We start from the raw sequence: 115,343 nt of genomic DNA on the forward strand, positions 1-115,343 counted from the left end.
TTCTTATTAGATGAAATAGATAAGATGGCAGCAGATTATAAGGGAGATCCTTCTGCAGCAATGCTTGAGGTATTAGATCCAGAACAAAACAAGGACTTTGTGGATCACTACTTAGAAATACCTTTCGATTTATCTAAGATATTATTTGTTACAACAGCAAATAGCCTAAGTACAATACCGAGACCATTATTAGATAGAATGGAAATAATAGAGGTATCAGGATATATAGAAGAAGAAAAATTAAATATATCTAAGAAATACTTACTTCCTAAGCAATTAAAAGAACATGGATTAAAATCTGATTTTATATCTATGGATGATGAAGTAATAAGAGATATAATTAACCATTATACTAGAGAAGCTGGTGTAAGAAACCTTGAAAGAACTTTAGGTAAAATAGCTAGAAAAGTGGCTAAGAAATACGTAGAAGATTCTTCTATAGAAAAAATGGTTATAACAAAAAATGACTTAGAAGATTATCTTGGAAAAGATAGATATAGATATGACCTTGCTGGAGCTAATCCTGAAGTAGGTTTAGTTACAGGTCTTGCATGGACATCAGTTGGAGGAGAAACTCTTACTGTAGAGGTAAATGTACTTAAAGGTAAAGGACAAATTGTATTAACAGGTAAGCTTGGAGATGTTATGAAAGAGTCTGCTAGAACAGCAATATCTTATATAAGATCTGTAGCAGATAGATACGATATAGATCCAGAGTTTTATCAAAACAAAGATATTCACATCCATATACCTGAGGGAGCGGTACCAAAAGATGGTCCATCGGCTGGTATTACAATGGCACTAGCAGTACTTTCTGCATTAAGTAACATACCTGTTAGAAGTAAAATAGCTATGACAGGAGAAATAACACTTAGAGGTAGAGTTTTAGCTGTTGGTGGAGTAAAAGAAAAATTATTAGCTGCACATAGAGCAGGAATAACAAAGGTATTGTTACCTAAAGATTGTGCACCAGATTTAGATGAAATACCAGAAAATGTAAAAGAAAAAATGGAATTTGTACTTGTAGATCATATGGACCAAGTACTAGAACATGCATTATTAAGGAATGGTGAAAAATAATGAAAATCAGAAGCTCAGAAATAGTGATGAGTGCTATAAATAAATCTCAGTATCCAGATGAAGGTATTCCAGAAATAGCTTTAGTTGGTAGATCAAATGTAGGAAAGTCATCTACAGTAAACACATTATTAAACAGAAGAAACTTTGCTAGGACTAGTCAAACTCCTGGTAAAACTAGAACAATAAACTTCTATTTAATAAATAAAGAATTCTACTTTGTGGATCTTCCTGGTTATGGTTATGCTAAAATAGCTAAATCGGAAAAGGATAAGTGGGGAGTAATAATGGAAAGATATCTAGAAGATAGAAATGAGCTATGTGCTATATTCTTACTTGTAGATATAAGACATGAGCCTACTAATGATGACCTTATGATGTATCAATGGATAAAACACTTTGGATATAAATGTGTAGTAATAGCTACTAAAGCAGATAAAATATCTAGAGGACAATATCAAAAGCACATGAGCATAATAAGAAAGAAGTTACAACTAGAAAAAGATGAAAAAATACTACCAATTTCTTCACTAAAGAAAACAGGAGTAGAAGAAATATGGGCTGAAATAGTAAGACAATATAATGAAAGTGGTTATGAAATAACTGTAGAATAATTATATTTGTATATAGTACGAGATTAAAGCTGGAATTAGATATATATCTAACTCCAGCTTTTTTACGTTTTTACGTATATACTTAGCTTTTTAAATAATATTTATGAATTAATAAAGTTCATTAATGTAATTAAATTAAATTCATAAATAAAGAATAGATAATGCTTTGTAATGTTTAAATTTTTGAAAAGCTTTAAAAAGTTCTATTGAAATGATTAAGAGGAATATTCTAATATTGTAAAATATGTAAAAATAACAAGGGAAATGACATTATGAGGAGGTCAACATGAGTGAAAGTAATCAACAGAAACTAAGAAATATAATCGGTTTTAGTGTGACATTATAAATAGTAGTTTGATATCAATAGGAGTGTTAGTATTCTTTAACGCACAATCAATATACAAAATTACAAACTTGGACAAAGATTGGGATTATTAGCATGGCTAATATGTTCTGTTTTTCATGAATTCCCCTAATTACAAATGATGATTGTGCTATTAGCTAAATTAATTTGTGAAATAATCTTTATGTCTAAAATAAGGACTACTTACTTAGTAACAAATATAAAGAGAAAGTAATATCTTATTAAGTAGATATTACTAATAAGGGGGAGTTTATATGGAAGGTAGAGTTAGAAAATTATTTCCGGGAGGAAACACATCTATAGGATCTTATCCTTTATTTGATTATATAGTTCCTGAAAATGTAAATAGAATATTTTGTTTAAAGGGTGGTCCAGGAGTAGGAAAATCATCTATGATGAAAAAAATCGCTAAGGAATTTGTTGATAATGGTTATGATGTAGAGTTATTTTACTGTACATCAGATCCAAGTTCTTTAGATGGAATTGTAATAACAGAACTTGGAGTAGTATTTTTAGATGGAACGGCTCCTCATATCGTTGACCCTAAAAATCCAGGGGCAATCGATGAAATTGTAAATCTAGGTGAATACTGGAATCTAGAGGGTATAGAACAAAATAGAGATGCAGTTGTAGAATGTAATAAAGATATTGGAAATAGTTTTAAGAGAGCTTACAAGTTTTTGAGTTCAGCAGCACCTATATATCGTGATATAGAAGAAAAATATGTTGACGCTATGGATTTTGGAAAAGTAAATTTATTAACATCAAACCTAATAGAAGATTTATTTAAAGATATTAGTAACTCAGATGTGTATAAACCTGTAAGACACTTGTTTGGTACAGCAATTACGCCAATTGGTCATGTTGATTACGCAGATAGTATGCTAATTAATGTTAATAAAATCTATTACTTAAATGGGGAGATAGGGACTGGAAAAACTACTCTTCTTACAAAGGTTTGTGAAAAAGCAGTAGAAAAAGGCATGAAGGTAGAAGCGTATCATTATCCATTAATGCCAGAAAAAATAGAAACTATTTTAATAAATGATTTAGGGGTTGCCATAACAACTAGTAGCATATTTAAAGATGAAGAAATTATAGACTTAAATGAATTTGTAGATGAGGTAAAATTAGCACCATATAAAGAAGAAGTAGAATTTGATAAAAAATTACTTGATGAGTTAATAAATTATGCAATATTAAATTTAAAGAGAGCAAAAGCTAAACATGATGTAATTGAAGCATATTATGTTCCTAATATGAAATTTGATGAAATAAATAAATTAAAAGATGAATTAATAGAGAGAATATTAGCATATAAAAATAAATAAAATACAAATAATTAATTAAAATAATTAGGATACGTCTTTGAAGGATTTTGTTATTCACAGGCGTATCCTATTAATATTGAAGAAATATCTTTAAAATATGTAAAGTGTAGAGTAATGATTATTATATATATTTAGGTTAAAATATATATAATAATCATTAAAAAATAATTTATAGGGAGCAATACTGTATGAAAAGAAATTATATGTTGATAATATTAGCAAGTGCTATTTTAGGAATATTTTTAGGTTCAATATTAAGAGAACATAGTAAAGAGAAAGAAAACTACATAAGCAAAGATTCTTTAACTAAAAAAGAAATTAGGGCTAGTAATAAAAGTATAAAAAGTTTAAAAAAAGAAAGAGAGAAGCTAGAGGAGGAGTACGAAAAATTAAAAGAAGAAAATGAAGAGATGAAAGATATTGAAGCAGTAAATGATATTAAGGAAAAATTATCTTATACAGATATTAAAGGTAGTGGAGTGATAATAAAAATAGATGCATCAAGTGAAGATATAGGTAATATAGCAAACTTCGTAGACTACAATAAATTACTTATTAAGATGGTAAATGACTTAAAATTACATGGAGGAGAATATATTGCAATAAATGAGCAAAGAGTCAATCAATACTCAGAAGTTACACTAGCTGGAAGTCATATAAATATTAATTCTACGCCCATAGCACCCCCCTATGAAATTAAGTGTATAGGAGATAAAATACCTAAAGAATACATAAGTGACTTAGAAAAGTATTTAGAAGGTATAGAAAATAACTATCCACTAAAAATAGAAGCAAAAGTAGCAAATAATATAGAGCTGAAAAAAATAACTATTCCTAATAAATTAAAGTACATAGAAGGTGAATAATATTATATTAGAGGATAATTCTCTAACTATGCTTATTCCAGAAAAACTAGCTAAAAAATATAATGTATTTCCATCAGAAGTAAAGAACGGTGAATTAGTGGTGGAAATAGAAGATGAAAATATCTATGCTTTGCAAGATTTGAAGCTAGCGACAGGAATGAATATAGTTTTAAGAAAGCAAAATTCAGATTTAATAAAGAAAAAGATAGAAGTGAATTATAAAGGCAGTCTTAAAATAGATGAAGATTATGCAAAAAATTTATTTTTAGAATTACTAGACAAAGCTATAAATCAAAAAGCTAGTGATATTCACATAGAGCCATTTAAAGATTATTTAATAGTTAGAATGAGAGTAGATGGTGAACTAAAAGAAGTATCACGTTATTTGATGGATATATATCCTTCTATATCAACAGTAATTAAATTAAGAGCATCGATGGATATTACAGAAAAGAGGCTACCACAAGATGGACGAGTTGATATTAAAATAAACAATAATCTTATAGATATTAGAGTATCTTCTATACCAACAATGTATGGAGAGAAAATCGTACTTAGAATACTAAATAGAGATTCATTTTTAATAAGCAAAGAAGAACTAGGATTTTCTGAAGATGCTATAAAGATTATAAAAAGAATAATAAACAAAAGAGCAGGCATTTTGCTAGTAACAGGTCCAACAGGAAGCGGAAAAACAACTACTGTTTACTCAATACTAAATGATTTAAAGAATATCAGTACAAATATTATGTCCATTGAAGATCCTGTTGAATACAAGATGGAAGGTATAAATCAAATCCAAGTAAATAGCAAAATAGGGCTAACCTTTGAAGAAGGGTTACGCTCAATATTAAGACAGGACCCAGATGTTATAATGGTTGGAGAAATAAGAGATGTAGAAACAGCTAAAATAGCCATAAGAGCGGCAATAACAGGGCATTTAGTTATAAGTACTATGCACACCAATGATTCAGTATCATCAATATCTAGATTATTAGAAATGCAAATACCATCATACCTTATAAACTCCTCATTATTAGGGGTAATATCCCAAAGATTAGTTAGAAAAGTATGCAATAACTGTAGTCATGATGTGGTAATAAAAGATAGCTTGGAATGTGAAGTTATGACAAAAATGCCAGTAGGATGTAAAACTTGCAATGGAAATGGATATGTAGGGAGAACAGCAGTATATGAGATATTAGAAGTAAATGATGAGATAAAAAGTTGTATTCAAAATATGGGAGAAGCTAAACTTATTAAAGAAATAGCAGTAAAATATGGAATGATAACCTTTGAAGATAGCTATAAAAAGGCAGTAGAAAATAAAATAACTACACTAGAAGAATGCATGATGATAAATGATTTAATATAAGAGGTGTACATTATGAGTATATACAAATGTGTAGTTTATGATGAAAATAAGAAGAAAAAAAGAATTAAAATAAATTTAGATTCAGAAGAGAGTTTAAATGAATATATTGTAAGCAATAATTTAAGTATAGTAGAAATAAAAAACACTACAAAAGATAGAAAGAAAGATAAAGTAAAATATAATGAATCAAAAATTATATGTAAACAGATGAGCATATTACTTGAGTCAGGATGTGAAATAACAAAATTGCTTAGTATATTAACTCATGAGTCAAATGAAAAAATAAGTAACATTATCAGTAAAATACAAAATCATATTCAACTTGGAAACTCAATAACACAGTCATTTCTTAGTACAAATTTATTTTCTAATTTTTTTGTAAATATGATAAGTGCAGGTGAAGTAAGTGGTAATTTAGATATAGTCTTAGACAACCTAGCAAATTACTATGAAAAAGAATCTGCATTAAAATCTAAAATATATAACATTTTGATATATCCAATAATATTAATAATAACATCTATATTTGTTGGCTTATTTACAATTATTTTTCTAATACCAAACTTTCAAATGATTTTTGAAAATAATGGTATAAATCCTCCGTTGTTGACAAGAATCATGATAGATATATCTATTTTTATTAGGAATAATTTTATTTATTTTGTCTTGGGTATATTATTCTTAACGCTGTATGTTTTTTATTTTGTTAAGAATAGTAAAAAGTTAAAGAATAAAATAAATACAATAATATTTCAAATTCCATATATAAGTGAAATAACAAAGATAGTAATAGCGGCTAGATATTCAAGGGCTTTATATATATTAATAAATAGTGGTGTTCAAATAGTAGACGCTTTACAAATATCTTCAAAAGTAATAGATAATGAATTTGCAAATGAAAGGCTTGAAATAGGAATTGAATATATTAAGAGAGGTAATTCAATCGGAGAATCTTTGAGCCTATCAAATATTTTCCCGAATATGTTTATATCAATGATAAAAATAGGTGAAGAAAGCGGAAAGTTAGATAAAAGCTTGAGTACAATAAATAAATATTATGAAAATGAATTAGATAAGAAGACTCAACAGTTTATGAGTTATATTCAGCCTGCCATAATATTGATTTTAGGAATTATAGTAGGAACTATGTTAATATCCATTGTCACACCTATGTTTGACATGGTTAATGCCATATAGAGGAGGATACTAGTGAGAATTAAGAAAATTAGTAAAGATAATAGAAGGGGATTCACCTTGGTAGAGATGGTTATGGTTGTGGCTATTCTTGGTATATTATCAAGTCTTGCAATAGGTAAATATGCAAAAGCGCAACAAACAGCAAAGTTAAATGCAGACTATGTAGCAGCAACTAGTATTGCTACTGCAGCAAGTATCGCAATGAATGACAATAGTAGTTCATCTAGTCAAACTATAACTATTAGTGATTTGGTTAGTTGGGGTTACCTTACAAATGAGCCTAAACCTCAAAGTGAAACAGGAAGTTTTATATTAGTAGCAAATAGTGAAAATGTAACAGTATCTGCAGGAGGTAAGCAATTTTATCCTAAGTTAGAAAATAATACTCAATAACTAGTTAATATACTAAAGAAATATATTTAATTTATAAGGGGTTATAAATAAATATTTGGAAGTGAGAATATTAAAAGAATAGCAAATCTTGAAATAAGTGATAAATATATTAGGTTAACACTATTAAGAAAAAATAAGAGAAGGATACTTATAGATAAATGCACTAAAAAAGAAATAAACATGGACAATATATACAAAGATTATATAAGAGTTAACAGTAAAGAAGGTAAAAATAGTATTAATAACTATGTAAATGATGTAGTCAAAATGCTTAAAGATGAGATTAAAGAAGAGTATAAAAAATATAAAGTAATAAGCTTTAACATGCAGACTAATAATATCATAATAAGAAATATTAAAGTACTCAATGTAAGTAATAAAAAAGACATTGAAGCGATGATAGGATTTGAGATTACACAATATATACCTATAGATATAAAAGATTATGTACTTAAATATAAAGTATTGAATACGACCGTAGAGGAGCTAGAAGTACAAGCAATATTAATGCCTAATTATATGGTAGATATTTGTAAAGAAATAGCTTGTATGTTGAACATGAAACCTAAAGAGTTATGTTTAAACTTTGATATTTTGCAGAAAATTATAAGCTTAGGCTTAGTAAATGAATATAAAGATAGTAGCATATTCATAGAAAATAAAGATGATGAATTTATATTAAATAAAGTAAAAAATAAATCAATACTAGAAACATATATACTTCTAAAAACACATCAGTCATATCAAACCATAGAAAAGCTTAAAGAAGAGTATCATCAAATATATTATTATGGAATTGAAGATAGTAATATAATCAATCAATTTAGAGAAAATTACAATTTACATATATTAGAGATAAATAAAGAGATAAGTATTTTAAAAGAAAAAACTTATAATAAATGTGAAAATACTGAACACATAAACTGTATAGGAATGGTTATTTAAGTGAAAAAATATAAAATTATAAATTTTTTAGAAGAAAAGAAAGAGAAAAAGAAGAGTAGAAAACTATTTCAAATAGTGATGTTAATAGGGATTTGTTATTTAACTATTTGCATATACTATGGAACTGAAGAAATTCAAAATTTACAAGATTATATATCAGAAAATGAACATAAAGATACAAAAATCATAGAGGTTATGTCTTACCAAGAAGAAAATCATATAGATATTAATAAAATTAAAGCTATATATGATGGAGTTGGTAGAGATAATATTACGTCTTTAATTGCTAATGATTCAAATATTGAAATAGAAGGAAGTTGCTATGACTTAAATACTTTAAATAACATTAAAAACTACGAGTACATAAATGAAATGTCTGTAAATAAAATAAAGAGAGAAGGAGAAGCTTATATTTTTAATATAAGTTATAGACTGATTGATAAATAGAAATCTAAATGAAAGAGAAAAAGGTTTAATAAAAATACTCTTAATAATTCTTTTTCTATTAACATCTAAATTATTTATTATAAACCCTATAAATCTCAAGATTAGTGAGTTAGAAAATAATAAACAGAATATCATAAATATGAATAATATGGAAAATAAAATAATCGGTAATTCCGCCAATAAAATAAAAGAAGACATTGTGTTAATACTTGAAAAAGAATTAAAGCAGTTTGTTAATATAGATTATATTGATAAAAAAATAGTGTGGGATGAAAATAATAATGATTTAACTAACATAGAAATAAAAATTAGAGGAAGTTTAGATAATATATTTAAAATACAAGAAATAATAAGTAAATTAGAATTAGAGAAAGATATTAGATATATGGAAATTAATAAAATTTCAAATATTAATGATTCAGAAGTAGAAAGTGAAGAAATTCTAGATTGTATCATAGAAATAAACGTCGGATAAACTTAAAGAATAAATAAACCTACATATTATTATCGATTTTTATTATATTTTATCCAAAAGAGTAGGACGATTTAATGATAATATTCAAAGGAATGTGGAGAAAACTTATAGAAGTTTATATTTAATGTAGATAAAATATTATACCAAAACTTAACAATAGACATAAAAATTGCAAAATAATATGATAATTATAGAATCATTCATAAAAATTTGGTATAATAACAAATTGTACGTTAATTTATGAAACGAAGGAGTGACGGTCACATTGTTAGGGAGAAACGATTTATGCCCTTGTGGAAGTGGCAAAAAATATAAAAAATGTTGTTTAAATAAAGATGTTGTTTTAGAGAGAGCAGGAAGAAAAGTTGTTAATTCTCAAAAACAATATACGGACTTATATTCAAAACTTTATGATTTCTCAAAGCAAGAGCAATTTAAAGAAGAATGTGAAAAAGCTAAAGAAATGTTCTATATAATGGAAGATGAATCTGTAAATCAAAAATTTGAGAGATTCTTCAACACTTACTTTATACAAGATCACATAATGGAAGACAAGAAAGTTCTTACTGTTGAATTCTTTGAGCAATACAGAGATAGATTAAATAAAGGTGAAGTTGATATACTAAGAAGTTTATTTGAATCTTATGTAAGTATATACGAAGTTAAGTCAATGTTAGATGGTAAAGTGGTATTAAAAGACTGTTTAACTGAAAATGAAGTTTATACAGATGATATAAATCTTTTAAGAGACTTCAAAGTTGGAAACTGCATGATAGCTAGAATAGTTGATGTTGAAGGTACAAGTATACTTATCGACATAACTATAAGCATATCTGAATCGGTAAGAGATGTAATAGTAAATGACATAATGCATTTATTCAAGCAGTATGAAGATTTATATAAAGATGTAAAGACATTCTTAATACAACACACTCATATATTATACAAATATATGCAACAATTATTAGATCCAAGTGTTGCTGAATATCTTAAAAGTCAAAAAGAGATAAAAGCACAAAAGGCATCAGAAGTAGTTGAAGGTGATTGTAAAGTATCTACTGTTCTTAGACAAAACGCGGAAGAAGACGTAGATGCATGTATAGCATTCTGGAATGAATATAAAAAGATGCACGGAGATGTTAAAGGTTCTGAAAATGGATGGGCAGCAGCAGTAGAATATCACATCAAAAAAGAATCTGGACAAACTATAACTCAAGCTCAAATATCTAAGAAGTATGACATAAGTCCAAGTACTTTAGGAAAAAGATATAAAGATCTTAAAATTTCATAATAAATTGATGAAATTTGATTAATAAATAATAGACAACATAACATGCTATTAAAGGGATTATATTTGAATATAATCCCTTTAATTTTGCAAAATATATACAAAAATGTATAGATTAAAATAATATTATATTAATTTTAATATAAATTATAAAAAAAGGTTTTAATATAAGTGAAGAATGTATAAAATAGTAGATATAATTAATAAAAAGAGAAAGAGGGAACTTTATGAGTCTTAGCTTAGGAAAATCAGTTGCAGTATCAACTAATATAATAAAATCTAATCCAGCAGTACCAGTATATAAGGGAGAAGAAAGTCCAAGTAACTTATATGCGGTTATATACCATATAGAAATAGGATATAACCAAGGTGATGCTCAAAATGTGAAGCAATACATAATAATTGACTATAAAGAATTTGATTTATCTAATGATGGTAAGGATGAGTTAATAGAAGTTGCAAAAGAATATTGCAAGTCTAAAAATATACCAGAAGATGATCAATTAGAAATTGCTCTTTTAGATAATGAAGAGGCTGAAAACTTCTTAGAAAAAATATTTAATAATATGAAAGTTATAAGAGGACTTATAACTAAGAAGGACTAGTAATATGAATATAGTAGGAATAGAAAATATTACTCCTTATGAAGGCGTATATGAGTTTAGCGTATATGAATACGAAGGTGACATAGATTTAGGAAATAAAGAACTTTTTGTATGTGATTTAAAGGTTATATTAACTAAAGTACAACAACCATATATAGAAAGACTTAATAAGTCGGTACAAGTTGTTGCTTTAGTATCTAAGTTAAATACTAAGTTTGATAAAATTCAAATCCAAGAAGATGTCAAAGAATTAATATTCCAAGAAATATATGATGAAAATCTAGAAAAAGAGAATATAGATATCATGTTTATAGAAAGCTAGGTTTATCCTAGCTTTTATATTTGTAAAAATAGAGAGGAGAAAATTATGATAAGAGTATCTAACTTAAAATTAGGAATAGATGAAGATATATCTAATCTTAAAAAGCTTTTATTAAATAAGCTTAAAATAAAAGAAAATAACTTAGTAAAATACTATATTTATAAAGAGTCTATAGATGCAAGAAAAAGAGGTAAAATAGATTTTGTATATACAGTAGATGTAGAAGTTAAAGATGAGAAATCAGTATTAAACAAGAAATTAAAAGATGTAGTAGTTGTGAAAGAAGTAAACTATATAGGTGTAGAAATGGGTAGCGAAAAGCTTAGAACTAGACCTGTAGTAATAGGAAGCGGTCCTGCAGGTTTATTTGCAGCTCTAGTATTAGCTCAGAGAGGATATAACCCAATATTGCTAGAGAGAGGGCTTGATGTAGATAGTAGAACTAATGATATTGATAACTTCTGGGAAGGTAGAAAGTTTAAGGCTAATTCTAATGTCCAATTTGGAGAAGGTGGAGCGGGTACTTTTTCAGATGGCAAGCTTACTACAAGAATAAAGGATATAAGATGTAGAAAAGTACTAGAAGAACTTGTAAATTTTGGATCTCCTGAAGAAATATTATACTCTCATAAGCCTCATGTAGGAACGGATATATTAAAAGGTGTAGTTAAGAATATAAGAAATGAAATAATAAGACTTGGTGGAGAAGTTAAATTTGATGCTAAGGTTACTGATATTAATATAGAAAATGATGCAGTAAAGTCAGTAATTGTTAATGATGAAGAAATAATACAAGCTGAAGTTGTTATATTAGCTATAGGGCATAGTGCTCGTGACACATATGAAATGTTACACGAAAGAAATGTAAAAATTATTCAAAAGCCATTTGCAATAGGAGCTAGAATAGAACATCCACAAGATTTGATAAATAAATCTCAATATAAAGAATTCTATAATCATCCTAGATTAGGTGCAGCTGACTATCAACTAGTAGATCATACATCAAATGGCAGAACTGCATATACGTTCTGTATGTGTCCAGGAGGTAGTGTAATAGCCTCAGCATCTAATGAAGGTGAAGTTGTAACAAATGGTATGAGTGAACATGCTAGAGATAAAGCAAATGCTAATAGTGCATTCTTAGTAAATGTACTTCCTGAAGATTTTGGAAGTGATCATCCCTTAGCTGGAGTACATTTCCAACAAAAATATGAAAAACTAGCTTTTGAATTAGGTGGTAAAAACTACAATGCACCTGTGCAGTTAGTTGGAGACTTCTTAAATGATAGAGTTTCTACAAAAGTAGGAAGTGTAAAGCCTTCTTATCAGCCAGGATATACATTTGTTAACTTAAAGGAGTGTCTACCTGAGTTTGTAATAGAAACTATGAAGGAAGCACTACTTAACTTAGATAGAAAAATACATGGATTTGCTATGGATGATGCTGTGTTAACAGGTGTTGAAACAAGGTCATCAGCACCAATAAGAATAGTAAGAGATGAAAGTAGTCTTCAATCTACAAATACTAAAAACTTATACCCTTGTGGTGAAGGTGCAGGATATGCTGGAGGAATAGTTACGGCAGCTGTAGATGGAATAAAGTGTGCAGAAAAAATAATACAAACTTATTTAAATAAATAGAAGTAATATTAAAAGCAGGTTGACTTAACATAAATTTAACCTGCTTTTAATATGTTTATAACATTTAACATACATTTAACACAAAATTATATATAAATTTGATAAAATACTATAGGAATTAATTTTAGACAAAAAAGATAATAATCTCTAAGGAGGAAATGATTTTGGAAATAGCAATAAGCCTTATGGGCGGATTGGGTTTATTCTTATTTGGTATGAACCTAATGGGAGAAGCATTACAAAAATCAGCAGGAGCTAGATTAAAGAAGATAATAGAGTTACTTACTAGCAACTTAATAATGGGTGTTTTAGTAGGAACGATAGTTACGGCAATTATACAAAGTTCAAGTGCTACAACAGTAATGGTAGTAGGATTTGTTAACGCAGGAATTATGACATTACCACAAGCAGCAGGAGTTATAATGGGTGCTAACATTGGTACAACTATAACAGCTCAATTAGTATCATTTGATTTAAATGGTATGGCTCCAATAGCGCTAGGTATCGGTATTATACTTTATTTATTTGGAAAAAAACCAAAGCAAAAACATTTAGCAGAGATACTAATAGGATTTGGTATATTATTCACTGGTATGGATTTTATGAAGGATGCAGTGGCACCTTTAAAAGAATACCAAGGATTTACTGACTTATTACTTACTTTTGGTAACTATCCTTTATTAGGATTATTATTAGGATTCGGTATAACAGCTATAGTACAAAGTTCAAGTGCCTCTATGGGTATGCTTGTAGCTTTATCAGCAGAAGGATTAATACCTTTAAATGCAGCATTACCTATATTATACGGACAAAATATAGGAACTTGTGTTACTTCACTAATATCAAGTGTTGGTGCAAATAGAAATGCAAGAAGAGCAGCAATGCTACATTTAGTATTCAACGTTATGGGAACAGCTATATTCTTAATATTATTAAACAAACCAGTAGTAAGTTTAGTTACTAGCATGGACCCAGGTAATGTAGCAAGACAAATAGCGAATACTCATACATTATTTAACATAGCATCAGTGTTATTATTATTACCATTTACAAAGTACATGATAAAGTTTGTAAATAAATTAGTACCGGATAAAGAAACTGATGTTAAAGAAGATAAGGTTGTTAAATTCATAGATGATAGAATGATAGAAACACCATCAATAGCATTAGCTAATACTATAAAAGAAACATTAAGAATGGGTGAAAAGGCAAAAGCTAACTTAAACTTAGCTATGGATGGCTTATTAGAACATTCTAATGAAAAAATAGAGAAAACATTAAAGAATGAAAAAGAAGTAAATGATTTACAAAAATCTATATTAAACTACTTATTAAAGCTTTCTAAGGCTCCACTAGCTGAAGATTCTAGAGAAGATGTAGATGCATTATTTAATACTGTAAATGATATAGAAAGAATAGGAGATCATGCAGAAAATATAGCTGAATTAGCTATGTCAGCAATAGAAGCTAATGTGTTATTCTCTGATCAAGGTAAAGTAGAATTAAAAGATATGTACAATAAAGTAATATCTACTTACACATACGCTTTAGAAGCTATGAGAACATCAAATGTAGACTTAGCTTGTAAGGTAATAAAGATGGAAGAGCAAGTTGACTTAATGGAAAAATCTTGTAGAGCAAACCACTTACACAGATTAAATAACAGCTTATGTAGCATAGATAATGGTGTTATATACTTAGATGTTGTAAGTAACTTAGAAAGAGTATCTGACCATGCAGTTAATATAGCTCAACAAGTTATAGCTCAACAATTAGGAAATAAATAATATATAAAGTTGTCTCTAATGAGGCAACTTTTTTACGTATTACAGAATTATAATGGATCATAATCTTTATATAACCCATGCAACTAAGTGATACTAATAAGCTAATTATAAGTAAAATAAAATCGCTGACGTAGTCGCTCAGGCGAAGCGAATTTTGTATATATATTTCGACTTTAAAAAAGTAATATATAATAGAAAAATGACATAAATTGTAATTTTTATACTTTTTTTTAGTAAAATTTTTACTGTTAAATTTTATAAGATTGTTAATTAATAGGCGAATATATGATATAATCTCAATAGACTAAAACTTAAGAAGAGAGGTAAAGCAATGGGGAAAATTAATTTCGATTATAGCAAAGCTATTGGTTTTCTAAGTCAGAAGGAAGTAGATGCTATGCAACCATACGTTGAAGTAGCACATAATATGATACATGAAAAGACTGGTTTAGGAAATGACTTTTTAGGATGGGTAGATCTTCCTGTTAATTATGACAAAGAAGAATTTGCTAGAATAGTGAAGAGTGCTGAGAAGATAAAGTCAGATTCAGATGTTCTATTAGTAATAGGAATAGGTGGATCATACTTAGGATCTAGAGCTGCAATAGATATGGTAAGTCATTCTTTCAGAAATAACCTATCTAAAGACGAAAGAAAAGCTCCAGAGGTATACTTTGTAGGAAACAATATAAGTTCAACTTATATGATGGACTTATTAGATATAATAAAAAATAAGGATGTTTCTGTAAACGTTATATCAAAGTCAGGAACAACTACAGAGCCAGCAATAGCTTTCAGAATATTTAAGGATTACTTAGAAAAGAAATATGGTAAAGAAGAAGCTTCAAAGAGAATATATGCTACTACAGATGCTAAAAGAGGAGCATTAAGACAATTAGCTGATGAAGAAGGATATGAAACATTTATAATACCTGATGATGTTGGTGGGCGTTTCTCTGTTTTAACAGCAGTAGGATTATTACCAATAGCAGCAGCAGGCCTAGATATAGAAGCTATGATGAAAGGTGCTTCTGATGCCCGTGAAGAGTTCTCAGTAGCAGATTTAAAAACAAACCATAGTTACCAATATGCTGTAGTAAGAAATGTATTACACAGAAAAGGTAAAGATATAGAATTATTAGTTAATTATGAGCCATCTCTACACTATGTAAGTGAATGGTGGAAGCAATTATACGGAGAAAGTGAAGGGAAAGATCAAAAAGGTATATTCCCAGCTTCAGTAGACTTCTCTACAGACTTACATTCAATGGGACAATATGTTCAAGATGGTAAGAGAATATTATTTGAAACAGTATTAAACGTAGAAAACTGCAAGAGAGATATTACTATAGAGGAAGCAGATGTTGATTTAGATGGACTAAACTATTTAGCTGGAAAAACTGTAGATTTCGTAAATCATAAAGCATTCCAAGGAACATTACTTGCTCATACAGATGGACAAGTTCCTAACTTAATAGTTAACATACCTCAATTAGATGAATATAACTTCGGATACCTTGCGTACTTCTTCGAAAAAGCATGTGCAATAAGTGGATACTTATTAGGGGTTAATCCATTTGATCAACCAGGAGTTGAAGATTACAAGAGAAATATGTTTGCATTATTAGGGAAGCCTGGATTTGAAAAAGAAAAAGAAGAATTAGAAAAAAGACTTTAGAATTAAGGTTTAATTAAGAATAAAAGATTATAATGAAATCATCATTAAGATAGTTTTTACTAGATAATGATGATTTCTTTTTTTTAGCAACTTAAGACAAAGGAAATTTTGACATAAAAAGTTAATCATGTGTTATTAAATTATAAAAACTGTGAATAATACAAAAAGGATAAAATAGAATCTTTATTGTAAAAATGTATTATATAGGAGGGAATGTAAATGTCAAATAAGAGAGGAATAGGATTAGTCGTACTAGTAGGTATTATATGCTCAGTACTAAGTAGCTTTTTAACAGTAGTGTTACTAAAAGATAATTTAATAGGTAGCTCATCTAATGGGAAACCAACAGAAATAGTAGTAAATGATGATGGAAAAACACAAAATATCTATCATGCTGTATCAGATAAAGCGATGCCATCTGTAGTTGGTATAACAACAACTACGATAAAAAATAACATATTTGCTATACCAACACAATCAGAAGGTGTAGGAACAGGAGTTATAGTAGATGAAAATGGATACATACTTACAAACTCTCACGTTGTTTCAGATGGAGAAGCAATAAATGTTAATGTATTATTCAACGATGGTACTACAATAGAAGGTAAAGTGCTTTGGAATGATGCGCAACTTGATTTAGCTATGGTTAAAGTTGATAAGACAGGATTAACTCCAGCTGAATTAGGAGATAGTGATGAAGTAAGAACAGGTGATATAGCAATAGCTATAGGAAATCCATTAGGGTTAGAATTCCAAAAATCTGTAACTCAAGGGATAATAAGTGGTTTAGATAGAACTATCCAAACAGAACAATCAAATATGACTGGACTTATGCAAACAGATGCTAGTATAAACCCAGGTAATAGTGGTGGACCTTTATTAAATCAAAATGGTCAAGTGATAGGTATAAATACTGCAAAAGCTAGTCAAGCAGAAGGTTTAGGATTTGCAATACCAATAAATACAGCTAAACCTATAGTAGATCAAGTAATAAAAACAGGCACATTTGATAAAGTAACATTAGGTATAAAGGGAGTAGACTTAGCTACATTTGAAGCTTCAACAGGAACAAACTTAGAAGCTGACTCAGGAGTATATATAGCTGAAATATTAGCTAATACACCAGCTGAAAAAGGTGGAATACAATCTGGAGATGTTATAGTTAAAGTTGGAGATACACAAATTAAAACTATGTCTGATTTAAATAAATCATTATATGGATATTCTTCAGGGCAAAAGACAACAGTTACTGTAAATAGAGGCGGTAAAGAAATAAATATTGATGTAACATTCTAAGTAAATAATGAATAAACAAAGAGCTGAGCGATGATTTAATTTAAATCATATGCTCAGCTCTTTGTTTATTATTTTGAACCAATATTTTCTTTTGTTAATTCTACTGAGCAAGATCCACTACTTGGACAACCAGAGCAGTTACTGCAACCAGAAGATTTTTTTGATGTTAATCTATTGTATATAATAACGAATGCTATTAATATTATCCCTCCAGCTATTATAAATTCGACCATAGAAGAAGAGTTTGACATAAATAAAGCATCACCAATTATTTTAACTAAGAATGCTCCTATCCATGCAACTGCAAACTGATAAGAAAGAGATATTAACATCATTTTGTTACCATATTCTTTTCTCATTGTTGCAAGTGCAGCAATACATGGAGTATATAAAGCTGAGAATACTAAGAATCCATATGCACTAACTGCTGTAAATACTGTAGGAAGTACAGTATCTAAGTTTCCATAAAGAACATTTAGAGTATTAACAACTATTTCTTTAGCTCCAAGTCCGCTTAATATAGCAACTGAAGCCCTCCAATCACCAAATCCTAAAGGTGCGAAGATAGGTGATACAATTCTTCCAAGATAAGCTAAGAAACTATCATTTATATTTTCAGTAAATCCACCTAAGTTGAATGAAGAAAGAGCCCAAAGTACAACTGACATTGCAAACATTATAGTAACAACTCTTATTAAGAATCCTTTAGACTTATTCCATGTATTTTTTAATAAAGCATCTAATGTTGGAACTTTATATTCTGGAAGTTCTAGTATAAAAGGTTCTACATCAGCTTTAAATGAAGTTCTATTTAGTACTAATGCGATTAATATTGCAACAACTATTCCTAATAAGTATAGAGACAGTGTAATTGCTGTTTCATTACCAGGGAAGAATATAGTTGCAAAAACTGCATATATTGGAAGTCTAGCTCCACAAGTCATAAGTGGTGCAATAAGTGCAGTTATTTTTCTATCTTTTTCACTTTCTAAAGTCCTAGTAGCCATTATTGCTGGAGATGAGCAACCCATACCCATAACTATTGGTATGAAAGCTTTACCAGATAATCCTACTTTTCTCATTATTCTATCCATTAAGAATGCTGTTCTAGACATATATCCACTATCCTCAAAGATTGATATACCTAAGAATAAAGTAAAAACTAGAGGGAAGAATGGTAATGTACCACCAACACCAGCAATTATACCATCAACTATAAGTGATCTAAACCATGGACTAGAATTTGATAATATAGCATCTATAGGAGATGATACATATACATCAATAAGATTTGCTAATCCTTCTTGTAAAGGGCCACCAACCCAATCGAAAGTAAACTTAAATAAAAGGAATAATAATCCTAAAAATATAGGATAAGCAAGTATAGGATTTAATATAAAATCATCTAATTTCTCACTTATAGATTTTTTATTATCTAATTTAGTTTTAGAACATCTAGATAAGATATTTTCTAATTTTTTATAAGTCTCAACTTCAGTACCAAAGTTATTTGGATAATTTGTTTTTGTGTTTATAGCTTTTCGTATAGCAGATTCTATTTTATCTGCACCATTTTTCTTTTTTGCAATAATAGGAACAACTGTAATTCCTAATTCCTTTTCTAATTTATAAGAATCAATATCTATACCTTTTGCTTCTGCAATATCTAGCATATTTAATAATAATATTATTGGCTTATTAAATTGCATAAGCTGAGTAGTTAAATAAAGATTTCTTGATAAGTTAGATGCATCTACTACATCGACTATAACATCAACATTTTCATTTTCTAAATAAGCTTTCGATACTTTTTCTTCGTTCGAGAAAGTATCCATTGCATATATTCCAGGTAAATCAACAACCTTTATATCTTTATTGAATATACCTTCCTTCTTTTCAATCGTAACCCCAGGCCAGTTACCAACATATTGGTTTGAACCTGTAAGTAGGTTAAAAACAGTAGTTTTACCCACGTTAGGATTACCTAATAACGCAACATTTATCATAGTAATCACCTTTCTACTTTAATGAAATATTTTTAGCATCTGACTTTCTTATAGCAAGGTCAAAACCTCTGAATCTAACAAGTATAGGATCTCCAAATGGAGCAACTTTTTTTATTTCTATTTCTGTATTATCTATACATCCTAAAGCAAGTAATCTCTTCGCTAATTTTTCATTTCCATCTATATTATTAATAATACCCTTCTGGCCAACTTTTAAATCGTAAACAGTCATCATTAATACCTCCTAATGAAATTCATTATCAATAGAATTGTAACAAGAATAGATCAAAAAGTCAATGTTAAGCTTATGTTTTGAAGTATATAAAACTATTAAAAAAATATTGATATTTATGATATAAAATCTATCAAGAATGGGTATATATTATAAGTTATATTGACAAACGATATCATTATTTGGTATTATGTATATGAAAACACATAAAAATGTAATTATGGTGATTATTATGGCGAATAGAAAATTAGAAGTACTAAAGAAAGAAATAGAGACACTAAGGGAAGAAATAAATACGTATATAGAATATCCAGAGATATTCAAAGATGAGTTAGTAGAATCAAGTAAAAAGATAGACGATTTAATAAATAAATATATACACTTAAGTAAATAACACCGTAACCCGCGTAAGCGGGTTTTTTGTTGTGTAAATAAAAGATTTATTATATTGAATAGGTTTTGGTCAAAAAGTAAATATTAAGTAACTGATATATATATAAATTTTGTAAAAAAGGTGAGATTTATGCTAGTAGCTAGAATAATAAACTCTATTATTATTATTTTATTATCATATATATTATTAAAGCTTATTCAATATGTTTTAAAGAGATTATTTGAATTTACAAGATTTGATGTTAGATACGAGAATACTCTTTTTAGTGTTTTATCATCAATCTCATACTACATTATATTTATTATAAGTATAATACTTGTGCTTAAAGAGTTTAAGGTTGTAGATGTAACTAAATTTGGGACACTAGTAACTGGTGCTAGTATAGTTGGATTAATAGCTGGGTTTGCTTCTCAGAGTATTTTAAAAGATATATTTAATGGCTTTTTTATACTTTTTGAAAAGCAAATGCAAGTAGGTGATTTTGTAATAATAAATGAAGAGTTTAAGGGAACTGTAGAAGAAATCGGACTTAGAAGTACAAGCTTAAGAGATTGGGATTTGAAAAGAATCACCTTACCAAATGGAAGTATAAATAGCATAAGAAATTATAGTAAGAATAAAATGAGGGTGGTTGTTCATGTTAGAGTATCTTATGAAGAAGAGCCTATGAAAGTTATAGGAGCTCTAGAAGAGGTCTGTAATATAATGAATGAAAATTTCAAGGATTATTTAATAAATCAATCTCCAGATAGTAAAAGTAAGTTTAAGGTATATGGTGTTACAGATATAGAAAATAATCCAGTAGGGGCTCAATATACTATAACAGGAGTGATTCAAGCGCATAAATATTTTGCAGCACTACGAGAGTCAAAATTACAAATATTAATAGTATTTAAGAAAAATAATGTAAAGATTGCATATCCTACACATATAAATATATTAAGTCGCAATAAAAATAACAACGACGCAATGGACAAAGAGCTATAAAAATAGCTCTTTTATTATAATATTTAAAATCTATGTAGTTGTGAGAATATCAGTTTTGCAAAGTGTAAATCATCTGCAAAATATTATTGGATTCTTATTTGGGGGAAAGTGGGGGATTGTTATAGATAGTAAGGAAATAATTATTAGATTATTAATTGCACTTTTTATAGGTGGTTTAACGGGGCTTGAGAGAGAAAAATCTCATCAATTTGCTGGGTTTAGGACACATATATTGGTGGCGGTAGGTTCGTGTATTACCTCAATAACATCAATATCTTTATTTATGGAATATAGTTCGCAAGTTAATATAGATCCAGCAAGACTTCCAGCACAAGTATTATCAGGAATTGGTTTTTTAGGAGCAGGAGCTATATTAAAAACATCTAATGGAATAAGAGGCTTAACAACAGCAGCAGGAATATGGGCAACTGCATGTATAGGGATAGCCATCGGATATGGATATTATGAGCTAAGTATATATGCATGGTTATTTGTTATGATAACTTTATACATTTTAAAAAATATAGATAAAATATTTTTCAAAAAAAAGCAAACTATATTTAATATAAAGGTAAATAATATAAATATTATATCTAATATATATAACAAGTTCGATAAAGCTCAAGTTGGAGTCAAAAATATCGAGGTGGAATCTATAGGAGATAAAGAGTGGAAAATCAGCTTTTTTATTATTTATGACAGGCGATTAATGCTAGATGAGCTAATAAAGGAATTAAATGAGTCAAAAAATGTAATAAGTATAGATTATTTACACTAAAATATATAAAATAGAAGATAACTAGAATTAAAGTTGAGGTGTATGAATTGAAGAAAAACATAAGAATAATAACAGATGGTTCATGTGATTTTCCACAAGAAGTAATCGATAGAGTAAATCCAGGTATAGTTGGCATAAATGTTAATTTTGGAGAAGAAAGTTTCATAGGTGGAGTTGATATAGACGAAAAAGCTTTTTATGAAAAGATGAGAGGAAGTAAAGAACTTCCTAAAACATCTAGTCCTTCACCTGATAGATTTATAGAATTATACAAAGAATGTGAAGAAGATGAAATATTAGTGTTTACATTAACTTCAAAATTATCTAGTACCTATTCTAACGCTATGTTAGCTAAAAATATGTACTTAGAAGAACATCCAGAAAAAAGAATAGAAGTAATAGATAGTCAAAGTGGTTCTATAGGTGTTAGTTTAATGATATTAAAATGTGGTCAAATGATTGAAGAAGGCAAAAGCATGGATGAAATCTTAACTCATATTGAGCAACTTAAACAAGATATTATTTTCTTTGGTACACTAGATACACTTGAAAATGCAATAAAAGGAGGAAGGGTTAATCCTATAGCAGGTAAATTAATCAATGCTCTAAACTTTAAAGTAGTAATAAGAATAGAAGATGGCTTAGTTAAACCTATAGATAAAGCAAGAGGCGAAGGTAATAGTTTAAAGAAGCTATTTGAATATGTAAAAAATAATATTTCTGATACTAAAAACAGTACTTTAGTAATCGGTCATGCAAATTGTCCAGAAAAAGCTTCAAAAATAAAGAAACATATTGAAGAAAATTATGAATTTAAGGAAATACTAATAGCAGGTGTTGGTCCTATAATGGGAACTTTTACATCAGAAGGTGCTATATTAGTTTCTGTTTTATAATAAACTCATAATTAAGGGGTGATAAAAATGGCAGTAGATAGACGTACTATTGAAGAAAAGTACAAATGGCAAATAGACAAAATGTATTCAACTAAGGAAGCTATAGAAAAAGATATAGAAAAAGTTAAAGAGTTTATATCTAAGGCAAAAGAGTATAAAGGTAAGTTAGCTGAAAGTAAAGAAAGTTTATATGAAGCTTTAAACATTTCAGAAAAGGCTTCACAAATGCTACAAAACTTATATGTTTATACACATATGAAGCAACATGAAGACACTAGAATAAATGAAAATCAAGCTGCAGCAACAAAGACAGATATGTTATCGACTGAATTATCAATGGCTACATCATATTTAGTACCAGAGATAATAGCAATAGAAGATGATAAATTAAAAGAGTACTTAAAGGACGACAAATTATCTTTTTATGAAAAACATATAAAAGATATATTAAGAGAAAAACCTCATACTTTAAGTGAGAGGGAAGAAGAGTTATTAGCAGCTGTATCGGATTTGTCTGGAGTTCCTGAAAACGTATATGAGATGTTATCTTTTGCTGATTTAGAGTTTCCTGAGATAGAAGATGAAGAAGGCAACAAAGTTAGGCTTACGCATTCTAATTTCTCAGTTTTCTTAAAAAGTAAAAATCAGAAAGTTAGAAAAGATGCTTTTGAGGCAATGTACTCTGTATATGATAAATTTAAAAATACTTTTGCATCTACGCTTTATGGTGGTATAAAAGCAGAAATATTTTATGCTAAGACAAGGAAATATAATTCTGCACTAGAGGCATCTTTATTCCAAGATGATTTAAGTGTAGACGTATATAATAACCTTATAGCAGCTGTAGATGAAAATCTTGATTCTCTTAATAAATATGTAGAACTAAAGAAAAAGTTTTTAGGATTAGATGAAATACATATGTATGATTTATATGTTCCTTTAACTGATAAATTTGATATGAAGGTAACATATGAAGAAGCACAAGAAATAATTCTAGAAGCTCTTAAGCCTTTAGGAGAAGATTATTTAAATATAATAAAAACAGCATTTAATGATAATTGGATAGATGTTTATGAAAATGAAGGTAAACAAGGTGGAGCATATTCATGGGGAAGCTATGAATCTCATCCATATATACTTATGAATTATAAAGATGACTTGAATTCTTTATTTACATTAATACATGAATTAGGTCACTCTGTTCATAGTTATTACTCTAAAAAGACTCAACCTTATTTATACTCAGGATACAAAATATTCGTAGCAGAGGTTGCTTCAACACTAAATGAATTATTACTAATAAATTACTTATTAGAAAAATCTAATTCAAAAGAAGAAACAGTTTATTTATTAAACTATTATATAGAACAATTTAGATCTACAGTTTATAGACAAACTATGTTTGCAGAATTTGAAAAGTTAACTCATGAAAGTGTAGAAGGTGGAGAACCACTAACTGCTGGAGAGTTTACAGAAATATATTATAAGTTAAATGAAAAATATTATGGCAAATCATCTGTTGTAGATGAACAAATTGGTTTAGAGTGGGCAAGAATACCTCATTTATACTCTAACTTCTATGTTTATAAATATGCTACAGGTTTCTCAGCAGCTAGTGCTTTAAGCTCATTAATATTAGAAGAAGGCCAACCTGCTGTAGAAAAATACATTGAGTTCTTAAAGAGTGGAGGATCTGATTATCCTTTAAATCAGTTAAGAGCTGCTGGTGTAGATATGGAAAAGAAAGAAGCAGTTGACGATGCATTACAAATATTTAGAGATTTAGTAGATAAATTAGAAAAAGAATTTTAATTATAAAAAGTCGTATCAATAATAATATATTGAATACGACTTTTTTACATATCAGTAAACTTTTTATTTAAATAATAAAGGAAAGCAGTAAATGAAGTTTATATTTACAGAATAATGATTAAATATACAATATTTACAATTTCTTAACATTATTAACAACCACTTAACCTCCTTATAATATTTGCTTAACATAAAACCTGTATTATTAAATTGTAAGGAACAGGAAAACAAAAATTATAAAATTTTTAATATAAGTGGGGGAATCAAAAAATGTTTAAAAAGAAATTAGTAGCTCTATTAGCAAGTACAGTATTAGTAGGAAGTTTAGCAGTAGGGTGTGGTAGTAAAGATGATGCAGGTTCAGGAGCAGAAGGTACAAAAGTAACAGTATCCGGATCTACTTCAGTAGGACCAGTGTTCGAAGTATTAGCAGAAGCTTTCCAAGGTGCAAATGAAAATGTAAAGGTAGAAGTTCAACAAACTGGATCTTCTGCAGGTATAAAAGATGCAATAGAGGGGACTTCTGATATAGGAATGTCTTCAAGAGATTTAAAAGATGAAGAAAAAGCTACTGGATTAGTTGAAACTGAAATAGCAATAGATGGTATAGCAGTAATAACAAACAAAAACAACGAAGTTAAGGACTTAACATTAGAACAAGTTAAAGGAATATATACAGGAAAAATAACTAACTGGAAAGAAGTTGGTGGAAAAGATGCTCCAATAGTTGTAGTATCAAGAGAAGATGGTTCAGGAACTAGAGATGGATTTGAAAGTGCAGTAGGATTTAAATCAGAAGAATTAATAGCAGATGCTACAATAGCTGATGGATCAGGAAACATAAAGACTACAGTTGAAGGAAATGAAAATGCAATAGGATACATATCTTTCGGATACGTTGATGACAGTGTAAATGCAGTTTCAGTAGATGGTGTGGAAATAAGTGTTGAAACAGTAAAATCTAATGATTATGCTATAAAGAGACCTTTCATAGTAGTAACTAAAGAAGATGCTTCTGCTGAAGCTAAGAGTTTAATAGACTATGTATTAAGTGCTGAAGGCCAAACTACAGTTGAGTCAAAAGGATTTATAAGCGTTAAATAACAATTTTTATTATAATACTCTTCCTAAAATACCTTAAAACAAATAACTTGTTTTAAGGTATTTTTTTACGTATTAATAAAGATATTTTTTTAGACGTATAAATATTCAAAAGCAGTCCATAATCCTAATATGAAATTATTGTAAATGTCAAGGGGGACTGGTTATGAGAAAAATATTTTTAGTAGATACAGAGAATGTAGGATTAAGAGCTTTAGATGGAGCTAATTTACTTAATGAAGAGGATTTAATTATATTATTTGTGACAAATAGAACTGATGAGCATAGCTTTAGTAAAGAAAAAGTAGAACTTATGAACTCTAAGGCTGATATAAAAAGAATAAAAGTGTTAACTGGTGGGAAGAACAGCTTAGACTTTCAGCTAGTAAGCTATTTAGGTTTATTGATAGGATATAACTCGGATAGAGAAAAATGCGATTATTATATAGTAAGTAATGACCAAGGATTTTGTAGCTGCATAAATTTATTAACAAATTGTTCTGATCATAACTTAGATCTTATACCAAGTGTAGGGACTGTAGTATCTGAATTATACAGTGAAAGTGAAATGATAAGTTTAAGAGATTTAGAAGATGAAATTATAGTAGAGTTGAAGAGCTATGGCTATAGTAATAAAACCGTAGAAAAGGCTATAATAGCAATAAATACATCAAAAAGTAAGGAAGAAATTGAAACTAAATTTTTCTTTATGTTTGGATGGAATACGAAGATATTGAATATTTGTAAGCCAATAATAGAGAACCACTATAAAAAAGCTGCTTAAGTTATGTTAAATAATATAAAGCCAATGTTAAAAGTAAGTAACATAAAATAGACGTTTTTAAGCTATAAAAAGCTAAAAAACGTCTATTTTTATGCTTAAGGTAAAGGGAATGTTAAATTGTAAAGATGGTGTTAAGAAAATAAGAGTAATTTAACATTTGATTAACTTGTTTATAATATAGATTTAACTTAAAAATTATACTATGTATTTGTAGGAAATAAATACGAGATAAGTATTAAATATATAAAAGAAAAAGAAATTTTTTGGGAGGATATTATATGATATTAGAAAAGTCTCGAGCTGAAGGTGCAAAAGGCAGAGAGCTAAAGATTAAAAATAATAATAAAAGTAAATACGTAATTGAAAAAGTTGCGAAGAATGTATTTATGCTAAGTGCACTAATTGCAGTTATAAGTTTACTTATGATAATAGGATTTGTATTTTATAAAGGTTTAACACCGTTCTTATTTAAAGGTTATTCATTTAAGGAATTTATAATGGGAACAAATTGGGTGCCAAGTGCAGACAAGTTCCAAATAGCGCCAATGATAGCAGCATCTATATTTGCTACAGTAGGGGCTTTAATGATAGGAGTTCCAGTAGGAATATTAACAGCGGTATTTATAGCAGAGGTTGCGCCTAAGAAACTTGCAAAAGTAATATCTCCAGCAGTTGAGTTATTAGCAGGTATACCATCAGTATTATATGGGATATTTGGGTTAGCAGTTATAGTACCAGCGATACAAAGTACATTTAATTTACCAAAAGGTCAAAGTTTATTAGCAGTAATAATAGTTTTAGCAGTAATGATGCTTCCAACTATTATAACAGTATCTGAAACAGCAATAAGAGCAGTCCCGAATGCTTATAAAGAAGGTTCGTTAGCACTAGGTGCTACTAAAATAGAAACAATATTTAAGGTTATAATACCAGCAGCAAAATCAGGTATATTAGCTGGTGTAGTATTAGGTGTAGGTAGAGCATTAGGAGAAACAATGGCAGTAATACTTGTAGCAGGAAACTCTCCAGTAATGCCATCTTCAATTATGGATAGTGTAAGACCACTTACAACAAATATAGCTCTTGAAATGGGGTACGCATTTGGAACTCATCAAGAAATGTTATTTGCAACAGGAGTTGTGTTATTCACATTCATACTAGTATTAAACTTAGTATTAAGCAAACTATCAAGTAAGGCGGTAGATTAATATGAGAAAGGTTAAAGAAAATATATTAAAAGCGTTAGTTTATTTATCTGCTCTATTTACAGTAACAGTTTTAGTAGTAATAGTAGGATATATATTTACAAAAGGAATTGGAGGAATTAGTTTATCATTCTTAACAAATGAATATTCAGCTTCAGGAGTTGATAGCGGAATATTTCCGATGATTATTTCCACATTATATACAGTCGGTTTATCAATAGCAGTAGCAACACCGATAGGAGTTTTATCAGCTATATACCTTCAAGAATATGCTAAGAAGGGTAAAATGGTAACAGCAATAAGATTTGCAACAGAAAGTTTAGCAGGTATACCATCTATAATATATGGTTTATTTGGAGGAATATTCTTCGTAGTAACATTAAAAATGAAATATTCTATATTAGCAGGGTCTCTTACAATAGCGATCATAATATTGCCAGTTATAATACGTACTACAGAAGAAGCTTTAAAGACAGTACCTCAAAGCTTTAGAGAAGCATCTTTAGCATTAGGTTCTACTAAGTTCCAAACTTTATATAAGGTAGTTTTACCAAGTGCAATACCAGGAATATTATCAGGAATAATATTATCAGTTGGTCGTGTTATTGGTGAATCGGCAGCAGTAATATTAACGGCAGGTACTGTTGCACAAATGCCAGGAACAATATTTGATAGTGCCAGAACATTAACTGTGCACGCATATCTTCTTACAAAGGAAAAAGGAGATATATCACAAGCTGCAAGTATCGGTATAGTATTAATAGTTATAGTGTTAGTGTTAAACACTTTAGCAAAATTAGTTGCAAAGAAATTAAATAAAGCTAATTATTAGTTAGATTAAATAGTTGCATTAAAAAATGATGAATCGTAAGAGGTGTGAAAATGAATCAAGATAAAAAGATAAAAATAAGCGTTAAAAATTTAGATTTATTTTATGGAGATAATCAGGCTTTAAAAGACATAAATATAGATATAGAAGATAAAAAAGTTACAGCATTAATAGGACCATCAGGATGTGGTAAGTCAACATTCTTAAGAACATTAAATAGAATGAATGACTTAATCGATAATGTAACAATTAAAGGAAATATTGAAGTTGATGGAGAAGATATATATAAAACCGAAGATGTAATAAAATTACGTACAAATGTTGGTATGGTATTCCAAAAGCCAAACCCATTCCCAATGAGTATATATGATAATGTTGCATATGGACCTAGAACTCATGGAATAAAAGATAAAAAACAACTTGATAAAATAGTTGAAGAGAGTTTAAAGGGAGCTGCAATATGGGATGAAGTTAAAGATAGATTAAAATCATCTGCTCTTGGATTATCTGGAGGACAACAGCAACGTATTTGTATAGCAAGAGCTATTGCAATGAAGCCAGATGTTATATTAATGGATGAACCAACATCTGCACTAGATCCAATATCTACTGCAAAAGTAGAAGAATTAATAGAATCACTTAAAGATAACTATACAATAGTAATAGTTACTCACAACATGCAACAAGCAGCAAGAGTATCTGACGATACAGCATTTTTCTTAAACGGGGAAATGGTGGAATTCAACAAGACTAAAAATATGTTTACTAGTCCGATAGATAAGCGTACAGAAGACTATATTACAGGTAGATTTGGATAAAAAACATATAATAAAGGGGAAATTTATGGTTAACACAAGCTTAGAATTAAATATAAATACTTTAAAGCAATACACTATTACAATGATGGAAAAGTGTGAAGAATCGGTAGCAAAATCTATAGAGGCATTAACAACAAAGAATTTAGAATTAGCTAAAAAAGTTATTGAAGAAGATGATGAAATAGACATGCTAAGAGAGTATATAAGAGATAGAAGTATAGAACTTATGGCTTTAAAACAACCGATGGCTAAGGATTTAAGATATATATATGCTTTAGGGAGTATAGCAATTGAATTAGAAAGAATAGGCGACTATGCTGTGAATATTGCTAATGAGCAATTAAAAATAGGAAGTGAAGAGTATATAAAAGAATTAGTTGATATTCCTAAAATGTCTCAAATATGCAGAGAAATGATACTAGATGCAAAAAAGGCTCTAGAAGAAAATGACGAAGAGTTAGCATATAGTGTAGCATTAGTAGATGATAAAGTAGATAAGTTATATGAGTGTATACATGAAGATTGTTTAAATGTAATGGATAAAGATAATACAACAATTGAGCAAGGTGTAAGGCTTCTATTTGTAGGAAGGTACCTAGAAAGAATAGGAGATCATACAACTAATGTGTGTGAGAAAATAATATATGCAATAAAAGGTGAAATGGTAGAAATAGGATAAGTAAATATAAAATATAATATATTCACTATGATTAGAAAATATCTTATAGAGAAAACTAGGAATAAGTTTCTCTATAGGATATTTTTTTATAAAAAACACATAAAAAAGACACCTATAAAGGTGCAATTATAGCTACCCATATTAATAGTAATAGATTATACTATTAAAGGAAATAAAGAGTGTTTAGAACTCTTGCATCGGGAGGTAAGGCTTTGAAATTAGAAAAAATGGGTATGAGGACTATAAAGAGCGGTATAGCAGTAATGCTTTGTGTTTTAATAGGATCAAGCCTACTTGAAAATGTGGTTTATGCAGCAATAGCATGTGTTGTTTCTATGCAAAACACTGTTAAAGGATCGTTAAAAGAAGGATTAGGCAGAGTAAAGGGAACTGCAATAGGTGGTTTACTTGGATTTATATTTGTATTAATAAGCCCAGGAAATCCTGTACTAGCAGGATTAGGCGCAATTATAATAATTTATGTACACAACTTATTAAAATTAAAATCTATAGTAGTTTCATGTATGACATTTTTTATTATTCATCTTGGAAGGGTTGAGGGAAGTGCGGCACTATATTCTATTTCTAGGGTACTAGATACATCAGTAGGTGTTGTAATAGGTGTATTAGTAAATTATTTAATAGTAAGACCGGATTATTTAGAAAGTACTATTAATGAACTAAATAGAGTAGAAAAAACAGCAGTAAAGCTTTTAGAAACTAAGATACTTAAAAAAGAAAAAATAAATGTAGATAAGTTAACAAAACAAGTTAAAAAACTAGAAGGTGTATATGGTAAGCTTTTAGAAGAATTAGATTATAGCAAAAATACAATTGATATTGAAAATCTTGATATGACTGTGAGTATATGTAAAGAAATATGTATTCATATGGAATCAATAGAGTTATTAAGCAAAAAATTATATATTAATGAAAAAAATTACAATGATTTAAAAGAAATATATAGTAAAGAAAAACTAAATTGGGATATCGATGAAAATGAAAGTCCTGTATTTAACTATCATTTAGAGAAAATAATTGCAGAAATGAAAGAATTAAAAATCATAAATGAATAAAAATAATCAAATCATAAATAAAGTACAGCATCTCTACAGATATTAACCTTTATAAGGTATATAGGAGGTGCTGTATGAAATCTATAGACATCCAAGAAAAATTACTAGAAAAATACAAAATGGAGTTATTCGAACAGCTTATACAGATGGTGTGGAATGACGACATAGAAAGTATAGATAACTTACCTAAAAAAGTTCAAGAGAATAATAAGAATCAAAAAATTGAAGAAAAAATTTTAATTAATTTAATAAGAATAATTATGGGACTTGATCCGATAAAAGAAAATAATAAATCACTTAAAGAAATGGTAAAGGAAGCTAATGACTTAAGTGTTTTTTGTGAACCCATTATTCCCATAATATCTGACGCATGCAAGTATTGTAGTGAAAATAATAAAAAAGAGACATGTTTTATAAAAATGAAACATATAAATTGTAATGACAAGCATAGCTGTAGTGCTTGTGGTAGCTGTATAAGTAAATGTAGGCTAGGAGCTATTAGCGATAAGATACAATTTATGCCAATAATTAAATTGTTAAAAAATAATAATATACCAGTATATGTAATAGTAGCACCATCATTTATTGGTCAATTTGGAAAAGATATTACCCCTGGAAAACTTAGAAGTTCTTTTAAGAAAATTGGATTTAAGGATATGATAGAAGTTTCTTTAGCGGCGGATATTCTTACAGCAAAAGAAGCTTATGAGTATTGTAGCCATATTGAAAGTAATAATAATTACTTTGTAACAAGTTGTTGTTGCCCAGTATGGCTAAGTCTTATAAAAAATAAGTTTCCAGAAATCTTAAGTAAGGTGTCGCCATCAGTATCGCCAATGGTAGCTTGTGGTAGATTAGTAAAAATGTTAGAACCTGAGTCTAAAGTAGTATTTATAGGACCTTGTACGGCTAAAAAGAAAGAGGCTACTCTGGAAGATGTAAAAGACGCAGTAGATTTTGTACTTACATACAAAGAGGTTGAGATTATATTTAAATCTCTAAAACTAGACTTAAATTCTATGGAAGATGATGAACGCTTTGAGGCTTCATACTCAGGTAGAATATATGGGCGAAGTGGTGGTGTTAGCAAAGCAATTGAAATTAATGCGAAAAAAATTAATCCTAATATTATCTTCAAAAAGGCGATTTTTCAAGGGATTGAAGAGTGTACAACAGGTTTAGAGGACCTTAAGGATAGTAAACTTGATGTAACCTTTATAGAAGGAATGGGATGTATAGGTGGATGTGTAGGTGGTCCCAAAAAAATAATAGGGGTAGATGAAGGTACAAAATATACAGATCAGTACAGTGAGTCTACAAATATAATAACTCCTTTTGACAATCTAAATGTTACTCAATTATTAGCATTAATGGGGTTAAAAAAGCTTGAAGCTATTGGGGAAGAGGAAGAAAAAATATTAAAGATATTCAGTAGGGATACACACAAATAATATATTTCTATCAAGGGGGAGATTGAGGTATGAAAAAAGAACTTAAGAAAAGTTTTTGGGCAATGGTTTGTAGTTTACTTATTGTAGGGTTTGTATTTGTAACAATGAAAATAGACGAAAGAAATATAGCATTAAAAAGTGAAAATATCAATAGTGATGTAAGTAATAGTAGAGAAGATGAAAGCAATACTATTATAGAAAATAAATCAGAAAAAATTGCTTATATAACTATAGATGATGGTCCATCTAAATACACTAATGATATACTTGATATATTAAATAAAAATGATGTGAAAGCTACATTTTTTATGATAGATGGAAATATGAAAAAATATAAAGATGAAGTAAATAGAATAGTATCTGAAGGACATGGAGCAGGATTTCACAGTGTGAGTCATGATAAAGATAAAATATATGAAAGTCCTGATGTAACAGTAGGGGAGTTTAATACATGTAATAATACATTAAATGAAATAACTGGATCATCATCTAAATTAATAAGACTACCATATGGAAGTAAACCATATATGCCTGAAGAATCATATGATAAGTTATTAGAAAGTGGATATTTAATATGGGATTGGAATGTAGATACTCTTGATTGGAGAGCAACTACAGACCAAATTGTAAGTAATGTATTATATTATGGAAGAAAGCATGATGAACTGGTTCTTTTAATACATGAAAAAGAGCAGACTGTAGAAGCTTTAGATAATATAATAATGGTTTTAAAAGAAAGAGGATATAAGATACTTCCTATATCAGAAAAAACAGATGAGAAAAATTTTTGGAAAGCTAACCTAAAATAATTCACAAAATTAAAAAAATTGTATATATTATTATAAATAATTGACAATAATAATGATAATTGGATATAATTAAATAATAATAATTAATAAAAGACGATGATGAAGAGGAGTATGTAAATACTACTAAAAGAGAGGAAGACCCACGGGCTGAAAGGTTTTCTAAGTATAAGATTTACAGAAGGTAGCTTCGGAGTTTCTAAGCTGAACTAATAGTAAGTTTAGACGGTTAGAACCGTTATATTCTTTGAGAGCCAAAAGTATTTAGTGCATATAGGTCAAAATAGACGAATAAATATATACATATTGAGTAGTCTGCTATAGAATCTAAATGATTTTTGGAAATAAGGTGGTAACGCGAGCTTTTCGTCCTTTGTATAGGATGAAAGGCTCTTTTTTATGTATTAATGAATTATATCTATTTTATATATAGAATAATATCTAATATGTCAAACACAAATAAAAGTACTTTATAAAAAGTACATAATTATAAAGAGGAGGAAATAAAATGGAAAATACTAATTTACCAAAAACGTATAATCCTAAAGATTTTGAATCAAGATTATATTCAAAATGGCTAGAAGATGGATTATTTAAATCTAAGCCAAATCCAAACAAGAAGCCATTTACAATAATGCTTCCACCGCCTAACATAACAGGGCAATTACACATGGGCCATGCACTTGACCATACGTTACAAGATATACTTATAAGATGGAAGCGTATGGACGGTTATGAAACATTATGGCAACCAGGAACTGACCATGCATCTATAGCAACAGAAGTTAAAGTTGTTGAAAGAATAAAAGAACAAGAAGGAAAAACTAAGTACGAATTAGGAAGAGAAGAATTCCTAAAGAGAGCTATGGACTGGAGAAATGAATTTGGTAGAAAAATAGTAGACCAAATGCAACAGTTAGGAGATTCTTGTGACTGGGATAGAGAAAGATTTACAATGGATGAAGGATGTAACGAAGCTGTTACTGAGTTCTTTGTAAAGTTATATGAAAATGGTCAAATATACAGAGGAAACAGAATAATAAACTGGTGTCCAGATTGTAAGACTACTTTATCAGATGCGGAAGTTGAGCATGAAGAACATGATGGAAAGTTCTATCACATAAAGTATCCAATAAAGGATAGCAACGAGTTCTTAGAAATAGCTACAACTAGACCTGAAACAATGTTAGGGGATACAGGAATAGCTGTAAATCCAGAAGATGAAAGATATAAGCACTTAGTTGGTAAGCATGCAATACTTCCTTTATTAGGTAGAGAGCTTATAATAGTTGCTGATGATTATGTTGATTTAGAGTTTGGAACTGGTGCAGTTAAGATGACTCCAGCTCATGACCCTAACGACTTTGAAGTAGGTCAAAGACATGATCTTGAAAAGATAAATGTAATGAACGAAGATGGAACTATGAACAAGTTAGCTGGTAAGTACGAAGGTATGGACAGATATGAGTGCAGAAAGCAACTTATAGCTTACTTAGACGAAGCTGGTTACATGATAGCTATAAAAGATCACAACCACAATGTTGGTTCTTGTTACAGATGTAGAACAGTAGTTGAGCCAAGATTATCTGATCAATGGTTCGTTAAAATGGACGAGTTAGCTAAACCTGCTTTAGATATATTAAAGAGTAAAGATTTAGAATTCGTACCAGATAAATTTGATAAAACATATTCTCAATGGTTAGAAAATATAAGAGACTGGTGTATATCAAGACAGTTATGGTGGGGTCACCAAATACCAGCTTATTACTGCCAAGATTGTGGTGAAGTAATAGTTGCAAAAGAAATGCCAACAGCTTGTAAGTGTGGATGTACTAACTTAAAGCAAGATGAAGATGTACTAGATACTTGGTTCTCTTCAGCATTATGGCCTTTCTCAACTTTAGGTTGGCCAAACAATACAGAAGAATTAAACTACTACTATCCAACAAGTGTACTTGTTACAGGATACGATATAATATTCTTCTGGGTAGTAAGAATGGCATTTGCAGGAATGTTCTGTATGGATCAAACTCCATTCAAGCATGTATTAATACATGGACTTGTTAGAGATTCTGAAGGAAGAAAAATGAGTAAGTCTTTAGGAAATGGTATAGATCCATTAGAAGTTATAGACCAATATGGAGCAGATGCTCTAAGATTCATGTTAGCTACTGGAAATTCCCCAGGAAATGACATGAGATTCTACATGGAAAGAGTAGAAGCATCAAGAAACTTCGCTAATAAATTATGGAATGCATCTAGATTCGTATTCATGAACATAGAAGGCGACATAATGGATGGAGTTACTAGAGAATCAGTAGAAGCTAATATGACATTAGCTGATAAGTGGATAATCTCAAGAGCTAACAATGTTGTTAAAGAAGTTACTGATAATATGGATAAGTTTGACTTAGGTATAGCTGCTCAAAAGATATATGACTTCGCTTGGTCTGAATACTGTGACTGGTATATAGAAACAGTTAAGCCTAGATTATACTCAGAAGACAAAGAAGCTAAGCAAACTGCATTATATACATTAACATATGTATTAGAAAAGATATTAAAACTTCTTCACCCATACATGCCGTTTATAACAGAAGAAATATATACTCACCTTCCAACAGTAGAAGGAAGTATAGTAGTAGCAGAGTTCCCTCACTACAACGAAGCTGATAATATGGCTAAAGAAGAAGAAATGATGAGCTTAACAATGGATGGTATAAGAAACATAAGAAATGTAAGAGCTGAAATGAATGTACCACCATCAAAGAAAGCTAAAGTTATAATAGTACCAACAGCTGAAAAGAAAGAAGCAATGGTTGCTGGAAGTGATTACTTCGTGACATTAGCATCTGCATCAGTAGTTGAAATAGTAGAAGATGAAACTAACATACCTGAAGACGCAGTAAGTGTTGTTATAGATGGTGTTAAGATATTTATACCACTTGATGAATTAGTTGACTTTGCTAAAGAAATAGATAGATTAAGTAAAGAAAAAGCTAAAATAGAAGGTGAAATAAAGAGAGTTAACGGAAAACTTTCTAACCAAGGATTCTTAGCTAAAGCTCCAGAAAGCTTAGTAAAGGAAGAAGAAGCTAAGAAAGAAAAGTTTGAAGAAATGATGAAATCAATCGTAGAAAGACTTGAAAACTTAGAAGCTAAGATGAAATAATTTAATAGCCTATTAATATAGGATGTTATAATACACACCTAAAATACACGTAGTAATCTATTTTGTTTGACTCTATAGAATACTGTATTTTAGGTGTTTTTTATACTTTGATTTCTAAATATATAAATTTAAAGCTACTTTTTGTGCGGAGAAGGAGAAATTGGCGAATAAATAAGTTGAAAATATATAAAATATCGGATGATTATATAGAGTATTTGAGGCAATTTGAGGACACTATATCTTTAAATAAGGATAATAAAAGATCGTATATTGGAGTTGTATTTGTTATAAATAATATGATACCTGTTGTAGATAGTGAACTTATAAAAATAGATATAAACAAGATAGAATATATAGCATATAAAAATTTGCTTCAAAATCAATACAGATATTTAGAGGGAAAAAAGATAAGATTATTGACAAAATTATGATATTTAAATTGTATCTATGTCCAGAAAATACAGATTTACCATTAAGCTTTTCATACAAAGGATTATCTATAGCAGTAGGTATAATCTGTTTAAATTTGTGATTACATTTTCTATCATTGCATTTAAAGCTTACATGATAAGTGTAACTGTGGTGAAGATATGTACCCTTACCGCAAACTGGGCACCTAGGATATCCAGGTAAGTACTTTTTAGACGATTGTAGTGTAAATTGTCTACGACATTTTTTACATAAGTATTTTTGATTGGAGTTTTTATCCTTACCAAACTTATATAAATTTGTGTTATGACATTCAGGGCATTTAACCGTAGGTTTCAATTTTCTCGACTCCTTTCTATAGGGGGAATGTGTTTTGTGGTGAAACTATTGTAAACCCTATCGGGGTCGAGATTCAAATATAAATAAGTTAACAGAACGAATAGAAATAATGGAGGGGAAATATGGAAGTAGATTTATACACAGGTGAATTGTTATTAGAAGATACACTAATTAAATAGATACAACTATAATTAGAAAAGTTAAAACAAGAAAATGTATCAGAAGATGATAAGCAGGAATTAAAATAATTAACAGATATATTGAAGTAGGATAAAGTATAGATATTAAACTATATTTTATCCTATTTTTTATGAATTTTTATAGGAAATAGCGTAATGGAGATGCGATATATTATATTTTATATTTAAATTAAGTTGTATTTAGTAGGATAAATAATAAGTTTGTAGAATATCAACTATAAATAGGTTTATATGAGGATATTTTATGGAATTAAAAATAAGTGATTTACCTCCACAATTTGAAAATATAGCTAAAGAGCTTGGAATTCAAAGGGCAAAGTTATTATTTAAAGAATTTAGAGGGACATTTGTGTACTTTCCTACTGAAAAAATAATATACAAAGAATCCAGATGCAGAGAGATTATATCTGAGTACAATGGCTTTAATCATAAAAAGTTAGCAGTTAAGTTTAATATGTCTGAAAGCTATATAAGGGCTATTATAAATAGACATAAGAAAAGTGATTAAAATAAAAAATATACAATAAAAAAAGGATATGTATTTTAAATTATCAATTAAAATACATATCCTTTTTATTAGAAAAACATCTCTATATTAAACTTAATCTTTTTCTCTTTTACACTTATGGCAAACACCATCAAATGTAATATTATATGATGTTATAGATATATTGCTATCGGTAGATATATTAAATACAATATCATCAATTGAGCTAGTATCAATATCATGAACTTCGCCACAATTAGAACAAACAACATGGGCGTGAGGATTAAGATTGTGATCAAACATATCAGATAAATGAGGAATACTTATTTTTTTTATTAAACCTTTTTCAGATAAAAAAGATAAGTTCCTATAAACCGTACCTAAACTTAAATTAGGATAATCTATTTTTAATTTTGAATATATATAATCAGCCGTAGGATGATTATCACTATTTAAAACCATATTTAAAATAGCTTGTCTTTGTTTTGAAAATCTCATTATATTAGTATTAGAACTTGTCCGCTCTTATTTCAAAGTATGCTTTTGGATGATCACAAACTGGACATTTTTCTACAGCTTTAACACCTGTGTGTATATAACCACAGTTTCTACATCTCCACTCTACTGATTCTTCTTTAACAAATACAGTTTCTTCTTGGACATTTTTTAATAACTCTAAATATCTTTCTTCATGTTCTTTTTCTATTTTTCCAACTTCTCTAAACATAAATGCTATTTTCTTGAATCCTTCTTCTTCAGCATCTTTAGCGAATTGCTCGTACATATCAACCCACTCATAGTTTTCGCCATTAGCAGCATCCTTTAAATTTTGTTCAGTCGTTGGGACACCATCATGTAATAATTTAAACCAAAGTTTTGCATGAACCATTTCATTATGAGCAGTTTCTTCAAATACAGCTGCTATTTTATTATATCCTTCCTTTTTAGCTTGAGATGCATAGTAAGTGTACTTATTTCTTGCTTGAGACTCACCTGCAAAAGCAGACATTAAATTTTGCTCTGTTTTAGTTCCATTTAAATTCATAAAAATACCTCCTATATAAAATATAAAATTTTACTTATTTAATAATTATAAGTAATGATAATCATTACTACTTTCTATATAATATAATACAAAAATATAGTAGTCAATATATTTTTATTATTAACTAATATAAAAAAGTATTTAAAAAATATATTGACATAATAAAAAATAGATGCAATAATAATAACAGTAATCATTACTATTATTAAAATGATAATTTAAATTATTTAATAGTACATAAAATATATAATTAATAAGAGGAGAAAAAAATTATGAGATCAATAACTAGATTAAATATGCAATATGCACACCGTTTCTTAGGGTATGAAGGAGAGGCTCAATATTTACATGGACACCAAGGTAACTTAGTTATAGAAGTAGAAGGTAGTGTAAATGAGGAAAATGGATTTGTAGTACCATGTAATGATATAAAAGCGGTGGTTTGGGATTATATGAAAAACTTTGACCATGCATTAATATTACAAGAGAATGACCCATTATTACCTTCAATATTAGGTGTATATGAAGAACAAGGAATTAAAGATGGTTCACCTACAAATACTACTATAGGACTACCTATAGACAATGAATTAGCAAAAGCTTATCCAGAATGCAGATTAGTAGTGGTTAAGAAAGTTGCAACTTGTGAAAATTTAATAGAAGTATTCCATTATTTATTAAAAGATAAGTTAAATATAAAGAAAATGACTTTTGCATCAGGTGATAACTGTGCATCAATAGAATTTTAATATTAGCTAGATTAAAGATAAAGGCCTTACTCATATACTTTAAGAGTGAGGCTTTTATCTTTATAAGTTCGACAACGAGGTGAATATATGAGTAATTTACAAATAATATGTGACAGTTTAGCAGATATACCTAAGGATATAATTGATAGATACAAAATAGAGGTTATACCTTTAAAGATACTAATTGATGATAGAGAATATAGAGATGGTATAGATATATCAAATGGAGATTTTTATAAGAAATTAAAAGAATCTAAAGAAATACCAAAAACATCTCAAGCTACATATATACAATTTGAAGAAATATTTAAAAAATATAAAAATGAAGGTAAAAAAATATTATATATATCAGGGTCTTCAAAAGTAACTGGAACGTATCAGTCTGCTAATATAGCAAAAAATGAGGTTAAAGGAGATATAACTATATTTGATAGTTTAAACCTATCCTATGGATGTGGTGCACAAGTAGTTAAAGCTTGTGAGCTTAATGAGAAGGGATATAAATTAGATTGTATACTAAAAGAATTAGAAAAAATAAGGGCTAATATACAAGTTTTATTTGTGGTTGAAACATTAGAGTTTTTAAAAAGGGGTGGAAGAATTACAACAGCTACAGCAACTGTAGGTTCTATGCTCAATATAAAACCAATTATAGAAGTTAAAGAAGGTACTCTTAGAAAGGTTTCTCAAGTAAGAGGATCTAAAAATGCAATTAATAAGCTTATAGAGTTAACTAAATTAAATAATCTAAAAATGAATGAAAATATAGAAATAGCTTTAGGAGAAGGTGACAATGTAAGCGATTTAATTAAATTGGAACAAGCAGTAAAAAATAGTATTAAATTTATTAATACTACTAACATAGAGATTGGTGCATCAATAGGTTCTCACGCAGGTCCTGGAACTATAGGTATTTGTGTGTACTGATTAATCATTATCATGATATAATTATTTTTAAATTAAAAAATAGCTAATATGAGTTAATATTTATAAATTATATAAAGAAGTATACGTCTAATAAATGAACTGCTCCCTGTCAAGTAGACAGTGGAAATAATAAAAATTAAGCAACTAAGGTCTGAGCCCTATATTCAATTGGACTTAGACTTTTTAGCTTTTTCTGTAACCTTTTATTATTGTACAATTTTATATAATTATCAATTGCAAATTTTAATTCATCAAAGTTATTAAATCTTTTCAAGTAATACATTTCCGACTTAATAATACCCCAAAACCCTTATATCAGACCATTATCTATGCATATACCAACACGAGACATACTTTGAGTTGCTGATACCTTATCAAGTTTTAGCTTAAAATGTTTTACTTGTATATTGATATCCTCTATAGCTATGAAATAATGGCTTTGCACTAGGATTTGATTCTATAGCCAAATCAAAGAAGTTAATTGGTAATTATCATTATTTTCAATACAAAAATCTACTATTTCAAATCGTTCATTATAAGTTGTTTTTCTACCTTTAGCTATAAATGAATTCTCCTTAATACTAGAAAAATTACATTGCTTATGGCTATTATTGTACCTTTTAATCCATCTACGAAATACTGAATCTGAAGAAATATTGTACTTTCTGCATATTTCTAACAATGATTCTTTGACAGAAATATAATAGTCAACTGCTGAATCCTTGGTTTTGGTAGAATACTTTTTATTATATGAAAACTGACAGAGGCATTCGGCTACATTTGTGTCATATTTACTAATCCATCTATAAAACGATTCTCTTCTAATATTTAGTTCTTCACATATATCACAGGCTCTTTTTTTACCTGTAATATACTCTTGTACAGATTTGATTTTTACTTCATAAGATATTTTAGATTTTCTAGACATGAAAATACTCCCTTCATAGAAACAGTTTTATTATTTTAACTGTCTACTATAAAGGGAGCATACCAATATTGAATATTTATCATGAAAAAGAAAACTTAGAGACGTATTTCATAAATTTAATGTAGGCTAATGAAAATGCATAATTTAATACGATTAGAACTATATAAATTATTTAAAAATAAGTTATTTTATATATTATTGATGATTCTTATATTAATAAGTATTTGGTTTAATCTTGAATATACAATTAATTTAGATAAATAAGATATAGCTAATTCTATAATACCTGCAATAAATTTTAGTTTATTTGAAGGTAATATGTTATTAATGCTTGTTGCAATTATGACATGTACTTTCATAAATTTAGATTATAAGAATAACTTCATAAAAAATATATATCCAAGTTTAAAAAGTAAATCTATGTAGATAACATCAAAAATTTTATGCTTTTTAATTATAAATTTATTCTTCTTATTTGCAGTTTTTGTAGTTTTTATAATATCATACATAATTATTTGTATGAAAAATTCTTATACTATTGATTTAAATTATATTGACGTAGGAAAGTATTTTTTTAATAAGCTATTAAATTTAACAAATGCATCGACGTTAATATTATTAGTATACTTAATCTCAAATAATATTATTACAACAACTGTTTTTTCCGTACTTTTTAGTGCGGGAGCTATTGAAAGTGTTGTAGTTTTGGTACTATCTTTATTTAAAATGAAAGTATAATTAATATATATATCTAATATATCAAGCCATTTTAAATTAATGGATATAAATGGTGTTGATTTTAATACATTAATATTAACGAGTATTTATATTTTAACCCTAGCTTCAATTTCATTTACTATTTTATCAAATAAGAAAGAATATGTTTAGATATATTAATATAGACTAATGTTTATTATTTATTCAAAAATGTATTGAAAATCTGTGTAGATTAGTTAGTAGGAAATAAAGAGTATATGTAGAATATCAAATATAGATAAGTTTTATAGTAGGATATTTTATGGATTTAATCATTTGAGTTTGTAACTTTGAGAGATTGGGTTTTTGAGCTATCGTATGCTTTAGAATTCCTCACAGTAGCACTGAGTTGATGTTCTACGTTAAGCTTATGTTAACAGAATGATTTTTGATTAAAAATTATTAGCCTAAATCTCCAAAAAATATAGCTGTCAGTGGTTAAATAAGAATAAGTTAAAATGAAATAATTGAATGACCCCTTAAGATAGGTAATATAAAAAACTACTTTAGGGGTTATTTTTATACTTACAATATTAATATAATATATAAAGTCATATGTTTATAATATAATGATTAAAATATTGTCCAAATAGGAGGAATCATGTGGTAATTGGGTGAAATTATATAGTTGATATTAAGATAAGGATATAGTGATTTTTAGAAGGATATATATAAATTTACTAAGGGGGAAAGTGACTTGATAAATATTAAAATCAATAATAAAGAAATTAGTGTAAAACAAGGCACAACTATTTTTACAGCATGTAAAAGTATAGGGATTGAGTTGCCTAATTTTTGCAATGATGAAAGATTAAATCCAAGCGGATTATGCAGAATGTGTTTAGTAGAAATAGAGGGAGGAAGAAACCTAGAAGTTGGTTGTGCAACCCTTGTAAGAGAAGGTATGAAAATACATACTCATAGTGAAAAAGTAATAGAAGCTAGAAAAGAAATTTTAGAGCTTATGATATCAGATCATCCATTAGAATGTAGTACATGTGCAAGAACAGGATCTTGTAAACTACAAGAATATTCTAATTTATATTTACACAATTTTAAGCCTAAGTACAATAATGAACCAAGGAAATTATCAATAGATGATAGTAATCCATTCTATTATTATGATCCTAACAAATGCATCTTGTGTAAAAAGTGTATAAGAGTTTGTGATGAACTCCAAGAAGTATCTGCAATAGATGCAACAAGTAGAGGTGTAGATACAAGAATAGCACCGTTTTTTATGGATTCAATAAATGAGTCAAACTGCGTATCTTGTGGTAACTGTGTATCTGTTTGTCCAGTTGGAGCATTAGTTCCTAAAAATGGGCAATTCTTTAATACAAAAAAAGTAAAAACAACTTGTTCTTACTGTGGGGTAGGATGTCAACTTGAGCTATTAGTAAAAGATGATAGAGTAGTAGGTAGTGAGCCAGTTGAGAAAGCTGTTAATAATGGATTGTTATGCGTTAAAGGAAAGTTTGGATATAAATTTATTAATCATGAAGATAGGCTGAAAGAACCTTTAATAAAGAAAGATGGCAAGTTTGAAGAGGTTACTTGGGAAGAAGCGTATGATTATATAGCAGATAATTATAGTAGAATAAAAAATAATTTTGGTGCTAATGCTATGGCGGGACTATCTTCAGCTAGATGTAGTAATGAAGAAAATTATCTATTCCAAAAGATGATGAGAGGTGTAGTAGGTACTAACAATGTGGACCACTGCGCTAGATTATGACATTCCTCTACAGTTGCAGGTCTTGCAACTACATTAGGTAGTGGAGCTATGACAAATAGCATAGAAGAAGTAAATAAATTAGAAAGTATATTTGTAATAGGATCAAATACAACAGAAAATCATCCGGTAATAGGAATAAAGATAAAGCAAGCCGTAAGAAAAGGTGCAAAACTTATAGTGGCAGACCCAAGAAGAATAGAATTAGCTGATAGAGCTGACGTATTTTTACAAATAAAGCCTGGAACTAATGTTGCACTTTTAAATACAATGATGAACGTAATAATAAGTGAAAATCTACAAGATACTGATTATATTAAAGAAAGAACAGAAAACTACGAAGCGTTGGTAGAATTAGTAAAAGATTATACTCCAGAAGAAGGAGCTAAAATCTGTGGAGTAGATAAAGAAGATATAATAAAAGCGGCAAGAATATACGCAGAGGCTAATAATGCAGCAATATTTTATTCGATGGGTATAACTCAACACTCTAAAGGAACTCAAAATGTTATGAGTATATCTAACCTTGCATTGCTTTGTGGTAATATAGGTAACGAGTTTGGAGGAGTTAATCCACTAAGAGGTCAAAATAATGTTCAGGGTGCATGTGATATGGGAGCATTACCAAATGTATTCACTGGATATCAAAGTGTTACGAATGAAGAAATAGTAAATAAATTTGAAAAAGCTTGGGGAGTATCTTTATCTAGAAAAGTTGGCTTAACAGTACCTGAAATAACTCATGAAATAGGAGAAGATAAAATTAAGTTCTTATATATAATGGGTGAAAATCCAATGATATCAGACCCAGATATTAATCATATACAAAAAGCTTTAGAAAAACTAGATTTTTTAGTAGTTCAAGATATATTCTTAACGGAAACAGCACAGATGGCAGATGTAATACTTCCAGCAGCATCCTTTGCTGAGAAAGATGGAACATTTACAAATACAGAAAGAAAAGTTCAAAGAATAAGAAAAGCTATAGAGCCTGTAGGAAACTCAAAACCTGACTGGGTAATAATAATGGAAGTAATGAACAAACTAGGATATGATAAAAAATATAATAATCCTAATGAGATAATGGAGGAAATAGCTACTATTACACCTCAATATGCTGGAATAGATTATTCTAGAATAGAAACTGATGGAATACAATGGCCGTGTCCTAATAAAGAACATCCTGGAACGAAAATACTTCATGTAGGTAAATTTGCAAAAGGAAGAGCAACTTTTGTACCATGTGATTATACTTTAAGTTTTGAAGGCTTAAGTGAAGACTATCCATACACATTAGTAAATGGAAGAGTATTATATCACTATCATACAAGAACTATGACAGGAAGAGTGGATGGTTTAAATGAGAAGTCTCCACATTCTTATATAGAAGTAAACCCAATAACAGCTCAGAAATTAGGGTTTGAAGATAATGAAAAAATAAAAGTATCTTCTAAGCGTGGAGAAATAGAAACATATGTTAAAATAACAGATATAGTTGACGAAGATGTGTTCTTTATGCCATTCCATTTTGCAGATGGAGCAGCTAATTATCTTACTAATACTACATTAGATAGTATAAGCAAGGTTCCTGATTTAAAGGTATGCGCTATAAAGGTAGAGAAAATAAGAGAAGCTGAAAAAGCTCAAGCATAAGTTATTAAGAGAGAATGACTCATAAATAAATTTACATGAAAATAGTAATGGATTTTCTGAGAAAATTTATGTTATGAGTCACCTCTTTTAATTTAAAGAAAAGGAAGTTAGGATGGTTAAGGTGGACAATTTTAAAAGTGCAGTAATTCTAGCTGGTGGAAAAAGTTCAAGAATGAAGTTTGATAAGCAGTTTTTGATTATTAATGAAAAGAGATTAATTTTCAATATTGCTAAAAATCTTGAAAAACATTTTGATGATATTATCATTGTTAGCAATAAAAAAGAATACTATAAAGATTGCAAATATAAGGTCTTTAGTGATGAAATTAAAGATTCGGGACCATTGGCAGGAATATCAGTAGGTCTTAAAAATAGCAGTAGCAATTTTGTTTATATAGTAGCTTGTGATATGCCGAATATTGATGATAAGTATATTGAATATATTAAAGAAAAAATTGGACAAGACTTAAAGCTGGGTATAAATAATCATATATACCTGTCTAAAATAAACAACAATATAGAGTTATTTAATGGATTTTATAAAAAAGAACTTAGTGAAGAAATAAAAGATTATCTGATAAATGGTACAAAAAAATCAATAATAAGCTTTTATGAAAGATGTAATAAAAATGTAAGTTATACTAGTGATTTTGAGTTCAATAAATATAAATTTAAAAAAGATATGTTCATAAATTTAAATACTAAAGAAGACTTAGATTTATACCAAAATATAAAATAATCATTAAGTTGTCTAAACTTGTTAATGAATATAAACTTGGCTATAATAAATATAAACTAACTTAGGAGGGTCAATTATGGCAGGAAACTTATTTGGGAGAATGGCAGCAGATACATTAGGATTATCAGATATAGGGAAAATAATATCACCTCAAGATTTTGATAAAGTAGATGGCGATGATTACATAATGCATGAGGATGGAGAAAAAATATTCTTCGTTATAAAATCTAAATCAGATGAGTATGTGTTCACTAATAGAGGCCTATTACATGTAGATGGTGAAAATGCCATGAGTAAAAAGAGAACTGTTAGAAGACATGAGTTTTACAATGAGAAAGTAAGTGCAGTAACATTAGAAACTGCTGGTACTATAGATGCAGACGTAGAAATAAAATTTACATTTGGAATTAAGTCATTTAGCATAGATGTTGATAAAAAACAATTAGAGCAATTAAAAGATTTATATAAGGCTTTAATTGAGATAAGTAGATTACAAAACAAAAATCATCTAGCTGTTGAAGATGGAACAAATGGTTTAAAGATGGCTAATGATGCACTATCAAGATGTACTATAGAAGGAAATATATCAAATATAGTACAAGATTTAACTAACTTCAACTTGGACTGGATGGAAGCTCTAAGAAAGACTTATAGTAATAGAGATTTTACAGAGGTATTTGAAAAGTATATAAACAATTAAGGGGGAAATTAATGAATTATAAAGAGTCATTAAAATACCTAGAAGATACTCATAAATTTGGAATGAGGCTAGGATTAGACAATACAAAAAAGTTACTAGAGCTATTAGGAAATCCTCAAGATAGTCTAAATATAATTCACGTAGCAGGAACTAATGGTAAAGGCTCAGTATGTTCATTTGTATCTACAATATTAAAAGAAGCTGGATATAAAGTTGGACTATATACTTCTCCATACTTAGAGACTTTTACAGAAAGAATAAGAGTAAATGGTGAAAACATATTAGAAGAAGATGTAGCCAGAATAATTACCTTAATAAAAGAAAAAATTGAAATAATGGTATCTGAAGGCTATGCATATCCAACAGAATTTGAAATAGTAACAGCTATGGCATTTTACTACTATAATGAACAAAAAGTTGATTATGTTGCATTAGAAGTTGGACTAGGTGGAAGATATGATTCAACAAATATAATAAATAATCCTTTAGTTACAGTGATAGTATCAATAAGTTTAGATCATATAGGAGTACTTGGTGATACGGTAGCAAAAATAGCTTATGAAAAAGCTGGTATAATAAAAGAAAATTCAACAGTAATATGCTATAAGCAATGTAAGGAAGCAGAAGATGTTATAAAGGAAGTATGTAAAGAAAAGAATGCAACTTATATAGAAGTAGACTTTAATGATGTAGATGTTAAAAAGTCAGATATATATTCTCAAGTATATGATTGTAATATAGCTGGGAAAAAATACGAAGATATGGAAATTAATCTTATAGGAGATCATCAGATAAATAATTCTATGGTAGCTTTAAAGGTTATTGATTTCTTAAAAGAATCTAAAAAAATTAATATATCAGAAGAAGCAATAAGAAAAGGTCTATTAAATACAAGATGGCCAGGCAGAATAGAAAAAATAAAAGAAAATCCAATGTTTATAATAGATGGAGCTCATAATGAAGATGGAGCAAAATCATTAGCAAAAGCCTTAGAAAAAAACTTTAAGAATAAAAAACTAACACTTTTAATAGGAATGTTAGAAGATAAAGATATAGATGGTGTTTTAGAAATATTAATGCCAAACTTTAATAGGGTAATAACAACAACACCAGATAACCCTAGAGCAATAAACAGTGACAAATTAAAAGAAAAAATTGAAAAGTACGTAACAGACGTAACTTCAAAACCAAAAATATCTGAAGCAGTAGAATACACTCTACAAGCTTCAAAACCAGAAGACATTATAATAAGCGCAGGCTCATTATACATGATAGGCGAAGTAAGAAGTTTAGTAAAAGAAGATTAGTAATATTTTGGACAAGCCTTATGACGCTACGCTACGCGTAAAGGATGTGGCTTTGCCAGAGATATAATAACTAAAAGTAAATAAGTGGTTTGTGTATACCCACCACCAAATAAAAAAGGCTATTTCAAAATACTTAAATTTTAACTGTTAATCTAGCGTAGGTGTGACATATAAGTTCGTACGACATTTGCAGGCGTGTTTTTGCCTGCATGGAGAAGAAATTATATGGCATGCCGAAGCGGTGGATTACACATTAAAATTGTATTTTGAAATAGCCTAGATTATTATAAAGCTTGTCTTATGGCTTTTGATAGTTGATCTGGACAAGATGTAGATTTATTTCCACAAGGAATGTTTTCTAATCTATCAGCAACATCATTAGCATCTTGACCTATAACAAGGTTTTTGATTCCGATCATATTACCTGGGCATCCACCTATAAATTCAATATTAGTTATTTTGTTATTGTTATCAACTTCAAAGCTCATTTCTCTACAGCAAACACCAGATGGCTTAAATGTTATTTTCATAAATGTCATCTCCTATACATATAAATACTTTTAAACATTATCATACCAACATGTACCAAAGAATGCAATATTAAAACAACATGAATAATATATTAACATTATTAATATATTTTTAAGTATAAAGATAGTAGAAAGGAGGAGATATTTTGAAAATATACATTTCCAACTATTTATCGGGAAGTATTAGCATAATAGATATCGAAAGTCTAGAAGTAGAAAAGGAAATAAAATTAGAGGAGAATATATATCCACATTATTTTTGTATAAATGAGGAAAAGAATCTAATTTATATTCCTAGCTCTATCAACGGAATACTTTATGTAGTTGATTTAAAGACTGATAAAGTGGTGGATACGGTTTCTATAGGTGGTAGCTTGAGTAAAATAGCGCTAAATAATGAAGATTTATTTTTGGCAAATGAGGATACGGATAGTATATACATACTAGATAAAGATGAATTAAACCCTGTAGGTATAATAAGCGTGGACAATATGCCACAGGGGTTCGATATTGATAGGGAAAAAAATAAATTATATGTACCATGTATTAACTCTATAGTATGTATAGATGCAGTGAAAGAATGTATAGAGAAAAAAGTTGACTTGGACTTTAAAGCTTGGCATGTGGAACTAGATACAAGAAAAAAAGAAATATATGTTTCAACTCTAGATGGAAAATTAGTCATATTAGATGAATCTACTATGAAAATAAAAAGAATACTAGAGGATTTTTTATTGCCAGTAGAAATATGTTTTAATTATAGTGGAAATAAAATTTATGTAACTGATTTAGGTCATAAAGATGTAAGGATACTAGATTACAATACTGGTCAATATGAAGGTAGTATTTGTATTGATGGAAGTCCTCAAGGATTAGAAATATCTAAGGATGAAAAATTACTGTTTGTTTCGGATACTCAAAAGAATTCAGTAAAAATATACAATACAATAGATAATTGTTTGATAAAAGAAGTGAAAGTAGGAAAAGAGCCTACAACAATAATTTGTATGTAGGCTTAATGATTATCACGTATTAACAAATCTATAACTTCTGCATACATATAAGATGCATTGTTTTTCCAGTTATTACAGATATGTTTAGCTTGTTTCTCAGAAGAAACATTTAAATTCAAGTCTATTAAATTTGATTGATTTTCTATAACTCTTAAGTTAACTATGAATTCGTTATCACTTTGCTTAACGTAACTAGACTTAACTTGAGTATCTGCTAATAAGTTTTCTTTATTAGTTACTATATATTCATCTATTTTTTTAGTAGCATTTTCAGGTATTCTAGATAAAAAGTACTCTAAAGTTTCAAGACCTTTTTGAGTAAGAGAATAGTATTCTCTATTAGAGTCCTTATATGTAGTTAAAAATTTAGATTCCATAAGTTGAGATAAAATCTGTTGTAATGAAAAATAATTCATCATTTCAGTTTCTAAAACAACTTGAGTTATTTGAGAATTAGTTAAATCCATCTTAATTTTATCTAAAATATATAAAATTAAAAGCTTATGATAAGCTAATTCTTCAGATGAGTTTTCGAACATTATATCATCCTCCGCAAATCTATTTCTATATAATATATTAAACCAAAATATATAAAATTAAAAGTACAATTTAGTTAATATTGTAGAAGTTTTAATTGATAAGGAAAAAGGCTACCATAATGGTAGCCTTCTTTTGTTTCTGTCAAAATTTACTATTTACTTACCAGCCATTTGGTTTTCTGCCATCTCAACTAATTTCTTAGTCATGTATCCACCAACATAACCATTTTGTCTAGCAGTTAAATTTCCTTTATCAACTGTCTCATAGTTAGCTAAACCTATTTCGTTAGCTATTTCTAACTTCATTTGATTTAATGCAGCTTTTGCTGCTGGAACTGCTTTTTTGCTTGACATAGTAAATTTCCTCCTGTAGTTGTTTTATTAGCAACACTGTATGTCGTGTTGTTAATATTAATTTAACCATTTTAGATAATTATATTACGGTAATTTTTGGTAATAAATTATCTTTTTCTAAAAACTTTCTAGGTTAGCTAGATAGTTTTTTACTCATCTTAACTTTTTTGTCTTTTCTTATGCCTTCTTGAATACCATGAGGCTCTCTTTGATGGTATCTGCTATCTACTTTCATAGTAAATCTGCCAGTTTCAACTTGCTTTCCTTTTACATTATCAAAAGAACTTCGTATGTTTGACATAGTACACCACCTTTTAAAATTAAGATTACTAATAAGTTGCCCAAATAAAAAAATAAATTTTATAGTAATTTTTTGAAATTTAAAAAATAGATTTTAATAGTAGGAAAAAAATACAAGCGGGAGGTGTTGTATGAAAATTAAATTAAAAAGAACTAAAGCAATGATTTCTAGCCTAATAGTTTTTGTTCTAATGATTGGGACAATTGTTGGTTTAGTTTATGGTATGAAGTACATATATGTAGCAAAAGATAATTCTAAAATACCTATATATAAGGTAGATACTGAAGATAAAAAAATAGCCTTAACTTTTGATGTAGCTTGGGGAACTGAAAAAATGGATTACATTATAAAAACTTTAGAAAAGCATGATGTTGAATCTACCTTTTTCTTAGTTGGAAGCTGGATTGATGACAACGAAGAAATGGTAAAAACATTAGGTGAAAAAGGCCATGAGTTAAGTAACCACTCAAATACACATGCAGATATGACAGCTTTATCTACTGAAGCAATATCAGAAGAAATAAAAGTTACAAGCGATAAAATTTATGAACTTACAGGTCAACAAACTAATTTATATCGACCTCCTTTTGGAGAAGTAAATAACAAAACTATGGAAATATGTGATGCATTAGGATATAAAGTAGTAAAGTGGGATGTAGATTCTCTTGATTGGAAAGAAATTGGTGCTACACATGTTACAGAAAGAGTTATTAAAGATGTAGATTCAGGTTCTATAGTATTATTACATTCAAATATAAGTAATATAGAAGATTATTTGGATGGTATAATTACAAGATTAAAGGAAGATGGATATGAATTAGTTACAGTATCGGAGTTGTTATATGAAGATAACTATACTATAGATTCAAATGGAGTTCAAAAATTAAATAAATAGTTTGTACATATAAGTCATGTAGGATATAAGGGTAAGATTACTATTATATTCTATATGACTTTTTAAATTTAAAATTGTAGAAATGATTAGAAATAAGGATATTTTAAGAGATTATGATGAAATATATGGTATTATAATGGTGTGTTAGAATTTTGACAGGGGTGAGATATATGTTTTCTATTCCAGAAATAAAGATAGTTGAGTATGTAATGGATAAAGACTTCATAACTATTTCTAAAGATATGAATCTAAATGACTTAATAAGTAAAATGATAGAGCATAATCAGAAAACATTCATAGTTGAGGGAGCTATAAATGGTATTGATGGTATCATATCAATGACAGATATTCATAAACTTCATAATAAAAGTAATGAGTTTAAAGACATTAAAGTAGAAGAAGTTATGAATAGAAATATTATAGTAGGAGAAAAGAATCTTACAATTGATGAATGTAGAGATATAATGCGAAAAAATAATATAGGAATACTTCCTATAGTAGAAGATAATAAATTAATAGGTATATTAAATCAAGAACATATAAGAGATCACCTTTATATGTTAATGGAAGACTACGGACTAACGGTTCAACATATTGTGGGAGAAATCAGAGAAGGTATATGTGCTATTGATAAAGATGGAATTGTTATATTATGGAACAAATTTATGGAAGATAGATATGATATAAAGGCAGATGAAATAGTAGGTAGATTTATGAGTGACTTTTTGGAGGACACAATATCAGAAAGAGTATTAAAAGCAAGAGAGTCTATGAATGATGTTTACTATACCAACAAAAAAGAAGACCTTTATGGTTTAGTACACGCTAATCCTGTATATGTGGGAGATGAACTATTAGGTGTAGTATGTACAGAGGTTGATATAACTGAAGCTAAAAGATTATCAAAAGAATTGGAAAAGGCAAATGGCACTTTAAGATATTTACAAAATGAAGTTAAAAATCTTTCTAAAGGTAGTTTTGATAAAGTTTTAGGAAAGAGTTATAAGTTAGAAAAAGCCAAAGATATAGCTAAACAAGTTGCTAAAACCACTAGTAGTATATTTATTTTTGGAGAGAGTGGAACTGGTAAAGAAGTCTTTGCGAGGGCTATACATGAGCACAGTGAGAGAAAAGGACAGTTTATACCTGTGAACTGTAGTGCCATACCTGCAGAATTATTTGAAAGTGAATTTTTTGGATATGAGTCAGGAGCATTTACAGGAGCAAATAAAAAAGGAAAAATGGGTATATTTGAGTTGGCTAAGGATGGAACTGTATTTTTAGATGAAATAGGGGAATTACCTATGAGTATGCAAGCTAAACTTTTAAGGGTATTACAAGAAAAAGAAGTGCATAGAGTCGGTGGAGAAAAAATTATAAAAATAAATTCAAGAATAATCTGTGCAACAAATAAAAACTTATCTGAGTTAGTTAAAAAAGGTGAGTTTAGGGAAGACTTATATTACAGACTTAATGTAGTAGAAATAAATTTGCCTCCTTTAAGACAAAGAAAAGAAGATATAGAAATATTAATATATAGTTTCTTAAAGGATATTTGTGAGCAAAATAATAAACAGATTTTAAATATAAGCAAAGAAGCAATGGAAGTTCTTCAAAGATATAGATGGAAGGGAAATATAAGGGAGTTGAAGAATACTATAGAGACAATAGTAGTGCTATCAAAAGGTGATACTATTAATATAGATGATATTCCTCATTATATAGTAGCATCTTTAGAAAACTTAATTGAAGATGATGATAATGATTTAAATATTGTAAGAGCTACTCAAAAACTTGAAATGAAAATAATCAATAAAGCTTTAGAAATGAGCAAAGGCAATAAAGCAAAAGCTGCTAAATTATTGAGTATTCCAAGGGCAACGCTATATTATAAGTTGGACCAATATAATATTGAACAGAATAAAAATTAACATGTGTTAGAAAATAGACACGTGATGAAAAACTGACGCTTTGGACAAAAAATAGACGTAACCTAGTAATTGCAAAGTGTATAAAAAAATGTTAACGAAAAAATAAAAAAATATAGATAAAAAAACGTCAAATGATTGACGTTTTTTATTTTGGGCAAAATAAAATCAGATAGTTGAAAATAAGATTTTAACAAAAATATCTATGAAAAGTGGGTGAAAATCAATAGTTATGTACTCTAACTATAGAAAAAATGTATCAAAGTGTTTTTTGGCACGGTTATTGCTAATATATAATAGTGAAAAAAATGACAGAGGGGGTGATTACTATAGTACTTAAATTAGAATTAAGACAACACGTAGGAGCGCCTTGTAAACCGATTGTTGAAGTTGGCCAAGAAGTTAAAAAAGGTGAACTAATAGCAGTACCTCAAGGTTTAGGAGCTAATATACATTCAAGTGTTTATGGTAAAGTTGTAGAGCTTACTGAAACATCTATATTTGTAGAAGCTGATGAAAACCAACCAGAAGAATATGTAAAGATAAAAGATACTGAAACAAATCTTGAAGCTATACAAGAAGCTGGTATTGTTGGTGCTGGTGGGGCTGGATTCCCAACTCACGTTAAATTACAAGGTAAAATAGCTGGTGGTTATATAATAGCTAACGCAGCTGAATGTGAACCTGTATTAGGTCACAATGTGAAGTTTATGGAAGAAAACCCAGATGTTTTAATAAGAGGATTAAAATACATGCTTGAAATAACTGAAGCAAGTAAAGCTTATATAGCTATAAAGCCAAAGTATAAAAAGGCTATGGTTGCTTTAGGTAAGATATGTAAAGACGAACCTAATATTGAAATCAAGTATTTACCAGATATGTATCCTGCTGGAGATGAAAGAGTTATAATCAGGGAATTATTAGGGGTAGAGTTAGCACCTGGTACATTACCAAGTGAAGCTAACGCTATTATATCTAACGTTGAAACTATAAAAAATATAGTAGCAGCAATAGAAGATAGAAGACCAGTTATAACTAAAGACGTAACAGTCGGGGGAAGAGTAAAGGGTGCAGAAAATGAAGGTAAAATATTCATGGATGTACCAATAGGAATGCCTGTTAAGTACTTTATAGATAAATGTGGAGGATATGTTAAACCTTATGGGGAAATCGTTATAGGAGGACCTTTCACTGGAAGACATGGTGAAGAAGATAGTCCTGTAACTAAAACTCTAGGAGGAATATTAGTATCTATGCCATTACCGCAAGAACATAGAAAATTAGGAATAATTGCTTGTGAATGTGGTGCTCAAGAAGATAGATTAAAAGAAATCGCTTCTTTAATGGGAGCAGAGGTAGTAGCAGAAACAAAATGTAAGAGAATGACGGAAGTCAACGGAAGATTCAGATGTGACTTACCTGGTATATGCCCAGGTCAAGCTGAAAAAGTACTAAAGTTAAAAAGTCAAGGAGCTGAGGCTGTATTAATAGGGAACTGTGAGGATTGAACTAACACAGTGATGCAAGTGGCGCCTAGGTTAGGAATGCCTGTATACCATAATACAGACCATGTATTAAGAGCTTCTGGACATAAATTATATAGAAGAAAAAAATAACGCCAGGAGGTATTTGGATATGTCAATAACTGTAGAAACAGCTAAAGCTCATGCTAACGATCCAGCAGTATGCTGCTGCAGATTTGAAGCTGGGACTGTAATAGAGCCATCAAACTTAGAAGATCCTGCAATATTCGGGGATTTACAAGATTCAGGATTATTAGTTATGCCAGAGAATGGTTTAACTATAGGAGAAGTATTAGGAGCTAAGTTAACTAAAACTGTAGATGCATTAACTCCTCTTACTGCAGATGTATTAGAAGGAATAGTTGCTAAAGAAGTAGCTGAAGAAGTTAAAGAAGAAGTAGCAGTACCAGTTGCTGAAGTTGCACCTGTAAGTGCAGTAGCACCAGTTCAACCAGTAGGTGGGCAAACTATAAAAATACACATAGGTGAAGGTAGAGATATAAACTTAGAAATACCTTTATCAGTAGCAGCTCAAATGGGTGTTGCACCAGTTCAAACTGTTGAAGCAGCTCAAGTTGCAGCTCCAGTGGCTGAAGTAGCACCAGCTCAAGAAGCTAAATTAGTAAGATCATTAACTAAGAAGCATTTCAAGATAGAAAAAGTTGAATTTGCTGAAGAAACTAAGATAGAAGGAACTACTTTATATATAAGAACTCCTGAAGCGTTAACTAAAGAAGCTATAGATAGCCAAGAGTTAGTTGTAGATCTTAAGTTAGAAATAATAACTCCAGATAAGTACAACACTTACAGTGAAACTGTAATGGATATCCAACCAATAGCTACTAAAGAAGAAGGAGAATTAGGATCAGGTATAACTAGAGTTTTAGACGGAGTTATAATGATGGTTACTGGTACTGATGAAAATGGAGTTCAAATAGGTGAATTCGGTTCTTCTGAAGGTGAATTAGAAACTAACATCATGTGGGGAAGACCAGGATGTCCTGATAAAGGAGAAATCTTCATAAAGACTGAAGTTACAATAAAAGCTGGAACTAACATGGAAAGACCAGGACCACTAGCTGCTCACGTTGCAAGTGACTACATAACTCAAGAGATAAGAGAAGCTTTAAAGAAAGCTGACGAGTCTTTAGTAGTAGACACTGAAACTTTAGAGCAATACAGAAGACCAGGTAAGAAGAAAGTTGTTGTTATAAAAGAAATAATGGGTCAAGGGGCAATGCATGATAACTTAATATTACCAGTTGAGCCTGTTGGAACATTAGGAGCACAACCAAACGTTGACTTAGGAAACGTTCCAGTTGTATTATCTCCGCTTGAAGTATTAGATGGTGGTATACATGCATTAACTTGTATAGGACCTGCATCTAAAGAAATGTCTAGACATTACTTCAGAGAACCATTAGTAATAGAAGCTATGAATGATGAAGAAGTAGATTTAGTAGGTGTTATATTTGTTGGGTCTCCACAAGTAAATGCTGAGAAATTCTATGTATCTAAGAGATTAGGTATGATGGTTGAAGCTATGGACGTTGATGGTGCTATAGTAACTACTGAAGGATTCGGAAACAACCACATAGATTTCGCTTCTCACATAGAGCAAATAGGAATGAGAGATATAGCAGTAGTTGGTGTTACTTTCTCTGCTGTTCAAGGTGCGCTAGTTGTTGGTAACAAGTACATGAAGCACATGATAGATAACAATAAGTCTAAGCATGGTATAGAAAACGAAGTATTATCTAACAATACATTATCTCCAGAAGATGCTGTAAGAGCTATGGCAATGCTTAAGACTGTAATAGGTGGAGAAGAAGTTTTAGCTCCTGAAAGAAAATGGAATGCTAACGTTAAATTAAACAACGTTGAAGTTATAGAAAAAGCTACTGGTAAGAAGATAGAGTTAGAAGATAACGAACAAGTATTACCAATGAGTAAGAAGAGAAAAGAAATATACGAAAAAGACGCAAAGTAGATATTAGCTAGGCAATGGAAAGGAAGAGTAATTATGGATAGATTAAAGTATATATCAACAGAAAAAATGTATGAAGGCGTAATAGTTGAACTAACAGACGGTGGAGTGACTATTGACTTAAAAGGAAGACTAGGACAATTCAAAATACCAAAAAGAATGCTTATAACTGATTACGAATTAAAGTTAGGGCAAGAAGTAGGGTTTCTGTTAAGCTATCCAGAGGTACTTGGACCAGATCCTAATCAAAAGTATCTAGATAATATGGAAAAAGAAAAGCAAAGAAGAGAAGAAATAAGAAAAGCTAATCAAGATAGGCTTGATAAATAGAAAGGAGAGGAAACATATGAGTCTTACAACAATAAAAGGGCTTCAATCTGAAATATTTGTTCCAATAACACCTCCTCCAGTTTGGACTCCTGTAACTAAGGAATTAAAGGAAATGAGAGTTGCTTTAGCTACAGCAGCAGGTGTACATTTAAAAACTGACAAGAGATTTAACTTAGCAGGTGATACTGGATATAGAGCAATACCAAACACTGCTACAGTAGAAGAAATGATGGTATCACACGGTGGATACGATAACGGTGACGTTAACAAAGATATCAACTGTATGTTCCCAATAGATAGATTACATGAATTAGCTGAAGAAGGATTCATAAAAGAAGTAGCTCCAATGCACTTCGGATTCATGGGTGGAGGAGGAGACCAAACTGCTTTCACTGAGTTAACTGGTCCTGAAATCGCTCAAAAATTAAAAGAAGAAGATGTAGATGCTGTAGTTCTAACAGCTGGCTGAGGTACTTGCCATAGAACTGCCGTGATCGTGCAGAGAGCAATAGAAGCTGCTGGAATACCTACAATAGTTATCGCAGCTTTACCACCAGTAGTTAGACAAAACGGATCTCCTAGAGCAGTTGCTCCATTAGTTCCAATGGGTGCTAACGCTGGGGAACCACACAACAAAGAAATGCAAACAAACATATTAAAGGATACATTAAAGCAGTTAGTAGCAATACCATCTGCTGGAAAAATAGTTCCATTACCATATGAATATAAAGCTCACGTATAAGATGTAGTTTTTATATAAACAATAACACCCTTCTTCTTTACACTGTAAAGGAGAAGGGTTTATAAGAAGGTGGGAATTATGGAAGAGAGAATATTAAGAAGATTAGTTATTAAATCATTCCATATAGATGAAGTTAATGTAGAGTCAAAAACTTCAATAAAAAATAATCAACTTTCCATTGATATTTCAAGCATTAAGGAAATACAGCGTGAGCATGATGTAATATCAGATATAAAAGTAGATATTATTAAACCTGGAGATTATGATAGAGAGATAAATACTATTATGGATATTATACCAATATCTACTAAAGTATTAGGATCATTGGGAGAAGGTATAACTCATACTTTAACAGGAGTATATGTGATGTTAACAGGGGTTGATGAAGACGGTCGTCAAATGCATGAATTTGGTTCTTCGGAAGGAAATCTTAAAGATCAAATGATATTTGGAAGATTCGGAACTCCATCTATAAATGACTATATTATACATGTAGATGTTACTGTAAAAGGAGGATTACCTTATGAAAGAGAACTTCCTTATGCAGCATTTAAAGCATGTGATGAATTTATAGGTAGTATCAGAAGATGCTTGAAAGAAGAAGACGGAAGAAATGCTACCTGCGTTAGTGAATATTTTGACAAAGTTAGACCTAATGCAAAAAAAGTGGTAATAATAAAACAAATAGCAGGGCAAGGTGCAATGTATGATAATCAGTTATTCCCTACGGAGCCTAGTGGTGTAGAAGGTGGAATATCTATTATTGATATGGCAAATGTACCTATGATTATATCTCCGAATGAATATAGAGATGGTGCCCTTAGATCTATGACATAGAAGAGGTGATAGTATGGGAATAGGACCTTCAACAAAAGAAACATCCCTACATCATTTTAGAGACCCTCTTTTAGATATAGTAGGAAATGATACGGATGTAGATCTTTTAGGAATAGTTGTTGTTGGAACACCACAAGGCAATGAAGAAAAGAACTTTGTGGGAAAGAGAACAGCAGCATGGCTGGAAGCTATGAGAGCAGATGGCGTAATAGTATCTTGTGATGGCTGGGGTAACTCTCATGTAGACTATGCTAACACTATGGAGGAAATAGGTAAAAGAGGTATTCCTTCTGTAGGTGTTACATTTAATGGTACTCAAGCTAAGTTTGTTGTAACAAACAAATATATGGATACTATAGTTGATATAAATAAATCAGAAAAAGGTATTGAAACTGAAGTTGTTGGAGAAAACAATGTAAATGAAATAGATGCCAAAAAAGCACTTGCATTCTTAAAATTAAAAATGAGAAAAAACTCAAAATAAAAAGAAGAAGGGGATAATAATATGAAATTTAACAGAGGAATTCATGCTATAGACTCTCACACTATGGGAGAACCAACAAGAATAGTTACAGGTGGTATACCTAACATAAAAGGTAACACAATGGCTGAGAAAAAAGAATACTTAGAAAAAAATCTAGATCACTTAAGAACAGCTATAATGTTAGAGCCTAGAGGACACAATGACATGTTTGGTTCTATAATAACTCAACCTTGCAACCCAGATTCTGACTTCGGAATAATATTCATGGACGGTGGCGGATACCTTAACATGTGTGGGCATGGAACAATAGGTGCTGTAACTGCTGCTATAGAAACAGGAATGATAGATGCTGTAGAGCCAATAACTAACGTTGTTATGGAAGCACCAGCTGGAATAGTTAAAGCTGAAGCTTTCGTAGAAAATGGAAAGGTTAAAGAAGTATCATTTGTAAACGTACCAGCTTTCTTATATAAGAAAGATGTAGAAGTTGAGTTACCAGGTGTAGGAACTGTTAAGTTTGATATATCATTTGGAGGAAGTTTCTTTGCTATAGTTCATGCTGATCAATTAGGATTAAAGGTTAAGCCAGAAAATACTTCTAAGTTAACTGATATAGCATTAAAACTTAGAGATATAATAAATGAAACTATAGAAATACAACATCCAACATTAGCTCATATAAAAACTGTAGACCTAGTTGAAATATATGATGAGCCTACTCATCCAGAAGCTACTTACAAAAACGTAGTTATATTTGGTCAAGGTCAAGTAGATAGATCTCCTTGTGGAACAGGAACAAGTGCTAAATTAGCTACATTACATGCTAAAGGTCAATTAAAGCAAGGTGAAAAGTTTGTATACGAAAGTATATTAGGAACTTTATTCAAAGGTGAAATAGTAGGGACTGATAAGGTAGCAGAATTTGATGCTATAATACCTAAAATATCAGGAGCTGCTTATATAACAGGATTTAATCATTTTGTAATAGATCCAGAAGATCCAGTTAAATATGGATTTATACTTAAATAATTAAGCAAGTAATAAGCTTACAACAAGAATAGTAACCAGATAAGAGGTTACTATTCTTTCGGTATAATAGTAAATATATATATAAAATAAAACCATAGGAGGAATAATAATGCTAACATTATTAAGAGGAATACTAGCGGCATTTACAGCTTTTTTCGCATTTACATTTGGAAAAGACTATGTAAAAGCGTCTAAAGAAGGGAATCTAGAGGAACAAAGCGTAGTTAAAGCAGGTATAACTGGATTTGTAACTGACTTCTTTGATACATTAGGTATAGGGTCATTTGCACCAACGATAGCGATGTCTAAAGCATTAAAATTAAATATACCGGATAAGCAAATGCCTGGTACATTAAATGTATGTCATACAATACCTGTTGTTATAGAAGCATTTATATTTACAACAGTTATAGAAGTTGATTCATTAACTTTAATTGCTTTAATTGGAGCGGCAGTAATAGGTTCATATATAGGAGCCGGTATAATAGCTAAGATGGATGAAAGAGTAATACAATTAGTAATGGGAATAGCTCTTGCAATAACTGCAGTATTAATGTTTTTAGCTCATCCTGCTATAAACTTAATGCCAGGTGGAGGAGATGCTACAGGTCTTACAGGAGCATCTTTAGCAATAGGTGTAGTAGGTAACTTTATATTAGGTGCATTAATGACAGCTGGTATAGGATTATATGCTCCATGTATGGCTATGGTTTATTTCTTAGGAATGTCTCCAACAGTTGCATTCCCAATAATGATGGGATCTTGTGCGATGTTAATGCCAATAGCTTCTACTAAATTTATAAAAGAACAAGCATACTCAAAGAAAGCATCTTTGGCTATAACTATAGGTGGTACAGTGGGAGTATTTATAGCAGCATTTGGTGTAAGTAATATGCCGATGGATTTACTAAAAGCTTTAGTAGTTTTAGTTATAGCTTATACTTCATTCACAATGTTAAAATCAGTAGCAAAATCAAAGAAAGCTAATTAAGTAAAAAATAATAGAACAATTAAATAATTAAAGATAAGAACTCTTTAAGTTTTGTTATGAAAAAAACCTTTTGACGGGTATTTTAATACTAGAACTTGACGGGTTCTTTTTTATTGTTAAATTAATATAAAATAGTCATAAAACGTTGAAACTTTAATATTATTTATTAAGAAAGTAATATTTTAATAAATAACATTAAGAAGGGAGAAGTACTATTATGTTAAACTTTATAAGAGTTATATTAGCGGCATTTACATCATTCTTTGCATTTGTTCTAGGCAAGGACTTTGTAAAAGCTAAAAAAGAAGGTAACCTAGAAAATCAAAATGTACCAAAGGTATTATTTACAGGATTTATAACAGATTTTTTTGATACTCTAGGAATTGGATCATTTGCACCGACAGTAGCATTATCTAAAGCATTAAAATTAAATATATCAGATAAAAATATGCCAGGAACACTAAATGTAGCACACACTATTCCTGTAGTTTTAGAGGCATTTATATTTACAACAGTAATTGAAGTTGAGCCAATAACATTGATAAGTATGTTAGCAGCATCAGTTATAGGTTCATATATAGGAGCAGGAATAATAGCTAAAATGGATGAAAGAAAGATACAATTAGTAATGGGAGTAGCTTTAGCTATAACGGCTATATTAATGTTTTTATCACATCCAAAAATAAATCTAATGCCAGTAGGTGGTGAGGCTATAGGTCTTACAGGAATGGCTTTAATAATAGGTATAGTAGGTAACTTTATATTAGGAGCATTAATGACAGCAGGTATAGGATTATATGCTCCATGTATGGCTTTAGTATATTTACTTGGAATGTCTCCAAGAGTAGCATTCCCGATAATGATGGGGTCTTGTGCAATGTTAATGCCAGTAGCTTCTTCTAAGTTTATAAAAGAGCAAGTTTATGCTAAAAAAGCATCTGTACTTATAACAATGGCAGGTATAGTGGGTGTTTTAATAGCAGCATTTGGTGTAAGTAGCATGCCTATGGATTTATTAAAGGCATTAGTAGTAGTAGTAGTAGCGTATACTTCATTTACTATGATAAGATCAGCTAATAAATCAAAGGTAATCGAAGAAAATAAATAAATATTTGTATAACTAATAAAAAAGGTGGCCTGATGGTCGCCTTTTTAGTTGAAAAGACAATATTATTTAGTTTTTATTAAACGATTCTAAGAATTAGTAATAAAAGTCCGTCCACTTAAATATATTTATTATATAAATAAAATTAAGATGAAATATATGAATTAACAAATGTGGGGGGATAAAGTTATGGTAACAGTTAAGGATGATACTAATGTAGTGAACTTAAGAGGCGAGATAGGGGAGGAATTGGAATTAAGTCATGAGATTTTTGGAGAGAAATTTTATAATACTCATATTAAAATAAATAGATTGAGTAACTCTTATGACACATTGCCAATGACAGTATCAGAAAGACTACTTCAAGAAGTAGATTATAAAAATAATAAAATGGTTAACGTAGTAGGTCAATTAAGATCTTACAATAAAAACGTAAATAATAAAAATAGATTAGTTCTAACTGTATTTGTTAGAGAAATAAAGCCATGCGAAGAAGAGAATAAAGACCCTAATAGCATATTCTTAGATGGATATATATGTAAAACGCCTGTTTATAGAAAAACTCCTTTAGGAAGAGAAATAACAGATTTATTAATAGCAATAAACAGACCTTATAATAAGTCTGATTACATACCTTCAATAGTTTGGGGAAGAAATGCTAAATATGCTAAGAGTTTGAAGGTTGGAGATAGGATCCAAATGTGGGGAAGAGTTCAAAGTAGAGAGTATGAAAAAAAATTAGATAATGGGGAAACTCTTAAAAAAGTAGCATACGAAGTTTCTATATCAAAAATTAAAAAAATGTCGGAAAACAATATCGAGTAAAATATTAAAAATAGTTGTGATTTTGCTATTGAATAGTTGCTCTCGATTTATTATAATCTATTCTATGATGCAATTTATAAATGGAGAGAATAAAGAGGGGGAGCACTGTGAAAAGCGTATTATATCATGACTATGAACCTAATGCTGATTTGACAGACACTTCTGATGATGTAAGATGTTTTTTGGATACTATTAGATATAAGATAGGAAACAAAATATTACTTGTTGGAGAGATTGGTAACCTAGGTAAGAGATTAAGAATGCTTGGTGTAAATGTAACTATACTAGATAATAGTTCATATCACGATGTATGCTATTCTTTAATACACAATGAAAACTGTGACGTAGTTAAAGGTTGTTTAGAATATTTGCCATTTGAAGATGAATATTTTGATAAAGTAATAATATTAGATTATCTTAACCATTCTACGGATTGTACAAAGGCCTCATATGAGATTAATAGAGTATTAAAACGTAGAGGAGATTTAGTAGTAGAGGATTTAAATTTAAAGAACTTAAAAGTTAAATTAAAAAATCTAAAACATAGAATATTTGGAGATAGTGTACAGTACTTCTATCCTCAACAAATATTAAGTATATTTTCATCACTAGAATTTGAAGGAACGCTTAAAGAAGTTCAAAATGAAAGATATATTTATATAGGAAAAAGAAAGTAAATAAGCTAAAATATAATTAGATATAGAAAATAAAAAGACTAGGTTATGCCTAGTCTTTTGTTATAGAAAAATTATTATACTAGAGAGGGAAAAAATGAATATAGATTATAATTTAGTAATAGTGGTAATGCTATTCGTAATACTAATGTCAATTCAGCTTACTTTAAATAAAATATACGTGGTACTGAAAGAGATAAGAGATATATCAAAGTTTAAGAAAACTAAGGAATGATGAGTATGATAAGTTTAGAACATATACAATCTGATATACAAAATATAGCAGAAGCTATAGTAGCTGTTTTGGGAATAGATGTAACAATAGTAGATCAAAACCTAGTTAGGATAGCAGGAACAGGTATATATATAGAACAAATAGGTAATAGAGTAGAAGGGTATTCAGCCTTTAAAAAATCTTTAATGGAGCAAGTTTCAATTGTTATTGAAGATCCAAGTTGTAATGAAATATGCAAAGAATGTTATCACAATACTCATTGTAGAGAATATGCTGAAGTATGCTGTCCAATAGTAAGTGATGATATATCTTACGGTGTAATAGGACTAGTAGCTTTCACAGATGAACAGGCTAAAATTATAAAAAACAATAAAGAGAGCTTAATGAACTTCTTAGGTAAAATGGCTGACTTAATTTCTAATAAGCTAAAAGCTCAAATCAAAGCATATGAGCTAGAGGTAGAAAAAAAGAAGCTAGAGACATTAGTTAATAGTATGGATAGAGCTATAGTATCTATTGATGTAAACGGAAAGATTGATAAGTATAGCTATAAGTTTAAAGAAATATTTAATTTACAAGGCGATATTGATAACTCCAATATATTTGAAAAATTACCATTTATTAATATGCCTTTTATTAATATTAAAGAAGAGAAGTCTTTTACTTTCTCTTACACAAGAGATAATCTTGAATTAAAGGGTATCTATAATATAAATAAAATCGAACTTAAAAATGAACTTAAGGGATATGTTATAGATTTTATTGATAAAAAGGATACTATAAAAAACTATAATAAAATGAATAAGGAATATAACATTACTCTTCAAAATATAGTAGGAGAAAGTCAGCCAATAAGTGAAACAAAAAAAGAAGCATTCATAGCAGCTAAATCAAATTCTACAGTATTAATTACAGGAGAAAGTGGAACAGGTAAAGAATTATTCGCGAGAGCAATACATAATCATAGTACTAGATCTGATAATCCATTTGTAGCAGTTAACTGCGCTGCAATACCAGATAACTTACTAGAAAGTGAACTTTTTGGATATGAAGAAGGTGCATTCACAGGGGCTAAAAAAGGTGGCAAATTAGGTAAATTTGAATTGGCTCATAAAGGAACTATTTTCTTAGATGAAATAGGAGATATGAGTTTACATTTACAAGCTAAGTTATTAAGAGTATTGCAAGAAAGAGAGTTAGACAAAATAGGTGGAAAAGCTAATGTACTTATAGATGTAAGAATAATTACGGCGACTAACAAAGACTTAGAGCAAATGGTTCAAAAAGGTACCTTTAGAGAAGACTTATATTATAGATTAAATGTAATACCGATAAATCTACCTAGTCTTAGAGAGCGAAAGGATGATATTCCTAAGCTTATAGATTATATGATTGAGGAATACTCAAGGAAGCTTAATAAACATGTTTATGGAGTCAATAAAGAGGTTTTAGAGGCAATGATAAATTATAGGTGGCCAGGTAATATTAGAGAACTTCAAAATATTATAGAGTATTGTATAAATATGTCCACAACAGAGTACATAACATTAGATGTACTGCCTAGAAAAATAAAAAGTAATGTAGATTATGATGAAGTAAAAGTTATAGATAATAATGTAAGTACCCTAGATGAGTTAGAAAAAAATGAAATAATTAAGGCACTTAATAAATATAAAGATTATAAAAAAGATAAAGAATTAGCAGCAAAGGCTTTAGGTATATCGAGGGCTACGTTGTATAGAAAGTTAGAAAAATATAATATATTAATAAAATAGTCTCAAAATGATACGAAGTCTCATTATGAGACTGTTTTTTGTGTATATTGAGACAGTGATTTGATTTTATAAATAATATTTTAGAATATATAGTTTAGAAATAAAAAAAAATTTCAATAAAACCCAGCATTAATCAACATTTGAAATGGTTAGAAAAATAATAATAATAAAACTGAAAAAGTTGGCATGTATTTTGCTTTTAATAATAGCATAAGCAAATTTTAGGAGGTTTTATTATGAGAGATTTAAGAGAACAATTAGTTAATATATTAAAAGCTGAAGTTAAACCAGCATTAGGATGTACAGAGCCAGTAGCATTAGCATTAGCATGTGCAAAGGCAAAAGAATTATTAGGAGAAGAAATAGTTAAAAATACAATATTAGTAAGTCCAAATGTTTATAAAAATGGTATGTGCGTTGGAATACCAGGTACAGATAGATTAGGAATGAAAGTTGCAGCAGCAATGGGATTTGTTGGTGGTCATTCTGAAAACGGTTTAAGAGTTTTAGAAACTTTAGATGAAGCACAAGTTAGAGTAGCAGAAGAATACATGGATAATAATCCAATAAGTATATCACCAGCTGATACTAAGGAAAAAGTTTATATAGAAGTAGTTTTAGAAGGAGCTAACCACAAAGTAAAGGTTGCTATAAGAACTAAACATGATAACTTCGTATATTTAGAAAAAGATGGAGAAATATTATTAAATGAAGAAGTTCAAGTAGAGGCTACTCAAGCTCAACCAGTACAAGAAAATGTAATGGATACTATAACTATAAAAGAATTAGTAGAAAACGTAGAAAAAATAGAACTTAAAGATATAGAATTCTTATTAGAAGGAATAGCTATGAATGAAGAAATGGCTAACTATGGTCTTAACCAAAAGACTGGAATAGGTGTTGGTTATGGTATAAAAAAATCAATGGAAGATGGTATTTTAGGTAATGATTTAATGAACCAAGCTATGATGATGACTGCAGCTGCTTCAGATGCTAGAATGGCAGGCGTTAAATTACCAGTTATGAGTTCAAACGGTAGTGGAAACCACGGATTAACAGCTATACTTCCAATAGTTGCTTACAACAAGAAGTTCCCACAAAGCGATGAAAAATTAGCAAAAGCTTTAGCTATATCTCACTTAGTAACTGCTTATGTTAAAAATTACACTGGAAGATTATCTGCAGTATGTGGATGTGGAGTAGCTGCATCAACAGGAGCAACTGCTGGTATATCTTGGTTAATGAGTGGAGATATAAGACAAATAGAAGGTGCAATAGAAAACATGGTTGCAAACTTAAGTGGTATGATATGTGACGGTGCAAAAGCTGGTTGTGCATTAAAATTAGCTTCAGCTGCATCTGCTGCAGTACAAAGTGCAATAATAGCTAAACATGAGTGTTTTGTACCTCCAATGAATGGTATAGTTGGTGCTAAAGTTGAACAAAGTATTCAAAACCTAGGAAGAGTAAGTGACAAAGGTATGTCAGTTACAGATGAGGTTATAATAAACGTAATGGATGATATGAATAAGGTTGATTAATTAGATTGCTAATTTAAACCATTAATCTTGCAAAAGAAGTTAATCTCTTATAAAATGAATAATATCATCATTATATTTGGAGGTTGTACTATGAACATAGAAACTAAAAAGTGGGAAGTATTATGCTCTGAAGAGCAAATATCTCAAAGATTAAAAGAATTAGGTGCACAATTATCAGAAGACTATAAGGATAAGAACCTTTTAGTAGTATCTTTATTAAAAGGAAGCTTTATATTCTGTGCTGACTTAGTTAGAAACATAACTGTTCCTGTTAAGATAGAATTCATGACTACTTCAAGTTATGGACACGGAGAAGAAAGTACCGGGAAGATAAATGTAGTAGCAGATATAAATGCTGACTTAGAAGGATACGATGTGTTAATAGTAGATGACATAACTGATACGGCTCTTACTATGAACCATGTTATGAATCACTTAAGAGGAAAAAATCCTTCTAGCATAAAGTGTTGTGTATTACTTGATAAGCCAAGTAGAAGAAAAGTAGAATTAGTTCCAGATTACTGTGGATTTGAAATAGAAGATAAATTCGTTGTTGGATATGGGTTAAACTTCGGAGATTACTATAGAAACATACCATACGTATTCAACGTAACAAACGAAGATAGATAATAAATAAGAGGACTCTGTGGCTCCAAGATTTGTGAGTAATCGGCGCTCCGGTGTGAATATCTAATTTCTGCTCCATGCAGGCATAAGGCCGCCTACAAATGGAGTCTTAAATTAGATATTCACACCTTCGCTGGATTACTCTCAAATCTTTACGCCGGTTGAGTTCTCTTATTTATTTGGAGGAAAAGATATACACATAAGAACAGAATTTATTGTTAAGAAGTGGATAAGTTATATAAGAAAATCATTCGAGGAGGTAAGAACATGGGGATAAAAATGATACATCATGTTTGTATACAGACGGAGAAGTATAGTGAGTCTTTGGATTTTTATACTAGAATTTTAGGATTTGAGGTTGTTAATGAAACTGCTGGTTTTCATGGCAGGGATTTTAATACTTGGCTTAGGTTAGGTAGTTTTATGATTGAGTTACAGACACCTAAGAAGGATGATAAGTTTAATAAGTGGAGTAATTTAAATTCTGGTCCTGTTCATATGGGATTTTTAGTGGATAATGTTGAAGAGGAGTATGATAGAATAGTTGCTCTTGGGTATAATGATTTTAAATTAAAAAATGGTAAGGTTGTTTATGAAGTAGAAGGAGAGAGCTTGTTTAAGATTAAGGCTCCTGAAGGTACTGAGATAGAGATTAGAGATACGGATATATAAAAGGGTTGGATAGACAAGTATCAAAAAATGTAGATTAGTAATATGATAATAGTAGAGTAACTATTATGTTTAAGGGGGAAATGAGTTTGAGAAATTTTAATGAAGAATATTCTTTAGTTAGATTTTTACATGCTGTTCCTAATGGGGAGACTGTTGATGTTTATGTAAATGGAGTTCCTTTTTTTAATGAATTAGATTTTACTAAATTTACACCATATGTGTATATGCCTAAATGGACATATATTGTCGAAGTATATTCTGAAGATACTGTAGAAAATCCTTTGGTTAAGCAAGAGATAGACATAAAAAATGATGAACTGTTAACGATAGCTATTATTGTTGATGACGGTAAAGTAAAATTATTACCTATAAAGGAAGATAAAAAACTTGCTCCTGGAAAACAATCTAAGATAAGATTTGTCCATTTAGTTCCTAATGGAAGAGATGTTAATATTACGCTAGGTGGAAAGAAAGTTTTTGAAAACGTTAAGTATATGGATGCAACTAAATATGAATTATTAGATCCGGGAGAATATGATTTAGCCATAGAAGTGTCAATAAATAATGATATTATTGATAGTTCGCAAATAAAAATTAATCCAAACAGAATATATACATTCTATGCAATAGGAGAAGCACCAAACTTCGAAGTACTCCAATCTTTAGATGGAGCTACTTTCCTAATCTAATAAAAATAAAGCTATCTCTAGTTTAGAACTTCAGCTGTAGTCCAGCTGAAGCTCTAAACAGAGATAGCTTTTTTATTAGATTAAAGGAAATAGATTAATCTAAGTCCCTTAATCCATCCATTAGTTTTGTTTTGTCAGCTGTTTTATCATCTTTCATTTTTATTACTTTGGCAGGAGAGCCGGCAACCACAGCACCAGCTGGAACGTCTTTTGTTACAATAGCTCCAGCACCTACCACAGCACCTTTTCCTACTTTAACACCTTCTAAAATAACAGCATTTGCACCTATCATAACATCATCTTCTATTATTACAGGAGTAGCAGAAGGTGGCTCTAAAACACCTGCAACTACGGCGCCAGCTCCTAGATGAACATTTTTACCTATCATTCCTCTAGCGCCTATAACAGCATTCATATCGATCATAGAGTTATCGCCAACAACAGCGCCTATGTTAATAACAGCACCCATCATTATTACAGTATTATGACCTAATGTTACCATGTCTCTTATTATAGCACCTGGCTCTATTCTTGAGTGCTCGTGTAGATAGTTGTATAAAGGAATAGCTGAGTTTCTTCTATCATACTCAATGTGAATTTCTTCAATATGACTTTTTCTAGATTCTAATTCTTTCATTATTACTTCATAATCACCTATAAGAGTGTATGAACCATTTCCTCCAAAAACCTTAAAGCTTTCATTTCTTTTAAAGTTTACGAAAGTACCATTTACATAGACCTTAACGGGTGTAGCTTTCTTAGATTCCTTTATGAATTTTGCAATTTCATAAGCATCATTTAAATTTATCATGTGTGTATCCCCCTTTTGATTAGCTTAATTTATTTAACTTAACATGTTATCCATATTGTAGTATCCTGCTTCTTGGTTAACTAGATACTTAGCAGCTGTAATAGCACCTTTAGCAAAGATATCTTTAGATTGAGCTATATGTTTTAATTCAACTACTTCATCATGACCAGCAAATAAAACATCATGCTCACCAACAATTGTTCCACCTCTTATAGCGTGGATTCCAACTTCATTTTCTTTTCTTTTAGCTTCACGACCATAACGACCGTAGTTATTTTCTACATTAGGTAATACTTCTTTTATTGCATTTGCAATCATAATAGCAGTACCACTTGGAGCATCTACTTTTTTGTTATGATGTTTTTCTATTACTTCAATATCAAAATCATTTAATACTTTTGTAGCTTCTTTAACTAATTTTAATAATACGTTTACTCCTAAAGAGTAATTATAAGAATGGAATATAGGTATTACTTTAGAAGCCTCATATATTTTATTTAATTCATCATCGTTGTATCCAGTAGTAGCTATTACTAATGGTGTTTTGCTATTTAGTGCATAAGTTAATACATCATCTAATGCACTATGATGAGAAAAATCTATTATCACATGAGCAGACTCTTGAATATCTATCATTTTTTCATATACTTTAAAATTACTTTCACTTAGAGGTGGTTGAGAAACACCACAAACTAACTCTAAATTTTTATCCTCTTGAACGCATCTAGTTAAAACAGTTCCCATTTTACCTAAGCATCCACTAATTATTACTTTTAGCATATTCTCCCCCTAATTCAAATCCAAAGTTAATTAATTCTTGTCTTAGTTTATTAAGATTACTTTCACTCATTTCAGCTAAAGGAAGTCTTAATTTACCAACTTCAAATCCTAATAAATTCATAGCGGTTTTTACAGGTATAGGATTTACTTCAATAAATAAAGCATCTATTAATGGTTTCATACCAAGTTGAAGTTTTTTAGCACCTTCTAAATCGCCTTCTAAAAACTTGTAAACTAAATCATGAGTTTCTTTTGGACAGATATTTCCAAGTACGGAGATAACTCCACTGCCACCAACAGATAGTAATTGAAGTATAGAATCATCATTACCTGAGTATATAGCAAAATCATCTGATACTAATCGTGAAACTTCAGCAACTTGAGCTAAATCTCCGCTAGCTTCTTTAACAGCAACTATATTATCTATTTTAGCAAGTTCAGCAACTAAGCTCGGTTTTAAGTTTACACAAGTTCTTCCAGGTACGTTGTACATTATTATTGGAAGAGAAACACTCTTAGCTATTGTTTCAAAATGAAGTTTAAGACCTTTTTCGTTAGCCTTATTATAGTAAGGTGTAATAATTAAAAGCCCATCAACGCCTAGTCTCTCAGCTTCTTGGCTTAAATGAACTGAGTGCATAGTATTGTTAGAACCAGTACCTGCAATAACAGGAATTCTTTTATTAACTTTTTCAACCACATATTTTATTACAGCAAATTGTTCTGCATCGCTCATAGTTGTAGCCTCACCTGTAGTACCACAAACTATTAAAGCGTCAGTATGGTTAGCAATATGATATTCTACTAATTTACCTAATGTTTCAAAATCAATACCAGTTTCAGTGAATGGTGTAACCAAAGCAACTCCAGAACCTTTAAATAACATGTAATCAATCCCCTTTACATTAAAAAATTTATATCCATGTAATCTTATTTTATGTTTTTTATCTAATAGAGTGTCTTAAATTAAACTAATTTATAAGTTAACAATAATTCAGCTATTTGAACGGCATTAGTTGCGGCCCCTTTTCTAATATTGTCAGCAACTACCCATAAGTTAACTCCGTTATCAACACTAAAATCTCTTCTTATTCTTCCAACGAAAACATCGTCTTTATCATTAAATTCTACCGCTGTAGGATATTCATTGATAGATGGATTATCATATACAACGATACCTGGCGCATTATTTAAAGTTGAAACTAAATCACTTAATTCATATGAATTTTCAAATTCAACGTTAATAGATTCACTGTGGCCGTTTTTTACAGGTACTCTTACAGTAGTAGCAGTAACTTTTAAGTTATAGTCATCTAATATTTTCATAGTTTCATTTATCATTTTTAGTTCTTCTTTTGTATAACCATTATCAGTGAAAGTATCTATGTGTGGAAGGCAATTATAAGCTATAGGATGAGGATAGAAAGAATTTTGTTCCCCATTTATACCTTTTTCTAAATCTTGAATTCCCCTAACTCCAGATCCAGACACAGCTTGATAAGTAGAATATATTATTCTTTTTATTTTGTATTTATCATTAAGTGGCTTAAGAGGTACCATAGCTTGAATAGTAGAGCAATTTGGATTAGCTATTATACCATTATGATTTTTCACAACCTCAGGATTAACTTCAGGAACTACTAAAGGAACATTTGGATCCATTCTCCAGTGGCTAGAGTTATCCACGACAATAACTCCCTTAGAAGCAGCTATTGGAGCGTAAACTTTACTTATTTCTCCACCTGCTGAGAAAAGTGCAATTTGTATATCTCTATCAAAAACCTCTTCTTTTAGTTCTTCAACTATATAATCTCTTCCTGCAAAAGAAACAGTAGAACCTGCAGACTTAGAAGAAGAGAATAAGTATAAATTTTCTATTGGAAAGTTTCTTTCTTCTAAAACTTTTAAAAAAGTTCTTCCTACCATGCCAGTAGCACCAACTATAGCAACATTTACTTTTTTCATTAAAATCACCCCAATTTATAAAATATTAACCCCTTAAATAAAATAACCATTACATAATATATATATATTAAAGTAGAATAAAAATATACAAAAAAACGCACAAAGGAATACTTTGTACGTTTTATTTTTAATACGTTAAAGTAAACCTTGTAGCTCAACACTTAAGATTAAGTGACAGTATTACATATATTCTATGTAATCCCAGAAAATACCTTCGCACTTGTATTATCTTCGGCCACAAATCCTTTCTTCAATTATCAACGCCTGCCAGCTACTATTGAATACTTTTATTTATGGCACCTCTACCTTAGGTTATAATTATTAAAGTTAATTATTATTATTTTAGTACATGCTTTATAATAAAGCAATTAAAATTTTTAGAAAATTATGTTAAATTTTAAAAAATTATTTTTTTCCTAATAATGCATTTTCTACATCTTGAGCGTTTTCAGTAGCTATGAAATAAACAACATCTCCAACTACTTCTAACTTAGAATCTGCAACAGCAGTTGTATTTTCAGGACCACCGTAACCGTCAGCGAACATTTTTAATGAATTATCCTTGTAGCTTTCTATAGCTTTTACAACAGCGTCAGTGTCAGTAGTTTTTACTACTATAACATCTTGTAGCTTAACGTTTATCATTGCTTGATTAACAAAACCGTCTTCTACTTTGTCTTTTACTTCTTCAAATATCCAGTGCTCAGCTGCTGGTGATTCCATAGAAGGGTTTAGTAATACGTTAGCTTCTGTAAGATTAGTTTGCATTGTAGCTACATCTAAAGTCTCAGCTTCATCAGTCTTTCCACTACATCCTACAGCCAATGCCATAACACCTGCTAACATTGTAGCTGTTATTATTCTTTTTAGTTTTTTCATGTTCATCCTCCAAAACATATGTAATAAATATCCTTTTAGGTAGTGTATCAATTATAAGAAATATTGTCAATATTTAGCCAATGTATATCGGAAAAGGTTTACTTTGGTTGGAGAATCTACATTAATAGAAATGAACTAATAATATTAAAATATATATAGTGTATAAGTTGATTATAGTAATATATAATGTATTTATAATATTTAGAAAATAGTGTTAGTAAAATTGGGGTTCAATTGGGGGGGGGGAATTGAAGCATGGAATTGTTAAACATACAAAATGAAATGAAAAAACACAGGATAAGCCTTCATAACATAGGTGAAATAGGAAGACAAGAGTTTAAAACATCTAAATATATAAGAGATTTCTTAGATAAAATAGGTATAGAGTATAAGACTTATTTAAAAACGGCAACAGTAGGTGTAATAAAAGGGAAGAATCCTAAGAAAACAATAGCTTTTAGAAGTGATATCGATGGATTAGCCACACATAATGGAGTAGAACACTTATGTGGCCACGATGGACATATGTCTATATTATTAGGATTGATTCAATATATTAATGAAAATAAAGAATCTTTAAATGACAATATTGTGTTTATATTCCAACCAGCAGAAGAGGGACCTGGAGGAGCAGAAGATTTAGTTAAGGAAGGTATATTAAAAGAATATAATGTTGATGAAATATATGGTCTTCATATATATCCTGAAATTTTAGAAGGCTATGTTGGAATAAGAGAAGGATATTTTATGGCCCAGTCTGGAGAGATTGATATAGAAATAAAAGCAAAAAGTGCTCATGGAGCTATGCCTCAAAATGGTGTGGATGGAATAGTAGTAGCTTCAAATATTATAAATAGTTTACAAACTATAGTTTCAAGAAACATCGGCCCAATAGATAATGCAGTTATAACTATAGGCAAGATAGTAGGAGGCAGTATAAGAAACATAGTTGCAGAAGACGTACTAATGGAAGGTACTATGAGGACTTTTGATCCAAATACTTATAACACAATGAAAAATAGGATAATTGAAATTTGTAAAGGATATGAATTTGTATATAATTGCAAAATAAATGTAAATATAGTAGACTTTTATCCTGCTGTAAACAACGATAAAGACTTATGCAGAGAATTTATAAATGCTATTGGTGAAGATAAGATAGTAAGTTTAGATCCTCTAATGATATCAGAAGATTTTTCGTATTATCAAAAAGAAATACCAGGCCTATTCTTTATGTTAGGCTCTAGAAATGAAGAAAAAGGATTTGTAAATGGACTTCATAATGCTAACTTTAATTTTGATGAAAGTATCTTTAAAAATGCATTAGAAATATACTTAAAAGTACTTAAGTTTAAAAACTCTATAGATTAAAAATTTTACCCCTTCAATATTTGTATAAATTTTGGTCAAATGACAAGAATACAAAGAAGAAGGGGTGATTTTTATGAATAATGAAAAATTAAATCAAGAACTAATAGATAAATGTGAGAAGACTAAAAAAGGTAATAGTAAAAAAACGAAAATATTGACAGATAATGATATAATGAAATATGAGATAGCGTCAGAACTAGGTCTACTAGACAAAGTAAGCGCAGATGGTTGGGCAGGACTTACTGCCAAAGAGGCTGGAAGAATTGGTGGAATACTTACTGCTCGCAAGAAGAAACAAAAAAAGATAGCAGAGGAGCAAAATAAAGAGGATGGATCAATATAGAGACTTTGCATTTATTTATGATGAACTTATGAATGAAGTTGATTATGATGGATGGGTAAAATATATAGAAGATATTATTAAAGATGAAAAAGTAAATGTAAAAAACATATTAGAATTAGCATGTGGTACAGGTAACTTAACAATACCACTAACTAAGAAAAACTATGATATAGCAGGTATAGATATTTCAGGAGAGATGCTTAGTGTAGCTCAGGAAAAAGCTGAAAAAGAAGGCGTTGAGTTAGTTTTATTACAACAAGATATAGCAGAGCTAGATTTTGATGTAACAAACTTAGACTGTGTACTTTGTGCTTGTGATGGTTTCAACTACATTACATATGATGATGATTTAGTAAATGTATTTACAAAGACACATGAACTATTAAAAGAGAATGGAATATTTATATTTGATATAAGCTCATTCTATAAGTTATCAACTATATTAGGTAACAATATGTATGGTGAAAATAGAGAAAATGTAGCTTACATGTGGCAAAACTACTTTGATGATGAAGAAAATTTAGTAGAAATGGAATTAGCATTCTTCTTAAAAGGTGAAGATGGTAAGTTTGAAAGATTTGAAGAAGTTCATCAACAAAGAGCATATACAGAAGAAGAAATAATAGAACTGCTTCAAGAAGCAGGCTTTGAAGACATTAAAGCATATGGAGATTTTACTTTTGAAAGTCCAAAAGAAGATGCTCAAAGAGTATTCTTCGTATGTAAAAAATAAATTAGGCTTATCGGAGGAATACAATGAAAGATTATGTAATAAGAGCAACTGCAGGTGAAGGTCAAATAAGAGCTTTCGTTGCTAATACTACAAATATGGTAGAAACAGCAAGATCTTTACATGGTACTACTAAGGTTGCTACAGCAGCATTAGGAAGAACATTAACAGCAACATCAATCATGGGTTTAATGATGAAAAATGATGGTGATAAATTAACAGTTATAATAAAGGGTGGAGGACCAATAGGTTCAATATTAGCAACTGCTAATTCAAAAGGTATGGTAAAAGGATATGTTACAAATCCTCATGTAGAAGTACCTGACTATGAAAATGGTAAGTTAAATGTAGCTGCAGCTGTAGGTACAGATGGTGTGGTTAGAGTTACTAAAGATTTAGGACTTAGAGAACCATATAACGGAGCGTATCCATTAGTAAGTGGTGAGATAGCACAAGATTTAACTCACTACTTTGCATTATCAGAGCAAACTCCATCAGTAGTAGCTTTAGGTGTCTTAACTAAAGAAGATGAAGTAGAACATGCTGGAGGATTTATAGTTCAATTAATGCCAGATACAACAGAAGAAAATATATCTAAGTTAGAAGCTAATATTGCAAACTTACCTTCAATAACTACATTATTAAAAGAAGGTAAGACTCAAGAAGATATATTAAATATAGTTTTAGCTGGATTAGAACCAAGGATATTAGATAAGATTGAAGTTGGGTTTGAGTGTGATTGTTCTAAAGAAAGAGTTCAAGGAGCTCTTATAGCTATAGGAAAACATGAATTATCTCAAATAATAGAAGAAGACAAGCAAGCAGAATTAGGATGTCAATTCTGTAATCAAAACTATCATTATACAGAAAAAGAATTATTAGAAATATTACAAGAAATGTAATTAATAAATATAAATCTAAAAATGTAATATTTGAATGTAATAAATATATAAAAGAAGAGGTATGGTTAATCCATATCTCTTCTTTTATATACATTAAATGATATTATTTGAAAAAATTATGGTAAAATAATATCAATACAAACTTAATGATAAAGGGGAAATCGTTTAGATGGTAAGTATGTTAAAGCAAGTTCAAGATGAAATGACAAAGTACATAGATACCATAGCTAGTGTATTAAATGTGGATATTGAAATTGTAGATGACAGACTGATTAGAATTGGTGGTTCGGGTATATATAAAAATAAAAATAATGAAATGCCAATATCAGAAGGGTATCTATACAGCCAGGTAATTAGTACAGGTGATGATATTACCGTAGTTGATGTATTACATAATGAAATATGCACAAATTGCATTAAGCTTAATAAATGTATTGATAAAACTCTTATAGCAGTTCCTATTAAACATAATAGTAGAACTATTGGAGTCATAGGGGCAATAAGTACAGAAAAAGAAAAGAAAAAGGAAATGAACATTAAAATAAAATCTTATCTAGAATTTATTCATCATATCTCAGACTTAATATCTCTAAAAGTTGAAGAACATGAAAATAACAAAACTAATGATAGAAAAATACGAATGTTTAGGGATATTATTGATAATATAGAAAAAGGTGTATTAATTTTAGATGCTAATAGCAAGATATCATATATTAATAATATTGCTAAAAAAAGATTAAATATTTTTGAAAATACAGTAGGTAAATTAGTAGAAATAAGATCAATAGAAACAAGTAGAGAAAAAAGTGAGATGATAAACTTCTCCATAGATGATACCATCTATAACACCACATATAAGATAATACCAGTACATCCATATGTGAATGACTACGATAGAATGATAATTTTTGATGAAGTTTATAGTGATAAAGTAGAAAAAATAAATACTAAGTGGGAAGTAAAAAAGATAGATTCTATAATTGGTAATAGTGACGTAATGAATCAAGTTAAGACAAAAACTAAAAGAGTTGCAAAATCCAACTCTACGGTACTAATAACTGGGGAAAGTGGTACAGGTAAAGAATTAATTGCAAAGTCAATTCATGCAGAAGGAAACAGATGTAATAAACCATTTATAGCCATTAACTGTGCTGCAATCCCAGAACCGCTATTAGAGAGTGAACTTTTTGGATATGTAAAAGGTGCTTTTAGTGGGGCAAGTAATGAAGGTAAAATAGGTAAGTTTGAACTTGCAAATACAGGTGTAATATTTCTAGATGAAATTGGAGATTTATCACTTCACCTACAAGCAAAACTACTTAGAGTTTTACAAGAAAGAAAGTTTGCAAGAATTGGTTCTAACAAACTTATTGATTTAGATATAAGAGTAGTAGCTGCTACTAATAAAAATATATTAGAGTTAGTTAATGAGGGGAAGTTTAGAGATGACTTATATTATAGATTAAATGTAATTCCGATAAATCTACCAGCATTAAGAGAAAGAAAAGACGACGTTAAAGATATATTTATGATGATGTTAAATAAATATTCTGTAGAATTTGATATAAATGTAGAAAAAATTGAAGAACCTGTAATGGAAATGTTGATTAATTATTATTGGCCGGGAAATATTAGAGAATTAGAAAATTCAGTAGAATATATGATGAATATAATCGGAGAAGATGGAATAATATCAAAAGATATGCTTCCATTAGATATACTAAATTACTATTCAAAAGAAAAAGGTAATGAGATTGAAGTAAATCATATAGAAAGTAGTGTTAATACTAAAAATAATAGTAATATTATTTTCCCTAAAATAGATGATGAAAATATCCTGACTATTAAAGAACTAGAACTAACATATATAAATAATCTATTAGATAAATACGGTAGAGGAACAAGTGCAAAAAAGGAAGTAGCTAAAAAGCTAGGTATAGGCGTGTCTACTTTATATAGAAAACTAGGAGAACATATAATATAAACAAAAAATTATCAAAATAGAAATTCCCAAATCGATAAAAATTCCCGATTTGGGAATTTTTTTCGTTTTGAGAAGTTAAAAACTATATATCAGAAAAAAAGAATGTGACTAATTTAACGAAAAAAGGGCTTGAATGCTAGATTTAAATTTTTTTTTTAACAAATAAAAGATAATACTTTGTTTTGGCACAGGAGTTGCTTTAGTAATATAGTGCAAACATTTACAAGGGGGAATTAGCGATGAGAGAAATAAAATGGAAATTAAATAACTTACCGAAGTCAGAGAACAAGGAGCAAACAATAACATTTTTAAATGATGAAGAAATAAGCAAAGTAAAAGCTTTCCATGAAAGCTTCCCACAATATACAAAAACACCATTAGCTAAACTAGATAAATTAGCAGAAGTTTTAGGTGTTGCTGGAGTTTACGTAAAAGATGAATCATATAGATTTGGATTAAATGCATTTAAGGTGTTAGGTGGTTCATTTGCCATGGCAAGATATATGGCAGAAAAATTAGGAATGGATATATCTGAGTTAACTTATGAAAAGTTATTATCTGATGAAGTTAGAGCAAAGCTTGGAGATATAACTTTCTTTACAGCAACAGATGGTAACCATGGTAGAGGAGTTGCTTGGACTGCAAATAAATTAGGGCAAAAGTCTGTAGTATATATGCCAAAAGGATCGTCTTTAACAAGATTAAACAATATAAAAGCTGAAGGTGCAGATGCTAGTATAACAGAGTTAAACTACGATGATGCAGTTAGATTAGCTGTTGAAAGTGCAAAAGAAGTTGATGGATTAGTAGTACAAGATACTGCATGGGAAGGTTATGAAGATATCCCTGCTTGGATAATGCAAGGATATGGAACTATGGCTAAAGAAGCAGTAGAGCAATTAAATGAGTATGGAGTAGAAAGACCTACACATGTATTTATTCAAGCTGGTGTTGGATCACTTGCAGGAGCTGTACAAGGATACGTAGCTAACATGTTTGAAGAGTGCCCAATAACTGTAGTAGTAGAAGCTGATGAAGCAGATTGTTTCTACAAGTCTGCTGAAGCAGGAGATGGTAAGCCAAGATTTGTTGATGGAGATATGCCTACAATAATGGCAGGTCTTGCTTGTGGAGAACCAAATACTATAGGATTTGAAATATTAAAGAATTACTCAGAAGCTTTCGTTTCTGCTCCAGACTGGGTAGCAGCTAAGGGAATGAGAGTATTAGGAAACCCATTAACAGGAGATACAAAAGTAATATCTGGAGAATCAGGGGCTGTAACAGCTGGATTATTAGCAGCAGTTATGACTGATGAAAAATTAAAAGATTTAAGAGAAGCATTAAAGTTAGATAAAGATTCAAGAGTATTATTAGTAAGTACAGAAGGTGATACTGACCCAGAAAAATATAGAAGTATAGTTTGGGATGGAGAATGTGCAAGTGTATAGTTATTAGCTATAGCACTCAAATATAAAGGCCAAGAATAGAAAAAAGGGGGATTAATAAAATGTTAAATGAACAAAGAAAACAAGAATTAACACAAGTTTGCCAAGATTTAATAAGAAATGCAAGTTACTCAGGACAAGAAGAAAACGTAGTAAAGGCTGTAGAAAAGAACTTTGAAATGTTAGGATTCGATAGCTGGTCTAGAGATGAATATGGAAACATAATAGGTTGTATAAAAGGAAACAAGCCAGGAAAGAAAATATTATTTGATGGACATATAGATACAGTTACTGTACCAGATGCAACTAAGTGGACATTCCCTCCATTTGAAGCTGTTATAGACAATGGAAGAATCTACGGTAGAGGTGCTTCTGACATGAAAGGTCAAGTTAGTGCAATGATGGCTGCAGTATCATACTTTGCTAAAGATACGGAAAAAGACTTCGAAGGAGAACTTTATGTAGCAGGTGTTGTTCATGAAGAAATATTTGAAGGTATAGCAGCTAGAAAAATAAGTGAAGCGGTTAAGCCTGACTATGTTGTAATAGGTGAATCTTCAGAACTTAATTTAAAGATAGGGCAAAGAGGTAGAGGAGAAATAGTAATCGAAACTTTCGGAAAGCCAGCTCACTCTGCTAACCCACACAAAGGAATAAATGCTGTTTACAAAATGTCTAAGATAATAGAAAGAGTACAACAATTAGTACCTCCTACTCATCCAGTATTAGGTGATGGAATACTAGTTTTAACTGATATAAAATCTTCTCCATATCCAGGAGCTTCAGTAGTGCCAGATTATTGTAAAGCTACTTTTGACAGAAGATTATTAGTTGGAGAAACTAAAGAAGGTGTATTAGCTCCAATTCAAGAGTTATTAGAAGAGATGATGAGAGAAGACTCAGAATTAAACGCTAAGGTTTCTTACGCTTTAGGAAGCGAAGATTGTTATACAGGAAATAAAATAGAAGGTGAAAGATTCTTCCCAGGTTGGTTATATGATGAGGAAGATGAGTTTGTTCAAGCAGCTTACAAAGGACTAAAAGAAGCTGGAGTAGACTGTGAAATAACTCAATATTCATTCTGTACAAACGGAAGTCACTACGCTGGTGAAGCAGGAATAAAAACAATAGGATTTGGACCTTCTAAAGAAAATCTTGCTCATACAATAGATGAATATATAGAACAAGAACAATTATTCATAGGAGCAAAAGGTTACTACGGAATACTTAAATCAGTTTATAAAAAATAATAAATAGGGGTAAGTGTTATGAAAACTTTAATAAAGCAAGGACTTATAGTTGATGGTAATAAAACAGAACCTTTTATAGGAGATGTACTAATTACAGATGATAAAATAACAAAAATATCAACAGAAATTACAGAAGTTGCAGATAAAGTAATAAATGCAAATGGTAGAGTAGTATGTCCTGGTTTTATAGACACTCATAGCCACTCAGACCTTATGATTTTAGTTAATCCATATAATGAAGTTAAGATAAGACAAGGAATAACAACGGAAGTGCTGGGCCAAGATGGTATATCTATGGCTCCTCTTCCAAAAGAATTTATACCTTCATGGAGAAAAAATCTAGCAGGCTTAGATGGCGAAAGTGATGAGATAGATTGGGAATATGAAACTACAGATAACTATCTTGCTATGATGGAAGATAGAGGGGTAGGATTAAATGAGACTTATTTAGTACCTCATGGTAATATTAGAATGGAAGCTATGGGACTTGAAGGAAGACCTGCAACTAAAGACGAGATTCAAAAAATGTGCGAAATCACAGAAAGAGAATTAAAGGCTGGTGCAATAGGATTATCTACAGGGCTTATATATATTCCATGTGCATATTCTATGACTGAAGAAGTAATAGAGATGTGTAAGGTTGTTGCTAAATATGATGGAGTATTTGTTGTACATCAAAGAAGTGAAGCAGATACAATTCTTGAATCTATGGAAGAAATAATAAGAATAGGTAAAGAATCAGGTGTTAAAGTTCATTTCTCTCATTTTAAAGTATGTGGAAAAGATAACTGGAAATACATACCTGGAGTTTTAGAGTTATTAGAAAAAGCTAAAGCTGAAGGAATAAAAGTGTCTTTTGATCAATATCCATATGCAGCAGGTAGTACAATGCTAGGAGTAGTTCTTCCACCTTGGGCACATTCAGGCGGAACAGATAAACTTTTAGAAAGACTACAAAATGAAGATGATAGAGCGAAGATGAAAGAAGATATAGCAAATGGAATAGACGGTTGGGACAACTTTATTCAATTTGCAGGTATTGACCAAATATTTGTAACTAGTGTAAAAAATAAAAAAAATGAAGATACAATAGGAAAAAGCTTATTAGAAATAGGTCAAATGAGAGGTAAAGATCCTGTAGAGGCAACTATGGATTTATTACTAGAAGAAGAAAATGCAGTTGGTATGGTTGACTTCTACGGTTTAGAAGAACATATTATTACTTTTATGAAGCAAGAAGAGCAAAATGTATGTACAGATGGTTTACTATCTGGTAAACCACACCCAAGAGCATACGGTTCTTTCCCAAAAATATTAGGAAGATATGTTAGAGAATTAGGGGTACTAAAACTTGAAGAAGCTGTTCATAAGATGACTAAAAAAGCAGCTGAGAGCTTTAGTATAAAAGATAGAGGACAATTAAAAGAAGGATACTTTGCAGATATAGTTATCTTTGATAAAGAAACAGTTACAGGATGTGATGACTTCATAAACTCAACACAATTCCCAACAGGTATAGATTATGTAATCATAAACGGAAACTGTGTAATTGAAGAAAATGACTATAAGCATATAAAAGCTGGTAAAGTACTTAGATAACCTTGGGGAGGTATCACAACATGATATTAGTTGGTAATGGAAGATTAATAACTCATGACAAAGAAAATCTTTATATGGAAGACGGTTGTGTAGTTATTGATGGAAAAGTTATTAAAGAAATTGGTACTACAGAAGAAATGAAGTCAAAGTACTCAAACTATGAATTTATAGATGCTAAGAAAAAGGTTATAATGCCTGGACTTATAAATACACACATGCATATATATAGTTCATTTGCTAGAGGAATGGCAGTACCAGGTAAACCATCAGAAAACTTCATGGAAATACTAGAAAACTTATGGTGGAGATTAGATAAAAAACTTACTTTAGAAGATACAAAGTATAGTGCTTATGCAACTTATATAGATTGTATCAAAAGCGGTGTTACAACAGTGTTTGATCACCATGCAAGTCCATATGCAATCGAAGGAAGCTTATTTACTATAGCTGATGTAGCAAAAGATTTAGGAATAAGAACAAATCTTTGTTATGAAGTATCTGATAGAGATGGAGAAGAGACAATAGCTCAAGGAATTAAGGAAAACGTTGACTTTATAAAGTTTGCTCAAAAGGATGATACAGACATGGTTAAGGGGATGTTTGGTCTTCATGCAGCATTCACATTATCTGATGAAACTTTAGAAAAATGTGCAACTGAAATGACTAACCTAGATACAGGATATCATGTGCATACAGCTGAAGGAATAGATGATGTTAAGGTTAATCGTGAAAAATATGGCAAAAAAGTTATTGAAAGATTAAATGATTTTGGCGTATTAAATGATAAAACAATAGCAGTTCACTGTATTCATGTTGATTTTGATGAGATGGACTTAATAGTTGAAAATAATTCTTTCATAGTTCATAATCCAGAATCAAATATGGGAAATGCAGTTGGATGTTCACCAGTAATAGATTTCTTTAAAAAGGGAATAACTGTTGGGTTAGGTACTGATGGATATACAAGTGATATGTTTGAATCACTAAAGGTTGCAAATATAATACACAAACATCAATTAAGTGACCCAAGAGTAGGATGGGTTGAAGCACCTACTATGCTATTTGAAAACAATAGAACAATAGCAGGAAAATACTTCAACAATGACTTAGGTGTATTAAAGGAAGGAGCATATGCAGACGTTATAGTTGTTGACTACATACCTCATACTCCTTTGAATGAAAATACAATAAATGGTCATATCACATTTGGTATGACTGGAAGAAGCGTTGATACAACTATTATCAACGGAAAAGTAGTAATGAAAGACAGAATATTATTAAATATTGATGAAGAGTCAATATTAGCAACAAGTAGAGACATGAGTAAAAAGCTGTGGGATAGAATATAAAAATAAATATAAAGGGGGACTAAAAATGTCTCAAGATAAAAGCCCTAAAATAGCTCCAGTAGATGAGAGGTTACCGATATCCAAGTCTTGGGTATTCTCACTACAACACGTATTAGCAATGTGTGCAGGAGCGGTAGCAGTTCCTATGATGGTAGGAAGTGCTGCAGGACTAGACCAGGAAAGTATAGTTTTCTTAATAAGTGCTTGTATATTTATGGCAGGGGTAGGCACATTGATACAAGCTTATGGTATAGGAAATATTGCAGGTGCTAAGATTCCGGTAATCGAAGGAACTAGCTTTGCGGCGGTTGCAGCTATGACATCTATAGCTTCATCATATCAAGAACCAAGTGTAGCAATAAGAACGGTATTTGGATCAGTTATGGCAGCAGGATTATTCTGTATAATAATAGCTCCAATATTTGAAAAGCTAATAAGATTTTTCCCAAAAGTAGTTACAGGAACAGTAGTAATGGTAATAGGAATATCTTTATTACCAGTTGGTATAAAGTGGATAACGGATAACAAAGTAACAGCAGCTGAGCCAGGGCAATTAGGTTTAGCATTAGCAGTTTTAGCTATAACACTTTTCCTTTTCAAATACTTAAAAGGTATATGGAACAGTGCAGCAATACTTATAGCTATAGTAGCAGGAACAATACTTGCATCAGTATTAGGAATGGCTGATTTTAGCAGTGTTGCTAGTGCACATTGGTTCAGTGTAAACGTACCATTAAAGTTTGGTATGCCTGTATTTGAGCCGTCAGCAATAATATCTCTTTGTTTAATAATGTTAGTGCTAATGACTGAGTCACTAGGAAATATGATGGCAATACATGAGATGGTAGACAAAGAAATAGACGGAGCAAATATAAAGAGAGCTTTAAGGGGAGATGGTATAGCTACTTTATTATCTAGTATCTTTAACTCATTCCCAATAACACCATTCGCACAAAATACAGGACTTGTAGGATTAATGGGAATTAAATCAAGATTCGTTGCAGTATATGCAGGTTTAATATTATTAGTTTTAGGATTCGTACCTAAGTTTGCAGCTATAATAGGAGCAATACCTAAGCCAGTTTTAGGTGGAGTAGGATTTGCAATGTTTGGTATGGTGCTAGTAGGTGGAATAAGAACTTTAAGCAAAGTACAATTCGATGGTACTAAGAATGGAGTTATAGTGGCAGTTAGTGTTGGTTTAGCAATGATTCCTTTAGCTAACCCAGACTTCTATCATAACTTCCCAGACTGGGTACAAACAATATTCCACAGTGGTATAACTACAGGAAGTTTAGCTGCAGTTATATTAAATATATTCTTTAATGAATTAGGGAATAGGAAAGAATCAAAACAAGAAAATGCAAAAGATGAAAAAGCAGTATAAACATAATACATATATCAAAAATGAAATTAACTAAAGTTAAAAAAATATGAAAAAAATATGATATGAAAATATGAAAAATCAGTAAGAAAAAATATATCCTTAAAAAACAATAAAAAATATATCCTTAAAAACAAAAATAAAAAAATATATCCTTATGAATAAAAATGAAAATATATCCTTATAAAAATTTGATTTAAATAAAAATTAAAGTACAAAAACATATACAAATAAAAACTAGTAAGCGTCTATAAAAAATAAAAAATTAACAAGAAAAAAAGCAATACAAAGAAGCAATACAAACTTATATAAACAACAATAAATTTGGAAAAAGGGGAGATTTAAAAATGGCAAATTTAAAAGTTAAGATATATGATATGGAGTTTTCTAATCCAATAATGACAGCTGCAGGTCCTGGAGCTAAAGATGGAGATTTATGTTTAGAGGCAGTAAAAGGTGGAGTAGGTGGGTTATGTACAAAGACTATATCAGTTCTTCCAGCGGATGTACCAAGACCTTGTATGGCTAACACTAACAGTGGGTTCTTAAACACAGAATTATGGTCAGAATTACCAAAGGAGCAATGGTTAGAAGAAGAATATAAAAAATGTAAGAGTGCTGGAGTACCAGTAATAATAAGTATGGGATATACTGCAGAACAAATAGCAGAAGTGGCACCATTAGTTAAGCCTTATGCAGATGCAGTTGAATTATCAACTCACTACGTTGGAACAGATGTTACTCCAATAGTAAATGCTTTAAAAGCTGCAAAAGCTGCATTAGATGTACCAGTATTCATGAAGATGAGTCCTCACACTGATATACAAACAATAGCAAAGGCTGTTGAAGAAGCAGGAGCAGATGGTTTAGTTATGATAAACTCTTTTGGTCCATGTATGGCAATAGATGTTGAAACAGGATTCCCAATAATGGGAAGTAAAACAGGTTACGGATGGTTATCAGGAGCTCCAATAAGACCATTAGCAATAAGATGTATATATGAAGCATCTAAAGTTGTAAACATACCTATAATAGGTGTTGGTGGAGTAACTTGTGGTAAAGATGTAGCAGAAATGATGATGGCTGGTGCTTCAGCTGTTCAAACTTGTACAGAAGCAATATTAAAAGGGCCAGGAGTTTACGGAAAAATAGCTAAAGAATTAGATGAATTCTTAGAAGCTCATGGATATTCAGATGTAAATGAAATAAAAGGATTAGCTCACAAGAAAGTTGAAGAGATGGAATTCAGAACTCATGCTATAGCTCCAGTAGTTGATCAAGATAAGTGTATAAAATGTAAGAAGTGTGTATCAAGCTGTGTATATGAAGCAATAGAAGTTAATGAAGAAATGGTTATAGATGAAGATAAGTGTTTTGGATGTGGATTATGTGTAACTAGATGTCCAAAGAATGCTTTAAGAATACAAATGGGAGCAGAAGCTCTAGCATAAAGGATGGAAATAGATTATGGGTCTTATTTTACAAGGTGGAACAATTGTAACGGATGCACAAACATATGAAGCAGATGTAAAAATTGTAGACGGAAAAATTGTTGAAATTGGATTTGACCTATCTACTGAAGGATATGAGATAGTACCTATCAAAGGGTGCTATCTTGTACCTGGAGGTATAGATACTCATACCCATTTTGACTTAGATGTTGGAACTACAATTACAGCTGATAACTTTGAAACAGGAACTAGGGCAGCTATAGTTGGAGGAACGACTACAATATTAGATTTTGCCACTCAGTCAAAAGGGTGCTCATTAAATGATGGACTTTTAGAGTGGCATGAGAAAGCAAAAGAAAAATGCTACTCAGACTATGGATTCCATATGGCAATAACAGATTGGACTGAAAATACATCTAAAGAGATGGAAAGTATGATAGATGAAGGTGTTACATCTTTTAAGTTATATATGGCATATAAAAATACTCTACAAGTTGATGATGGTGTAATCTTTAGAGCATTAAAAAAAGCTAAGGAATTAGGTGTACTTATAGGATTCCATTGTGAAAATGGAGATATAATAAGTGAGCTTGTAAATGAATACAAGGAAAATAATCTAACATCACCAAAGTATCATATGCTAAGTAGACCAGCAGACTTAGAAGTTGAAGCCACTTCAAGACTTATGAAAATAGCAAAAACAGCTAAAGCGCCAGTGTATGTAGTTCATTTAAGTTCAAAAGAGGCTCTAGAAGAAGTTAAGAAAGCTAAGCTAGATGGTGTGAAAGTATTTATTGAGACTTGCCCTCAATATTTACTTTTAAATGATGAACTTTACGATTTAGACGGATTCGAAAGTGCTAAATATGTAATGAGTCCACCGCTTAGAACTAAGCAGGACAATGAATATCTATGGGAAGCGTTAAAGTCAGGTTACGTGGATACTATAGGAACGGACCATTGTTCATTTAACTATAAAGGTCAAAAGGATATTGGAATAAATGATTTTAGTAAAATTCCAAATGGTGGCCCAGGAGTAGAACATAGGATGAGCCTTTTATATACACATGGCGCTAAAGAAGGAAAAATAAGCATAAACAAATTTGTAGAGTTAACATCAACGAAAGCAGCTAAACTTTTCGGTATGTATCCTCAAAAAGGAGATATCCGAGTAGGCAGTGATGCTGACTTGGTAGTTATTGACCCTAATGTTAAAAATACTATAAGTGCAAAGAATCAAGTTCAAAATGTGGATTATACACCATATGAGGGATATGAGGTTGATTGCCAATTTAAACATGTATTTTTAAGAGGAACTGAAGTTGTAAAAGATGGAAAGTTAATAGTAGATTATCCTACTGGAATGTATATAAAGAGAACTACGAACTAAGGGGGCATATATGTTTGAATTTACACTAAACGGGGAAAAAGTCCAAGCAAAAGAAAATAAGAAGCTTTTAGAATTTTTAAGAGAAGATATGAATATAACTTCTGTAAAAAATGGATGTGCAGAAGGTGCCTGTGGTACTTGTATGATTATAGTAGATGGTAAAGCTATAAAGGCTTGCGTATTTACTACTCAAAAACTAGTAGGAAAAAGCATAACTACTATTGAAGGAATGGAAGAAAGAGAAAGAGATGCATATGCATATGCTTTTACAAATGCAGGTGCAGTTCAATGTGGATTCTGTATTCCAGGTATGGTAATAAGCTCAAAGGCTTTATTAGATGTTAACCCAGATCCAAGTGAAGAAGAAATTAGAAAAGCTTTAAAAGGAAATATATGTAGATGTACTGGATATGTAAAAATAATAGAAGCTGTAAAGTTAGTAGCTAAAATACTTAGAGAAAATATTGAAGTACCTAAAGTGGAGTGTAAAGGATTAGTTGGAGATAACTTACACAGAGTAGATGCAGTAGCAAAAACTTTAGGGAAAGCTGAGTATGTAGACGACGTTAGAATAGATGGGATGATTTATGGTTCAGCAGTAAGAACTAAATATCCAAGAGCGTTAGTAAAAAGCATAGATATAGAAGAAGCTAAAAACTATCCAGGTGTAGTTGCAGTTTTAACAGCTAAAGATGTACCTGGTAGTAATAAAGTTGGTCACTTAAAGAAAGACTGGGATACTTTAATTCCAGAAGGTGAAATAACAAGATACTTAGGAGACTCGGTAGCTTTAGTAGCAGCTGAAACTAAGGAAGCTTTAGAAGCAGCTAAAAAACTTGTTAAGGTTGAGTATGAAGAATTAACTCCTTTAACTTGTCCTGATGAAGCTTTAAGAGAAGATGCACCTGAAATACATGAAGGTGGAAATCTATTAGTAGAAAAACAATTAATAAGAGGAAATGCCGAAGAGAGAATAGAGAACTCTAAATATATGGTAACAAGAAAATATTCTGTACCATTTAACGAGCATGCTTTCTTAGAGCCAGAGTGTGCAATAGCTGGTCCTTATGAAGAAGAAGGAGTAATAATATACTCAACAGACCAAGGTGTATATGCAACACAACATGAGTGTGCAGATATGTTAGGTCTCCCTCATGAAAAGGTTAGAGTAATCAACAAAATGGTTGGTGGAGGATTTGGTGGTAAAGAAGATATGAGTGTTCAACATCATGCAGCTTTACTAGCTTATCACACTAAGAAATTTGTAAAAGTTCAATTAACTAGAAAAGAAAGTTTAATAGTACATCCAAAGAAACATGCTATGGAGATGGAATTCACAACAGCATGTGATGAAAATGGATATTTAACAGCTTTAAAAGCTACTATAATATCTGATACAGGTGCTTATGCATCATTAGGTGGACCAGTGCTTGAAAGAGCTTGTACACATGCTGCAGGTCCTTATAACTATCAAGATATAGAGATAAAAGGGAAGGCAGTATACACAAACAACCCTCCAGGTGGAGCATTTAGAGGATTTGGGGTAACTCAAAGTTGTTTTGCTACTGAATCAAACTTAAATTTACTTGCTGAGATGGTAGGAATATCTCCATGGGAGATAAGATACAGAAATGCTATAAGACCAGGTCAAGAATTACCTAATGGACAAATAGCAGATGAAGGAACAGCTATGGTAGAAACTCTAGAAGCTGTTAAAGATATATATGAAAGTCATCCATATGCAGGTATAGCTTGTGCTATGAAAAATGCAGGTGTTGGTGTTGGTATACCAGACATAGGAAGATGTAGATTAGTAGTTATTGATGGTAAAGTTCACTTAAGAACAAGTGCTTCTTGTATAGGTCAAGGATTAGGAACTACTATGACTCAAATGCTTTGCCAAACAGCAGGGTTAACTCCAGAAGATGTTGTATATGAAGTACCAGATACTCACTTAACTCCTGATTCAGGAAATACTACAGCATCAAGACAAACAGTATTTACCGGAGAAGCTACTAAAAATGCAGCTCTTAATCTTAAAAAAGAATTAGATGCTGGAAAAACACTAAAAGACTTAGAAGGTCAAGAATTCTTCGGAGAGTACTCAAGTGTTACAGATAGAATGGGATCTGATAAGAAAAATCCTGTAAGTCATGTTGCTTATGGATATGCTACTCAAGTAGTTATATTAGATGAAAATGGAAAGTTAGAAAAAGTTGTTGCAGCTCATGATGTTGGTAAAGCTATAAACCCTATAAATGTTGAAGGACAAATAGAAGGTGGAGTAGTAATGTCATTAGGTTATGCTCTAACAGAAACTTTCCCACTTGATAACTGTGTACCTACAGCTAAATACGGAACATTAGGCTTATTCAAGTCAACAGATGCACCACCAGTAGAAGCTGTAATAATAGAAAAAAATAAAGAAGGTCTAGCATATGGAGCGAAAGGTATAGGGGAAATAACTGCGATTCCTACTGCACCTGCTACTGCAAATGCTTACTATAGATTTGATAAAGAATTTAGAAATAGTTTGCCTTTGGTAAACACACCTTATAGTAAGAAGAAGTAAATATCTACAAAGTTATAAAATGTAACTTAATTACTCTATTAAAACTGAGAAGTGAATTAAACCACTAGAGCATTACTCTATAAAATTAGTCTATTAAAAGTTTTTTGATTGATATATATATGAAAACCCTTTTGCTTAAGCTATATCTAACATGCTAAGATATAGTTGGGCGAGGGTTTTTTTATTTTGCAATAATATGTAATAAAACCTATAAACATAGGAAATTCATAGCTCTGGATTTAACCATTAATACTAGAAAAGAGAGGAAATAATGCTATTATACTTAAGTTTAATTGATAAAGAAGAAGATAAGATAAAGTTTGAAGATATTTTTAACAGTTATAAAAAAATGATGTATTATGTTGCAAATAGCATATTAAAAGATGAACATTACTCACACGATGCTGTCCAAAATAGTTTTTTAAAGATAATAAAACATATTGATAAAATTGAAGATGTAAAATGCAACAAAACGAAAGGATTTATCGTTACTATAGTAAAGAACTCTTCAATAGACATATATAGAAAGTTACAAGTGGAAAAAAATAAAGTGAAAAAACTTGAAAATGAAATACAAGGTTTTGAACAAGAAGTATATTCTACTGATGTTTTACCAAATAAAGTAGAGGTTGCTATATTGAAGCTTCCAGAAAGATATAAACAAGTATTTTTCTTGAAATACTCTCATGGATTTCATGATGATAAAATTGCAGATATATTAGATATAAATCCTCCTACAGTAAGGACTAGATTAAAAAGAGGTAAAGATAAATTAAAAATCATATTAGATGAAATGGAGAAAGTACATGGATAAATATGAAATTACTGATGAATTGCTTTTTAAACACTGTACTAATGTTGAAAATTTTATATTAGAACAGATACCTGAGGAAGAAGATATTGATTATGAATATCCTAAAGAATTTGAAAAGAAAATAAAAAAAATAATTAGACAGGAAAAAAGGGGACCATTCCTTAATAAGCTATACTCATATACAAAAAAGATAGCTGTAGTATTTATAGCATTTTTAATTAGTGCATTTACAATAACTATGAGTGTTGAGGCATTAAGGACGAAGTTCTTTGATATGGTTAAAGAAGTTTATGAAAAATTTACGATATATAAATTTAGCATAGATGAAAATGATAATGAAAAAGTAAATTTTTTAGAGAAGAAAAGTATTAATTATTTACCAAAGGGTTTTAAAGAGGTTGATAAATCTGAGTATGACAATGAGATAGCGATAACTTATTCCGATGGTGAGGATTATATAACATTTAATTACTTGTTAATTAAAAATAGTAATCTATATATGGATACAGAGGATGCAAAAATAGGTAAAGTTAAAATAAATAATTATGACGCAGATTATATTGAAAAAGAAAATAGAAGTTCGTTGTTATGGCAAGATGAAAATACTTTGTATGATTTAAAACTAGACTATATAAGTAAGGACAAATATTTAGATATTAAGTCTGAATTAATAAAAATTGCTGAAAATATAAATTAATTTTATAAAAATGAAACAAATCCTCATAAAATATTCGTTTACTTAGTGTAAAGAAATTTATGGGGGTTTTTTATATTAGAAATACAAAATGAAGAAAGGTACACTTATATCCATAAGGCAAGTAGTGATTTAAAGATAAGTGGCGGTATAGCAACTTTAAACGCTAGTATGACTGCTAATCCAGGAGTTAGTAAGAAATTAATAACATCAAGGATACAAAAAAAGTTAATGGTTCCTGGGAAACAGTACAGGCATGGACAGAAACAAGTAGCACTACATCTATAGTTTTTAATAGGTATAAAAATTCTATACTTAGCTGATACATTCTGTGTAATTACTTAAGTTAAAGGCAATAAAGAGGAATAATTCCGTAAAACGCAGGTTGGCCAGTATGGCTACAGAAACTTATATACTTATATAAATTACTAATATTTTAAATGATAATTTATCAAGGAGGTAGTGTATGAAAAGATCAATATCATTAGTGTTACCAAGTTTTATAATATTATTTTTCACGTATTTTTTTAGAGATAACAGTATTTTAATGGGGCTATATTTATTATTTCCAATTGTATTTATTTTTCAAGGGATTATTTACTCTAATTTAAAAAAAGATTTTTTAGTAGGAATATCACTATCTTCTCTCGCATTTTTCATTCCTATAAATATATGGTTTAGTATGGGAAATTGTATAATATTCCTACTTATATATATAACAATGAGTCTAATTAGTTTTTACTTTAAAAACAAATTTGCACATAAATAAAAATATTATTAAATTATGAGGTGGAGTTATGTTAAAAAGAAAAAGAGTACTATCATTAGTTATGGCATTTGCTATATGCATAGGGGGAAGTAGTATATTTGAAGATGAATCAAAATGTATATAAACTATATATTATAAAGTTAATTTAGTAGGACAAATGGAACTTTTGTAGAATATCCAAATAAATACAATTTATAGGAGGATATTTTATGGAACTAAAAATAAGTGATTTACCTCCATAATTTGAAAATATAGCAATGAAAATAGGGATAGATATAACTAAAGTGCTATTTGAAGAATTTGGAGGAACATCTGTGTACTTTCCTACTGAAAAGATGATATATAAAGAAGATCGAGATAGAGAAAATATATTGTGAGAGATATAAAGACAAACAGAATAGTATAATAAAAAGCTTGAAAAGATAATAGATGGAGGTATATTGAAATGGAGTCAACTACATATGCGTTTTCAACGAATTTTTTGTATGTGTTATTTTTAGTATTGGTGGTAGCTGTAATTATTGGCATATATTTTTATAAAAAAAAATAACATATATGTTATAACTAGGCTCAAAATTCTAGATTAGATTAGATAAATAAGTTTTTGATATATATATAATGAAAACCCTTTTGCATAAGTAGTATTCTACATGATAGAATATTACTTGGGCATAGGGTTTTTTATTTTGTCCCGATTTACTATAAATAACATGAGGTGAACAAGTATGAACTTCAACAATAGTTTACAATTAACTCAGTCGCAGAAACTAGTCATGACAACTCAATTAAAGCAATCTTTAGCTATATTAAACATGAGTAAATTAGAATTGGATGAAGAGATAGTAAGGGAAGCAGAAAGCAACCCTTTGTTAGACGTTGAAAAAGGCAGTGAAATAAACTGGGAAGAATATATAAAAGACATAGAAAAATCAAATTATAAAGATAGAAGCGAATTTAGCTACAATCCGGATAACGATATCAACCTAGAAAACATGGTTAAATATTCGTCAAATATATATGAACATCTTTTACTTCAAATAAGTCTATATAAGCTTAGAGAGGATGAAAGAGAAATTTGTGAATATATAATAGAAAATTTAGATGAAGATGGATATTTAAGAATTGATGATAAAGAAATAATAAACACATTAGGTATAGATAGAGAAACTTTTGAAGATTGCCTAGCTAATATTCAACAATTAGAGCCTAATGGTGTTGGAGCAAGAGATATTTCAGAATGTCTAATAATACAAATGCATAACCTAGGTATATTCAATGAGACATTAGAAGATATAGTAGCAAATGATTTACATTTAATTGCTAGCAATAAGTATAAAGATATTTCTAAAAAATATAACATATCTTTAGATAGATGTGTAAATTTAATAAATATAATAAAAACATTAGACCCTAAGCCAGGAAGAAGCTGTTGTGTAGAAAAAAGTGTGTATATTCAACCTGATGTTGTAGTAGAGAAATTTGATGAGGATTTTGTAGTATATCTAAATGAAAAAGACAACTACAAAATCAAAATAAATAACTACTATAAAGAAATATTAAAAAACTCACAATCAGATGATAATGCTAAGGAATTTATAAAAGACAGATTAAATTCTGCCACAGGATTAATGAAAAATATAGAAAGTAGAAAAAATACCGTACTGAGAATTGCAGAAGAAATAGTAAAAGCACAAGACGAATTTCTTAGAAAGGGGGTTAAACACATAAGACCTCTAAAAATGAAGGACATAGCAGAAAAATTAGAATTCCATGAATCTACAATTAGTAGAGGTGTAAATGGAAAGTATATGCTTACGCCTTTTGGAGTATATGAATTTAAATATTTCTTTAGTAGTGCAATTGAAACTGAGGAAGATGGTATGGCATCCAGTACAAGCATAAAAAAGATTATTCAGGAAACAATAAAAAATGAAAATAAAAAGAAACCGTTAAGTGATGATCACATATCTAAAATGTTAAAAGAACAAGGTATAAATGTTGCAAGAAGAACAGTTGCTAAATACCGCGAAGAACTTGGAATATTGTCATCAAGTAAGCGTAAAGTCTTCTAAAAAAAATAAAAGTAGTAAAATTATTGTAAAAACTATTGAAAAATATCTCAGCTTGCTATAAAATAAAATTAACTTGTGGGACTAAAATAAATACGAGGGACAAAAAAAGTCCCTGAATAAGGAGAGTAGTAGAAAAAGATTATGAAAAACTTATTATCGATACAACAGAAGTTAATTCCACAAGCCATCGAACTTATGGAAAGAAGATATTCAATCCTAAGGCAAATATCATTAAGTGAACCAATAGGAAGAAGGACACTTTCGAATATATTAGATATAAGCGAAAGAATAGTAAGATCAGAAACAGAGTTCTTAAAAGAACAGGGACTGATAGATGTACAGGTTTCAGGTATGACAATAACTGAAGAAGGTGCGATCCTATTAGATGAACTTAAAGACATTATGAAAGACATTATGGGGCTATCTACATTACAAGACAAAGTTAAGGATAAGCTTGGGATTAAAAAGGTATTATTAGTACCTGGAAGCTATGACAAAAACGAAAGCTTGTTAAGAGATGTTGCTAGATGTGGAGCTGAGTATTTCTTAGACATAGTAAAAGATGGAAATATAGTTTCTATAACAGGTGGAAGCACTATGCTAGAGTTTTCAAATAGCATAAAGACTGATAAAAAATATCATAATGCAACTGTAGTACCAGCAAGAGGTAGTGTAGGAAAAGATGTTGAAACTCAGTCTAATGCAGTGGTTGCATCAATTAGTAGAAAATTAAATTCTAATTATAAATTATTACATATACCAGATGAGTTAGGTGAAGAAGCAATGAAAACCCTTACTCAAGAACCTCAAATTAAAGAAACTATTGAGTTTATTCAAGAAAGTGATGTTTTAATTTTTGGTATAGGTAGAGCCGATGAAATGGCAACTAGAAGAAAACTACCTAAAGAACAGGTTGAAGAAATTATATCAAAAGGTGCTGTAGGTGAAGCATTTGGATATTACTTCAACAAAGATGGTGAAATAGTTTATAAATTAAACACAGTAGGAATTAATTTAGAATCATTTAAAAAAGTTAAAAATTCTATAGCAATATTTGCAGGAACAAGAAAAGCAGAGGCACTAATAGCTGTTTCAAAAATTAACAAAGACATAGTTCTTGTAACCGATGAGGAAAGCGCTTATAGAATATTAGAATTACAATAATTTAGTTAATAACTAGCATTGCTAGTAACAATATATACACATTTTTACTTTATAGGGAGGTAGCAAAATGGTTAAAGTAGCTATAAACGGTTTTGGAAGAATAGGAAGATTAGCATTAAGAAAATTAATGGAGCAAACAGATAAGTTTGAAGTTGTTGCAATAAACGACTTAACAGATGCTAAAACATTAGCACACTTATTCAAATATGATTCAGCTCAAGGAAGATTCAACGGTGAAATAGAAGTTAAAGAAGGAGCTTTCGTAGTTAACGGACAAGAAATAAAAGTTACTGCTGAGAGAAACCCTGCAGACTTACCATGGGCAGAATTAAACGTTGATATAGTATTAGAATGTACTGGATTCTTTACTTCTCAAGAAAAAGCTGGACTTCACTTAGAAGCTGGAGCTAAGAAAGTTGTTATATCTGCACCTGCAACAGGAGATGTAAAAACTGTAGTATTCAACGTAAACAACGATGTATTAGATGGAACGGAAACAGTTATATCAGGAGCTTCTTGTACAACTAACTGTTTAGCACCAATGGCTAAAACATTAAACGATAAGTTTGAATTACAAAAAGGATTCATGACTACTATACATGCATACACTAATGACCAAAATACATTAGATGGTCCTCACCCTAAAGGAGACTTAAGAAGAGCTAGAGCTGCTGCTTCTAACATAGTTCCTAACACTACAGGTGCTGCAAAAGCTATAGGTTTAGTTATACCTGAATTAAAAGGTAAATTAGACGGTGGAGCACAAAGAGTTCCAGTTATAACTGGTTCTTTAACTGAATTAGTTTGTACATTAGGACAAAAAGTAACTGTAGAAGAAATAAACGCTGCTATGAAGGCTGCTTCTAACGAATCTTTCGGATACACTGAAGAAGAATTAGTATCTTCTGATATAGTAGGAATAAGCTACGGATCATTATTCGATGCAACTCAAACAAGAGTTATGGAAGTAAACGGAGAGCAATTAGTTAAAGTTGTTTCTTGGTACGACAATGAAATGTCTTACACTTCTCAATTAATAAGAACATTAGGATACTTCGCTGGTTTAGCTAAGTAATTTATTTAAAAACAGTCCGAGTTTGTAGTATTTACTACGGACTTCGGACTTTTTTACTAAATGATTGGAATATAATAACTGAAATATAAATAAGTGAAAATATATATAAAACGGAATATGCTTAAAGGACTATGATGTTACTTTAAAAAGGAGAAATAAACATGTCAATGCTGAATAAGAAAACTATAGAAGATATAAATGTGTGCGGAAAAAAAGTACTTGTAAGATGTGACTTCAATGTACCTCTACAAGATGGAGCAATAACTGATGAAAATAGATTAAACGGAGCGCTTCCAACTATAAAGTATTTAATAGAAAATGGTGCGAAAGTTATATTATGCTCTCACTTAGGAAAGCCAAAGGGAGAAGCTAAGCCTGAATTATCTTTAGCTCCAGTTGCTAAGAGATTATCAGAAATGTTAAACAAAGAAGTTGTATTTGCTGCAGATGCAAACGTTGTAGGTGAAAACGCAAAGGCTGCTGTTGAAAAGATGGAAAACGGAGATGTAGTATTATTAGAAAATACTAGATATAGAAAAGAAGAAACTAAAAACGAAGAAAACTTCTCTAAAGAATTAGCTTCTTTAGCTGAAATATTTGTTAACGATGCATTCGGAACTGCTCATAGAGCTCACTGTTCTACAGTTGGTGCTGGTGAATTCTTAGAAGAGAGAGTTTGCGGATACTTAATACAAAAAGAATTAAAGTTCTTAGGTGAAGCTGTTGCTACTCCTGTTAGACCTTTCACTGCAATATTAGGTGGAGCTAAAGTTTCTGATAAGATAGCTGTTATAGAGCAATTATTAGAAAAAGTTGACAACATAATAATAGGTGGAGGAATGTCTTATACATTCTTAAAAGCTTTAGGATATGAAATAGGAACTTCTTTAGTAGAAGCAGATAGAGTTGAATACGCTAAAGAAATGATGGAAAAAGCTAAAGCTAAGGGTGTTAACTTCTTATTACCAGTAGACAACGCTTGTGCTGATAAGTTTGCTGATGTTGAACCAACAATAACAGAAGGACAAGATATACCTGAAGGATTCATGGGACTAGATATAGGACCTAAGACAATAGAATTATATGTAAATACTGTAAAAGAATCTAAGACAATAGTATGGAATGGACCAATGGGAGTATTCGAATTTGAAAACTTCAACAAAGGTACATTAGCAGTTGCTAAAGCTATGGCTGACTTAACTGATGCTACTACTGTTATAGGTGGAGGAGACTCTGCTGCTGCAGTTAACCAATTAGGATTCGGAGACAAGATGACTCACGTATCTACTGGTGGAGGAGCTTCATTAGAGTTCTTAGAAGGTAAAGAATTACCAGGTATAGTAGCTTTAGATAACAAGTAATTTAGAATAAACTATAGGGGTTTAGCCCGATAATGATATATAAAGTATGACCACAGTCAATTTATCAAAAGATAAATTTACCTTAAATTTTATCCAAAATTAAATCAAGGGGGATATTAGCTTAGACTAATATTTCCTAAAGATTTAAATTCAGTGGGAGGAATAATAAAATGAGAAAACCAATAATAGCTGGGAACTGGAAAATGAACAAAACTATAAAGGAAGCTTTAGAGTTTGTTGATGCAGTTAAAGATAGAGTAAATAATGATAAGTGTGAAGCTGTAATATGTGCACCTTTCACAATATTAAAAGACTTAAAAGAAGCAACAAAAGGAACTGCTATAAAGATAGGTGCTCAAAACATGCACTTTGAAGAAAGCGGAGCTTTCACAGGAGAAGTATCTCCAGCAATGTTAAAAGAAATAGATGTCGACTACGTAGTAATAGGTCACTCTGAAAGAAGAGAATACTTCAATGAAACTGATGAAACTTGTAATAAGAAGGTTTTAAAAGCTCTAGAAGTAGGAATAGATCCAATATTATGTTGTGGAGAAACTTTAGAGCAAAGAGAAGCTGGTCAAACTAAAGAAGTTTGTAAAGTTCAAGTTGAAAGAGGTTTAGAAAACGTATCAAAAGAAGACTTAGCTAAAGTTGTTATAGCTTATGAGCCAATCTGGGCTATAGGAACTGGAAAAACTGCAACTGCAGAAGACGCTAACGATGTAATAGCTTACATAAGAGAAGTAGTAGCTTCTTTATATGGAGAATTAGCTAACGAAGTTAGAATTCAATACGGTGGAAGTGTTAAGCCTGCTAACGTAGCTGAAATAATGGGTCAAAGTGATATAGATGGAGCTTTAGTTGGTGGAGCTAGCTTAGCTGCTGATGATTACGTAGGACTTTTAACTTTCTAAGGAGTGAGACAATGAAAAAACCAGTTGCTTTAATCATCATGGATGGTTATGGATATACTAAGGAGACTAAAGGTAATGCTATAAACGCTGCTAAGACTCCTAACTTAGATAGAATAGCTAAGGAATATCCAAATACATTAATAAAAGCTAGTGGACTTGATGTAGGACTTCCTCCTGGTCAAATGGGTAACTCAGAAGTGGGTCACACTAACATAGGAGCAGGTAGAATAGTATACCAAGACTTAACTAGAATAACAAAATCAATAGAAGATGGCGATTTCTTTACTAATGAAACATTAGTAAAGGCTATGGATAATGCTAAAAATGGTGCACTTCATTTAATGGGATTATTATCTGATGGTGGAGTTCACTCTCATATAAATCACCTAAAAGCTTTAGTTAAAATGGCTAAAGAAAAAGGTGTAGAAAAAGTTTATGTTCATGCATTTACTGATGGTAGAGATACTGATCCACAAAGTGGTTTAGAGTATGTAAAAGAAGCTCAAACTGCTATTGACGAAATAGGTGTAGGAGAATTTGCATCTGTTTCTGGTAGATACTATGCAATGGATAGAGATAAGAGATGGGAAAGAATAGAACTTGCTTACAATGCAATGGTTCTTGGAAAAGGTGAAACTGCAACTTCTGCAGTAGAAGCTATAGAAAACTCTTATGCTGATGGAAAGAATGATGAGTTCGTTATGCCTACAGTTATAGTAAAAGACGGTGAAGCTGTTGGTACTATAAAGGAAAATGATTCAGTAGTATTCTTTAACTTCAGACCAGACAGAGCTAGACAAATAACAAGAGCTTTAGTATGTGATGAGTTTGTTGGATTTGAAAGACCATGTATAAAGACATTCTTCGTATGTTTAACAGAATACGATGTAACTATAAAGAATGTTCATATAGCATTTGGTGCTCAATCTTTATCAAACACTCTTGGTGAGTACTTAGCAGCAAATGGTAAGACTCAATTAAGAGCAGCTGAGACTGAAAAATATGCTCACGTTACTTTCTTCTTCAATGGTGGAGTAGAAGATCCAAATAAAGATGAAGAAAGATTATTAATACCATCACCAAAGGTTGCAACTTATGATTTACAACCAGAAATGTCTGCTAGTGAATTATTAGAAAAAGTTGTAGCTAAAGTAGATGAAGATAAATATGACTTCATAGTTGTAAACTTTGCAAACCCTGATATGGTTGGTCATACAGGAGTTATAGAAGCTGCAACAGCTGCAGTAGAAGCAGTAGACAACTGTGTAGGACAATTAGTAGATAAGATAGTAGAAAAAGGTGGAAGTGCAATAATAACTGCTGACCACGGAAATGCTGAATATATGCTTGACCCTCAAAGTGGAAAAGTTGTAACAGCTCACTCTACTAATCCAGTGCCACTTATGGTAGTTGGTGAAGAATTTAAGACTGCTGAATTATTAGAAGACGGTAGATTATCTGATATAGCACCAACAATACTTGATATGATGCACTTAGAAAAGCCAGAAGAAATGACTGGTCACTCATTAATAAAGTAGTTTTTATAAAAAAACTAGTTAATGGGAATACTTAAAAAGTAAACAAAACACAATAAAACGATATCAATATAATTATCAATTATTATTATGTGAAATATTATAAATACAGAAAATTATTAAAAATAAATTAAAATTTTACAAATTTACCCATCAATAAGTTTGTATGTATTATAATAGAATAAGCATCAATAATATGCGGTAAAATATTTAAATTATAAATAAGAACCTGAAGGGAGATATACAAATGTCAGTAATAGAAATAGTATATGCTAGAGAAGTATTAGACTCAAGAGGAAACCCAACTGTAGAAGTTGAGGTAGTATTAGAAAGTGGAGTAACAGGAAGAGCTATAGTACCATCAGGTGCTTCAACAGGAGCTTTCGAAGCTGTTGAATTAAGAGACGGAGATAAAGGAAGATACTTAGGAAAAGGTGTTGAAAAAGCTGTTGCTAACGTAGAAGAAATAGCTGAAGCAATAGAAGGAATGGACGCTACTGACCAACCTGCTATAGATGCTGTTATGATAGAATTAGACGGAACTCATAACAAAGGAAGATTAGGGGCTAACGCTATACTTGGTGTTTCTATGGCTGTTGCTAGAGCTGCTGCTGAAGAATTAGGATTACCATTATTCCAATACATAGGTGGAGTTAACGCTAAGCAATTACCAGTTCCAATGATGAACATAATAAACGGTGGAGAACATGCTGATAACAACGTGGACGTTCAAGAGTTCATGATATTACCAGTTGGAGCTCCTTCATTCAGAGAAGCTTTAAGAATGGGTGCAGAAGTATTCCACTCTTTAAAGAACGTATTAGCTGAAAACGGATTAGCTTGCGGTGTAGGTGACGAAGGTGGATTCGCTCCAAACTTATCATCAAACAGAGCTGCTTTAGAATTAATAGTTGATGCTATATCTAAAGCTGGATATGAGCCAGGAAAAGACGTTATGTTAGGATTAGACGTTGCTGCTACAGAAATGTACAACAAAGAAACTCAAAAATACGTTTTAGCTGGAGAAGGAAAAGAATTAACTGCTGCTGAAATGGTTGATTTATACGAAGATTGGTCAAACAACTTCCCAATAATAACTATAGAAGATGGTTTAGATGAAGAAGATTGGGATGGATGGAAGTTATTAACTGATAGATTAGGAAACAAGTTACAATTAGTTGGAGATGATTTATTCGTTACTAACACTGAAAGATTAGAAAGAGGAATAGAAGCTGGTGTAGGTAACTCTATATTAGTTAAAGTTAACCAAATAGGTACAATAACTGAAACTTTAGATGCTATAGAAATGGCTAAGAGAGCTGGATACACTGCAGTTATATCTCATAGATCAGGAGAAACAGAAGATACAACTATAGCTGACTTAGCTGTAGCTGTAAACGCTGGACAAATAAAGACTGGTGCTCCATCAAGAACTGATAGAGTTGCTAAATACAACCAATTATTAAGAATAGAAGAAATGGTTGGAGAATCTGCTAGATACTGTGGATTAAAATCATTCTACAACTTAAAGAAATAATTAAATAATAACGAGGCGGTGTCTAAACGGAAATTCGTGAGGTAATCGGCGCTTCGACATGAACAAGTGAGTTCTGCTCCATGCAAGCCAAAATCGGGCTTGCAAATGGATACAGAACTCACTTTTTTCATGTCTTCGCTGGATTACCTCACGAATTTCTTGATTGTTTAGGCGTAGCCTCTTTCTTTTTATTTGGGGAATAAAATAATAAAAGAATAGAGGAATAAGAAAAGTAATTAAAAATGAGAAAAACTTGTGACATAATATAAATGTATTCGTTGTTTAAGTGAGGGGGTGTGAGATGGGGAAAGATTATATACTTGAGTTTTATAATCAGCACTCTAGAGACATCTATTTATACTTATTATCGCTTTGTCATGATACTCATATTGCTGAAGATTTGGTTCAGGAAACTTTTGTTAAGGCAATGTTATCTTTAGATGTATCACACAATAATGTTAAGGGGTGGTTATTTAGAGTAGCTAAAAATTTATGGATAGATTATCTAAGGAAAAATAAATATTCTTCAGATATGGATATAAACAATATCAATATACAAGATTCTTCTCAAGATATTATAAACAAATTAATTAAAAATGAAGAATCTGCACAGTTGTATAAAAAAATAATGACACTAAATACATCTATGAGAGAAGTGATTACATTGTATTATTTTCTAGGTGTTGATCAAAAACAAATTGCAGGTTTAATGAATATATCTAATGGTGCTGTTAGAACACTACTGTACAGAGCTAGGAAAATTTTAAAAGAAAAAATTGAGGGGGGATATGGTGAGATTTAAAGATATTTTTGATAAGTATATTAATAATCAAGCAACTGAGAAAGAGATTGATTATGTAGAGAATGAAATAGATAAAATAGAAATTATAAATGATTATTTAGCTAATAAAATAGAAGATGAAATAATTATAAATGATTATAACCAGGGGTTTGATTATGATAAGTCAAGTTCAGTTATAGAGGAGAGTGATAATACTGTAAAAGAAATAAAGAAAGCTATTAATAAAAAACTTGTGCAGGTAGGTGTGATTTCTGCATTGAGCGTTGCTTGTTTTTTATTATGTTTAAGGTTTATTGTATCACCTATTATGAATAAGATTTATTATAATCCTTTAGAAAAAGTAGATGGTTATTCTAGTAGGATGGATATAGATTTAGAAATTTTTTCAGAATTACACTTTCCTGGTGTATCTAATGTGCAGGTTTCATATGAGTCACTAGGTTTTGGTAAATATGATATTAATATAAGACAGCAAGATTATATTGATGTAGATAATGTAGGATATAGCGCTGTTCTTAATAAAAATCAATTCCAAGCGGATAATGGATTCTATAAGTATTTACCAATAAATGTATTTACTAGGGGGACATCTCCTTTTTATCAATATCCTGTTGATACTGATACTGATGATATGGAAAAATTAAAATCATTACCTGATTATATTGGTGCTAAGGTGATGGTATCGTTTAAAGAAGATTTAGATGTAAAAGAGATATTAGACACTTTAGATGGGTTTGACCTTGATAATAATTGGATAGGAGTAAGATCTTTTCCTCTTGATGAACAAAGGGCACCTCTTACAGGATTTGTACCAAATGGTACTGGATTGGTATTTGATGAACAATATTTTGATAGTGAAAAGTATCCATACTTTGATTTAGGCTGGGTTGATTTTGGTAAAGAAAAGATAACTCCAGAAATTCTAGAGACTCATTTTGAAAGTATGTTAAGATATATGGCTGACAATAAAGATTTTGCAAAAACTGATGTACTGTTTAAGGGATGCAATTCTTTTTATAAAGAAGCACTAGAATATATTGGTGAAAATGGAATTAAATCTTATGGTGTAGTTGTATCTGGTAAACCTAGTGAAATATTAAAGTTGAGACAACATCCTATGATAGAACAAATTTATGTAGAGGATGTTTTCTTATAAAATAAATTAACTACCAATATACTGTATTCTCTCTCATGTAGGATATTATATGTTATTATTAGTATTCATTTGCTATGCATATATGAATACTAAAACATATGGACATAAATATTAATCTACTTACTAAATAACAGCGTTGCTATTATGCTTGTAGGTGTATATGAGTCGATGAGTTCTATTTAAAAACTTAAGAAAATCTTTAGAATTATATAAGGGTTTTCTTAAGATATATTTTGTACAATCTTCTTATGATAATAATTTAGGAGGGTTTTATGGAATATATTCAAGAGATGTTTTCGTTGATTCAGGGGAATCAGTTATTAGTGTTTTTTATAGCTGTTGCAGCTACTTTTATAGAGAGTTTTGTACCTGCGCTACCTTTAATAGGTATTGTTATGTTAAATGGAGCTATGCTAGGGTTTGTAGGTGGAATAGTGGCTTCTTGTATTGGTTCTTGTTTAGGAACATTGATGTTATTTTTAGTAGCTAAGAAGTTTGGAAATATGAAGTACTTTGATAAGTTTAAGGAGAATAAGTTATCTAGGATAGTTACTTGGGTAAGAAAACAGAGCGGATTTGTTTATATTCTTTGTTATTCATGTCCTTTTATTCCAGGGTGTTTGGTAAGTATTGCTTCTGGTTTCTGTAATAAGGATTTAAAATCCTTTGTACCTAATATGGTTATAGGTAAAGCAATATTATTTGTTATATCTAGTTATATAGGAGATAATTTAATGGAATTCTTTAATAGTCCAGTTAAGATGATAAGTGTAGCTCTTTTAGTAGTTATTTCATTTGTAATTGGTAAGAGATTAAATTCTACTATGGAAAAACATGAAATTGCTAATGATATTGTATGTGAATAACTTTAGAGAGAGTCTAAATATGGACGTATATAATATTTAGATATAATTGTATATAGTATTAAATATAAAGTATATAAAAAATAGCTGTATGATAACTTACAGCTATTTTTTATATATTGAATATATTATAAATTATTTGTTTGTGGATAGTTTGATTATTTCTTTGTTACAGGATAACAAACCTCGGTAACTAATTCATCTGGAGTTTGTGCTTCATGAGGGCTTACATGGTATATATTAAATGATAATCCAGCAAATTCATACTCATTATCTCTGACCCAATTAGCGACTGCCTCATTCACTTCATTTATTTTTTCATAACTTCCTTTGTATATAGCTGATGCTATTTCAATAGATGGAACTTTTTTAAATAATACATTTTCAGTATTTTCATATTTTCCTCTAACAGACATTTGAATCTCTACATCTACATCTGATTCTTTAAATTCTCCATCGTGGAAAATAGCTAAAGAATAGCATGGATTTTCGTATTGTATATTAAGGTGAGCTGTTTCTTGCATTAATATTCCCCATAGCATACCTTCATTCTCATATGTTGGTATTGTTTTTCTAACACTTGCTACATATCTCTCTGGAAGTTTCTTTAAAGTTACATTATAGTTCATAGTTTTACCATCCCTTCTTAGCCTTTCTATGGCTGTTTCAAGTAATCGTAAACGATGTTTAGCAGCTTCAACTTGATCTTGTACTTCTGTTTGTTTGACTTCTAAAAATTTAGAAAGTGCCTGTGGATCCTCATAGTTTTTTAATATTTCAGAAATAGAAGAGAGACTAAAGCCCATATCTTTAAGTGCAGTAATTCTAGATGCAACAGGAAGTTGACTCTCACTATAATATCGATAGTTTGTAAAGTCATCTATATTTTCAGGTATTAAAAGTCCTATCTCATCATAATGTCTTAACATTCGGATACTAATTCTTGATAATTTTGAAAAATCACCTATTTTTAACATTTATTCTACCTCACATATATGTGTTTTTTGAGCTCAATTTTATTATAGAGTATACCATAATGTGAGAGTCAACTTAAAAAGTTAAAGAATCAAAGAAACTATGAAAAATAAAAAAAGTAAGCGTTGAATAAAAAATTGAATATAAGTAAATAATTTAATCAACTATAATATAATAATTATAAATATATTGTGGTTGATTTTATATTGATGTTTAACTATAATGATGATAATAAGCAAGATAAATAATAAGAATTTTATAAAATAAATTTTAGGAGGATAATTATGAATACACTTAATATATGTAACAATTTAATACATCACCATTACTAGAGGCTTGGTCTTTTTAAAAGATGCAGGCCTGTTCGAGTAGGCTTGTATCTCTGGTAATGGTAAATTAGTGTATTTGTAATTTATTAAACCATGTGGGATATATTTGCCTACATGGTTTTTTTAATACAAAAATTTAAGATTTGAGAAGATTTAAGATGAGTAATTAAAAAATAAAAGTAATTATTAGAATTAAAGATTATGAATATAGGAGAGAAAAAAATGAAAAAGAATTTTATTAAACCAAGTATATTATCAGGATTTATGGAGTTACTTCCAAGAGAGCAAGAAATATTTAATGATATAACAAACAATATATTAAATGTATATGAGAGAAATGGATGTTTAGGAATAGATACACCAATTATAGAAAAGGCAGAAGTTTTACTTGCAAAAAAAGTGGTGGAGAAACTGAGAAGCAAGTATATAGTTTTGAAAAAGGAAAGAATAACTTAGCTTTGAGATTTGATTTAACTGTTCCTTTTGCAAGATATGTAGCACAGCACTACAGTGATATTGTTTTTCCTTTTAAGAAATATCAGCTAGGAAAAGTTTATAGAGGGGAAAGAAATCAAAGGGGAAGATATAGAGAGTTTTATCAATGTGATGTTGATGTTATAGGTAAAGATAAGTTGAGCATAGAAAATGATGCATGGGTAATAAGCTTAGCATCTAAGGCTTTCAAAGCTATTAACTTACCAAATTACAAATTTAAGTTAAGTAATAGAAAAATATTGAAAGGTATATTAGAAGAGCTTAAGTTAAGTAACACTCAAGAAATAATGACTTTAATTGATAAGTACGACAAAATAGGAGTGGATAAGTTTAACGAGGAACTTGTAGATTTAATAGGTAAAGAAAAAAGCGAATATATTTCTAAAGTGTTAGAGATTAAAGGAAGTAATGAGGCGATTTTAGAAGAATTATTAAAGTTTAGTATAAACAATGATGATTTTATTAATGGAGTTAGTGAATTAAAAAGAGTTAAGGCTACTTTAAATATACTTGGTGTTAATGATGAGGAATTTGAGTTTGATTTAAAAATAATAAGAGGATTAGATTATTATACAGGTAGTGTTTTTGAAACATTTTTAGTAGGAAATGAAGGCTATGGATCTATATGTTCTGGAGGTAGATATGATAATCTAGCAGAAAATTATACTAACAATGTTTTACCTGGAGTGGGGATATCTATTGGTTTAACTAGACTATTTTTCGTACTAAAAGAGATTGGCTTTGTGGATAATTATAACTTAAAGAGTAAGGTTGATTATTTAATATTGCCAGTAGGAGATACGCTAAAATACTGTGGTGAAATAAAAAGAGATCTAGAAGTCAAAGGATATGGAGTAGATATTTATTTTGATGATAATTCATTAAAGAAAAAAATCAGTTATGCTGATAAATTAGGTGTAGAAAATGTAATATTTGTTGGGGAAGAAGAAGTAAAAAATGAATCAATAAAAGTAAAGAATATGGAAAGTGGAGAAGAAAAAATTATAAGTTATAAGCAAGTGATTCATAAGATTTAACTCAAATATATGTATTGCTTTTTCATTCAATAGATTTTGTAATGGGCTTAACAAATTTATATAGAGATGATTTAGTTTTATTATCTGATTGCAATAATATACCATATAGATCGGTAGATGGTAATGATTATTTTTATCATAAATTGGGTATGTAATACGATAATTATAAAAATTATATATAGGACGGTAAATTAAATGTTTAATCAGATAATAAATATATTTATTGAAAGAAAGGAATTTTTCATTGATTTAACTATTCAACATTTAGCTATTTCAATGATATCTATATTTATAGCTGCTATTTTGGGACTTATTTTAGGGATAATAGTAGCCGAATATGAAAAGTCATCAAGCTTTGTTTTAGGTGTGATAAATTTCATTTATACAATTCCATCTATTTCATTATTAGGGCTTTTAATCCCGCTTTCAGGAATAGGTAACACTACAGCCATTATTGCACTAACTATATATGGATTGTTACCAATAGTTAGAAGTACGTATACGGGAATTAAAAATATAAATCCATCAATTATTGAAGCAGCTCATGGAATGGGAAGTACAAGGTTTCAAATATTGTACAAAATAAAATTACCTCTAGCAGTTCCAATAATTATGTCAGGATTAAGAAATATGGTAGTCATGACAATTGCTTTAACAGGTATAGCTTCATTTGTTGGTGCAGGAGGACTTGGAGTAGCAATATATAGAGGTATTACAACAAACAATGAAGCTATGACTATAGTTGGAAGTATATTAATTGCTATAGTTGCATTAGGCTCAGATTCTATACTTGGAGTTATAGAGAAGTCTATAAATAAAAAAAGAAATAAAAAGTATAAGGGTAAAAGAAAAATAAGCTATATTTTATTTTTTATAGTAATAATAGGGATAGCAATAACTTCATTATTAAGTATTAAAAATGAAAAAGATACTATAAAGATTGCTACAAAACCAATGACTGAACAACATATTATTGGTGAAATGATGAAAATATTATTGGAAGAAGAAACTGATTTAAAAGTTGAATTAACTCAAGGTGTTGGTGGCGGGACTTCAAATATTCAGCCAGCAATGGAAAAGGGTGAGTTTGATATATATCCAGAATACACAGGAACAGCATGGAATGATGTATTAAAAAAAGACGGTATATATAATGAGTCTATGTTTTCTCAGCTTGAAGATGAATATAAGGAAAAGTATAAATTTAAATGGGTTGGAAGCTATGGATTTAATAATACTTTTGGTTTAGCGGTAAGAAAAGAAGTAGCAGATAAATACAACATAAAAACATATTCAGACTTGGCAAAATACTCTAAGAACCTAACATTTGGTGCAGAATATGACTTCTATGAAAGAAAAGATGGTTTTGAGGCTTTAAGTAAAGCTTATGGACTTGAGTTCAAGAAAAATATAGAGCTAGATATAGGACTTAAATATAAGGCTATAAAAAATAAGGATATTGATGTTATGAACATATTCACAACAGATGGTCAATTAAATACATCAGATATAGTTGTACTTAAAGATGATAAAGAATTTTATCCATCATATATGTGTGAAAATGTGGTTAGGGAAGAAGTTATAGATAAATATCCTCAGATAGAAGAGGTTTTACTAAAATTAAATAATCAAATTAATGATACAGAAATGTCCAAGTTAAATTATGATGTAGAAATTGAGGGTAAAGATCCAAAAGAAGTTGCTAAAGGATTTTTAACTGAAAAAGGATTAATAAAATAGGAGGATTATTATGAGTAATAATGTAATTATAGAAATGAGAAATATTAAGAAGACTTATGATAATAAGAATATTATTAAAGATCTGAGTCTTAATATTAATAAAGGCGAATTTATTACTGTAATAGGAAGTTCTGGGTGTGGAAAAACAACCATGTTAAAGATGATAAATGGGCTTAACACACCTAATGATGGTGATATATTTATAAATGGAAATAACATAAAAAATGAGAACATAATAGAGCTTAGAAGAAAGATAGGATATTCAATTCAAGGTAGTGCGCTATTTCCTCATATGACAATAGAAAAGAATATAGCTTATGTACCAAATTTAATTAACAATAAAAATAAAGAAAAAACAAAAAAATCTGTATTGGAATTAATAAAAACCGTGGGATTAGAAGAAAGTATATTAACTAGGTATCCAGAACAGCTATCAGGAGGTCAACAGCAGAGAGTAGGTATTGCAAGAGCATTAGCAGCACAACCTGAAATATTACTAATGGATGAGCCTTTTGGTGCAGTAGATGAAATAACAAGAAAACAACTACAAGAAGAGATTGTTAGGATTCACAAGGAATTAGGAGTTACTATAATTTTTATAACGCATGATATAAAAGAAGCCTTAAACCTTGGGACTAGAGTATTAGTTATGGATAAAGGCGAAATTGTTCAATTTGATAAGCCTGAAATTATAAAAAATGATCCAACCAATGATTTTGTTAGACAACTTGTGTCATAGTAATAGCAGGGTGTATACCATTGTGCTACTATTATACCAATAGGGCTAAAAGTGCAAAATAACTAAAAAATGGGGGTTAAGTATGAAAACTAATAGAGATAAGGTTGTTAAGTGGTCTGTACAAGGTAAGGTTCATCATCCTATAGGAGCGAATTATAGAATTGATCATAATGGAAAGCCTATGATTTTACCCGCTACAGGGGGAATATCTTATAATGTTAAAGTAGGAGACTCTGCTTTTGGTTGGGCAGGAGATCATGTGGAACCAGGAGTATCTATAAGAAATGAAGAGAAAATGGAAAATCAAGCTTTAATGACTTTTGCTTGTATAGGTAATGAAGCTAAAATAGTATCAGGTGATGCAAAAGGTAAAAAAGGGTATGTAACAGGTATGCATGGTGGTATAGATCATGTGATTATACACTTTGAAGATGCTGTACTAGAAGATTTAGCTATTGATGATAAGATTATGATTAAGGCTTATGGTCAAGGTTTAGCATTTGAAGAATTTGAAGGTGTTGATATAATGAGTATTGACCCTGATTTATTTGAAAAGATTGGTATAAAAGAAGTAGATGGTAAATTACAAGTTCCTGTTGTGGCTGTAGTTCCTTCTCATTTAATGGGTTCAGGAATTGGTTCAACAAATTCATATAGCGGTGATTATGATATTATTACTGATGATGTTGAAGAAATAAAAAATCTAGGTTTAGATAATTTAAAATTTGGTGATTTAGTTTTATTATCTGATTGTAACAATGTTTATGGAAGAGGATATTTAAAAGGAGCTGTAAGTGTAGGAGTAGTTGTTCACAGTGATTGTATAATAAATGGACATGGACCAGGAGTAACTACAATATTAGCAAGTAAAAAATCTATAATAGAGCCAATTATAGACGAAAATGCTAACATTAAAAACTATATGAATAAGTAGATAACATATCCACAAATAGCTATTAAAGTCATAGCATTTGTGGATATTTTTTTTAGTTTAGACAGCCACTATTTTCTATAAATAGTCATAGATTTTTAGTATGCTTTAATTTATATATGTGTTACTATATTAGGATGGGAATTTTACGGAAGGAGATATTGGGTATATGTTAATGACAAAAGACAGAAATTTTTATAAAACAATGTTAAGTATTGCACTTCCTATAGGAGTACAAAATCTTATTACATTTGCAGTAAGTATGGCAGACACTATAATGCTAGGCTCACTTGGCGAAGTTCAGCTATCAGCATCTTCAATAGGTAATAATTTATTCTTTATATTTATGGTATTAATGTTTGGTCTTGGTGGAGGAGCAAGTGTAATGTCCTCTCAATATTATGGAAAAAAAGATGTAGAATCTATCCACAAAATCATGTCAATAATGTACAGATTGTGTATAGTTATTACTCTTGTTTTTGTGGGTATCGCTGTATTTATCCCCAGACAGTTTATAAGTATTTTCACTACAGACCAAGCTGTTATAGAAGTTGGTATAAAGTATCTTAGAACGGTATCTATAGGATACATTTTTTATGCATTAACTAACTGTACAATAACTGTCCTTAGAACAGTAAAAACAGTTAAAATTTCTATGGTAGTGTATAGTATTTCATTAGTTGTAAATATATTTTTTAACTGGGTATTCATTTTTGGGAACTTAGGGGCTAGTTCTCTTGGGGTACAAGGTGCGGCAATAGGAACAGTTATTGCTAGAATTACTGAGTTTGTGATAGTTCTTATATTCATGTTGTGTTATGAAAGAAAAATACATCTTAAACTAAAGGACCTTATATCAGTAGATAAAGTAATGTTTAAAGATTTCGTTAAAAACTGCACACCAGTATTATTTAATGAATTATTCTGGGGCTTAGGTGCATCTATGATTTCAGTGGTTGTTGGTAGAATGGGGACTGAGGTTGTGGCAGCTAACAGTATAAACAACGTAGCTAATCAATTTGTTACTGTGTTTATATTTGGTATAGGTAGTGCGGCTTCTGTAATGATTGGTAATACTATAGGTGAAGGTGATTATGATAAGACTAAAGAGTATGCTTCGACTATAACAATTATGAGTTTAATAATGGGGATTATAGCAGCAGTCATAGTGTATACTATAAGACCATTTGTAGTAGAATTTTACAATGTTTCCCAAGAAACTAAGGATATTGCTATTCAAATTATGAGTGCAACTTCTATAATAGTAATATTCCAGTCGATGGCTGTAAATACTATGATGGGAATACTTAGAGGCGGCGGAGATAACAAGTTTGTTCTTATAAATGATGTTATTTATATGTGGTTATTTGCAATACCATTTGGATTTATAGGAGCATTTGTGTGGAAGCTACCAATTGTAATAGTATTTTTAATTATTAAAAGTGATGAAATATTAAAGACTATTGCAAGTATAATAAGAATTGGAAGTGGCAAATGGATTAATGATGTAACTAGAGAATTTGCTAAAGATTTTTAAAAGGAAGTGTACTATGGCAAATGATAAGATAGGTTCAAATTTAGCACAAGAAATTGTAAATGCAGTTAAGGAAGTTGTAGATAAAGATATCAACTTTATAGATAGAAATGGAATAATTATAGGAAGCACAGATAAGAATAGGCTAAATACATTTCATCAAGCTGGATATAAAGCAATAAGAAGCTTAACAAATATTACAGTTGAAGAAAATGATGAATATGAAGGAAGTAAAAAAGGAATCAACTACCC

110 protein-coding genes, 1 riboswitch and 1 other annotated feature (2 of these 112 cut by a window edge) are annotated in these 115,343 nt (G+C 30.1%); of the genes, 93 read left to right on the plus strand and 17 right to left on the minus strand.

Annotated elements, in window-relative coordinates; translation table 11 throughout:
- From lon to htrA, 17 genes are all read left to right on the plus strand, one after another.
- Window positions 1-1,080 carry the 3' end of an endopeptidase La gene (gene lon / locus ACI48P_RS13985; protein ID WP_475216713.1) on the plus strand. The gene continues 1,275 nt to the left of window position 1, outside the view, so the window shows 1,080 of its 2,355 coding nt (coding positions 1,276-2,355); its start codon lies off the left edge, out of view; it ends in the stop codon at window positions 1,078-1,080.
- A complete protein-coding gene (gene yihA / locus ACI48P_RS13990) occupies window positions 1,080-1,691 on the plus strand; it encodes a ribosome biogenesis GTP-binding protein YihA/YsxC (protein ID WP_475216715.1) in 612 nt (203 codons plus the stop codon). Before lon ends, yihA begins: the two co-directional genes overlap by 1 nt.
- A gap of 618 nt (window positions 1,692-2,309) precedes the next feature.
- The gene (locus ACI48P_RS13995; RefSeq protein ID WP_475216717.1) at window positions 2,310-3,386 is read left to right on the plus strand and encodes a PRK06851 family protein; all 1,077 of its coding nucleotides are present in this window, start codon (window positions 2,310-2,312) and stop codon (window positions 3,384-3,386) included.
- Window positions 3,387-3,574: 188 nt separating this feature from the next.
- On the plus strand, window positions 3,575-4,252 hold the full coding sequence (locus tag ACI48P_RS14000) for a DUF881 domain-containing protein (RefSeq protein WP_475216718.1): 678 nt from the start codon (window positions 3,575-3,577) through the stop codon (window positions 4,250-4,252).
- Between the two features lie 28 nt (window positions 4,253-4,280).
- Window positions 4,281-5,627 carry a GspE/PulE family protein gene (locus tag ACI48P_RS14005; protein WP_475216720.1) on the plus strand — a complete coding sequence of 449 codons (1,347 nt, stop codon included), beginning with the start codon at window positions 4,281-4,283 and terminating at the stop codon, window positions 5,625-5,627.
- Between the two features lie 12 nt (window positions 5,628-5,639).
- The gene (locus tag ACI48P_RS14010) at window positions 5,640-6,824 is read left to right on the plus strand and encodes a type II secretion system F family protein (protein WP_475216721.1); all 1,185 of its coding nucleotides are present in this window, start codon (window positions 5,640-5,642) and stop codon (window positions 6,822-6,824) included.
- A 12-nt stretch (window positions 6,825-6,836) separates the two neighbouring features.
- Complete coding sequence (locus tag ACI48P_RS14015) at window positions 6,837-7,217, plus strand: type II secretion system protein (protein ID WP_475216723.1); 381 nt, start codon at window positions 6,837-6,839, stop codon at window positions 7,215-7,217.
- 180 nt (window positions 7,218-7,397) lie between these two features.
- Window positions 7,398-8,162 carry a pilus assembly protein PilM gene (locus ACI48P_RS14020; RefSeq protein WP_475216725.1) on the plus strand — a complete coding sequence of 255 codons (765 nt, stop codon included), beginning with the start codon at window positions 7,398-7,400 and terminating at the stop codon, window positions 8,160-8,162.
- The gene (locus tag ACI48P_RS14025) at window positions 8,163-8,609 is read left to right on the plus strand and encodes a hypothetical protein (protein ID WP_475216726.1); all 447 of its coding nucleotides are present in this window, start codon (window positions 8,163-8,165) and stop codon (window positions 8,607-8,609) included.
- Window positions 8,610-8,748: 139 nt separating this feature from the next.
- Window positions 8,749-9,084: a hypothetical protein gene (locus ACI48P_RS14030; protein WP_475216728.1), complete on the plus strand. Its 336-nt coding sequence runs from the start codon at window positions 8,749-8,751 to the stop codon at window positions 9,082-9,084.
- Between the two features lie 265 nt (window positions 9,085-9,349).
- Window positions 9,350-10,375: a YecA family protein gene (locus ACI48P_RS14035; RefSeq protein WP_475216731.1), complete on the plus strand. Its 1,026-nt coding sequence runs from the start codon at window positions 9,350-9,352 to the stop codon at window positions 10,373-10,375.
- Window positions 10,376-10,599: 224 nt separating this feature from the next.
- Window positions 10,600-10,977 (plus strand): hypothetical protein, encoded by a 378-nt coding sequence (locus ACI48P_RS14040; protein ID WP_475216733.1) that lies wholly within the window; start codon window positions 10,600-10,602, stop codon window positions 10,975-10,977.
- A gap of 4 nt (window positions 10,978-10,981) precedes the next feature.
- Window positions 10,982-11,299: a hypothetical protein gene (locus tag ACI48P_RS14045; RefSeq protein ID WP_475216736.1), complete on the plus strand. Its 318-nt coding sequence runs from the start codon at window positions 10,982-10,984 to the stop codon at window positions 11,297-11,299.
- 45 nt (window positions 11,300-11,344) lie between these two features.
- Window positions 11,345-12,940, plus strand: a complete 1,596-nt coding sequence (locus ACI48P_RS14050; RefSeq protein WP_475216738.1) for an NAD(P)/FAD-dependent oxidoreductase — start codon at window positions 11,345-11,347, stop codon at window positions 12,938-12,940.
- A 164-nt stretch (window positions 12,941-13,104) separates the two neighbouring features.
- Window positions 13,105-14,727, plus strand: a complete 1,623-nt coding sequence (locus ACI48P_RS14055) for a Na/Pi cotransporter family protein (RefSeq protein ID WP_475216740.1) — start codon at window positions 13,105-13,107, stop codon at window positions 14,725-14,727.
- A 331-nt stretch (window positions 14,728-15,058) separates the two neighbouring features.
- A complete protein-coding gene (locus tag ACI48P_RS14060) occupies window positions 15,059-16,405 on the plus strand; it encodes a glucose-6-phosphate isomerase (RefSeq protein WP_475216744.1) in 1,347 nt (448 codons plus the stop codon).
- A 219-nt stretch (window positions 16,406-16,624) separates the two neighbouring features.
- On the plus strand, window positions 16,625-17,701 hold the full coding sequence (gene htrA, locus ACI48P_RS14065) for a serine protease HtrA (protein ID WP_475216746.1): 1,077 nt from the start codon (window positions 16,625-16,627) through the stop codon (window positions 17,699-17,701).
- Between the two features lie 68 nt (window positions 17,702-17,769).
- Here the strand turns inward: htrA and feoB are convergent, their stop codons facing one another.
- Together feoB and ACI48P_RS14075 are read right to left on the minus strand one after the other, a co-directional pair.
- The gene (feoB, locus tag ACI48P_RS14070; protein WP_475216748.1) at window positions 17,770-19,707 is read right to left on the minus strand and encodes a ferrous iron transport protein B; all 1,938 of its coding nucleotides are present in this window, start codon (window positions 19,705-19,707) and stop codon (window positions 17,770-17,772) included.
- 13 nt (window positions 19,708-19,720) lie between these two features.
- On the minus strand, window positions 19,721-19,939 hold the full coding sequence (locus ACI48P_RS14075; protein ID WP_475217328.1) for a FeoA family protein: 219 nt from the start codon (window positions 19,937-19,939) through the stop codon (window positions 19,721-19,723).
- A 232-nt stretch (window positions 19,940-20,171) separates the two neighbouring features.
- Here ACI48P_RS14075 and ACI48P_RS14080 point away from each other — a divergent pair, with 232 nt between their 5' ends.
- The 16 genes from ACI48P_RS14080 (at window position 20,172) to ACI48P_RS14155 (ending at window position 37,158) form a co-directional block, all read left to right on the plus strand.
- Complete coding sequence (locus ACI48P_RS14080; protein ID WP_475216750.1) at window positions 20,172-20,333, plus strand: aspartyl-phosphate phosphatase Spo0E family protein; 162 nt, start codon at window positions 20,172-20,174, stop codon at window positions 20,331-20,333.
- A 129-nt stretch (window positions 20,334-20,462) separates the two neighbouring features.
- Window positions 20,463-21,320 (plus strand): mechanosensitive ion channel family protein, encoded by an 858-nt coding sequence (locus ACI48P_RS14085; RefSeq protein WP_475216752.1) that lies wholly within the window; start codon window positions 20,463-20,465, stop codon window positions 21,318-21,320.
- A 55-nt stretch (window positions 21,321-21,375) separates the two neighbouring features.
- Window positions 21,376-22,098 (plus strand): MgtC/SapB family protein, encoded by a 723-nt coding sequence (locus tag ACI48P_RS14090; RefSeq protein ID WP_475216754.1) that lies wholly within the window; start codon window positions 21,376-21,378, stop codon window positions 22,096-22,098.
- A 47-nt stretch (window positions 22,099-22,145) separates the two neighbouring features.
- Window positions 22,146-22,994, plus strand: a complete 849-nt coding sequence (locus ACI48P_RS14095) for a DegV family protein (protein WP_475216756.1) — start codon at window positions 22,146-22,148, stop codon at window positions 22,992-22,994.
- A gap of 27 nt (window positions 22,995-23,021) precedes the next feature.
- Entirely contained in the window at window positions 23,022-24,806 is a 1,785-nt protein-coding gene (pepF, locus tag ACI48P_RS14100; protein ID WP_475216758.1) for an oligoendopeptidase F, read from the plus strand.
- A gap of 270 nt (window positions 24,807-25,076) precedes the next feature.
- Window positions 25,077-25,910, plus strand: a complete 834-nt coding sequence (locus ACI48P_RS14105; RefSeq protein ID WP_475216760.1) for a phosphate ABC transporter substrate-binding protein — start codon at window positions 25,077-25,079, stop codon at window positions 25,908-25,910.
- A 163-nt stretch (window positions 25,911-26,073) separates the two neighbouring features.
- A complete protein-coding gene (locus ACI48P_RS14110) occupies window positions 26,074-26,691 on the plus strand; it encodes a PIN domain-containing protein (protein WP_475216762.1) in 618 nt (205 codons plus the stop codon).
- Between the two features lie 281 nt (window positions 26,692-26,972).
- A complete protein-coding gene (gene pstC / locus ACI48P_RS14115; protein WP_475217330.1) occupies window positions 26,973-27,899 on the plus strand; it encodes a phosphate ABC transporter permease subunit PstC in 927 nt (308 codons plus the stop codon).
- 1 nt (window position 27,900) lies between these two features.
- The gene (gene pstA / locus ACI48P_RS14120; protein ID WP_475216764.1) at window positions 27,901-28,728 is read left to right on the plus strand and encodes a phosphate ABC transporter permease PstA; all 828 of its coding nucleotides are present in this window, start codon (window positions 27,901-27,903) and stop codon (window positions 28,726-28,728) included.
- Between the two features lie 50 nt (window positions 28,729-28,778).
- Window positions 28,779-29,543 carry a phosphate ABC transporter ATP-binding protein PstB gene (gene pstB / locus ACI48P_RS14125; RefSeq protein WP_475216766.1) on the plus strand — a complete coding sequence of 255 codons (765 nt, stop codon included), beginning with the start codon at window positions 28,779-28,781 and terminating at the stop codon, window positions 29,541-29,543.
- Window positions 29,544-29,568: 25 nt separating this feature from the next.
- Window positions 29,569-30,222, plus strand: coding sequence for a phosphate signaling complex protein PhoU (gene phoU / locus ACI48P_RS14130; RefSeq protein ID WP_475216768.1), 654 nt, complete (start codon window positions 29,569-29,571; stop codon window positions 30,220-30,222).
- A 212-nt stretch (window positions 30,223-30,434) separates the two neighbouring features.
- A complete protein-coding gene (locus tag ACI48P_RS14135) occupies window positions 30,435-31,298 on the plus strand; it encodes an FUSC family protein (RefSeq protein ID WP_475216770.1) in 864 nt (287 codons plus the stop codon).
- A gap of 74 nt (window positions 31,299-31,372) precedes the next feature.
- Entirely contained in the window at window positions 31,373-32,749 is a 1,377-nt protein-coding gene (locus ACI48P_RS14140; protein ID WP_475216772.1) for a [Fe-Fe] hydrogenase large subunit C-terminal domain-containing protein, read from the plus strand.
- Between the two features lie 29 nt (window positions 32,750-32,778).
- Window positions 32,779-33,558 carry a polysaccharide deacetylase family protein gene (locus ACI48P_RS14145; protein WP_475216775.1) on the plus strand — a complete coding sequence of 260 codons (780 nt, stop codon included), beginning with the start codon at window positions 32,779-32,781 and terminating at the stop codon, window positions 33,556-33,558.
- An 87-nt stretch (window positions 33,559-33,645) separates the two neighbouring features.
- Window positions 33,646-33,932 (plus strand) — a binding site (T-box leader).
- A gap of 131 nt (window positions 33,933-34,063) precedes the next feature.
- A complete protein-coding gene (locus ACI48P_RS14150; protein WP_475216780.1) occupies window positions 34,064-36,727 on the plus strand; it encodes a valine--tRNA ligase in 2,664 nt (887 codons plus the stop codon).
- 176 nt (window positions 36,728-36,903) lie between these two features.
- Window positions 36,904-37,158 (plus strand): type III toxin-antitoxin system ToxN/AbiQ family toxin, encoded by a 255-nt coding sequence (locus tag ACI48P_RS14155; RefSeq protein WP_475216781.1) that lies wholly within the window; start codon window positions 36,904-36,906, stop codon window positions 37,156-37,158.
- Here the strand turns inward: ACI48P_RS14155 and ACI48P_RS14160 are convergent.
- The gene (locus tag ACI48P_RS14160) at window positions 37,049-37,495 is read right to left on the minus strand and encodes a transposase (protein WP_475216783.1); all 447 of its coding nucleotides are present in this window, start codon (window positions 37,493-37,495) and stop codon (window positions 37,049-37,051) included. The genes ACI48P_RS14155 and ACI48P_RS14160 overlap by 110 nt on opposite strands.
- Window positions 37,496-37,939: 444 nt before the next feature.
- On the opposite strand from ACI48P_RS14160, the gene ACI48P_RS14165 reads away from it, so the two are divergent.
- Window positions 37,940-38,203: a Mor transcription activator family protein gene (locus ACI48P_RS14165; protein WP_475216785.1), complete on the plus strand. Its 264-nt coding sequence runs from the start codon at window positions 37,940-37,942 to the stop codon at window positions 38,201-38,203.
- A gap of 93 nt (window positions 38,204-38,296) precedes the next feature.
- On the opposite strand, the gene ACI48P_RS14170 is transcribed toward ACI48P_RS14165, so the two are convergent.
- Together ACI48P_RS14170 and rbr are read right to left on the minus strand one after the other, a co-directional pair.
- Entirely contained in the window at window positions 38,297-38,680 is a 384-nt protein-coding gene (locus ACI48P_RS14170; RefSeq protein ID WP_475216787.1) for a Fur family transcriptional regulator, read from the minus strand.
- A 10-nt stretch (window positions 38,681-38,690) separates the two neighbouring features.
- Window positions 38,691-39,227, minus strand: coding sequence for a rubrerythrin (gene rbr / locus ACI48P_RS14175; RefSeq protein WP_475216789.1), 537 nt, complete (start codon window positions 39,225-39,227; stop codon window positions 38,691-38,693).
- Between the two features lie 272 nt (window positions 39,228-39,499).
- Here rbr and ACI48P_RS14180 point away from each other — a divergent pair, with 272 nt between their 5' ends.
- On the plus strand, window positions 39,500-39,976 hold the full coding sequence (locus ACI48P_RS14180; RefSeq protein ID WP_475216791.1) for a 6-pyruvoyl trahydropterin synthase family protein: 477 nt from the start codon (window positions 39,500-39,502) through the stop codon (window positions 39,974-39,976).
- Between the two features lie 87 nt (window positions 39,977-40,063).
- On the plus strand, window positions 40,064-40,903 hold the full coding sequence (locus ACI48P_RS14185) for a DegV family protein (RefSeq protein ID WP_475216793.1): 840 nt from the start codon (window positions 40,064-40,066) through the stop codon (window positions 40,901-40,903).
- A 136-nt stretch (window positions 40,904-41,039) separates the two neighbouring features.
- Here ACI48P_RS14185 and ACI48P_RS14190 read toward each other — a convergent pair whose 3' ends face one another.
- Both ACI48P_RS14190 and ACI48P_RS14195 read right to left on the minus strand, forming a co-directional pair.
- A complete protein-coding gene (locus ACI48P_RS14190; protein WP_475217331.1) occupies window positions 41,040-41,201 on the minus strand; it encodes an IS3 family transposase in 162 nt (53 codons plus the stop codon).
- 159 nt (window positions 41,202-41,360) lie between these two features.
- Window positions 41,361-41,831, minus strand: coding sequence for a helix-turn-helix domain-containing protein (locus tag ACI48P_RS14195; protein ID WP_475216795.1), 471 nt, complete (start codon window positions 41,829-41,831; stop codon window positions 41,361-41,363).
- A 1,453-nt stretch (window positions 41,832-43,284) separates the two neighbouring features.
- Here ACI48P_RS14195 and fdhF point away from each other — a divergent pair.
- The 4 genes from fdhF (at window position 43,285) to ACI48P_RS14215 (ending at window position 48,721) form a co-directional block, all read left to right on the plus strand.
- Window positions 43,285-45,975 (plus strand): formate dehydrogenase subunit alpha, encoded by a 2,691-nt coding sequence (fdhF, locus tag ACI48P_RS14200; RefSeq protein ID WP_475217333.1) that lies wholly within the window; start codon window positions 43,285-43,287, stop codon window positions 45,973-45,975.
- 121 nt (window positions 45,976-46,096) lie between these two features.
- Entirely contained in the window at window positions 46,097-46,714 is a 618-nt protein-coding gene (locus ACI48P_RS14205) for a molybdenum cofactor guanylyltransferase (RefSeq protein ID WP_475216798.1), read from the plus strand.
- Between the two features lie 76 nt (window positions 46,715-46,790).
- A complete protein-coding gene (locus ACI48P_RS14210) occupies window positions 46,791-47,414 on the plus strand; it encodes a PH domain-containing protein (protein WP_475216801.1) in 624 nt (207 codons plus the stop codon).
- 11 nt (window positions 47,415-47,425) lie between these two features.
- Window positions 47,426-48,721 (plus strand): bifunctional folylpolyglutamate synthase/dihydrofolate synthase, encoded by a 1,296-nt coding sequence (locus ACI48P_RS14215; RefSeq protein ID WP_475216803.1) that lies wholly within the window; start codon window positions 47,426-47,428, stop codon window positions 48,719-48,721.
- A 284-nt stretch (window positions 48,722-49,005) separates the two neighbouring features.
- Here ACI48P_RS14215 and ACI48P_RS14220 read toward each other — a convergent pair whose 3' ends face one another.
- Window positions 49,006-49,251 carry a TIGR03905 family TSCPD domain-containing protein gene (locus tag ACI48P_RS14220; RefSeq protein WP_475216805.1) on the minus strand — a complete coding sequence of 82 codons (246 nt, stop codon included), beginning with the start codon at window positions 49,249-49,251 and terminating at the stop codon, window positions 49,006-49,008.
- Between the two features lie 146 nt (window positions 49,252-49,397).
- On the opposite strand from ACI48P_RS14220, the gene ACI48P_RS14225 reads away from it, so the two are divergent.
- Complete coding sequence (locus ACI48P_RS14225) at window positions 49,398-50,264, plus strand: YncE family protein (protein WP_475216807.1); 867 nt, start codon at window positions 49,398-49,400, stop codon at window positions 50,262-50,264.
- 2 nt (window positions 50,265-50,266) lie between these two features.
- On the opposite strand, the gene ACI48P_RS14230 is transcribed toward ACI48P_RS14225, so the two are convergent.
- The 3 genes from ACI48P_RS14230 to ACI48P_RS14240 form a co-directional block, all read right to left on the minus strand.
- Window positions 50,267-50,803, minus strand: a complete 537-nt coding sequence (locus tag ACI48P_RS14230; RefSeq protein ID WP_475216808.1) for a DUF4364 family protein — start codon at window positions 50,801-50,803, stop codon at window positions 50,267-50,269.
- A gap of 156 nt (window positions 50,804-50,959) precedes the next feature.
- Complete coding sequence (locus ACI48P_RS14235) at window positions 50,960-51,157, minus strand: alpha/beta-type small acid-soluble spore protein (protein ID WP_438647924.1); 198 nt, start codon at window positions 51,155-51,157, stop codon at window positions 50,960-50,962.
- A gap of 133 nt (window positions 51,158-51,290) precedes the next feature.
- Window positions 51,291-51,458, minus strand: coding sequence for a hypothetical protein (locus tag ACI48P_RS14240; protein ID WP_475216813.1), 168 nt, complete (start codon window positions 51,456-51,458; stop codon window positions 51,291-51,293).
- 130 nt (window positions 51,459-51,588) lie between these two features.
- On the opposite strand from ACI48P_RS14240, the gene ACI48P_RS14245 reads away from it, so the two are divergent.
- From ACI48P_RS14245 to ACI48P_RS14335, 19 genes are all read left to right on the plus strand, one after another.
- Window positions 51,589-52,353, plus strand: coding sequence for a polysaccharide deacetylase family protein (locus ACI48P_RS14245; protein WP_475216817.1), 765 nt, complete (start codon window positions 51,589-51,591; stop codon window positions 52,351-52,353).
- A gap of 170 nt (window positions 52,354-52,523) precedes the next feature.
- Window positions 52,524-54,284 (plus strand): sigma-54 dependent transcriptional regulator PrdR, encoded by a 1,761-nt coding sequence (prdR, locus tag ACI48P_RS14250; protein WP_475216819.1) that lies wholly within the window; start codon window positions 52,524-52,526, stop codon window positions 54,282-54,284.
- A gap of 326 nt (window positions 54,285-54,610) precedes the next feature.
- Entirely contained in the window at window positions 54,611-55,897 is a 1,287-nt protein-coding gene (prdC, locus tag ACI48P_RS14255; RefSeq protein WP_475217335.1) for a proline reductase-associated electron transfer protein PrdC, read from the plus strand.
- Window positions 55,898-55,916: 19 nt separating this feature from the next.
- Window positions 55,917-57,794 (plus strand): D-proline reductase (dithiol) proprotein PrdA, encoded by a 1,878-nt coding sequence (gene prdA / locus ACI48P_RS14260; protein ID WP_475216821.1) that lies wholly within the window; start codon window positions 55,917-55,919, stop codon window positions 57,792-57,794.
- Between the two features lie 33 nt (window positions 57,795-57,827).
- Window positions 57,828-58,121, plus strand: a complete 294-nt coding sequence (locus ACI48P_RS14265; RefSeq protein ID WP_475216823.1) for a CBO2463/CBO2479 domain-containing protein — start codon at window positions 57,828-57,830, stop codon at window positions 58,119-58,121.
- Window positions 58,122-58,137: 16 nt separating this feature from the next.
- On the plus strand, window positions 58,138-58,863 hold the full coding sequence (gene prdB / locus ACI48P_RS14270) for a D-proline reductase (dithiol) protein PrdB (protein WP_475216825.1): 726 nt from the start codon (window positions 58,138-58,140) through the stop codon (window positions 58,861-58,863).
- A gap of 78 nt (window positions 58,864-58,941) precedes the next feature.
- Window positions 58,942-59,700 (plus strand): proline reductase cluster protein PrdD, encoded by a 759-nt coding sequence (prdD, locus tag ACI48P_RS14275; RefSeq protein WP_475216827.1) that lies wholly within the window; start codon window positions 58,942-58,944, stop codon window positions 59,698-59,700.
- A gap of 13 nt (window positions 59,701-59,713) precedes the next feature.
- On the plus strand, window positions 59,714-60,184 hold the full coding sequence (locus ACI48P_RS14280) for a glycine/sarcosine/betaine reductase component B subunit (protein WP_475216829.1): 471 nt from the start codon (window positions 59,714-59,716) through the stop codon (window positions 60,182-60,184).
- A gap of 21 nt (window positions 60,185-60,205) precedes the next feature.
- Window positions 60,206-61,213 (plus strand): proline racemase, encoded by a 1,008-nt coding sequence (locus tag ACI48P_RS14285; protein ID WP_475216831.1) that lies wholly within the window; start codon window positions 60,206-60,208, stop codon window positions 61,211-61,213.
- A gap of 109 nt (window positions 61,214-61,322) precedes the next feature.
- The gene (locus ACI48P_RS14290) at window positions 61,323-62,204 is read left to right on the plus strand and encodes a sulfite exporter TauE/SafE family protein (RefSeq protein ID WP_475216833.1); all 882 of its coding nucleotides are present in this window, start codon (window positions 61,323-61,325) and stop codon (window positions 62,202-62,204) included.
- Window positions 62,205-62,421: 217 nt separating this feature from the next.
- Window positions 62,422-63,312, plus strand: coding sequence for a sulfite exporter TauE/SafE family protein (locus tag ACI48P_RS14295; protein ID WP_475216835.1), 891 nt, complete (start codon window positions 62,422-62,424; stop codon window positions 63,310-63,312).
- 186 nt (window positions 63,313-63,498) lie between these two features.
- Window positions 63,499-64,134 carry a single-stranded DNA-binding protein gene (locus tag ACI48P_RS14300; RefSeq protein ID WP_475216837.1) on the plus strand — a complete coding sequence of 212 codons (636 nt, stop codon included), beginning with the start codon at window positions 63,499-63,501 and terminating at the stop codon, window positions 64,132-64,134.
- Window positions 64,135-64,241: 107 nt separating this feature from the next.
- Window positions 64,242-64,811, plus strand: a complete 570-nt coding sequence (locus tag ACI48P_RS14305; RefSeq protein WP_475216839.1) for a class I SAM-dependent methyltransferase — start codon at window positions 64,242-64,244, stop codon at window positions 64,809-64,811.
- 94 nt (window positions 64,812-64,905) lie between these two features.
- Window positions 64,906-65,043, plus strand: coding sequence for a hypothetical protein (locus ACI48P_RS14310; protein WP_475216841.1), 138 nt, complete (start codon window positions 64,906-64,908; stop codon window positions 65,041-65,043).
- Window positions 65,040-66,818 carry a sigma-54 interaction domain-containing protein gene (locus tag ACI48P_RS14315; protein WP_475216843.1) on the plus strand — a complete coding sequence of 593 codons (1,779 nt, stop codon included), beginning with the start codon at window positions 65,040-65,042 and terminating at the stop codon, window positions 66,816-66,818. The genes ACI48P_RS14310 and ACI48P_RS14315 overlap by 4 nt, the downstream gene beginning before the upstream one ends.
- A 236-nt stretch (window positions 66,819-67,054) precedes the next feature.
- Window positions 67,055-68,359 (plus strand): L-cysteine desulfidase family protein, encoded by a 1,305-nt coding sequence (locus ACI48P_RS14320; RefSeq protein ID WP_475216846.1) that lies wholly within the window; start codon window positions 67,055-67,057, stop codon window positions 68,357-68,359.
- 90 nt (window positions 68,360-68,449) lie between these two features.
- The gene (gene hpt / locus ACI48P_RS14325) at window positions 68,450-68,989 is read left to right on the plus strand and encodes a hypoxanthine phosphoribosyltransferase (protein ID WP_475216850.1); all 540 of its coding nucleotides are present in this window, start codon (window positions 68,450-68,452) and stop codon (window positions 68,987-68,989) included.
- A 264-nt stretch (window positions 68,990-69,253) separates the two neighbouring features.
- Complete coding sequence (locus ACI48P_RS14330; RefSeq protein ID WP_475216854.1) at window positions 69,254-69,658, plus strand: VOC family protein; 405 nt, start codon at window positions 69,254-69,256, stop codon at window positions 69,656-69,658.
- A gap of 86 nt (window positions 69,659-69,744) precedes the next feature.
- Complete coding sequence (locus ACI48P_RS14335) at window positions 69,745-70,347, plus strand: DUF4397 domain-containing protein (RefSeq protein ID WP_475216856.1); 603 nt, start codon at window positions 69,745-69,747, stop codon at window positions 70,345-70,347.
- 94 nt (window positions 70,348-70,441) lie between these two features.
- Here the strand turns inward: ACI48P_RS14335 and dapD are convergent, their stop codons facing one another.
- The 5 genes from dapD to ACI48P_RS14360 all read right to left on the minus strand — a co-directional run bounded on the left by dapD (window position 70,442) and on the right by ACI48P_RS14360 (window position 74,782).
- Window positions 70,442-71,158: a 2,3,4,5-tetrahydropyridine-2,6-dicarboxylate N-acetyltransferase gene (gene dapD / locus ACI48P_RS14340; RefSeq protein ID WP_475216859.1), complete on the minus strand. Its 717-nt coding sequence runs from the start codon at window positions 71,156-71,158 to the stop codon at window positions 70,442-70,444.
- A gap of 33 nt (window positions 71,159-71,191) precedes the next feature.
- Complete coding sequence (dapB, locus tag ACI48P_RS14345) at window positions 71,192-71,938, minus strand: 4-hydroxy-tetrahydrodipicolinate reductase (RefSeq protein ID WP_475216861.1); 747 nt, start codon at window positions 71,936-71,938, stop codon at window positions 71,192-71,194.
- On the minus strand, window positions 71,919-72,824 hold the full coding sequence (gene dapA / locus ACI48P_RS14350) for a 4-hydroxy-tetrahydrodipicolinate synthase (RefSeq protein ID WP_475216863.1): 906 nt from the start codon (window positions 72,822-72,824) through the stop codon (window positions 71,919-71,921). The genes dapB and dapA overlap by 20 nt, the downstream gene beginning before the upstream one ends.
- An 80-nt stretch (window positions 72,825-72,904) precedes the next feature.
- Window positions 72,905-73,903, minus strand: a complete 999-nt coding sequence (locus ACI48P_RS14355; protein WP_475216865.1) for an aspartate-semialdehyde dehydrogenase — start codon at window positions 73,901-73,903, stop codon at window positions 72,905-72,907.
- A 142-nt stretch (window positions 73,904-74,045) separates the two neighbouring features.
- Window positions 74,046-74,216, minus strand: a riboswitch (Lysine riboswitch).
- Window positions 74,217-74,308: 92 nt separating this feature from the next.
- Window positions 74,309-74,782, minus strand: coding sequence for a DUF4358 domain-containing protein (locus tag ACI48P_RS14360; RefSeq protein WP_475216867.1), 474 nt, complete (start codon window positions 74,780-74,782; stop codon window positions 74,309-74,311).
- A gap of 255 nt (window positions 74,783-75,037) precedes the next feature.
- Between ACI48P_RS14360 and ACI48P_RS14365 the strand changes: the two genes are divergently transcribed.
- The 26 genes from ACI48P_RS14365 to ACI48P_RS14490 all read left to right on the plus strand — a co-directional run bounded on the left by ACI48P_RS14365 (window position 75,038) and on the right by ACI48P_RS14490 (window position 107,314).
- Window positions 75,038-76,153 carry an amidohydrolase gene (locus ACI48P_RS14365; protein WP_475216868.1) on the plus strand — a complete coding sequence of 372 codons (1,116 nt, stop codon included), beginning with the start codon at window positions 75,038-75,040 and terminating at the stop codon, window positions 76,151-76,153.
- A 73-nt stretch (window positions 76,154-76,226) separates the two neighbouring features.
- The gene (locus ACI48P_RS14370; protein WP_475216870.1) at window positions 76,227-76,496 is read left to right on the plus strand and encodes a small, acid-soluble spore protein, alpha/beta type; all 270 of its coding nucleotides are present in this window, start codon (window positions 76,227-76,229) and stop codon (window positions 76,494-76,496) included.
- Window positions 76,483-77,229, plus strand: a complete 747-nt coding sequence (locus tag ACI48P_RS14375; protein WP_475216872.1) for a class I SAM-dependent DNA methyltransferase — start codon at window positions 76,483-76,485, stop codon at window positions 77,227-77,229. Before ACI48P_RS14370 ends, ACI48P_RS14375 begins: the two co-directional genes overlap by 14 nt.
- A gap of 23 nt (window positions 77,230-77,252) precedes the next feature.
- A complete protein-coding gene (gene hslO / locus ACI48P_RS14380) occupies window positions 77,253-78,128 on the plus strand; it encodes an Hsp33 family molecular chaperone HslO (RefSeq protein ID WP_475216874.1) in 876 nt (291 codons plus the stop codon).
- Window positions 78,129-78,297: 169 nt separating this feature from the next.
- Window positions 78,298-80,112 (plus strand): sigma-54 interaction domain-containing protein, encoded by a 1,815-nt coding sequence (locus ACI48P_RS14385; protein ID WP_475216876.1) that lies wholly within the window; start codon window positions 78,298-78,300, stop codon window positions 80,110-80,112.
- Window positions 80,113-80,351: 239 nt separating this feature from the next.
- Window positions 80,352-81,563: a diaminopropionate ammonia-lyase gene (gene dpaL, locus ACI48P_RS14390; RefSeq protein ID WP_475216878.1), complete on the plus strand. Its 1,212-nt coding sequence runs from the start codon at window positions 80,352-80,354 to the stop codon at window positions 81,561-81,563.
- A gap of 59 nt (window positions 81,564-81,622) precedes the next feature.
- The gene (locus tag ACI48P_RS14395) at window positions 81,623-82,810 is read left to right on the plus strand and encodes a YgeY family selenium metabolism-linked hydrolase (protein ID WP_475216879.1); all 1,188 of its coding nucleotides are present in this window, start codon (window positions 81,623-81,625) and stop codon (window positions 82,808-82,810) included.
- An 18-nt stretch (window positions 82,811-82,828) separates the two neighbouring features.
- Window positions 82,829-84,409, plus strand: a complete 1,581-nt coding sequence (locus ACI48P_RS14400; RefSeq protein ID WP_475216881.1) for an N-acyl-D-amino-acid deacylase family protein — start codon at window positions 82,829-82,831, stop codon at window positions 84,407-84,409.
- A gap of 20 nt (window positions 84,410-84,429) precedes the next feature.
- Window positions 84,430-85,758 carry a putative aminohydrolase SsnA gene (gene ssnA / locus ACI48P_RS14405; RefSeq protein WP_475216883.1) on the plus strand — a complete coding sequence of 443 codons (1,329 nt, stop codon included), beginning with the start codon at window positions 84,430-84,432 and terminating at the stop codon, window positions 85,756-85,758.
- 25 nt (window positions 85,759-85,783) lie between these two features.
- Window positions 85,784-87,145 (plus strand): nucleobase:cation symporter-2 family protein, encoded by a 1,362-nt coding sequence (locus ACI48P_RS14410; protein ID WP_475216885.1) that lies wholly within the window; start codon window positions 85,784-85,786, stop codon window positions 87,143-87,145.
- 344 nt (window positions 87,146-87,489) lie between these two features.
- Entirely contained in the window at window positions 87,490-88,593 is a 1,104-nt protein-coding gene (locus ACI48P_RS14415; protein WP_475216887.1) for a 4Fe-4S binding protein, read from the plus strand.
- A gap of 16 nt (window positions 88,594-88,609) precedes the next feature.
- Window positions 88,610-89,983 (plus strand): dihydropyrimidinase, encoded by a 1,374-nt coding sequence (hydA, locus tag ACI48P_RS14420; protein WP_475216889.1) that lies wholly within the window; start codon window positions 88,610-88,612, stop codon window positions 89,981-89,983.
- A 10-nt stretch (window positions 89,984-89,993) separates the two neighbouring features.
- Complete coding sequence (xdh, locus tag ACI48P_RS14425; protein ID WP_475216890.1) at window positions 89,994-92,555, plus strand: selenium-dependent xanthine dehydrogenase; 2,562 nt, start codon at window positions 89,994-89,996, stop codon at window positions 92,553-92,555.
- 271 nt (window positions 92,556-92,826) lie between these two features.
- Window positions 92,827-93,369 (plus strand): RNA polymerase sigma factor, encoded by a 543-nt coding sequence (locus ACI48P_RS14430; protein ID WP_475216892.1) that lies wholly within the window; start codon window positions 92,827-92,829, stop codon window positions 93,367-93,369.
- Window positions 93,362-94,066 (plus strand): DUF4367 domain-containing protein, encoded by a 705-nt coding sequence (locus tag ACI48P_RS14435; protein ID WP_475216894.1) that lies wholly within the window; start codon window positions 93,362-93,364, stop codon window positions 94,064-94,066. The genes ACI48P_RS14430 and ACI48P_RS14435 overlap by 8 nt, the downstream gene beginning before the upstream one ends.
- Before the next feature lie 1,023 nt (window positions 94,067-95,089).
- Window positions 95,090-95,209, plus strand: a complete 120-nt coding sequence (locus ACI48P_RS14440; RefSeq protein WP_475216895.1) for a hypothetical protein — start codon at window positions 95,090-95,092, stop codon at window positions 95,207-95,209.
- Window positions 95,210-95,557: 348 nt separating this feature from the next.
- Entirely contained in the window at window positions 95,558-96,904 is a 1,347-nt protein-coding gene (gene rpoN, locus ACI48P_RS14445) for an RNA polymerase factor sigma-54 (protein ID WP_475216897.1), read from the plus strand.
- Window positions 96,905-97,045: 141 nt separating this feature from the next.
- Complete coding sequence (locus tag ACI48P_RS14450; RefSeq protein WP_475216899.1) at window positions 97,046-98,068, plus strand: sugar-binding transcriptional regulator; 1,023 nt, start codon at window positions 97,046-97,048, stop codon at window positions 98,066-98,068.
- A gap of 67 nt (window positions 98,069-98,135) precedes the next feature.
- Window positions 98,136-99,143: a type I glyceraldehyde-3-phosphate dehydrogenase gene (gene gap, locus ACI48P_RS14455; RefSeq protein ID WP_475216901.1), complete on the plus strand. Its 1,008-nt coding sequence runs from the start codon at window positions 98,136-98,138 to the stop codon at window positions 99,141-99,143.
- Between the two features lie 161 nt (window positions 99,144-99,304).
- On the plus strand, window positions 99,305-100,504 hold the full coding sequence (locus tag ACI48P_RS14460) for a phosphoglycerate kinase (protein WP_475216903.1): 1,200 nt from the start codon (window positions 99,305-99,307) through the stop codon (window positions 100,502-100,504).
- 170 nt (window positions 100,505-100,674) lie between these two features.
- On the plus strand, window positions 100,675-101,418 hold the full coding sequence (tpiA, locus tag ACI48P_RS14465; RefSeq protein WP_475216905.1) for a triose-phosphate isomerase: 744 nt from the start codon (window positions 100,675-100,677) through the stop codon (window positions 101,416-101,418).
- Between the two features lie 11 nt (window positions 101,419-101,429).
- The gene (gpmI, locus tag ACI48P_RS14470; RefSeq protein WP_475216907.1) at window positions 101,430-102,956 is read left to right on the plus strand and encodes a 2,3-bisphosphoglycerate-independent phosphoglycerate mutase; all 1,527 of its coding nucleotides are present in this window, start codon (window positions 101,430-101,432) and stop codon (window positions 102,954-102,956) included.
- A gap of 244 nt (window positions 102,957-103,200) precedes the next feature.
- Window positions 103,201-104,490, plus strand: coding sequence for a phosphopyruvate hydratase (eno, locus tag ACI48P_RS14475; protein ID WP_475216909.1), 1,290 nt, complete (start codon window positions 103,201-103,203; stop codon window positions 104,488-104,490).
- 301 nt (window positions 104,491-104,791) lie between these two features.
- Window positions 104,792-105,292, plus strand: a complete 501-nt coding sequence (locus ACI48P_RS14480) for an RNA polymerase sigma factor (protein ID WP_475216911.1) — start codon at window positions 104,792-104,794, stop codon at window positions 105,290-105,292.
- Window positions 105,282-106,448 (plus strand): anti sigma factor C-terminal domain-containing protein, encoded by a 1,167-nt coding sequence (locus ACI48P_RS14485; protein ID WP_475216914.1) that lies wholly within the window; start codon window positions 105,282-105,284, stop codon window positions 106,446-106,448. Before ACI48P_RS14480 ends, ACI48P_RS14485 begins: the two co-directional genes overlap by 11 nt.
- A 272-nt stretch (window positions 106,449-106,720) precedes the next feature.
- The gene (locus ACI48P_RS14490) at window positions 106,721-107,314 is read left to right on the plus strand and encodes a TVP38/TMEM64 family protein (protein ID WP_475216916.1); all 594 of its coding nucleotides are present in this window, start codon (window positions 106,721-106,723) and stop codon (window positions 107,312-107,314) included.
- A 155-nt stretch (window positions 107,315-107,469) separates the two neighbouring features.
- Here the strand turns inward: ACI48P_RS14490 and ACI48P_RS14495 are convergent, their stop codons facing one another.
- Window positions 107,470-108,288, minus strand: a complete 819-nt coding sequence (locus ACI48P_RS14495) for a MerR family transcriptional regulator (RefSeq protein ID WP_475216918.1) — start codon at window positions 108,286-108,288, stop codon at window positions 107,470-107,472.
- Window positions 108,289-108,837: 549 nt separating this feature from the next.
- Here ACI48P_RS14495 and ACI48P_RS14500 point away from each other — a divergent pair.
- The 7 genes from ACI48P_RS14500 to ACI48P_RS14530 all read left to right on the plus strand — a co-directional run.
- Complete coding sequence (locus ACI48P_RS14500; protein ID WP_475216919.1) at window positions 108,838-109,071, plus strand: hypothetical protein; 234 nt, start codon at window positions 108,838-108,840, stop codon at window positions 109,069-109,071.
- On the plus strand, window positions 108,957-110,147 hold the full coding sequence (hisS, locus tag ACI48P_RS14505; protein ID WP_475216920.1) for a histidine--tRNA ligase: 1,191 nt from the start codon (window positions 108,957-108,959) through the stop codon (window positions 110,145-110,147). The genes ACI48P_RS14500 and hisS overlap by 115 nt, the downstream gene beginning before the upstream one ends.
- A 195-nt stretch (window positions 110,148-110,342) precedes the next feature.
- A complete protein-coding gene (locus ACI48P_RS14510) occupies window positions 110,343-111,887 on the plus strand; it encodes an ABC transporter permease/substrate-binding protein (protein WP_475216922.1) in 1,545 nt (514 codons plus the stop codon).
- Window positions 111,888-111,897: 10 nt separating this feature from the next.
- The gene (locus ACI48P_RS14515) at window positions 111,898-112,626 is read left to right on the plus strand and encodes an ATP-binding cassette domain-containing protein (RefSeq protein ID WP_475216924.1); all 729 of its coding nucleotides are present in this window, start codon (window positions 111,898-111,900) and stop codon (window positions 112,624-112,626) included.
- Between the two features lie 82 nt (window positions 112,627-112,708).
- The gene (locus ACI48P_RS14520) at window positions 112,709-113,560 is read left to right on the plus strand and encodes a DUF4438 domain-containing protein (protein WP_475216926.1); all 852 of its coding nucleotides are present in this window, start codon (window positions 112,709-112,711) and stop codon (window positions 113,558-113,560) included.
- Window positions 113,561-113,726: 166 nt separating this feature from the next.
- Window positions 113,727-115,094 carry an MATE family efflux transporter gene (locus ACI48P_RS14525; protein WP_475216928.1) on the plus strand — a complete coding sequence of 456 codons (1,368 nt, stop codon included), beginning with the start codon at window positions 113,727-113,729 and terminating at the stop codon, window positions 115,092-115,094.
- Window positions 115,095-115,107: 13 nt separating this feature from the next.
- Window positions 115,108-115,343, plus strand: the start of a protein-coding gene (locus ACI48P_RS14530) for a CdaR family transcriptional regulator (RefSeq protein ID WP_475216930.1). The gene runs 859 nt beyond the window's last position; the window shows 236 of its 1,095 coding nt (coding positions 1-236); the start codon lies at window positions 115,108-115,110; its stop codon lies off the right edge, out of view.

The sequence above is a fragment of the Romboutsia sp. LXY-2 genome (assembly GCF_056171995.1).

Coding starts and splice junctions, on each gene's coding strand:
- ACI48P_RS14375 (WP_475216872.1), top strand. CDS start 76,483: ATGGATCAATATAGAGACTTTGCATTTATTTATGATGAACTTATGAAT.
- dapD (WP_475216859.1), bottom strand. CDS start 71,158: ATGATAAATTTAAATGATGCTTATGAAATTGCAAAATTCATAAAGGAA.
- prdR (WP_475216819.1), top strand. CDS start 52,524: ATGTTTTCTATTCCAGAAATAAAGATAGTTGAGTATGTAATGGATAAA.
- ACI48P_RS14050 (WP_475216738.1), top strand. CDS start 11,345: ATGATAAGAGTATCTAACTTAAAATTAGGAATAGATGAAGATATATCT.
- pstA (WP_475216764.1), top strand. CDS start 27,901: ATGAGAAAGGTTAAAGAAAATATATTAAAAGCGTTAGTTTATTTATCT.
- ACI48P_RS14310 (WP_475216841.1), top strand. CDS start 64,906: ATGAATATAGATTATAATTTAGTAATAGTGGTAATGCTATTCGTAATA.
- ACI48P_RS14515 (WP_475216924.1), top strand. CDS start 111,898: ATGAGTAATAATGTAATTATAGAAATGAGAAATATTAAGAAGACTTAT.
- ACI48P_RS14415 (WP_475216887.1), top strand. CDS start 87,490: ATGGCAAATTTAAAAGTTAAGATATATGATATGGAGTTTTCTAATCCA.
- ACI48P_RS14360 (WP_475216867.1), bottom strand. CDS start 74,782: ATGAAAAAACTAAAAAGAATAATAACAGCTACAATGTTAGCAGGTGTT.
- pstB (WP_475216766.1), top strand. CDS start 28,779: ATGAATCAAGATAAAAAGATAAAAATAAGCGTTAAAAATTTAGATTTA.
- gap (WP_475216901.1), top strand. CDS start 98,136: ATGGTTAAAGTAGCTATAAACGGTTTTGGAAGAATAGGAAGATTAGCA.
- ACI48P_RS14290 (WP_475216833.1), top strand. CDS start 61,323: ATGCTAACATTATTAAGAGGAATACTAGCGGCATTTACAGCTTTTTTC.
- prdD (WP_475216827.1), top strand. CDS start 58,942: ATGGAAGAGAGAATATTAAGAAGATTAGTTATTAAATCATTCCATATA.
- ACI48P_RS14230 (WP_475216808.1), bottom strand. CDS start 50,803: ATGTTCGAAAACTCATCTGAAGAATTAGCTTATCATAAGCTTTTAATT.
- xdh (WP_475216890.1), top strand. CDS start 89,994: ATGTTTGAATTTACACTAAACGGGGAAAAAGTCCAAGCAAAAGAAAAT.
- ACI48P_RS14075 (WP_475217328.1), bottom strand. CDS start 19,939: ATGACTGTTTACGATTTAAAAGTTGGCCAGAAGGGTATTATTAATAAT.
- ACI48P_RS14170 (WP_475216787.1), bottom strand. CDS start 38,680: ATGAGATTTTCAAAACAAAGACAAGCTATTTTAAATATGGTTTTAAAT.
- ACI48P_RS14440 (WP_475216895.1), top strand. CDS start 95,090: ATGAAAATAGGGATAGATATAACTAAAGTGCTATTTGAAGAATTTGGA.
- ACI48P_RS14490 (WP_475216916.1), top strand. CDS start 106,721: ATGGAATATATTCAAGAGATGTTTTCGTTGATTCAGGGGAATCAGTTA.
- ACI48P_RS14140 (WP_475216772.1), top strand. CDS start 31,373: ATGAAATCTATAGACATCCAAGAAAAATTACTAGAAAAATACAAAATG.
- ACI48P_RS14395 (WP_475216879.1), top strand. CDS start 81,623: ATGTTAAATGAACAAAGAAAACAAGAATTAACACAAGTTTGCCAAGAT.
- dpaL (WP_475216878.1), top strand. CDS start 80,352: ATGAGAGAAATAAAATGGAAATTAAATAACTTACCGAAGTCAGAGAAC.
- ACI48P_RS14145 (WP_475216775.1), top strand. CDS start 32,779: ATGAAAAAAGAACTTAAGAAAAGTTTTTGGGCAATGGTTTGTAGTTTA.
- ACI48P_RS14320 (WP_475216846.1), top strand. CDS start 67,055: ATGAGAGATTTAAGAGAACAATTAGTTAATATATTAAAAGCTGAAGTT.
- yihA (WP_475216715.1), top strand. CDS start 1,080: ATGAAAATCAGAAGCTCAGAAATAGTGATGAGTGCTATAAATAAATCT.
- ACI48P_RS14105 (WP_475216760.1), top strand. CDS start 25,077: ATGTTTAAAAAGAAATTAGTAGCTCTATTAGCAAGTACAGTATTAGTA.
- ACI48P_RS14040 (WP_475216733.1), top strand. CDS start 10,600: ATGAGTCTTAGCTTAGGAAAATCAGTTGCAGTATCAACTAATATAATA.
- ACI48P_RS14410 (WP_475216885.1), top strand. CDS start 85,784: ATGTCTCAAGATAAAAGCCCTAAAATAGCTCCAGTAGATGAGAGGTTA.
- ACI48P_RS14480 (WP_475216911.1), top strand. CDS start 104,792: ATGGGGAAAGATTATATACTTGAGTTTTATAATCAGCACTCTAGAGAC.
- ACI48P_RS14370 (WP_475216870.1), top strand. CDS start 76,227: ATGAATAATGAAAAATTAAATCAAGAACTAATAGATAAATGTGAGAAG.
- ACI48P_RS14520 (WP_475216926.1), top strand. CDS start 112,709: ATGAAAACTAATAGAGATAAGGTTGTTAAGTGGTCTGTACAAGGTAAG.
- ACI48P_RS14245 (WP_475216817.1), top strand. CDS start 51,589: ATGAAAATTAAATTAAAAAGAACTAAAGCAATGATTTCTAGCCTAATA.
- feoB (WP_475216748.1), bottom strand. CDS start 19,707: ATGATAAATGTTGCGTTATTAGGTAATCCTAACGTGGGTAAAACTACT.
- tpiA (WP_475216905.1), top strand. CDS start 100,675: ATGAGAAAACCAATAATAGCTGGGAACTGGAAAATGAACAAAACTATA.
- ACI48P_RS14195 (WP_475216795.1), bottom strand. CDS start 41,831: ATGTCTAGAAAATCTAAAATATCTTATGAAGTAAAAATCAAATCTGTA.
- ACI48P_RS14450 (WP_475216899.1), top strand. CDS start 97,046: ATGAAAAACTTATTATCGATACAACAGAAGTTAATTCCACAAGCCATC.
- ACI48P_RS14495 (WP_475216918.1), bottom strand. CDS start 108,288: ATGTTAAAAATAGGTGATTTTTCAAAATTATCAAGAATTAGTATCCGA.
- ACI48P_RS14355 (WP_475216865.1), bottom strand. CDS start 73,903: ATGAAAAAAGTAAATGTTGCTATAGTTGGTGCTACTGGCATGGTAGGA.
- ACI48P_RS14295 (WP_475216835.1), top strand. CDS start 62,422: ATGTTAAACTTTATAAGAGTTATATTAGCGGCATTTACATCATTCTTT.
- ACI48P_RS14240 (WP_475216813.1), bottom strand. CDS start 51,458: ATGTCAAACATACGAAGTTCTTTTGATAATGTAAAAGGAAAGCAAGTT.
- hisS (WP_475216920.1), top strand. CDS start 108,957: ATGTTTAGGAATAGATACACCAATTATAGAAAAGGCAGAAGTTTTACT.
- ACI48P_RS14385 (WP_475216876.1), top strand. CDS start 78,298: ATGGTAAGTATGTTAAAGCAAGTTCAAGATGAAATGACAAAGTACATA.
- ACI48P_RS14525 (WP_475216928.1), top strand. CDS start 113,727: ATGTTAATGACAAAAGACAGAAATTTTTATAAAACAATGTTAAGTATT.
- pepF (WP_475216758.1), top strand. CDS start 23,022: ATGGCAGTAGATAGACGTACTATTGAAGAAAAGTACAAATGGCAAATA.
- ACI48P_RS13995 (WP_475216717.1), top strand. CDS start 2,310: ATGGAAGGTAGAGTTAGAAAATTATTTCCGGGAGGAAACACATCTATA.
- ACI48P_RS14045 (WP_475216736.1), top strand. CDS start 10,982: ATGAATATAGTAGGAATAGAAAATATTACTCCTTATGAAGGCGTATAT.
- ssnA (WP_475216883.1), top strand. CDS start 84,430: ATGATATTAGTTGGTAATGGAAGATTAATAACTCATGACAAAGAAAAT.
- ACI48P_RS14235 (WP_438647924.1), bottom strand. CDS start 51,157: ATGTCAAGCAAAAAAGCAGTTCCAGCAGCAAAAGCTGCATTAAATCAA.
- prdA (WP_475216821.1), top strand. CDS start 55,917: ATGTCAATAACTGTAGAAACAGCTAAAGCTCATGCTAACGATCCAGCA.
- ACI48P_RS14315 (WP_475216843.1), top strand. CDS start 65,040: ATGATGAGTATGATAAGTTTAGAACATATACAATCTGATATACAAAAT.
- ACI48P_RS14460 (WP_475216903.1), top strand. CDS start 99,305: ATGTCAATGCTGAATAAGAAAACTATAGAAGATATAAATGTGTGCGGA.
- ACI48P_RS14010 (WP_475216721.1), top strand. CDS start 5,640: ATGAGTATATACAAATGTGTAGTTTATGATGAAAATAAGAAGAAAAAA.
- ACI48P_RS14210 (WP_475216801.1), top strand. CDS start 46,791: ATGGCAGGAAACTTATTTGGGAGAATGGCAGCAGATACATTAGGATTA.
- ACI48P_RS14435 (WP_475216894.1), top strand. CDS start 93,362: ATGGATAAATATGAAATTACTGATGAATTGCTTTTTAAACACTGTACT.
- ACI48P_RS14430 (WP_475216892.1), top strand. CDS start 92,827: ATGCTATTATACTTAAGTTTAATTGATAAAGAAGAAGATAAGATAAAG.
- ACI48P_RS14215 (WP_475216803.1), top strand. CDS start 47,426: ATGAATTATAAAGAGTCATTAAAATACCTAGAAGATACTCATAAATTT.
- hpt (WP_475216850.1), top strand. CDS start 68,450: ATGAACATAGAAACTAAAAAGTGGGAAGTATTATGCTCTGAAGAGCAA.
- ACI48P_RS14300 (WP_475216837.1), top strand. CDS start 63,499: ATGGTAACAGTTAAGGATGATACTAATGTAGTGAACTTAAGAGGCGAG.
- ACI48P_RS14220 (WP_475216805.1), bottom strand. CDS start 49,251: ATGAAAATAACATTTAAGCCATCTGGTGTTTGCTGTAGAGAAATGAGC.
- dapB (WP_475216861.1), bottom strand. CDS start 71,938: ATGCTAAAAGTAATAATTAGTGGATGCTTAGGTAAAATGGGAACTGTT.
- ACI48P_RS14060 (WP_475216744.1), top strand. CDS start 15,059: ATGGGGAAAATTAATTTCGATTATAGCAAAGCTATTGGTTTTCTAAGT.
- ACI48P_RS14285 (WP_475216831.1), top strand. CDS start 60,206: ATGAAATTTAACAGAGGAATTCATGCTATAGACTCTCACACTATGGGA.
- rbr (WP_475216789.1), bottom strand. CDS start 39,227: ATGAATTTAAATGGAACTAAAACAGAGCAAAATTTAATGTCTGCTTTT.
- rpoN (WP_475216897.1), top strand. CDS start 95,558: ATGAACTTCAACAATAGTTTACAATTAACTCAGTCGCAGAAACTAGTC.
- ACI48P_RS14030 (WP_475216728.1), top strand. CDS start 8,749: ATGAATAATATGGAAAATAAAATAATCGGTAATTCCGCCAATAAAATA.
- ACI48P_RS14165 (WP_475216785.1), top strand. CDS start 37,940: ATGGAATTAAAAATAAGTGATTTACCTCCACAATTTGAAAATATAGCT.
- ACI48P_RS14510 (WP_475216922.1), top strand. CDS start 110,343: ATGTTTAATCAGATAATAAATATATTTATTGAAAGAAAGGAATTTTTC.
- ACI48P_RS14085 (WP_475216752.1), top strand. CDS start 20,463: ATGCTAGTAGCTAGAATAATAAACTCTATTATTATTATTTTATTATCA.
- hydA (WP_475216889.1), top strand. CDS start 88,610: ATGGGTCTTATTTTACAAGGTGGAACAATTGTAACGGATGCACAAACA.
- ACI48P_RS14400 (WP_475216881.1), top strand. CDS start 82,829: ATGAAAACTTTAATAAAGCAAGGACTTATAGTTGATGGTAATAAAACA.
- ACI48P_RS14365 (WP_475216868.1), top strand. CDS start 75,038: ATGGAATTGTTAAACATACAAAATGAAATGAAAAAACACAGGATAAGC.
- ACI48P_RS14080 (WP_475216750.1), top strand. CDS start 20,172: ATGGCGAATAGAAAATTAGAAGTACTAAAGAAAGAAATAGAGACACTA.
- ACI48P_RS14185 (WP_475216793.1), top strand. CDS start 40,064: ATGAGTAATTTACAAATAATATGTGACAGTTTAGCAGATATACCTAAG.
- ACI48P_RS14005 (WP_475216720.1), top strand. CDS start 4,281: ATGCTTATTCCAGAAAAACTAGCTAAAAAATATAATGTATTTCCATCA.
- ACI48P_RS14265 (WP_475216823.1), top strand. CDS start 57,828: ATGGATAGATTAAAGTATATATCAACAGAAAAAATGTATGAAGGCGTA.
- ACI48P_RS14280 (WP_475216829.1), top strand. CDS start 59,714: ATGGGAATAGGACCTTCAACAAAAGAAACATCCCTACATCATTTTAGA.
- ACI48P_RS14110 (WP_475216762.1), top strand. CDS start 26,074: ATGAGAAAAATATTTTTAGTAGATACAGAGAATGTAGGATTAAGAGCT.
- ACI48P_RS14150 (WP_475216780.1), top strand. CDS start 34,064: ATGGAAAATACTAATTTACCAAAAACGTATAATCCTAAAGATTTTGAA.
- ACI48P_RS14330 (WP_475216854.1), top strand. CDS start 69,254: ATGGGGATAAAAATGATACATCATGTTTGTATACAGACGGAGAAGTAT.
- phoU (WP_475216768.1), top strand. CDS start 29,569: ATGGTTAACACAAGCTTAGAATTAAATATAAATACTTTAAAGCAATAC.
- gpmI (WP_475216907.1), top strand. CDS start 101,430: ATGAAAAAACCAGTTGCTTTAATCATCATGGATGGTTATGGATATACT.
- eno (WP_475216909.1), top strand. CDS start 103,201: ATGTCAGTAATAGAAATAGTATATGCTAGAGAAGTATTAGACTCAAGA.
- hslO (WP_475216874.1), top strand. CDS start 77,253: ATGAAAGATTATGTAATAAGAGCAACTGCAGGTGAAGGTCAAATAAGA.
- ACI48P_RS14180 (WP_475216791.1), top strand. CDS start 39,500: ATGAGATCAATAACTAGATTAAATATGCAATATGCACACCGTTTCTTA.
- ACI48P_RS14500 (WP_475216919.1), top strand. CDS start 108,838: ATGAAAAAGAATTTTATTAAACCAAGTATATTATCAGGATTTATGGAG.
- htrA (WP_475216746.1), top strand. CDS start 16,625: ATGTCAAATAAGAGAGGAATAGGATTAGTCGTACTAGTAGGTATTATA.
- ACI48P_RS14000 (WP_475216718.1), top strand. CDS start 3,575: ATGAAAAGAAATTATATGTTGATAATATTAGCAAGTGCTATTTTAGGA.
- ACI48P_RS14020 (WP_475216725.1), top strand. CDS start 7,398: ATGGACAATATATACAAAGATTATATAAGAGTTAACAGTAAAGAAGGT.
- dapA (WP_475216863.1), bottom strand. CDS start 72,824: ATGTTATTTAAAGGTTCTGGAGTTGCTTTGGTTACACCATTCACTGAA.